General features: G+C 34.9%; 134 protein-coding genes, 1 pseudogene and 1 riboswitch (2 of these 136 cut by a window edge). Of the genes and pseudogenes, 100 read left to right on the forward strand and 35 right to left on the reverse strand.

Annotated elements, in window-relative coordinates:
* On the reverse strand, positions 1-563 hold the 5' portion of the coding sequence (locus ACIQ1H_RS04120) for a YczE/YyaS/YitT family protein (protein ID WP_173478898.1). Its footprint begins 64 nt before the window's first position; only the first 563 of its 627 coding nucleotides appear in the window; the start codon lies at positions 561-563; its stop codon lies off the left edge, out of view.
* Positions 564-725: 162 nt separating this feature from the next.
* On the opposite strand from ACIQ1H_RS04120, the gene ACIQ1H_RS04125 reads away from it, so the two are divergent.
* The 4 genes from ACIQ1H_RS04125 to ACIQ1H_RS04140 all read left to right on the forward strand — a co-directional run bounded on the left by ACIQ1H_RS04125 (position 726) and on the right by ACIQ1H_RS04140 (position 4971).
* Positions 726-1151, forward strand: a complete 426-nt coding sequence (locus ACIQ1H_RS04125) for a pyridoxamine 5'-phosphate oxidase family protein (protein WP_173479112.1) — start codon at positions 726-728, stop codon at positions 1149-1151.
* A gap of 123 nt (positions 1152-1274) precedes the next feature.
* Positions 1275-3020: an adenine deaminase gene (gene ade, locus ACIQ1H_RS04130; protein ID WP_402886715.1), complete on the forward strand. Its 1746-nt coding sequence runs from the start codon at positions 1275-1277 to the stop codon at positions 3018-3020.
* 241 nt (positions 3021-3261) lie between these two features.
* Positions 3262-3900 carry a GntR family transcriptional regulator gene (locus ACIQ1H_RS04135; protein ID WP_173478896.1) on the forward strand — a complete coding sequence of 213 codons (639 nt, stop codon included), beginning with the start codon at positions 3262-3264 and terminating at the stop codon, positions 3898-3900.
* A 21-nt stretch (positions 3901-3921) separates the two neighbouring features.
* Positions 3922-4971 (forward strand): 2,3-butanediol dehydrogenase, encoded by a 1050-nt coding sequence (locus tag ACIQ1H_RS04140; protein ID WP_402886718.1) that lies wholly within the window; start codon positions 3922-3924, stop codon positions 4969-4971.
* A 170-nt stretch (positions 4972-5141) separates the two neighbouring features.
* On the opposite strand, the gene ACIQ1H_RS04145 is transcribed toward ACIQ1H_RS04140, so the two are convergent.
* Complete coding sequence (locus ACIQ1H_RS04145) at positions 5142-6167, reverse strand: S-layer homology domain-containing protein (protein WP_402886720.1); 1026 nt, start codon at positions 6165-6167, stop codon at positions 5142-5144.
* Between the two features lie 353 nt (positions 6168-6520).
* Here ACIQ1H_RS04145 and ACIQ1H_RS04150 point away from each other — a divergent pair, with 353 nt between their 5' ends.
* The 8 genes from ACIQ1H_RS04150 to ACIQ1H_RS04185 all read left to right on the forward strand — a co-directional run bounded on the left by ACIQ1H_RS04150 (position 6521) and on the right by ACIQ1H_RS04185 (position 13756).
* The gene (locus ACIQ1H_RS04150) at positions 6521-6685 is read left to right on the forward strand and encodes a hypothetical protein (RefSeq protein WP_172771906.1); all 165 of its coding nucleotides are present in this window, start codon (positions 6521-6523) and stop codon (positions 6683-6685) included.
* A gap of 621 nt (positions 6686-7306) precedes the next feature.
* Entirely contained in the window at positions 7307-8221 is a 915-nt protein-coding gene (locus tag ACIQ1H_RS04155; protein ID WP_402886722.1) for a metal ABC transporter solute-binding protein, Zn/Mn family, read from the forward strand.
* Between the two features lie 8 nt (positions 8222-8229).
* Positions 8230-8979: a metal ABC transporter ATP-binding protein gene (locus ACIQ1H_RS04160; RefSeq protein WP_402886724.1), complete on the forward strand. Its 750-nt coding sequence runs from the start codon at positions 8230-8232 to the stop codon at positions 8977-8979.
* A complete protein-coding gene (locus ACIQ1H_RS04165) occupies positions 8973-9845 on the forward strand; it encodes a metal ABC transporter permease (protein ID WP_402886726.1) in 873 nt (290 codons plus the stop codon). Before ACIQ1H_RS04160 ends, ACIQ1H_RS04165 begins: the two co-directional genes overlap by 7 nt.
* Positions 9842-10708, forward strand: coding sequence for a metal ABC transporter permease (locus ACIQ1H_RS04170; RefSeq protein WP_402886728.1), 867 nt, complete (start codon positions 9842-9844; stop codon positions 10706-10708). Before ACIQ1H_RS04165 ends, ACIQ1H_RS04170 begins: the two co-directional genes overlap by 4 nt.
* A 227-nt stretch (positions 10709-10935) precedes the next feature.
* On the forward strand, positions 10936-11409 hold the full coding sequence (locus ACIQ1H_RS04175; protein WP_402886729.1) for a VOC family protein: 474 nt from the start codon (positions 10936-10938) through the stop codon (positions 11407-11409).
* Positions 11410-11533: 124 nt separating this feature from the next.
* Positions 11534-12721: an MFS transporter gene (locus tag ACIQ1H_RS04180; RefSeq protein WP_402886731.1), complete on the forward strand. Its 1188-nt coding sequence runs from the start codon at positions 11534-11536 to the stop codon at positions 12719-12721.
* A 159-nt stretch (positions 12722-12880) separates the two neighbouring features.
* A complete protein-coding gene (locus ACIQ1H_RS04185; RefSeq protein WP_402886733.1) occupies positions 12881-13756 on the forward strand; it encodes a DMT family transporter in 876 nt (291 codons plus the stop codon).
* Between the two features lie 135 nt (positions 13757-13891).
* Here ACIQ1H_RS04185 and ACIQ1H_RS04190 read toward each other — a convergent pair whose 3' ends face one another.
* On the reverse strand, positions 13892-14578 hold the full coding sequence (locus ACIQ1H_RS04190; RefSeq protein ID WP_402886735.1) for an ArsR/SmtB family transcription factor: 687 nt from the start codon (positions 14576-14578) through the stop codon (positions 13892-13894).
* A gap of 88 nt (positions 14579-14666) precedes the next feature.
* On the opposite strand from ACIQ1H_RS04190, the gene ACIQ1H_RS04195 reads away from it, so the two are divergent.
* On the forward strand, positions 14667-14978 hold the full coding sequence (locus ACIQ1H_RS04195) for an antibiotic biosynthesis monooxygenase family protein (RefSeq protein ID WP_402886737.1): 312 nt from the start codon (positions 14667-14669) through the stop codon (positions 14976-14978).
* Positions 14979-15083: 105 nt separating this feature from the next.
* Here the strand turns inward: ACIQ1H_RS04195 and thiD are convergent, their stop codons facing one another.
* From thiD to crcB, 5 genes are all read right to left on the reverse strand, one after another.
* Complete coding sequence (gene thiD, locus ACIQ1H_RS04200) at positions 15084-15902, reverse strand: bifunctional hydroxymethylpyrimidine kinase/phosphomethylpyrimidine kinase (protein WP_402886738.1); 819 nt, start codon at positions 15900-15902, stop codon at positions 15084-15086.
* A 264-nt stretch (positions 15903-16166) separates the two neighbouring features.
* Positions 16167-17366 (reverse strand): DUF418 domain-containing protein, encoded by a 1200-nt coding sequence (locus tag ACIQ1H_RS04205; protein WP_402886740.1) that lies wholly within the window; start codon positions 17364-17366, stop codon positions 16167-16169.
* Positions 17367-17540: 174 nt separating this feature from the next.
* On the reverse strand, positions 17541-17888 hold the full coding sequence (locus ACIQ1H_RS04210; RefSeq protein WP_402886741.1) for a hypothetical protein: 348 nt from the start codon (positions 17886-17888) through the stop codon (positions 17541-17543).
* Between the two features lie 27 nt (positions 17889-17915).
* Complete coding sequence (locus ACIQ1H_RS04215) at positions 17916-18248, reverse strand: fluoride efflux transporter FluC (RefSeq protein WP_402886743.1); 333 nt, start codon at positions 18246-18248, stop codon at positions 17916-17918.
* Positions 18245-18607: a fluoride efflux transporter CrcB gene (gene crcB, locus ACIQ1H_RS04220; protein ID WP_402886745.1), complete on the reverse strand. Its 363-nt coding sequence runs from the start codon at positions 18605-18607 to the stop codon at positions 18245-18247. The genes ACIQ1H_RS04215 and crcB overlap by 4 nt, the downstream gene beginning before the upstream one ends.
* 585 nt (positions 18608-19192) lie before the next feature.
* Here crcB and ACIQ1H_RS04225 point away from each other — a divergent pair.
* Positions 19193-20935: an ABC transporter ATP-binding protein gene (locus tag ACIQ1H_RS04225; protein ID WP_402886747.1), complete on the forward strand. Its 1743-nt coding sequence runs from the start codon at positions 19193-19195 to the stop codon at positions 20933-20935.
* Positions 20932-22665 (forward strand): ABC transporter ATP-binding protein, encoded by a 1734-nt coding sequence (locus ACIQ1H_RS04230; protein ID WP_402886749.1) that lies wholly within the window; start codon positions 20932-20934, stop codon positions 22663-22665. Before ACIQ1H_RS04225 ends, ACIQ1H_RS04230 begins: the two co-directional genes overlap by 4 nt.
* Positions 22666-22889: 224 nt before the next feature.
* Here the strand turns inward: ACIQ1H_RS04230 and ACIQ1H_RS04235 are convergent, their stop codons facing one another.
* The gene (locus ACIQ1H_RS04235; RefSeq protein WP_402886751.1) at positions 22890-23267 is read right to left on the reverse strand and encodes a hypothetical protein; all 378 of its coding nucleotides are present in this window, start codon (positions 23265-23267) and stop codon (positions 22890-22892) included.
* A 178-nt stretch (positions 23268-23445) separates the two neighbouring features.
* Between ACIQ1H_RS04235 and dacB the strand changes: the two genes are divergently transcribed.
* From dacB to lepB, 7 genes are all read left to right on the forward strand, one after another.
* Positions 23446-24882, forward strand: a complete 1437-nt coding sequence (gene dacB, locus ACIQ1H_RS04240; RefSeq protein ID WP_402886752.1) for a D-alanyl-D-alanine carboxypeptidase/D-alanyl-D-alanine endopeptidase — start codon at positions 23446-23448, stop codon at positions 24880-24882.
* Between the two features lie 90 nt (positions 24883-24972).
* A complete protein-coding gene (locus ACIQ1H_RS04245) occupies positions 24973-25728 on the forward strand; it encodes an SDR family NAD(P)-dependent oxidoreductase (RefSeq protein ID WP_402886754.1) in 756 nt (251 codons plus the stop codon).
* 29 nt (positions 25729-25757) lie between these two features.
* On the forward strand, positions 25758-26189 hold the full coding sequence (locus tag ACIQ1H_RS04250; RefSeq protein WP_228134079.1) for a MarR family winged helix-turn-helix transcriptional regulator: 432 nt from the start codon (positions 25758-25760) through the stop codon (positions 26187-26189).
* Between the two features lie 372 nt (positions 26190-26561).
* Positions 26562-28247 carry a methyl-accepting chemotaxis protein gene (locus ACIQ1H_RS04255; RefSeq protein WP_402886757.1) on the forward strand — a complete coding sequence of 562 codons (1686 nt, stop codon included), beginning with the start codon at positions 26562-26564 and terminating at the stop codon, positions 28245-28247.
* 146 nt (positions 28248-28393) lie between these two features.
* Positions 28394-29326: an LCP family glycopolymer transferase gene (locus ACIQ1H_RS04260; protein WP_402886759.1), complete on the forward strand. Its 933-nt coding sequence runs from the start codon at positions 28394-28396 to the stop codon at positions 29324-29326.
* Between the two features lie 344 nt (positions 29327-29670).
* Positions 29671-29766 (forward strand): transcriptional regulator, encoded by a 96-nt coding sequence (locus ACIQ1H_RS04265; RefSeq protein ID WP_172771884.1) that lies wholly within the window; start codon positions 29671-29673, stop codon positions 29764-29766.
* A gap of 154 nt (positions 29767-29920) precedes the next feature.
* Positions 29921-30478 carry a signal peptidase I gene (lepB, locus tag ACIQ1H_RS04270; protein WP_172771972.1) on the forward strand — a complete coding sequence of 186 codons (558 nt, stop codon included), beginning with the start codon at positions 29921-29923 and terminating at the stop codon, positions 30476-30478.
* Positions 30479-30536: 58 nt separating this feature from the next.
* Here lepB and ACIQ1H_RS04275 read toward each other — a convergent pair whose 3' ends face one another.
* On the reverse strand, positions 30537-30737 hold the full coding sequence (locus ACIQ1H_RS04275; RefSeq protein ID WP_402886761.1) for a hypothetical protein: 201 nt from the start codon (positions 30735-30737) through the stop codon (positions 30537-30539).
* Positions 30738-30919: 182 nt separating this feature from the next.
* A riboswitch (purine riboswitch) is annotated at positions 30920-31019 on the forward strand.
* Between the two features lie 62 nt (positions 31020-31081).
* On the opposite strand from ACIQ1H_RS04275, the gene ACIQ1H_RS04280 reads away from it, so the two are divergent.
* Entirely contained in the window at positions 31082-32269 is a 1188-nt protein-coding gene (locus ACIQ1H_RS04280; protein ID WP_402886763.1) for an MFS transporter, read from the forward strand.
* 83 nt (positions 32270-32352) lie between these two features.
* Positions 32353-32637: a hypothetical protein gene (locus tag ACIQ1H_RS04285; protein ID WP_172771881.1), complete on the forward strand. Its 285-nt coding sequence runs from the start codon at positions 32353-32355 to the stop codon at positions 32635-32637.
* 67 nt (positions 32638-32704) lie between these two features.
* Here the strand turns inward: ACIQ1H_RS04285 and ACIQ1H_RS04290 are convergent, their stop codons facing one another.
* The 6 genes from ACIQ1H_RS04290 to ACIQ1H_RS04315 all read right to left on the reverse strand — a co-directional run bounded on the left by ACIQ1H_RS04290 (position 32705) and on the right by ACIQ1H_RS04315 (position 36733).
* Complete coding sequence (locus ACIQ1H_RS04290; RefSeq protein ID WP_228134078.1) at positions 32705-33190, reverse strand: DUF3231 family protein; 486 nt, start codon at positions 33188-33190, stop codon at positions 32705-32707.
* 189 nt (positions 33191-33379) lie between these two features.
* A complete protein-coding gene (locus tag ACIQ1H_RS04295; protein WP_172771880.1) occupies positions 33380-33670 on the reverse strand; it encodes a hypothetical protein in 291 nt (96 codons plus the stop codon).
* A 154-nt stretch (positions 33671-33824) separates the two neighbouring features.
* The gene (locus ACIQ1H_RS04300; RefSeq protein WP_402886765.1) at positions 33825-34451 is read right to left on the reverse strand and encodes a cupin domain-containing protein; all 627 of its coding nucleotides are present in this window, start codon (positions 34449-34451) and stop codon (positions 33825-33827) included.
* A 227-nt stretch (positions 34452-34678) separates the two neighbouring features.
* Positions 34679-35473 carry a FecCD family ABC transporter permease gene (locus ACIQ1H_RS04305; protein WP_402886767.1) on the reverse strand — a complete coding sequence of 265 codons (795 nt, stop codon included), beginning with the start codon at positions 35471-35473 and terminating at the stop codon, positions 34679-34681.
* Positions 35406-35702, reverse strand: a complete 297-nt coding sequence (locus ACIQ1H_RS04310; protein WP_402886769.1) for an iron chelate uptake ABC transporter family permease subunit — start codon at positions 35700-35702, stop codon at positions 35406-35408. Before ACIQ1H_RS04310 ends, ACIQ1H_RS04305 begins: the two co-directional genes overlap by 68 nt.
* Positions 35702-36733: a FecCD family ABC transporter permease gene (locus ACIQ1H_RS04315; RefSeq protein ID WP_402886770.1), complete on the reverse strand. Its 1032-nt coding sequence runs from the start codon at positions 36731-36733 to the stop codon at positions 35702-35704. Before ACIQ1H_RS04315 ends, ACIQ1H_RS04310 begins: the two co-directional genes overlap by 1 nt.
* Positions 36734-36846: 113 nt before the next feature.
* Here ACIQ1H_RS04315 and ACIQ1H_RS04320 point away from each other — a divergent pair, with 113 nt between their 5' ends.
* From ACIQ1H_RS04320 to ACIQ1H_RS04355, 8 genes are all read left to right on the forward strand, one after another.
* The gene (locus ACIQ1H_RS04320) at positions 36847-37827 is read left to right on the forward strand and encodes an ABC transporter substrate-binding protein (RefSeq protein WP_402886772.1); all 981 of its coding nucleotides are present in this window, start codon (positions 36847-36849) and stop codon (positions 37825-37827) included.
* A gap of 720 nt (positions 37828-38547) precedes the next feature.
* Positions 38548-39096 (forward strand): hypothetical protein, encoded by a 549-nt coding sequence (locus ACIQ1H_RS04325; RefSeq protein WP_402886774.1) that lies wholly within the window; start codon positions 38548-38550, stop codon positions 39094-39096.
* Positions 39097-39168: 72 nt separating this feature from the next.
* Positions 39169-39603 (forward strand): GNAT family N-acetyltransferase, encoded by a 435-nt coding sequence (locus ACIQ1H_RS04330; RefSeq protein WP_402886776.1) that lies wholly within the window; start codon positions 39169-39171, stop codon positions 39601-39603.
* Positions 39604-39613: 10 nt separating this feature from the next.
* Positions 39614-40093 carry a nucleoside 2-deoxyribosyltransferase gene (locus tag ACIQ1H_RS04335; protein WP_402886778.1) on the forward strand — a complete coding sequence of 160 codons (480 nt, stop codon included), beginning with the start codon at positions 39614-39616 and terminating at the stop codon, positions 40091-40093.
* A gap of 12 nt (positions 40094-40105) precedes the next feature.
* Positions 40106-40423 carry a YbjQ family protein gene (locus ACIQ1H_RS04340; protein ID WP_402886780.1) on the forward strand — a complete coding sequence of 106 codons (318 nt, stop codon included), beginning with the start codon at positions 40106-40108 and terminating at the stop codon, positions 40421-40423.
* A 224-nt stretch (positions 40424-40647) separates the two neighbouring features.
* A complete protein-coding gene (locus ACIQ1H_RS04345; protein ID WP_402886782.1) occupies positions 40648-41625 on the forward strand; it encodes a helix-turn-helix transcriptional regulator in 978 nt (325 codons plus the stop codon).
* A gap of 61 nt (positions 41626-41686) precedes the next feature.
* A complete protein-coding gene (locus ACIQ1H_RS04350) occupies positions 41687-42202 on the forward strand; it encodes a hypothetical protein (RefSeq protein ID WP_402886784.1) in 516 nt (171 codons plus the stop codon).
* A 157-nt stretch (positions 42203-42359) separates the two neighbouring features.
* Positions 42360-42884 (forward strand): GNAT family N-acetyltransferase, encoded by a 525-nt coding sequence (locus tag ACIQ1H_RS04355; RefSeq protein WP_402886786.1) that lies wholly within the window; start codon positions 42360-42362, stop codon positions 42882-42884.
* Positions 42885-42940: 56 nt separating this feature from the next.
* Here ACIQ1H_RS04355 and ACIQ1H_RS04360 read toward each other — a convergent pair whose 3' ends face one another.
* Positions 42941-43339, reverse strand: a complete 399-nt coding sequence (locus tag ACIQ1H_RS04360; RefSeq protein WP_402886788.1) for a glucosamine 6-phosphate synthetase — start codon at positions 43337-43339, stop codon at positions 42941-42943.
* A gap of 260 nt (positions 43340-43599) precedes the next feature.
* Positions 43600-43866, reverse strand: coding sequence for a hypothetical protein (locus tag ACIQ1H_RS04365; RefSeq protein ID WP_402886789.1), 267 nt, complete (start codon positions 43864-43866; stop codon positions 43600-43602).
* A 225-nt stretch (positions 43867-44091) separates the two neighbouring features.
* On the opposite strand from ACIQ1H_RS04365, the gene ACIQ1H_RS04370 reads away from it, so the two are divergent.
* From ACIQ1H_RS04370 to ACIQ1H_RS04435, 14 genes are all read left to right on the forward strand, one after another.
* Positions 44092-46224: a type IA DNA topoisomerase gene (locus ACIQ1H_RS04370; RefSeq protein WP_402886790.1), complete on the forward strand. Its 2133-nt coding sequence runs from the start codon at positions 44092-44094 to the stop codon at positions 46222-46224.
* Between the two features lie 155 nt (positions 46225-46379).
* Positions 46380-47294, forward strand: coding sequence for a class I SAM-dependent methyltransferase (locus ACIQ1H_RS04375; RefSeq protein ID WP_402886791.1), 915 nt, complete (start codon positions 46380-46382; stop codon positions 47292-47294).
* 666 nt (positions 47295-47960) lie between these two features.
* On the forward strand, positions 47961-49319 hold the full coding sequence (locus tag ACIQ1H_RS04380; RefSeq protein ID WP_172771864.1) for an aspartate kinase: 1359 nt from the start codon (positions 47961-47963) through the stop codon (positions 49317-49319).
* Positions 49320-49553: 234 nt separating this feature from the next.
* Positions 49554-49736, forward strand: a complete 183-nt coding sequence (locus ACIQ1H_RS04385) for a hypothetical protein (protein WP_172771863.1) — start codon at positions 49554-49556, stop codon at positions 49734-49736.
* 270 nt (positions 49737-50006) lie between these two features.
* Positions 50007-50690 carry an adenosylcobinamide amidohydrolase gene (locus tag ACIQ1H_RS04390; protein WP_402886792.1) on the forward strand — a complete coding sequence of 228 codons (684 nt, stop codon included), beginning with the start codon at positions 50007-50009 and terminating at the stop codon, positions 50688-50690.
* Positions 50687-51643 carry an adenosylcobinamide-phosphate synthase CbiB gene (gene cbiB, locus ACIQ1H_RS04395; RefSeq protein WP_402886793.1) on the forward strand — a complete coding sequence of 319 codons (957 nt, stop codon included), beginning with the start codon at positions 50687-50689 and terminating at the stop codon, positions 51641-51643. The genes ACIQ1H_RS04390 and cbiB overlap by 4 nt, the downstream gene beginning before the upstream one ends.
* Positions 51630-52715, forward strand: coding sequence for a pyridoxal phosphate-dependent aminotransferase (locus ACIQ1H_RS04400; protein ID WP_402886794.1), 1086 nt, complete (start codon positions 51630-51632; stop codon positions 52713-52715). The genes cbiB and ACIQ1H_RS04400 overlap by 14 nt, the downstream gene beginning before the upstream one ends.
* A 5-nt stretch (positions 52716-52720) precedes the next feature.
* A complete protein-coding gene (locus ACIQ1H_RS04405; RefSeq protein WP_402886795.1) occupies positions 52721-53329 on the forward strand; it encodes a histidine phosphatase family protein in 609 nt (202 codons plus the stop codon).
* Positions 53330-53342: 13 nt separating this feature from the next.
* Positions 53343-53918, forward strand: a complete 576-nt coding sequence (locus ACIQ1H_RS04410; RefSeq protein ID WP_402886797.1) for a bifunctional adenosylcobinamide kinase/adenosylcobinamide-phosphate guanylyltransferase — start codon at positions 53343-53345, stop codon at positions 53916-53918.
* A gap of 86 nt (positions 53919-54004) precedes the next feature.
* Positions 54005-54781, forward strand: coding sequence for an adenosylcobinamide-GDP ribazoletransferase (gene cobS, locus ACIQ1H_RS04415; RefSeq protein ID WP_402886799.1), 777 nt, complete (start codon positions 54005-54007; stop codon positions 54779-54781).
* Positions 54754-55350: a histidine phosphatase family protein gene (locus ACIQ1H_RS04420; protein WP_402886801.1), complete on the forward strand. Its 597-nt coding sequence runs from the start codon at positions 54754-54756 to the stop codon at positions 55348-55350. Before cobS ends, ACIQ1H_RS04420 begins: the two co-directional genes overlap by 28 nt.
* Positions 55302-55694, forward strand: coding sequence for a bifunctional adenosylcobinamide kinase/adenosylcobinamide-phosphate guanylyltransferase (locus ACIQ1H_RS04425; protein WP_402886803.1), 393 nt, complete (start codon positions 55302-55304; stop codon positions 55692-55694). The genes ACIQ1H_RS04420 and ACIQ1H_RS04425 overlap by 49 nt, the downstream gene beginning before the upstream one ends.
* 62 nt (positions 55695-55756) lie before the next feature.
* Positions 55757-56251, forward strand: coding sequence for an ECF transporter S component (locus tag ACIQ1H_RS04430; protein ID WP_402886805.1), 495 nt, complete (start codon positions 55757-55759; stop codon positions 56249-56251).
* Entirely contained in the window at positions 56248-56934 is a 687-nt protein-coding gene (locus ACIQ1H_RS04435; RefSeq protein ID WP_402886807.1) for a hypothetical protein, read from the forward strand. The genes ACIQ1H_RS04430 and ACIQ1H_RS04435 overlap by 4 nt, the downstream gene beginning before the upstream one ends.
* A 126-nt stretch (positions 56935-57060) precedes the next feature.
* On the opposite strand, the gene ACIQ1H_RS04440 is transcribed toward ACIQ1H_RS04435, so the two are convergent.
* Together ACIQ1H_RS04440 and ACIQ1H_RS04445 are read right to left on the reverse strand one after the other, a co-directional pair.
* Positions 57061-57876, reverse strand: a complete 816-nt coding sequence (locus ACIQ1H_RS04440) for an ABC transporter permease (protein ID WP_402886809.1) — start codon at positions 57874-57876, stop codon at positions 57061-57063.
* A complete protein-coding gene (locus ACIQ1H_RS04445) occupies positions 57873-58886 on the reverse strand; it encodes an ATP-binding cassette domain-containing protein (RefSeq protein WP_402888545.1) in 1014 nt (337 codons plus the stop codon). The genes ACIQ1H_RS04440 and ACIQ1H_RS04445 overlap by 4 nt, the downstream gene beginning before the upstream one ends.
* Positions 58887-59214: 328 nt before the next feature.
* On the opposite strand from ACIQ1H_RS04445, the gene ACIQ1H_RS04450 reads away from it, so the two are divergent.
* The 16 genes from ACIQ1H_RS04450 to ACIQ1H_RS04525 all read left to right on the forward strand — a co-directional run bounded on the left by ACIQ1H_RS04450 (position 59215) and on the right by ACIQ1H_RS04525 (position 77019).
* Positions 59215-60948, forward strand: coding sequence for an ABC transporter ATP-binding protein (locus tag ACIQ1H_RS04450; protein ID WP_402886811.1), 1734 nt, complete (start codon positions 59215-59217; stop codon positions 60946-60948).
* The gene (locus ACIQ1H_RS04455) at positions 60945-62765 is read left to right on the forward strand and encodes an ABC transporter ATP-binding protein (protein ID WP_402886813.1); all 1821 of its coding nucleotides are present in this window, start codon (positions 60945-60947) and stop codon (positions 62763-62765) included. Before ACIQ1H_RS04450 ends, ACIQ1H_RS04455 begins: the two co-directional genes overlap by 4 nt.
* 174 nt (positions 62766-62939) lie before the next feature.
* Positions 62940-63473 (forward strand): sigma-70 family RNA polymerase sigma factor, encoded by a 534-nt coding sequence (locus ACIQ1H_RS04460; protein ID WP_402886815.1) that lies wholly within the window; start codon positions 62940-62942, stop codon positions 63471-63473.
* Positions 63457-64359, forward strand: a complete 903-nt coding sequence (locus tag ACIQ1H_RS04465; protein WP_402886817.1) for a hypothetical protein — start codon at positions 63457-63459, stop codon at positions 64357-64359. The genes ACIQ1H_RS04460 and ACIQ1H_RS04465 overlap by 17 nt, the downstream gene beginning before the upstream one ends.
* A gap of 216 nt (positions 64360-64575) precedes the next feature.
* Positions 64576-65292, forward strand: a complete 717-nt coding sequence (locus ACIQ1H_RS04470; RefSeq protein ID WP_402886819.1) for a toast rack family protein — start codon at positions 64576-64578, stop codon at positions 65290-65292.
* A gap of 112 nt (positions 65293-65404) precedes the next feature.
* Positions 65405-65929 carry a tubby C-terminal domain-like protein gene (locus ACIQ1H_RS04475; protein ID WP_402886821.1) on the forward strand — a complete coding sequence of 175 codons (525 nt, stop codon included), beginning with the start codon at positions 65405-65407 and terminating at the stop codon, positions 65927-65929.
* Between the two features lie 367 nt (positions 65930-66296).
* A complete protein-coding gene (locus ACIQ1H_RS04480) occupies positions 66297-67244 on the forward strand; it encodes a DoxX-like family protein (protein ID WP_402886822.1) in 948 nt (315 codons plus the stop codon).
* On the forward strand, positions 67241-67852 hold the full coding sequence (locus ACIQ1H_RS04485; RefSeq protein ID WP_402886824.1) for a DUF4166 domain-containing protein: 612 nt from the start codon (positions 67241-67243) through the stop codon (positions 67850-67852). Before ACIQ1H_RS04480 ends, ACIQ1H_RS04485 begins: the two co-directional genes overlap by 4 nt.
* Complete coding sequence (locus ACIQ1H_RS04490) at positions 67821-69374, forward strand: YndJ family protein (protein ID WP_402886826.1); 1554 nt, start codon at positions 67821-67823, stop codon at positions 69372-69374. Before ACIQ1H_RS04485 ends, ACIQ1H_RS04490 begins: the two co-directional genes overlap by 32 nt.
* A 371-nt stretch (positions 69375-69745) precedes the next feature.
* The gene (locus tag ACIQ1H_RS04495; protein ID WP_402886827.1) at positions 69746-71428 is read left to right on the forward strand and encodes a methyl-accepting chemotaxis protein; all 1683 of its coding nucleotides are present in this window, start codon (positions 69746-69748) and stop codon (positions 71426-71428) included.
* Between the two features lie 77 nt (positions 71429-71505).
* On the forward strand, positions 71506-72411 hold the full coding sequence (locus ACIQ1H_RS04500; RefSeq protein WP_402886829.1) for a hypothetical protein: 906 nt from the start codon (positions 71506-71508) through the stop codon (positions 72409-72411).
* Positions 72412-72641: 230 nt separating this feature from the next.
* Positions 72642-74216, forward strand: coding sequence for a right-handed parallel beta-helix repeat-containing protein (locus ACIQ1H_RS04505; protein WP_402886831.1), 1575 nt, complete (start codon positions 72642-72644; stop codon positions 74214-74216).
* Positions 74217-74753: 537 nt separating this feature from the next.
* Positions 74754-74945, forward strand: a complete 192-nt coding sequence (locus tag ACIQ1H_RS04510; RefSeq protein WP_172771839.1) for a hypothetical protein — start codon at positions 74754-74756, stop codon at positions 74943-74945.
* 357 nt (positions 74946-75302) lie between these two features.
* Positions 75303-75899 (forward strand): class I SAM-dependent methyltransferase, encoded by a 597-nt coding sequence (locus tag ACIQ1H_RS04515; RefSeq protein ID WP_402886832.1) that lies wholly within the window; start codon positions 75303-75305, stop codon positions 75897-75899.
* Between the two features lie 30 nt (positions 75900-75929).
* Positions 75930-76487 carry a DNA-3-methyladenine glycosylase I gene (locus tag ACIQ1H_RS04520; RefSeq protein ID WP_337982163.1) on the forward strand — a complete coding sequence of 186 codons (558 nt, stop codon included), beginning with the start codon at positions 75930-75932 and terminating at the stop codon, positions 76485-76487.
* A 331-nt stretch (positions 76488-76818) separates the two neighbouring features.
* Positions 76819-77019: a cold-shock protein gene (locus ACIQ1H_RS04525; protein WP_024360941.1), complete on the forward strand. Its 201-nt coding sequence runs from the start codon at positions 76819-76821 to the stop codon at positions 77017-77019.
* 91 nt (positions 77020-77110) lie between these two features.
* Here the strand turns inward: ACIQ1H_RS04525 and ACIQ1H_RS04530 are convergent, their stop codons facing one another.
* Positions 77111-77398 carry a transposase gene (locus ACIQ1H_RS04530; protein WP_402886835.1) on the reverse strand — a complete coding sequence of 96 codons (288 nt, stop codon included), beginning with the start codon at positions 77396-77398 and terminating at the stop codon, positions 77111-77113.
* A gap of 691 nt (positions 77399-78089) precedes the next feature.
* On the opposite strand from ACIQ1H_RS04530, the gene ACIQ1H_RS04535 reads away from it, so the two are divergent.
* Positions 78090-78392 (forward strand): hypothetical protein, encoded by a 303-nt coding sequence (locus ACIQ1H_RS04535; RefSeq protein ID WP_402886837.1) that lies wholly within the window; start codon positions 78090-78092, stop codon positions 78390-78392.
* 181 nt (positions 78393-78573) lie between these two features.
* Here ACIQ1H_RS04535 and ACIQ1H_RS04540 read toward each other — a convergent pair whose 3' ends face one another.
* Positions 78574-79029: a hypothetical protein gene (locus tag ACIQ1H_RS04540; RefSeq protein WP_402886838.1), complete on the reverse strand. Its 456-nt coding sequence runs from the start codon at positions 79027-79029 to the stop codon at positions 78574-78576.
* A 376-nt stretch (positions 79030-79405) separates the two neighbouring features.
* Here ACIQ1H_RS04540 and ACIQ1H_RS04545 point away from each other — a divergent pair, with 376 nt between their 5' ends.
* The 7 genes from ACIQ1H_RS04545 to ACIQ1H_RS04575 all read left to right on the forward strand — a co-directional run bounded on the left by ACIQ1H_RS04545 (position 79406) and on the right by ACIQ1H_RS04575 (position 84301).
* Positions 79406-79801 carry a hypothetical protein gene (locus ACIQ1H_RS04545; protein ID WP_402886840.1) on the forward strand — a complete coding sequence of 132 codons (396 nt, stop codon included), beginning with the start codon at positions 79406-79408 and terminating at the stop codon, positions 79799-79801.
* Positions 79802-79946: 145 nt separating this feature from the next.
* Positions 79947-80597, forward strand: coding sequence for a hypothetical protein (locus tag ACIQ1H_RS04550; protein WP_402886842.1), 651 nt, complete (start codon positions 79947-79949; stop codon positions 80595-80597).
* A gap of 94 nt (positions 80598-80691) precedes the next feature.
* Complete coding sequence (locus ACIQ1H_RS04555; protein ID WP_402888546.1) at positions 80692-81312, forward strand: NAD(P)-dependent oxidoreductase; 621 nt, start codon at positions 80692-80694, stop codon at positions 81310-81312.
* A 262-nt stretch (positions 81313-81574) separates the two neighbouring features.
* Positions 81575-81955, forward strand: coding sequence for a hypothetical protein (locus ACIQ1H_RS04560; RefSeq protein WP_402886843.1), 381 nt, complete (start codon positions 81575-81577; stop codon positions 81953-81955).
* Positions 81942-82577, forward strand: coding sequence for an O-methyltransferase (locus tag ACIQ1H_RS04565; RefSeq protein WP_402886845.1), 636 nt, complete (start codon positions 81942-81944; stop codon positions 82575-82577). Before ACIQ1H_RS04560 ends, ACIQ1H_RS04565 begins: the two co-directional genes overlap by 14 nt.
* A gap of 243 nt (positions 82578-82820) precedes the next feature.
* Positions 82821-83567, forward strand: coding sequence for a polysaccharide deacetylase family protein (locus ACIQ1H_RS04570; protein WP_402886847.1), 747 nt, complete (start codon positions 82821-82823; stop codon positions 83565-83567).
* 164 nt (positions 83568-83731) lie between these two features.
* Positions 83732-84301, forward strand: coding sequence for a cysteine hydrolase family protein (locus tag ACIQ1H_RS04575; RefSeq protein WP_402886849.1), 570 nt, complete (start codon positions 83732-83734; stop codon positions 84299-84301).
* 50 nt (positions 84302-84351) lie between these two features.
* On the opposite strand, the gene ACIQ1H_RS04580 is transcribed toward ACIQ1H_RS04575, so the two are convergent.
* The 3 genes from ACIQ1H_RS04580 to ACIQ1H_RS04590 form a co-directional block, all read right to left on the reverse strand.
* Entirely contained in the window at positions 84352-84528 is a 177-nt protein-coding gene (locus ACIQ1H_RS04580; RefSeq protein ID WP_172771828.1) for an asparagine synthase, read from the reverse strand.
* Between the two features lie 201 nt (positions 84529-84729).
* On the reverse strand, positions 84730-84942 hold the full coding sequence (locus ACIQ1H_RS04585; RefSeq protein ID WP_172771827.1) for a YjcZ family sporulation protein: 213 nt from the start codon (positions 84940-84942) through the stop codon (positions 84730-84732).
* Positions 84943-85312: 370 nt separating this feature from the next.
* A complete protein-coding gene (locus ACIQ1H_RS04590) occupies positions 85313-85777 on the reverse strand; it encodes a GNAT family N-acetyltransferase (protein ID WP_402886851.1) in 465 nt (154 codons plus the stop codon).
* A gap of 387 nt (positions 85778-86164) precedes the next feature.
* Here ACIQ1H_RS04590 and ACIQ1H_RS04595 point away from each other — a divergent pair, with 387 nt between their 5' ends.
* Together ACIQ1H_RS04595 and ACIQ1H_RS04600 are read left to right on the forward strand one after the other, a co-directional pair.
* Positions 86165-86542, forward strand: a complete 378-nt coding sequence (locus tag ACIQ1H_RS04595; RefSeq protein WP_172771826.1) for a phage holin family protein — start codon at positions 86165-86167, stop codon at positions 86540-86542.
* A gap of 431 nt (positions 86543-86973) precedes the next feature.
* On the forward strand, positions 86974-87282 hold the full coding sequence (locus ACIQ1H_RS04600) for a hypothetical protein (protein WP_172771825.1): 309 nt from the start codon (positions 86974-86976) through the stop codon (positions 87280-87282).
* Between the two features lie 128 nt (positions 87283-87410).
* Here ACIQ1H_RS04600 and ACIQ1H_RS04605 read toward each other — a convergent pair whose 3' ends face one another.
* Positions 87411-87950, reverse strand: a complete 540-nt coding sequence (locus ACIQ1H_RS04605) for an HXXEE domain-containing protein (RefSeq protein WP_402886854.1) — start codon at positions 87948-87950, stop codon at positions 87411-87413.
* A gap of 545 nt (positions 87951-88495) precedes the next feature.
* Here ACIQ1H_RS04605 and ACIQ1H_RS04610 point away from each other — a divergent pair.
* The 7 genes from ACIQ1H_RS04610 (at position 88496) to ACIQ1H_RS04640 (ending at position 93493) form a co-directional block, all read left to right on the forward strand.
* The gene (locus tag ACIQ1H_RS04610) at positions 88496-88657 is read left to right on the forward strand and encodes a hypothetical protein (RefSeq protein ID WP_172771823.1); all 162 of its coding nucleotides are present in this window, start codon (positions 88496-88498) and stop codon (positions 88655-88657) included.
* A gap of 168 nt (positions 88658-88825) precedes the next feature.
* Positions 88826-89350 (forward strand): GNAT family N-acetyltransferase, encoded by a 525-nt coding sequence (locus ACIQ1H_RS04615; protein ID WP_402886856.1) that lies wholly within the window; start codon positions 88826-88828, stop codon positions 89348-89350.
* A gap of 174 nt (positions 89351-89524) precedes the next feature.
* Positions 89525-89884 (forward strand): mediterrocin family bacteriocin, encoded by a 360-nt coding sequence (locus tag ACIQ1H_RS04620; RefSeq protein ID WP_402886858.1) that lies wholly within the window; start codon positions 89525-89527, stop codon positions 89882-89884.
* An 87-nt stretch (positions 89885-89971) separates the two neighbouring features.
* Positions 89972-91912, forward strand: coding sequence for a hypothetical protein (locus ACIQ1H_RS04625; protein WP_402886860.1), 1941 nt, complete (start codon positions 89972-89974; stop codon positions 91910-91912).
* Positions 91909-92517, forward strand: a complete 609-nt coding sequence (locus ACIQ1H_RS04630; RefSeq protein ID WP_402886861.1) for an ABC transporter ATP-binding protein — start codon at positions 91909-91911, stop codon at positions 92515-92517. Before ACIQ1H_RS04625 ends, ACIQ1H_RS04630 begins: the two co-directional genes overlap by 4 nt.
* On the forward strand, positions 92514-92957 hold the full coding sequence (locus ACIQ1H_RS04635) for a hypothetical protein (protein ID WP_402886862.1): 444 nt from the start codon (positions 92514-92516) through the stop codon (positions 92955-92957). The genes ACIQ1H_RS04630 and ACIQ1H_RS04635 overlap by 4 nt, the downstream gene beginning before the upstream one ends.
* 209 nt (positions 92958-93166) lie before the next feature.
* The gene (locus tag ACIQ1H_RS04640) at positions 93167-93493 is read left to right on the forward strand and encodes a hypothetical protein (RefSeq protein WP_402886863.1); all 327 of its coding nucleotides are present in this window, start codon (positions 93167-93169) and stop codon (positions 93491-93493) included.
* A gap of 119 nt (positions 93494-93612) precedes the next feature.
* Here the strand turns inward: ACIQ1H_RS04640 and ACIQ1H_RS04645 are convergent, their stop codons facing one another.
* The gene (locus tag ACIQ1H_RS04645; protein WP_402886864.1) at positions 93613-94257 is read right to left on the reverse strand and encodes a pentapeptide repeat-containing protein; all 645 of its coding nucleotides are present in this window, start codon (positions 94255-94257) and stop codon (positions 93613-93615) included.
* 189 nt (positions 94258-94446) lie between these two features.
* Here ACIQ1H_RS04645 and ACIQ1H_RS04650 point away from each other — a divergent pair, with 189 nt between their 5' ends.
* The 6 genes from ACIQ1H_RS04650 (at position 94447) to ACIQ1H_RS04675 (ending at position 98768) form a co-directional block, all read left to right on the forward strand.
* Positions 94447-94944, forward strand: coding sequence for an NUDIX hydrolase (locus ACIQ1H_RS04650; RefSeq protein WP_402886866.1), 498 nt, complete (start codon positions 94447-94449; stop codon positions 94942-94944).
* A gap of 268 nt (positions 94945-95212) precedes the next feature.
* A complete protein-coding gene (locus tag ACIQ1H_RS04655) occupies positions 95213-95773 on the forward strand; it encodes a GNAT family N-acetyltransferase (RefSeq protein ID WP_402886868.1) in 561 nt (186 codons plus the stop codon).
* 151 nt (positions 95774-95924) lie between these two features.
* Positions 95925-96797: a gluzincin family metallopeptidase gene (locus ACIQ1H_RS04660; protein ID WP_402886870.1), complete on the forward strand. Its 873-nt coding sequence runs from the start codon at positions 95925-95927 to the stop codon at positions 96795-96797.
* 175 nt (positions 96798-96972) lie between these two features.
* The gene (locus tag ACIQ1H_RS04665) at positions 96973-97551 is read left to right on the forward strand and encodes a hypothetical protein (protein WP_402886872.1); all 579 of its coding nucleotides are present in this window, start codon (positions 96973-96975) and stop codon (positions 97549-97551) included.
* A 152-nt stretch (positions 97552-97703) separates the two neighbouring features.
* Positions 97704-98054: a DUF6713 family protein gene (locus tag ACIQ1H_RS04670; protein ID WP_402888547.1), complete on the forward strand. Its 351-nt coding sequence runs from the start codon at positions 97704-97706 to the stop codon at positions 98052-98054.
* Positions 98055-98135: 81 nt separating this feature from the next.
* Positions 98136-98768 carry a hypothetical protein gene (locus ACIQ1H_RS04675; protein WP_402886874.1) on the forward strand — a complete coding sequence of 211 codons (633 nt, stop codon included), beginning with the start codon at positions 98136-98138 and terminating at the stop codon, positions 98766-98768.
* Positions 98769-98885: 117 nt separating this feature from the next.
* Here the strand turns inward: ACIQ1H_RS04675 and ACIQ1H_RS04680 are convergent.
* A pseudogene (locus ACIQ1H_RS04680) lies at positions 98886-99824 on the reverse strand (beta-propeller fold lactonase family protein); the annotation flags it as partial.
* Between the two features lie 675 nt (positions 99825-100499).
* Here ACIQ1H_RS04680 and ACIQ1H_RS04685 point away from each other — a divergent pair.
* The 6 genes from ACIQ1H_RS04685 to ACIQ1H_RS04710 all read left to right on the forward strand — a co-directional run bounded on the left by ACIQ1H_RS04685 (position 100500) and on the right by ACIQ1H_RS04710 (position 105690).
* On the forward strand, positions 100500-100718 hold the full coding sequence (locus tag ACIQ1H_RS04685) for a hypothetical protein (protein ID WP_172771810.1): 219 nt from the start codon (positions 100500-100502) through the stop codon (positions 100716-100718).
* Positions 100719-100875: 157 nt separating this feature from the next.
* The gene (locus ACIQ1H_RS04690) at positions 100876-102765 is read left to right on the forward strand and encodes a collagen-like domain-containing protein (protein ID WP_402886876.1); all 1890 of its coding nucleotides are present in this window, start codon (positions 100876-100878) and stop codon (positions 102763-102765) included.
* A 281-nt stretch (positions 102766-103046) separates the two neighbouring features.
* Entirely contained in the window at positions 103047-103964 is a 918-nt protein-coding gene (locus tag ACIQ1H_RS04695; protein WP_402886878.1) for a DUF4868 domain-containing protein, read from the forward strand.
* 25 nt (positions 103965-103989) lie between these two features.
* Positions 103990-104535 carry a hypothetical protein gene (locus ACIQ1H_RS04700; protein WP_402886880.1) on the forward strand — a complete coding sequence of 182 codons (546 nt, stop codon included), beginning with the start codon at positions 103990-103992 and terminating at the stop codon, positions 104533-104535.
* Between the two features lie 251 nt (positions 104536-104786).
* Entirely contained in the window at positions 104787-105344 is a 558-nt protein-coding gene (locus tag ACIQ1H_RS04705) for a hypothetical protein (protein WP_402886882.1), read from the forward strand.
* A gap of 187 nt (positions 105345-105531) precedes the next feature.
* Positions 105532-105690: a hypothetical protein gene (locus ACIQ1H_RS04710; RefSeq protein ID WP_402886884.1), complete on the forward strand. Its 159-nt coding sequence runs from the start codon at positions 105532-105534 to the stop codon at positions 105688-105690.
* Positions 105691-105865: 175 nt separating this feature from the next.
* Here the strand turns inward: ACIQ1H_RS04710 and ACIQ1H_RS04715 are convergent, their stop codons facing one another.
* Positions 105866-106306 (reverse strand): DUF3888 domain-containing protein, encoded by a 441-nt coding sequence (locus ACIQ1H_RS04715; protein WP_402886886.1) that lies wholly within the window; start codon positions 106304-106306, stop codon positions 105866-105868.
* Positions 106307-106597: 291 nt separating this feature from the next.
* A complete protein-coding gene (locus tag ACIQ1H_RS04720; RefSeq protein WP_402886888.1) occupies positions 106598-107128 on the reverse strand; it encodes a GNAT family N-acetyltransferase in 531 nt (176 codons plus the stop codon).
* A 198-nt stretch (positions 107129-107326) separates the two neighbouring features.
* Here ACIQ1H_RS04720 and ACIQ1H_RS04725 point away from each other — a divergent pair, with 198 nt between their 5' ends.
* The 3 genes from ACIQ1H_RS04725 to ACIQ1H_RS04735 all read left to right on the forward strand — a co-directional run bounded on the left by ACIQ1H_RS04725 (position 107327) and on the right by ACIQ1H_RS04735 (position 109022).
* Positions 107327-107656, forward strand: a complete 330-nt coding sequence (locus ACIQ1H_RS04725; RefSeq protein WP_402886890.1) for a YolC/YozM family protein — start codon at positions 107327-107329, stop codon at positions 107654-107656.
* A 12-nt stretch (positions 107657-107668) separates the two neighbouring features.
* A complete protein-coding gene (locus ACIQ1H_RS04730; protein ID WP_402886892.1) occupies positions 107669-107857 on the forward strand; it encodes a hypothetical protein in 189 nt (62 codons plus the stop codon).
* Between the two features lie 151 nt (positions 107858-108008).
* Positions 108009-109022 (forward strand): S66 family peptidase, encoded by a 1014-nt coding sequence (locus ACIQ1H_RS04735; protein WP_402886894.1) that lies wholly within the window; start codon positions 108009-108011, stop codon positions 109020-109022.
* Positions 109023-109472: 450 nt separating this feature from the next.
* Here the strand turns inward: ACIQ1H_RS04735 and ACIQ1H_RS04740 are convergent, their stop codons facing one another.
* Together ACIQ1H_RS04740 and ACIQ1H_RS04745 are read right to left on the reverse strand one after the other, a co-directional pair.
* The gene (locus ACIQ1H_RS04740) at positions 109473-109790 is read right to left on the reverse strand and encodes a GNAT family N-acetyltransferase (protein WP_402886896.1); all 318 of its coding nucleotides are present in this window, start codon (positions 109788-109790) and stop codon (positions 109473-109475) included.
* Between the two features lie 3 nt (positions 109791-109793).
* On the reverse strand, positions 109794-109973 hold the full coding sequence (locus ACIQ1H_RS04745; RefSeq protein ID WP_402886898.1) for a hypothetical protein: 180 nt from the start codon (positions 109971-109973) through the stop codon (positions 109794-109796).
* Positions 109974-110149: 176 nt separating this feature from the next.
* On the opposite strand from ACIQ1H_RS04745, the gene ACIQ1H_RS04750 reads away from it, so the two are divergent.
* Both ACIQ1H_RS04750 and ACIQ1H_RS04755 read left to right on the forward strand, forming a co-directional pair.
* Entirely contained in the window at positions 110150-110434 is a 285-nt protein-coding gene (locus ACIQ1H_RS04750) for a hypothetical protein (RefSeq protein ID WP_402886899.1), read from the forward strand.
* A gap of 205 nt (positions 110435-110639) precedes the next feature.
* Positions 110640-111005: a hypothetical protein gene (locus tag ACIQ1H_RS04755; RefSeq protein WP_172771800.1), complete on the forward strand. Its 366-nt coding sequence runs from the start codon at positions 110640-110642 to the stop codon at positions 111003-111005.
* 238 nt (positions 111006-111243) lie between these two features.
* On the opposite strand, the gene ACIQ1H_RS04760 is transcribed toward ACIQ1H_RS04755, so the two are convergent.
* The gene (locus ACIQ1H_RS04760) at positions 111244-111417 is read right to left on the reverse strand and encodes a hypothetical protein (protein WP_402886901.1); all 174 of its coding nucleotides are present in this window, start codon (positions 111415-111417) and stop codon (positions 111244-111246) included.
* 141 nt (positions 111418-111558) lie between these two features.
* Complete coding sequence (locus ACIQ1H_RS04765; RefSeq protein ID WP_172771798.1) at positions 111559-111747, reverse strand: hypothetical protein; 189 nt, start codon at positions 111745-111747, stop codon at positions 111559-111561.
* Positions 111748-112128: 381 nt separating this feature from the next.
* Between ACIQ1H_RS04765 and ACIQ1H_RS04770 the strand changes: the two genes are divergently transcribed.
* The 4 genes from ACIQ1H_RS04770 (at position 112129) to ACIQ1H_RS04785 (ending at position 114736) form a co-directional block, all read left to right on the forward strand.
* Positions 112129-112566, forward strand: a complete 438-nt coding sequence (locus ACIQ1H_RS04770; RefSeq protein WP_402886904.1) for a VOC family protein — start codon at positions 112129-112131, stop codon at positions 112564-112566.
* A gap of 261 nt (positions 112567-112827) precedes the next feature.
* Positions 112828-113364 carry a GNAT family N-acetyltransferase gene (locus ACIQ1H_RS04775; RefSeq protein WP_402886906.1) on the forward strand — a complete coding sequence of 179 codons (537 nt, stop codon included), beginning with the start codon at positions 112828-112830 and terminating at the stop codon, positions 113362-113364.
* A gap of 316 nt (positions 113365-113680) precedes the next feature.
* Positions 113681-113899, forward strand: coding sequence for a lactate dehydrogenase (locus ACIQ1H_RS04780; protein WP_402886908.1), 219 nt, complete (start codon positions 113681-113683; stop codon positions 113897-113899).
* A 270-nt stretch (positions 113900-114169) separates the two neighbouring features.
* Positions 114170-114736: a hemoblobin-interacting domain-containing protein gene (locus tag ACIQ1H_RS04785; RefSeq protein WP_402886910.1), complete on the forward strand. Its 567-nt coding sequence runs from the start codon at positions 114170-114172 to the stop codon at positions 114734-114736.
* A 221-nt stretch (positions 114737-114957) separates the two neighbouring features.
* Here the strand turns inward: ACIQ1H_RS04785 and ACIQ1H_RS04790 are convergent, their stop codons facing one another.
* On the reverse strand, positions 114958-115343 hold the 3' portion of the coding sequence (locus ACIQ1H_RS04790) for a DUF421 domain-containing protein (RefSeq protein ID WP_402886912.1). 319 nt of this gene lie beyond the right edge of the window; only the last 386 of its 705 coding nucleotides appear in the window; its start codon lies off the right edge, out of view — the gene reads right to left on this strand; it ends in the stop codon at positions 114958-114960.

A 115343-nucleotide genomic window follows, 5' to 3' on the forward strand; every position in this document is an offset into this window, starting at 1 on the left:
AATTGAACAATAGGGCCAAGTCCGAAAGCCATAAGGACAGTTCCTACTCCAATAGGTCCGCCTAGTAAAAAACCAATAATAGCAACGGTTACTTCCATGAAAGTACGAGCACGTGTAACACTCCAGCCGAGCTTATGAACCATTAAGAGCATTAATGTATCACGTGGGCCAATACCTAAATTTGCTACCATATACATGCCACAGCCCCAACCTAGTAATAGCAATCCAGTTAAGTAAGCTAATAGCTGCATCCAAAAGCCTTCAATATCTGGTAGCCAGAAGTTGAATATATCAATAAAAATGCCAGCTAAAAACATATCTGCAAATGTACCTGGTAAAGGAAATTTCTTTGTCACTAGCATATCAAATGCTAATATGGCTAAACCAATTAGTATAGACCATGTGCCAATTGTAAGACCAAATGTTTTGGCTAATCCTATATGTAAGACATCCCACGAACCAACGCCAAAAAATTGCCCTTTAATTGTTAAAGTGATGCCAAAGGATAAAACTAAGATGCCAGCAATGAAAAATAGACATCGTGTAAAAAAAGCTTGTTTCATATTTAAAACCTCATTCTAAAAAATTCATGTTGCCTAACAAGTTATTATAGCAATTGTTTTTAATAATCCCCGAAAATAGTCATTTCATATTTTTCAAAAAAAGGCGGTTTAGCTTATGAAACAAGGGGTAAAATAACAATGACTATGAAAGGATGGGATGAAGTGACTTCAGTACGTGATGAAATTTTAGAAGTATTAAACAGAGAAAAAATAGGCACGATGGCAACAGTAGAAAATGGCAAACCATATTCACGTTATATGACATTTCAAAATGAAGACTTTGTATTATACACCGTGACAAATAAGCACTCTGAGAAAATTGATGAGCTATTAAAAAATCCTTATACACATATTTTATACGGCTACGATAATGGTGGCTTTGGAGATACGTTCGTTGAGATAGAAGGAAAGCTTACGGAAATTGAAGAGGAAGGCTTGAAAAATAAATTAGCGGAATTTTTCACTGGAATCTTCATTGGCAATAAGGATGAAATGGTAACTTTAAAAATTGAACCGATTCGTATGCGACTGATGAATAAAAAAGGTGAGCCACCTAAAGAGTTAGAATTTACAAACGACCATTTATAAATGGTCGTTTTTTCATCTTGTTAGTAAAGTAACAAGAAAAATTAAGTCGAACCATTCTACATGACTTGAAACTCCTGCGTCATTCATGCATGATAGTTCATAAAAGAAAAGGGAGTGCTCAAAATGGTTGAAAAAGTACAGCAGCTAACAGAAAATATATTGGCATCACAGGGGAAATTAAAGGCAGATTTTATTTTGCGGAATGCACAAGTGGCAGATGTTTTTACTTTAGCGTGGAAAAAGGCTGATATTGTTGTGAAAAATGGGCAAATTGTAGCTCTCGATACACAAAATCGTTTTATTGCTCGCAATGAAGAAGATGCAAAAGGGCATTATGTTATCCCAGGGTTAATAGATGGGCATATACATATTGAATCATCAATGCTTACGCCTGCTGAATTTAGTCGTGTGCTTGTTCCTCACGGCGTGACGACGGTTATTACAGATCCACATGAAATAGCAAATGTTGCGGGTGCAGAAGGCATTCGGTTTATGCTAGATGATGCGAAAAAAGCAGAAATGGACATTTTCGTCATGTTGCCTTCGAGTGTGCCAGGCACTCGTTTTGAACATGCAGGAGCAACACTTACTGCTGCCGATTTAGCACCTTTTATGACAAATGAACATGTACTCGGATTAGCTGAGGTTATGGATTTTTCTGCTGTATTAAATGGTGACAAGAGCATGCTTGAAAAAATTAGATTAGCACAACAAGCCAATCTTGTTGTTGATGGACATTGTGCAGGTTTAAATAGTTCTCAAATTACAGGTTACCGAGCGGCAGGAATTCAAACAGATCATGAGTGTGTGACAGCAGAAGAAGCGCTAGACCGTATTGAGCAAGGAATGTATGTTTTAATACGTGAAGGCTCAGCGGCTAAAAATTTACGTGATTTATTACCTGCTGTCAATGCAATCAATGCGCGTCGTTTTGGTTTTTGTACAGATGACAAGTATGTCGATGAATTAATGGAAGAGGGCAGCATTAACTTTGATGTCAAAATGGCGATTGAAGAAGGCATGGAGCCATTACAAGCAATTCAAATAGCTACCATTAACGTAGCGGAGTGCTATCGTTTATATGATAGAGGGGCAATTGCACCAGGCTATAAAGCCGATTTTGTATTAGTTGAAGATGTGGCGAAAATGCAAGCGAAAGCGGTTTGGAAAAATGGAGTTAAAGTTGCTGAAAAAGGAACAATGCTAACTGGGCGTGTAAAACCAGATGTTCCTGCCCATATCCATCGCTCTGTTCATTTGCCAACTATTACAACGGACATGCTTGCCATTCCATTTACAAAAGGATCAAAAGCGAATGTTATGGAGATTGTGCCTAATCAGCTTATTACCAACCATTTAGTAGCAGATGTACCGTTAAGCGCTGGGGAATTTATTCCGTCAGTAGAACAGGATTTACTGAAGCTAGCAGTAATCGAGCGCCACCATCATTTACACACAACGGGTCTTGGAATTGTGAAAGGCTTTGGCTTGCAAAAAGGTGCAGTGGCAACAACGGTAGCACACGACTCTCATAACGCTCTCGTCGTAGGAACGAATGATGCAGATATGGTCCTGGCACTCAATCGTATTCAAGAAATTCAAGGGGGATTTGTAATCGTAGCAGATGGCAAAATATTAGCAGAAATGCCTTTAACAATAGGTGGATTAATGACCGATGCACCCGCACCTGATGCCAAAATGCAATTAGCAAATCTTCACGCTGCATTAAATGAACTAAACCCTAATTTAGATTTTCATTTTCTTTTAACATTTTCATTTGTAGCATTACCTGTTATTCCAGCATTAAAGTTAACGGATTCAGGATTATTTGATGTTACAACATTCCAACATATTTCGGTAGAAGCCTAAAAATAAAAACGACCTGACAGCATCGTGCTATCAGGTCGTTTTTATTAGTTGTAATCCGTGTTTTAACCTGAGTGAATGCAAATACAATGGCTTTTGATTCAAAATTATTGAAATCGAAGCGTTTTCATATTAAAATAACTTTTATAGATTATCGATAATCTATAATGGATAACATTTTTACTAGCCACTTTATACACAGAACTATTAGAATAAAAGGATATAAATTTATTGGAGTGGTTAGATGGGGTTTAATGGAAATTCAATTTCAAAGAAAACAATTGCAGAACAAATAGCAGAGCAATTATTATTTCGCATATTTTCAGGTCAATATGAACAAGGCCAGCGTTTGATAGAATCGGAAATTGCAAAAGAGTTACAAGTAAGTCATGCGCCTGTCCGAGAGGCGCTGTATCTTTTACAAAAAGATGGTGTAGTGGAAAAAATACAACATAAAGGCGTAAGTGTAAAAATTATTTCGGATCAGGAATTGAAGGATTATTTGGAAACCCTTTATTACCTATTGGACCTTGCGCTTAAAAAATGTGAACCAAAATGGACTGCCGAGTTTCAACATGAACTTTTACTTCGTTTTGAAACGATGGAACAAAGAAAGTCTGCTAATAATATTTACGAATATGTTGTAGCGTTTGCACACCTGTTAGAATTCTTTTTTGATATTACTGGAAATATTGCAATGTTACGTTTCTTTAAAGAAACGATATTTGTTACAAATGTAGCTGCACAAACAAAATGGAAAATGAATCTCGTTGAATCCTATCATATGTCCATTCATACGTTCATCAAGTGTATAGAAATATCGGATTTTGAAAATGCCCGAAATGCTATTAAAGATGTTATTTTATGGCATCATTTTAATTAAATTTTAAAGGGGAAATTTATTATGAAAGCAGCAGTTTGGCACGGTGTAAAAGATATTAGAGTAGAAGAGGTTGAATTAAGAGGTTTACGAGAAGATGAAGTGAAAGTAAAAGTAGCTTGGGCAGGTATTTGTGGAAGTGACTTACATGAATATCAAGAAGGTCCAGTATTCATACCAGTAGATGCAAAAGCAGATTTAACAAGTGAAATTGCTCCGTTGACAATGGGACATGAATTTGCTGGCGTAATCGAAGAAGTTGGCGCTAACGTTTCAAACTTTAAAGTAGGAGACCGTGTAGTAATAAATCCTACTTTAACATATAGAAATAAACATGAAGATGTCGATCGCTATGATGGATTTAATTTTATCGGATTACATGGAAACGGTGGTTTTGCAAAATATGCGAACGTGCCAGAAACAAATGTACATCATCTAGCTGATAATTTAACTTTACAAGATGGTGCATTAGTAGAACCAATGGCTGTTGCTGTACAAGCTGTAAAAGATGCTGGTGTCACTTTAGGAGATGCAGTTGCAGTGTTCGGTGCTGGACCAATCGGATTATTAACAGTCATTGCTGCTAAAGCATCTGGAGCAAGCAAAGTGATCGTATTAGATCTATCCGATAACCGTCTAGAAAAAGCGAAAGAACTAGGGGCTACGCATGTTATTAACTCTGGAAAAGCAGACCCTGTACAAGCAGTGAGAGCGATTGTAGCGGATGGGGTAGATGTGTCCTTTGAAGTTGCTGGGGTTGCTCCTACATTTAAACAAGCTATCGATGTAACAAAAGCGCGTGGTAATATGATGATTGTTTCTATTTTTGCAAGACCGATCGAGTGGAATCCAATTCATCTTACAAACACTGGTGTAAATCTTTTATCTTCCATTGTGTATACACCGACAATTTTCCAAAGAACAATTGATGCAATGGCAGCTGGTCAGCTAAATCCACAAGGTATTATCACAAGTCAAATAAAATTAGACGAAATTGTTGATAAAGGATTTGAAGCGTTAACAAACGACAAAACGCAATCTAAAATTTTAGTCGAATTAAGTGGAGAAAAATAATAGCGCTTAAAAAAGATATTTTAGACTAGTGTATACTCCTTTTCTTCTAATCCAAAAAGAGAGAACTAATAAAGTTCTCTCTTTTTTATTCCCTTAATAAAACAGTACTTTTAAATAAACTTCTTTTACAATCGAGTTTGCTGATGTTGCACATTTCGCAGGAATGGGCTTTATTGTTTTTTTAATGTACCCGAAAAATTCGTTCCTTCATCATGCTCTGCACTACAATCTACCTCAATTATTTTAATGGCGTTTTTAAGTTGCTCGAATTCCAAAACACAGCGGTTTCCATTTGCAGATTTGTTCATTACAGCCTTCGTACTAGAAGTAATTGTAGCTGTCCCATCTACACTACCAAACTGTTGACCATCATTTGCTGTCAAAGAAATATCGAAGGTTTTGCTTGTAGCATTAGAAATAACGGCATCGCGGCGATTAAACTCATTTGCTCCTTTACCCCATTTATAGTAGTACGTATAAGTTCCTTCCCATGCACTTTTTGACGGTGCCACTTGCTGTAGCGTTTTATCTAGCTGATACTGCCCATTCATCGCACGTGTATTTAATGAAGCATTGCTTGCGTTATCATGAATGTTTTGTGCATCATCAGAAATAGTATAAAAATTTCTCGAGTCCATGCGGTGAAGCAATGTCACAACTTGTGCACGTGTCATATTGTTTGTAACGCCAAAAAACTTTTGTAAGTCACGATTTTCATATTGCTCATTTTGACCAGTGGAGATGTAGGAATCGAGTAAAAATTGAATGGATTCATTAAGGCCGCGTTTACCTTCAGCTAGGTGAGTGATAGCCTGTGCTACAACGCCACGCTTTATAGCAGACGCACGGATATTGTTATGAAAATAGCCATTAAGAGGTACTCCATAACTTGCGAGTCGATTATAATACTCATCTGACCAGTTTGCTCCAGCTGTCTGCTTTTTTAATTCATCATAAGGGCTCTCCAGTTCATAATAATTTGCAAGTAATTTTGCAAATTGTTGTTCAGTAATGGTCGCATTTGGCTTAAAGGTACCGTCCGCATAGCCATCAATAATGTCATATTCCTGTGCCCAGATGACTGCCTCATAGGCAAAATGCTCTTCGGTCACATCTGTAAAACCAGCTGCCTCAACCTTGTGGTTTCCACTAACGATAAGTAATGAAAGCAATACTATACACACTAATTGTTTCATTATCATTCTCCCTTTCTAGCAATTCTCCTTTTTAGTTTGCAGGATATAGATGGAAACTGCAAATGTTTCAATTGATTTTTTTAAAGCAGTCCTTTTTATGACTAATAAAATAGTCAGGAGTCTATCAGTAATTCTAGTTAGTACATAAGGAGAACAATGTGCGTTCCTTCGCTTCTTAGGCACCGCTAATTTTTTACAAAAATTAGCGGTTTTTTTTGTAGGGGAAATATAAAAGAGGTGCAGAAAAAAACTTTTTTAAAAAATTTTTGTTAAAACAGTTGAAATTTCTTCTCTTTAAGCATATATTTTTCCTAAGGGAAACAAAATATCGTAAACGAAAGAAGAGTGAGTCTATGAAAGAGTTAGATGATTTAAAACTAACGATTCTTCCACTAGGGGTCCTAGTGTTTCTAACAATAGTGTGGAAAATGACCCAATCTGTCGGTGTAGCGATTTCAATAGTTGTATTTTGGATGGGCTGGAAACAGTTTATGAAAAAATTTATGATAAATAATTAATTTGATTGAAAAGAGCTATCAACATGAATGTGGAAATAAGAGAAATGTTAACGCAAGTTGCAGCGAAGCATTTCTCGTAAATTATAAAAAAGATTTAAGGAGGGAAGCCGTTCGTCAAAATAAGCAACACTATAAAACAGGAAAAAGTAATACGTTAACTTCGTTATCACTAAACGAATAACCCTAACATCATCTTCATCAAGCGACGACTAACAATTAAGAAAAGCTTTTGAGAGCCGATTTGGAGAAGTAATCCTACGTCAGAATAATAAACATTTTTTGCAAGTTCATTTGGCAATACAGCTATAAGAGTTTGCTTCGCTTTATTTAATAAAACAATTAAAATGTTGTCCTTCTTCTGAAATCTATCGTGCATAAAGTTTTAACGAAGCTTTCACTATCTAATTGTGATGGGTGTACATCTTATGATGAAACCTATGCCCATCTCTGTAGTTACTAGTAGTCGTCCAAGTGCAAGATGTTGCGGCTAAATTGTACAAATCGCTGTATTCAACTATCAGCTTATGATTGTGCGGGTACAAATGAAAGATGCACGAGGAAACATGAAGTAAACGTAATCTATAGAACGTTTTATATGGTTTTGACAACGGTAAAAAGTACATGAAACGTTTATTAGGTGTAATTGTGTTAATGATGCTACTTTTCGGTTGTAGCGCAGAAAAAAATGAAACTGGAAAAAGAGAAGGGAATGTTGTTGCAACGACAGGGCATATTGCTGATGTTATAAAAGAAATTGGTGGTGGCCATTTAACTGTGACCGCGTTGATGGGACCAGGTGTTGACCCACATTTATACAAAGCAACACAAAGTGATCTATCAAAGTTAGAAAACGCTGAAGTAATCTTTTATAACGGTTTACAGTTGGAAGGGCAAATGCTCGATATTTTTGATCAAATGTCAAAAGACAAAACGGTGCTAGCCGTTGGTGATAAGTTAGATAAAGATAAGCTCCTTGATAGTGAAGATGAAGGGTTATTACACGATCCACATATATGGTTTAACATTGACCTATGGAAACAAGTTGTAGATGCGGTAACAGAAACACTTGTAAAAGAATACCCAGAGTATAAGGATGACTTTCAAGCAAATGAAACAGCTTTCTTAAAAAAATTAGATGAGTTACAAACTTACGCGCAAGAGCGTATTAAGGAAATTCCAGAAAAACAACGGATATTAGTAACAGCGCACGATGCATTTAATTATTTTGGTGAGAGCCAAGGGTTTGAAGTTCGAGGCTTACAAGGCTTGAGTACAGAAGCTGAATATGGCGTGAAAGACGTACAAGAAATGGTAGATTTCTTAGTAGAGCATAAAATTAAAGCCATTTTTGTAGAGTCAAGCGTTTCGGATAAAGCAATGAAAGCCGTAATTGAAGGAGCAAAACAAAAAGGGCATGATATTGTTGTAGGCGGAGAGTTATTTTCGGATGCTATGGGTGCTGAAGGAACAAAAGAAGGCACATACGTTGGGATGTATGAACATAACATCGACACAATTGTCGATGCACTAAAGTAGGTGGAAAAATGAATGCATTAACAGTTGAAAATTTATCGGTTGCTTATGATAAGAAAACCGTATTAGAAAATGCCAACGTTACAGTGCCAACAGGCAGACTTTCGGCAATTATTGGACCGAATGGAGCTGGCAAATCAACGTTTTTAAAAGCGATTTTAAATCAGTTACCAAATAAGGTTGGAAAAGTAGAAATACTTGGAAAGAATTTTGATCCAAAAAGTTTAGTTGTTGGCTACGTACCTCAACGCAATGCAGTCGATTGGGATTTCCCAACAAATGCACTTGATATTGTGTTAATGGGGCGATACGGACATACAGGTTTATTTAAACGTCCTTCCAAACGGGATAAGATGCTTGCTAATCAAGCTTTGGAAAGTGTAGGAATGCTAGATTTCGCAGAGCGCTCCATTGGACAATTATCTGGTGGGCAGCAGCAACGTGTGTTTTTAGCAAGGGCTCTAGCGCAAAATGCGGATATTTATTTCTTAGACGAACCATTTGCTGGTGTAGATGCCGCAACAGAAAAAACAATTATCGATATTTTAAAAAGCTTAAAGGCACAAGGAAAAAGTATTTTTGTTGTGCATCATGATTTACAAACAGTAAAAGAATATTTTGATTACACAATTTTATTAAATAAAACAATTTTAGCATCAGGGGATACGGAAGATGTCTTTACACCAGAGCAATTACAAAAAACATACGGTGGCAAACTTTTCATGATGCAAGACACGTTAGGAGCGAACAGTGTATGTTAAGCGGTAACTTACTTTGGGTTTTGCTTGGAACGATGCTACTAGGAATCGCGGCGGGAATAACGGGGACCTTTTCCTTTCTTCAAAAACAAAGTTTAGTGGGAGATGCTGCAGCTCATGCAGCATTGCCTGGTATTGCAATAGCCTTTTTATTAACGGGTCAAAAAGACTTACCAATCTTAATTTTAGGAGCTGCCATTACGTCAGCATTATCTGTGTATTGTATCCAATGGATTGTATCCTTTTCTAAAATGAAAGCAGATGCGGCGATCGGTTTAGTATTAACAGTGTTTTTTGGGATAGGTGTTGTATTTTTGACTGTTGTAAATCATAGCCCACTTGGAAATCAAAGCGGTCTCAATGATTTCATTTTTGGCAAAGCTGCAACAATGACGAAAGTCGACTTAACATGGCTATTTGTATGTGCGACAATCATTATTTTAGTTAGTCTATTATTTTATAAGGAATGGAAGCTTCTAATCTTCGATCCTGTTTATGCAAAGGGCATTGGCTTGCCAGTTGAAGCATTAAAAGCTGTCTTGACGGTACTGATTGTCTTGACAATCGTAACAGGCATACAATCCGTTGGTGTTATTTTAATGTCGGCGCTATTAATCATACCTGCTGTAAGTGCTCGACTATGGACGACAAAACTAAGTTCTATGATTGTCCTAAGTGCTGCCATTGGAGGGTTATCAGGTATGATCGGAACTTTTATAAGTTCATTGCGTACAGGATTATCAACAGGGCCCATTATTGTCTTAGTAGCAGCTAGTATTTTCTTTATTTCTTATTTAATAAGTCCAGCGGGGCAAATTAATAAATTCCTCAGAAAAAAACAGTTTCGAAAGCAAGGTGAAGTAGGATGATTGAGTTTTGGGTCATTTTTACGGGACTATTAGTAGGAATTACATGTGGTATGGCTGGAGTTTTTCTAATATTACGTAAAATGTCCATGATAGCGGATGCCATTAGTCATACGGTACTGTTCGGAATTGTTATGGCTTTTATTGTTACGCAAACATTAAACGGCTTTTGGATGCTTGTAGGAGCGGCAGTCGCAGGAATTTTAACTGCCTATTTAGTACAATTACTTCATTCATCAGGCATACAGGAAGATGCCGCAATTGGCGTTGTCTTTACGTCTTTATTTGCTGCAGGCGTCTTGCTGATTACATTGTTTGCTAGCAATGTTCATTTAGATGTGGAGCATGTGTTAATGGGGGAAATTGCTTTTGTCCCATGGGATAAATGGACATTATTTTCGATTACAATGCCAAAAGCAGTCTGGATGCTGTTGCTCGTTTTATTGATAAATATCGGGTTTTTAGTATTATTCTTTAAAGAAATGAAGCTAGCAACCTTTGATGCAGTGTATGCGGCCTCGATAGGGGTACCAATTATTTTTCTGCATTATGGTTTTATGACTTCTATATCCTTTACAACTGTAGCTGCGTTTGATAGTGTAGGGGCAATTTTGGTAGTCGCCATGCTAATTGGTCCTGCTGCAACGGCCAACTTAATTAGTAAATCGATTAAACAGATGTTTTTATTCAGTATGTTATATGGTGGGGCGTCGTCCATTATCGGTTACTATTTGGCTAAATTTTGGGACACGTCCATTGCAGGCATGATGGCCACAGCAGTCGGCCTATTATTTATTGTCACGTTATTCGCTCAAAAAATTGTCGATAGGAGAAGAAAATCCCTTGTTGGTAAATTTGAAGGGTGATCAAAAGGAACAATGGTAGGACTAATAATGACATAGTACGTACCTCGCTATACTAAGTAATATAGATGAAGAGATGGGGCTTAAAATAGGCTGCATCTCTTCATTTTTTTTTGCAATATTAAAGAATACTGACAAGGCTGAATGAAGTAAACATTTCATCCTTTAGCATGATTTTTACTTTCTATAAAAATAGTATACTTTTGACAGCAATCAAAAGGAGTGAGTGTATGATAAAGGGACTGTATGAAGCACATTTGCCAGTAAGTGATCTACAAAAGTCTATTATCTTTTATGAAAAACTAGGGCTTGAATTAGCTTATGTGCAAAATAAATTAGCATTTTTTTGGATTGTTAAAGGGGAAAGCTGGCTTGGACTTTGGGAAAGCGAGGAGGCGAAATTACATTATCATCCATCTATTCGGCATATAGCTTTCAAAATTGATGAAGAAGATATAGCAAGTGTGAAAGAGTGGTTGCAATCCATTGATATTGAAATAAAAACAGCATTTGGCTATTCTCCTGCACAACAACCGCTTGTTTTACCAAATAATCCACATGCACATGCTGCAATTTATTTTGCTGATCCAGATGGCAATTCCATTGAGCTGATTACGCCATTGAGACTAGATGTCGAGGAAGACGTTCCTATGATGTCTATAAATGACTGGTACAAAAAAATGATGGATAATCGATTGGCATAAAGAAACCACCATTACGAGTAGGAGCGATAAAATGCAAGAATTGTAATTTTGTATGTACGAATATTCCTAATTTTGTTACGATTGATGGTATTAATTTTAATTTAGGACAACAAGGAGATGCAGCATGTGGAAAAATCACAACGTATGGATTATTTTATTAGGTGAGTTTGTAGTAGGGCTTGGCTTATGGGCAGGGATTATTGGAAATCTAGCTTTTATGCAAGAGGTCGTTCCTTCGGATTTCCATAAATCATTAATTATTTCAATTGGTATTCTTGCTGGTTTAGTCGTAGCGCCTCTGGCAGGACGTCTAATTGACCAATCAAAGAAAAAAACGGTCATTCAGTTTGCAAGTTTAGGTCGCATTATTAGCGTATTTTTTATGTTTATTGCTCTTTATACAAATTCTGTCATTTGGATGATACTGTTTTTAATTACATTGCAAATTGCAGCGGCATTTTATATGCCCGCATTACAATCAATTATTCCAATGGTTGTTAAGGATAAAGATTTAATTACATTAAATGCATGGCAAATGAATGCTCGAACGATTTCTCGAATCGTTGGTACTGCGGCAGCTGGTTTAATGTTAAGCTATTTTGAGTTGAAATGGTTGTATATTATATCGCTAATTGTATACATACTCATGTATTTCATTACTAACGGATTAAAGCTAGATGAAACGATGAATCTGTCTATCCAAGGTAAAGAAAAAGGTGGATTTAAGGAAGTTTTACCAATGCTGAAAGAGCAACCAGTCGTTTTAATGACACTTGTTCTAATGTTAATCCCTACACTATTTTTAGGTTCATTTAATTTAGTCATTATGAAAATATCTGAAATTCACCAATCTACAACTATTTCTGGTTTACTGTATACAGTTGAAGGCATCGGCTTTATGTTAGGCGCAGCAGGGCTCAAATATATTGCTGACCGAGTGAATTTAGGTACACTATTATTCGGGCTTGCATTTATCATTGGATTCATGGAGCTCTTATTACTGCTTGCAGATAGTACTTTCTTTGCTTTACTGACATTTGGACTTTTTGGCTTTTCTGTAGGTTGTTTTTTCCCAACAACAATGGTGATTTTTCAAAAGCAGGTGCCGAAAGCGTTCCATGGTCGATTCTTTTCATTCCGCAATATGATTGATTCTGTCGTCTTTCAAATCGTTCTATTGTCAACAGGAATGATGCTAGATTTAATTGGTTTAAATGGAATGGGTCTCGTTTTTGGAATCATTAGTTTAAGCTTAACGATCTCTTTTTTACTTTTCTCAAAGAAAAAGAATGTCATTATGCATGCACAATAACTTAGGTAATGGTAATTTTAAAAAATAATAACTACAAGCTATTTCCACTGTATGTGGAGATAGCTTTTTTCATTGTATGCCATAGTTCGATGGGCGTTGAACTATTCATCATTTATAATTTCCACAGAATGGTTATTACTAATAGTTAGGGGAAATTATATGAATAATTTTAAATTTATCACTTTATTACTAATTACAACTTTTTTAATGGGCTCATCGTTTGCCATTGTGAAATTAGGTTTACCTTACGCATCTCCATTATTATTAGCGGCATTGCGTTTTATTGTAGCTGGGGTTTTAATGGCTGTGATCGTTCGTTTTTTAAAAAGACCTCACCCAACGACAAAAGCAAATTGGTTGAAAATCCTTTTAATTGGGACATTCCAAACTGCTGGTGTAATGGGGTGTATATTTTTAAGCTTACGTACTATTACAGCTAGTGAATCATCTATCCTTACATTTACAAATCCACTATTGGTCGTTGTGTTGGCTACTATTTTTACAAAAGCACGATACCGATTGTATCAATGGGGTGGAGTTATTCTTGGTTTAATAGGTGTTATCATTACAATGGGTGCACAAATCGAGTGGAAAATCGGACTGATTTTCGGTTTTCTATCTGCTGTTTTTTGGGCAATTGCCACACTATTAGCAAAAAAATGGGGCGTCCTATTTGATACATGGGTACTATCAGCATATCAAATGCTCTTTGGGGGATTGCTCCTCTTACTAGGTAGCTTAGTACTGGAACAGCCATATTTTATTGTTAACGGACATTCATTGGTTATTTTACTATGGTTAAGCATCTTTTCATCAATTATTCAATTTGCAGGATGGTACTATCTTTTACAAAATAGTGATCCAGGAAAAACGAGTGCTTATTTATTTTTAGCCCCTTTCTTTGGTGTATTAACAGGCTGGATATTATTAGATGAACCATTACAATCGTCCTTACTGGTAGGGGGGCTATTTATTTTAGGGGGTATATTTCTTGTCAATCGAAATTTTACGTCTGCAAGAAAAGCCGATGACTAAATTAGGTGCTATCCCACATATTTTTCAACTTCAATAGCGTCAAAACCACGGCGTATTCCGCGGGAAAAATGTAAGCCGCAGGACTGTCGCCGTGGTTAGTAAATTGTTCGAGAATTGTTTGAGTGCCTGACACTATTACACATCAATATGAAAAACTTGTTTAAAGCCTTTTCGTCCTTTTTCAGTAACCTTAATTGCACGAATTGTAGGTACTCGTGTAATCCATTCTAATTCTAAAAAATGTATCAGCAGTCCGTGGCCAAGTGCTCCAGCTAAATGATGACGCCGTTCACTCCAATCCAAACATGCGTGACAAAAAGAGCGGCGCTTTCTTTTTAAATTTTTTAAATCCAAACCAAATTGTGTAAAAAAAGCTACACCCTCAGATGTAACTACATATTCATTTTGTTCCTTTTGCAAATATCCAGAATTGACCATTGATTCAGTTAAGTGAACACCTAATTTACCTGCTAAATGGTCATAGCAAGTTCGGGCTTCTTGTAGTAATTTCATTTGACTAGATTGTTTTAATGATCGTATTTCGGGTGGCGGTGAAATCGCCAGGAAAGTTTCTAAAAACTGGGCAATGTCTTCATTGGCAAGCTGAAAATAGCGATGACGTCCTTGCTTTTCAACTATTAGAAGGTTACCTTCAACAAGCTTTGCTAGGTGAAAGCTAGCTGTTTGAGGCTTAATGTTGGCCATATATGCTAATTCACTAGCAGTATGATAGCGTCCATCCATTAAGCTAGCAAGCATTGTCGCTCTTGATGTCTCTCCGAGCAGAGAAGCGACTTCAGCCATATTTGGATTAATACTCATTCTTTCAGCTCCTTTGCATTCCATATTTCGATTATATTAAAAGTATTTATCATGTACAATAGAGTGGAATGAAGAGGGGGACTAAAAAATGGATAGTTATTATGCAGTAATTTTCACATCACAGCGGACAAATGGGGATAATGAAGGCTATGCGAAAATGGCAGATACGATTGAGGAATTAGCAAAACAACAGCCTGGTTTTCTTCGTGTTGAGAGCGCTAGAAATAATGAAGGGCAAGGAATTACGGTATCGTACTGGGAATCGCTAGAATCAATTCAACATTGGAAAGAAAACGCCAAACATACTGTAGCGCAACAATTAGGAAAAGAAAAATGGTACAGTCATTACCATGTAGAAATATGCCAAGTTATGAGTGCCTATTCTTTTCAAGGGGAATGAGTAACTCGGAAGTTAATTAACAATAGAAACATTCTAAAAAAGTGAAAATCCGCCATAACGTATAAGTTAAGCGGATTTTTTCGTAGTCTACTTTTAAATATACTACTAATATCTAGTAATCATAATGTTCTTTTCCCCAACCTCTTTATAAGCCCGATGGTCGATTGCACCAGCAACAGCTTCAAAAGGAATCGCTCGTCGTATTCCTGCTGTAACAAATTTTTTCGCTTGAATGACCGCATCCTCAACGCTAAGTTCTTGTGCTAATCCTGCAGTAATCGCTGCAGAGTATGAACAACCTGCACCATTTGTATGGATTGTATCTATACGTGGGGCTTCTAATGTTAGCATGCGAATGCCATCATATAAAACATCTGTTGCGGGACCTTTGAGGCGACCGCCTTTCACAAGTACGTATTGGGTACCAAGTTTATGTAAATCACGGGCAGCATCCTGTAAATCGCTAATAGTAGAAAGGTTTCTACCCCCTAGTAAATATTCGGCCTCAGGCATATTTGGTGTCATAATCGTAGCAAGGGGTAATAGTTTGTCTTTTAAGGAGTTCATGGCACCTTCCTCCATAAGGGCTGTTCCTACTTTACCAAACATAACAGGATCAATGACGATATGTTTGACATGAGCAGTAGGGAGCCAGTCCGCAACAAGCTCAATTATCTCTTTGGTAAATAGCATGCCTGTTTTTAAAGCATCAATGCCGATTTGTGACGCTATTGTATGAAGCTGTGCCTCAATTACCTCTAACGATTGTGTATAAACTCCTTGGTTTGTAACAGGGTGTGTTGCCACAAAAGCGGTGATGGCAGAAGTGCCGTACACTCCTAGTTCTTGAAAAGTTTTTAAATCAGCTTGAATACCAGCCCCACCACGGGCAGCTGAACCTGCGATTGTACATGCTTTTTTCATAATAAGCGTACTCCTCTTCTCGTTGTGTAATAGCTTGTTGATTTACGTTACTGTAATAAATATTTGAATATTATTTTATTTTAATAATAAATGTCGTTGATTTGAAATAGCCAGAAAGTAGAGTTTTTATAATGTCAGTTTATATTTTTCGTATCTACGATAGGAGTGCTTACATAAAATTGAACTGAAAAAGTAGCTTTTAAAACATGTATGTACTTATTAATTCGCTAAGCACATACATGTTTTAAAGTAAAAATGCATTGGTTATGTTAGTTTTTGTTTATAGCGATTCACAGGAATATTGCCTAGTTTACGCCAAATTGTTTCAACGGGTCCTTGTTTATATTTTCGTAACCAGAATGTTGAAAATCCTATCATAAATAACGTAATACCAAGCCATAAAGCATATATTAAAAGGGGACTATAGTGTTTAGCAAGACCGAGACCCCAATTGTAGAATAAAAAGGAAGATACGATGTTTTGGGTAATATAGCATGTAAGCGCCATTTTCCCAACATTACTAATATATTGTTGTGTTTTGACAAACTTTTGATGGCGGGCAATCAAGAAAACAAGGCCTAAATAACCTAGTGATAAAATAGGGGCAAAAACGTAGCGATCAAATATGACAAAATGTACATTGAATAACGATAATATATTAAGTGGAATACCGATGCCTAAACCAATCCATAGCAATCGCTTTTGTAGTCGAATGCCAGATTCATCTGTTCTTAATAAACCTTTTCGTACGAGGAAGACGCCAAGTAAAAATAAAAAAACATTCATGGGTAAAATCATGATGGCTTCTGAGCGTAACACCCAAAAATGTTCCATTCGGTATACAACTTGTTCCCACCAGGAAAACCCGAATAATTCACTTAATTGATTTTCATGCCGACTTATTTCTTGTTGAATAAAATCACGGTCAGCACTACCAATATTGTTTAATGGATAATTCGGAAAAAACATCTTTACAAGCTTAGAAGACATAATCACATCGATGAATCCTTGCCCTACTTGGTAAAGGACATGAATAGCACCAGCACAATACATACATATTTTCATTATTCGCTCGGAGCATTGGATAATAAAAGCAACGAGGATACCTGTTAGTGAATAGCTCATTAGTACATCAAATTCAAAAACAAATATAAAATGGAGAAGCCCATCGATAAAAAGTAAGATCATTGACCATAAATAGAGACGAAACCAGGGGAGATCTCGATTTTGAAAACTAGTATATTTCAATTGCATCCCAATACCGAACATAATCGTTAACAGACCGAGAAACTTACCATTCGTCAAGAAATTTGTGACATTAGATATGTACGAGCCGATTTCCGATACTTCGGCTTCATCAACTTCTAACAAAGGGTAGGAAGATCCAAAAACCCAAATATTTGTTCCAAGTGTGCCAATAATAGCGAGTCCTCTAGCGACATCTAGTAATTTTATTCTTTCCATAAAAAACACCTCTCGTTTGTTTATAAGAATTAATAGAGTGTCATTAAGCTCTCATAATTAATGAACGACAAGAGGAAAGGAAGGTTTCGAAAAAATAAGCATTTTATTGTATTGAAATAGAATAAATGTGTTTTTGACTGAAAATAAAAAAGCACCTTTAGAAATTGCAGGTGCTTAAAACATTTGTGGTAAGAAGTCATTTAGAAAGTGCCGATTTTTTCGCAACCAAATTTTTAAAATAATACGATGCGTTAATAGCTGATGTCTTTTGTTCGGTCTATTTTTTGCTTCAAGTAAACTTTCTAATAATATACACGTTTCGGTCCCATAAGCTTGAGGATCCACTAACACATTAAGTTTATAATCAATTAATTGCGCTGCTTGTACTTTTGCTAGAAGTTTCGCAAAATGGGCAGTCATTTCTTGATAGGATTCGTTTAGTTCTAAGTCAATTAAAGTATATAAAGTATGTTTTATTTCAGCCTCCAAAGCCTGAAGCTGTTCTATAGTAGTTTGTGTCAAAAAATCACCTCTCGAATGGTAAGAAAATTATGCCAAAATGTAAATACCAAGGGCAGCAAACAGTAATCCTATTATTAATGTACTACAACCATAGGCTAAAGCTAGTCCCCATCTTTTCTTTTCCACAAGTTGTAGCATTTCAAAACCGAACGTCGAAAACGTTGTGTAAGCACCTAGAAAACCGATACCTAAGAAATGCCATAATGCTTCACTTGGGTGGCTGCCAAATAAAAGACCAAGAGCAAAAGAACCTGTAATATTGATGAAAAATGTTACCCATGGATACGTGCTGACAATCCATTTTCCTAAGTAAAATCTCGTTAACGCCCCTAAAAATCCACCTATGCCTACAAGAATCATTGCACTCGCCCCCTTGAAAGGAATGCACCAAGCCAAGCGCAAATTAAACCACCAAATACACTAATGAAACTATAGGAAAGGGCTTGTCCCCATTGATTATTTTCAATGAGTAAAAGTGTCTCTACTGAAAAAGTAGAAAAGGTTGTGAAGGCACCTAAAAATCCTGTACCAAGACAAAGTACGAAAGGCGTACGGTTAGTAAATGTCGTAAAAAGAAAGGCTAAACAAAAGCATCCAACTAAATTAATGACAAGTGTTGTAGTTGGAAAGTTAGCGTTATTTGGAAGTAACACGCTAAGGTAATAGCGGGATATAGCGCCAAAAAATCCCCCTATACCTATTGCAAAAAACGTTTTCAATTTTAAAGACTCCTTTATCTATTAAGGTCATCCATTGGTTGTTATCGATTTGGAAGTTATGAGTGAATGTCCGTTAATTCCATTCACTACTACTTTGTATTGTATCAAGGACGTAAAGAGTATGGTAGCTATTCGAAAGTAAGTTTGTTCCTTTTACAGCTTGTAGCAATTCACCACTTTAAAGCGTTAATTATTTCCTGTAAAATATAAAAAATAACAGTTAGAATGTTGACAATTATTTCAATAATATGATAATCTTCAATAACACTATAACAAAACAAACAAAGGAGGGCATGACAATGATGATTTTAACAGCACAACACAAATGCACAGCTTCATACATTGTCCATGTCTAACGTTGTTATTTTCTATGCAATGAAAGGTATGGATGCACCTTACCTTTTATAAGAGACACATGCTCTTTAGAGGGGATGTGTCTTTTTTTATTGCAAAAAAGTTGTAGTAAACAAAAAAAAGGAGTGTATGTCGTATGTATAACATCACAAGGAAATTAATTTTCAATAAAGAATTGCTAGATAGTGGGTAGCGAAGATTTAACGTATTGGAGAAAGAAGGTTATGAAAAATGTTTGATGTATTAAGCAAATTAAGCTGGTTTTTTAAGCAATATTGGAAGCAATACACTGTAGCAATTGTGCTATTAATCATTGCTAGTGTGTTAGAGGTTATTCCTCCATATTTACTAGGAAATATCATTGATATTTTAACAGCAGGAACTATGACAACAGCTATTTTAACGAAGTATATTTTGATATTTATCGGCATTATTGTTGGTGGTTATGTACTCAATTTTGTATGGCAGTTTCGTCTTTTTGAAGGTGCCATAAACCTTGAGAAAATTTTGCGTCGCAATTTAATGCAACATTTTTTACGGATGACACCAACTTTTTATGAAAAAAACCGCACGGGTGATTTAATGGCGCGTGCAACGAACGATTTAAATGCGGTGTCACTAACAGCGGGCTTTGGTATTATGACACTTATTGATTCAACCATTTATATGGGATGTATTATTTTTGCAATGGGCTTTATGATTTCATGGAAGTTAACTTTTTTTGCTATGTTACCCGTGCCCATTATGGCCATCCTTATCCAATATTTAGGTAAGATTGTCCATGAGCGTTATATGAAGGCACAGGATGCTTTTGGTGAATTAAATGATAGTGTTCTTGAGTCTGTAGCAGGTGTTCGTGTTGTACGGGCATATGTTCAAGAAAAAAAAGACGAAGCCGCATTTGCGGAAATGAGTGAAATCGTTTATGAAAAAAATATGCATACTACAAAAATAAATGCCTTATTCGGACCAATTACAAAAGTCGGTACTGGTATTAGTTATGTTGTGGCTCTCGGTTACGGTGCTCACTTAGTATCTACTGAGGCGATGTCGTTAGGTCAACTCGTAACGTTTACTGTCTATTTAGGATTAGCAGTTTGGCCAATTTTTGCAATCGGAGAACTTATTAATGTCATGCAGCAAGGGAATGCCTCACTAGACCGTGTACAGGAGACATTGCGCTATGAGGCAGATGTGCAAAATATTGCTACACCTCAAACAGTGGCAGCTCCACATGCCATTGGATTCGAAAATTTGACCTTCCAGTATCCAATGAGTCAGGTGAAAAATCTACAACAAATTTCGTTGTCACTAAAAAAGGGGCAAACACTTGGGATAGTTGGAAAGACAGGTGCTGGAAAGACGACCTTCTTGCGCCAATTACTTCGTGAATATCCGATTGGAGCGGGGCAGTTATCGATTGATGGGATAGATATTACATCACAAACAAAGGAGCAACTACTCGATTGGATTGGATATGTACCACAGGACCATGTGTTATTCTCTCGAACAATTAGAGAAAATATTTTATTTGGGAAAGAAGATGCAACGGAAGAAGAGCTGAAACAAGCGATTTATGCAGCATATTTTGAAAAAGATTTAGCCCATCTGCCAATGGGACTTGAAACACTTGTTGGCGAAAAAGGCGTATCACTTTCAGGTGGTCAAAAGCAGCGTGTGTCAATTGCACGTGCGCTTATTAAAGACCCGGAAATTTTAATACTTGATGACTCGCTTTCTGCGGTAGACGCTAAAACAGAGGCGAAAATTATAGAAAACATACAGCGAGAACGACAGGATCGAACAACTATTATAACAACCCATCGATTGTCGGGGATTCAACATGCCAATATGATTATTGTGCTAGATGAAGGGCAAATCGTAGAACAAGGAACACATGAACAGCTCCTTTCACAACAAGGCTGGTATAAAGAGCAATTTGACCGTCAACAGCTAGAAGGGGGTGCCTCATGAGTACAAGTCAACGACTAACTCGCTATGCGATGTATTTTAAAAAACCGATATTACTAGGATTGTTTTTCTTAACAATTGCCGTATTTACCGAGCTTGTAGGGCCCTTTATTGCGAAGCATATAATCGATAATTATATGACGATTGGTAAACTAGAAATAAAACCAATTACCTGGCTACTACTACTGTATTTAATATTGGCGATTGCAACAGCCGTATTACGTTATTTTATGTATATTTATTTACAAATGGGCGCAAATCGCGTTGTTCAAAAACTGCGTAAGGACGTTTTTGAGCATATTCAAACATTGCCGATACAATACTTTGATAACTTACCAGCAGGGAAAATTGTGGCACGGGTGACGAATGATACGGAGGCAGTCCGTAATTTATATGTACAGGTGCTTTCGAATTTCGTGACAAGTTTAATTTCAATTTTGGGCGTGTATGTTGCACTGTTTATTTTAAATTGGCAAATGGCACTTTTAGCATTAATTATGGTGCCAATCATTTATATTTGGATGATTTTATATCGAAAATTTGCTTCAAAATATAATGATGTAATTCGAACTAAAATTGCCGATATCAATGCGATGATTAACGAATCAATTCAAGGTATGACCATTATTCAAGCATTCCGTCGTGAGCAGCAAATGACGAAGGAGTTTGACGATATGAATAATGAGCATTATGCCTATGAGCGTAAATTATTAGTGCTAGATTCAGCAACTTCCTTCAATTTAGTAAATACATTAAGGCTATTAATGTTTACCATTTTTATTTTCTACTTTGGAACACAGTCGATGACGACAACACAAATGATTTCTGCAGGGACATTGTATGCATTTGTTGATTATTTAACGAAACTATTTAATCCAATAACAAACATTGTCAATCAATTTTCTCAGCTTGAACGCTCGCTCGTTGCAGGGAAGCGTGTGTTTGAGGTGTTAGATATAGACGGTGAACCTGTATCGGAAGTTAGTCTTCCTAGATATAAAGGGAATGTAGTATTTAACGATGTTTCCTTTGCTTATAAAAACGACGATTATGTATTGAAAAACTTATCTTTTGAAGCGCATCAAGGGGAAACAATTGCGCTTGTTGGTCATACGGGGTCTGGTAAAAGTTCCATTATGAATTTATTATTCCGCTTCTATGATCCTTCTAAAGGGGAAATTTCAATTGATGGTATTGATATTACAACAGTCGCACGTCAATCAATGCGTGAGCATATGGGTATTGTATTACAAGATCCTTATTTATTTACAGGAACGATTGCTTCAAACGTGAGCTTAAATAATCCGAAAATTTCACGTGAAAAAGTGGAGGAATCTTTAAAAGCCGTTGGTGGTGATCGTGTTTTAGCAAACTTGCCTAATGGCTACGATGAACCAGTTATTGAAAAAGGAAGTACATTATCTTCAGGTCAGCGACAACTCATTTCCTTTGCTCGCGCACTTGCCTTTGATCCAGCAATATTAATATTAGATGAAGCGACGTCTAATATTGATACAGAGACAGAAGAAATTATTCAACATGCGATGGACGTTTTGAAAAAAGGTCGGACAACGTTTATCATTGCCCATCGTTTATCAACAATTAAAAATGCGGATCGTATTCTTGTTTTAGACCGTGGGGAAATTGTTGAGCGCGGTACGCACGAGGAGCTATTAGAGCTTGGCGGAATTTATGAAAAAATGTATCAAATGCAGGCTAACTCATTGCAATAATAAGGACGACAGACAACTGGCAAGTTGATTTCCGCTGCGGGCATATGCTTTCCGCGGGCACACCGCAACCCTCGTTAACGCACTGCTTGTTGCGTTATTATGGGGGCGTACCTGCAGAAGTCGCCGCCCTCCGCTACAATCAACTAAAAAAGGACATCAAGAGGTAAATTCTTGATGCCTCGGTTAACACTTTAAGCCGCACTTAGCTAAGTGCGGCTTTTTATTTATGAAGTACTTTTCACATTTTGATAGATATTGATGAAAAATAGAAGGACAGAAAGGGCGACGGCGATACCGCCACCAGATACGAAAAGCTCAAATAACCAACGTGGAACATCTAAATAAACCATCATCATACCAACTAAAAGGAACGGTAAACCGATATTGTAAAGCCAAAACTGAGCCTTGGCGAGCCCTGTTTCTGCTGCATCTTTAAAAATAGAATAAACTAAACCTATGAATCCAGTAGTCAGCCAACCTACTACACCAATATGCGCATGTGTCGCCTTCCATTGAAGTTGAATTGTATAATGCATAAACAGACCAAAAGCAAAAACAAGTAATAAATAGAAGATAGAAATTTTTATCCATTTTGCGCCCATCGTCAAACAACTCCTTTCCTGAAAGTGTTTTTAGCTAGCTAATACAGTCTATTCTTGTCGAAAGAAAAAGATGACTGTCCATTTTCAAGAATTCGCAATGAATACGGAATTGAAAAAATAACTAATTTTACTTAAAATAAAGGGTAAAATAGAGAATATTTTTCCAATAGGAGGGTCTATGAAAAAGAAAATTATTATTTATGCAATATTATTTATGTTGTTCAATAGTTTTTCATTAATAAACTTGGAACAAGCTTGGGCATCTGAGCAAACAATGACGACTAAAATCAATACGATTATCGCGAAAAACTGGAAAAATAATGAGTATAGTATTACTGTCCGTGAAATGGAAAGAGGGAACGTCATTTACAGTAACGATGGTGATAAAATGATACGACCTGCATCAACACATAAATTACTTGTAAGTGCTGCCGCATTAGATTTACTTGGCCCTGATTACCGTTTTGCAACGAAGGCATATATCGATGGTCCAGTAAAAGATGGTGTTTTACAAGGAAATATTTATTTACAAGGTGGAGGGGATCCCACGCTGCTACCTGTCCATTTAGAATCATTCGCTAATGGGATAAAAAAATTAGGCATTACTAAAATTACAGGGAAATTGATTGCAGACGATACATGGTTTGATGATGACCGTTTAGCAAAAGGAATTGTACCAGAGGATGAAGCCTTCTCTTATGCATCTCGTATTTCAGCTCTGACGCTTTCACCTAATGATCAGTATGATGTCGGCAATATCCAAGTGAAAGTGACTGGCACAAAAATTGGGCAAGCTGCAAGTGTTCAACTTTTTCCCCATGCAAGTACAATACCGATTGTGAACAAAACGAAGATTGTAAAAAAGGGTGGGAAATCGACAATCAATATTACGAGAGAATATGGAACAGATCGTATTATTGTAACAGGCAATTTACCAGCAGGTTCGGAGAAAAATACATATGTGACCGTTTATAATCCTACATTGTATACACTAGATGTATTACGAGAAAAATTAGTAGCAAAAGGTATTCAAAAAATGCCTATGGACATAGGAGAAGTGCCAGATAATGCGCAACGAATAGGAATATCCAATTCAATGCAATTAAAAGATATTAATTTTCGATTTTTAAAGTTAAGCATTAACGGTATGGGAGAAATGCTGACGAAGCAGATAGGGAAAGAACTGCTTGGAGAAGGAAGCTGGTCTGCAGGTATACAGGCAATACGTACATATGGAATAGAGACAGGACTGAATATGGATCAATGGTATTTTGAAGATGGCTCGGGCTTAAATCATCAAAATCGAGTAAGTAGTATGCAAGAAAGCTTATTATTATATAAAGTCCGCAATAAGTCCTGGTACTTTTCGTATTTAGATGCCTTACCACATGCAGGACGAAAAGGAAAATTGGTTGGGGCGACATTAGAAAACCGTTTAAAAGGTTATAGTGTTTCTGCTAAAACAGGTTATATAACGGGAACTTATGCGTTAAGTGGTTATGTTCAAGGAAAAAGTGGTAAGTGGTATATTTTTAGTATTTTAACACAAGCCAATAAAGGCTCAGCAATTTCCACTATTGATGAAATCGTAAAACAAGTTGCAAATGAAATGTAAAGGGTTTCAAAAAGTTGAGCAAACTAGTTTATTTAAAAATTATTTAGTGATAAACTACTTTATGGATTTAAGAAAAGGAGATGTTTATCCATGGGTAAATTACAAGACAAAGTCGTAATTATTACTGGCGGTGCAGGTGGTATCGGTAGTGGTATGGCAAAAGCAATGGTAAAAGAAGGCGCAATCGTAGCGATTGTTGATTTAAATGAAGAAACAGGAAAAGCAATGGAAAAAGAATTGCAACAAATTTCTCCAAAATCAATGTTTTTACAAGCAAATTTAATGGATCGTGCTAATTTGCATAAAATTATCGATACAGTTGTTGAAAAATACGGTAAACTAGATGTATTAGTTAATAATGCACATGCTTCTAAACAAGCATCTATTGAAGACACAACACAAGCTGATTTAGATTTATCATTTGATACTGGTTTTTATCCAACATTTTATTTAATGCAAGCAGCATTACCTCACTTGAAAGAAACAAAAGGTAATGTAATTAACTTCGCTTCTGGCGCGGGACTTGCTGGACATGAAACACAAGGTGCTTATGCGGCTGCAAAAGAAGCAATTCGCGGTATTTCACGTGTAGCAGCAAATGAATGGGGACGTTTTGGTATTAATGTAAACTTAATTAGCCCAATTGCAAATTCACCAGGTGTACAAGCATGGGCAAAAGCACAACCAGAATATTATGAAGCTGTTAAAAGTAAAATCCCAATGGGACGCTTCGGTGATGTTGAAGATGACATTGGCCGCGTAGCAGTATTTTTAGCATCTGAGGATTCACAATATATCACAGGTCAAACGCTTATGGTTGACGGTGGTTCTATCATGCTTCACTAATATTCTCGGATGTTCGAGGAGGATTAGTTTTGGGACAGACAAGTATTTTTAAACTCATTCATATGATTGATCAGATGAATAACGCCAATATTATACGTTTTACGAAGGATTATCCATATCCATTAGGTATTTCTCCAATTTTAGTATTAAGCGAGCTAAAAATAAAAGGACCGCAAAGACAAGCCGAATTAGCGGAAACGATTGGGTATACGAAAGGTGCTATGACAAGTATTGCTGAGAAATTAGTAAAACTGGGCTTAGCAGAAAGACTATACGATGAAAACGACCGCCGTACAATTCGATTGCAGATAACTGAAGAGGGTATAAATGCTTTTGTTAAAGCGCAAGAGGTTGGGAAGGATGTTTTTATTCAGCTTTTTGAAGTATTGAATGATGAAGAAATTGCACAGTACTTGTTGATTCTAGAAAAGCTAGTGCAAGGAATAAAAGATAGAGGTTAATAGCGCTTCTTTTAAGAAGTGGCTTAAACTGTAGACAAAATATCTTGAGTATTTACTGCTCGAGATATTTTGTCTTTTTTTGTACAATGGCATTGTAAAGACTGTTTGTGATACAAACCTTGATTACTAAAAATCTATATCATAGTATATTTATAGGATAATAACCATGTGCGAATAGAAATTTTTTAATTAAATATACCTAAATTATTATGAATCTTTTGGTGTGATATTTTGGTCCTTTTTTGGAAAAAATCATAAAATCGACAAAAATAGCTTTATAGTTTACAGAAAATTTGCTATTCTAAACGATACACAAGGGATTTTTCACAAATACATAAGGAATTTTCACACTAAAGGGGATTATTGAAAGAGATGTCAATTAAATTAAAACTTTATTTTGCTTTTGCATTATTATTTATCAGTATTATTGGAATATCTATCAACGGATATTTTGATTTAACGAATATGAAAAATGAATATAATCACATTCTTGATTCCCAAGTCGAGCAAATTTATATTGCATCAGATTTACAAAGTAATACAAAGCAACAAAGCATCTATATTCAACAGTATATTGAAAATGGCAATGGGGATACATTACAAAATTTCCGTAGTACGCAACTAAAAATCCAAACAAGCATCGGTCAATTAAATGACATCATTGAGGATGAACAATTGCTAGAAGTTAATAATAAAATGCTAGAAGGCAAAAAATCGTTCGATAAAGTAGCGGAAACAATTATTACGGCTGTAGAAGCAGGTGATCCATCGACTGCTAGAGAAATATATGATCAGCAATTATGGCGACTCAATAGTTTAATGGGGAGTGTTGCCAATGAAATGCTAGCATTTAATAAAATGAAATTTTCACAGGTTGCTAACGATGCAGAGCAAAAGGTACATAAAAGTGCATTAACAGCCGTTGTCATTGGATTAATTACAATCGGTATTTGTATATTTTTCAGTATGCTAACGGCGGTAAAAATAGCAAATCCACTAAAAAGGATGGCTACTGCAGTCAAGCAAATTGCCAAAGGAGATTTGACAATACAAAATTTACAAGTCACTTCTAATGATGAAATTGGAACATTAGCAAGTGCTTTTAATGAAATGAAGCAATCTATTCAATCGTTAATTCGCGCCTCTGGTGAAACTGCTAACGATTTGTCTGCTGTTGCAGAGGAATTGACGGCTAGTACAACGCAAGTTGCATCGACGTCAAATATCGTTGCTGCTTCTGTCGAAAATATTGCTTCAAGTTCAAAGATTTCTTCAACCGTTTCCAATGAAGCTTCACATGCAATAAACGAAACAACAGAAGGTATACAGCAAATTGCTAATGCTACATATTCTGTGCTTGGCAAGGCAAAACAGACGAAGGAAACAGCGGATGCAGGACAATTAACGATTGAACATGCAAAGCAACAGATGAATACGATTTATCATTCTACTAAAGAGACGACAGCGCTTATTTCAAGACTGTCAAAACAGTCGGAAGAAATTCAAAATATAACGAATGTAATTACTTCAATTACTGAACAAACAAATTTACTTGCACTTAATGCTGCTATTGAGGCTGCGCGAGCAGGAGAGCATGGAAAAGGTTTTGCTGTTGTAGCAGATGAAGTACGTAAGTTAGCTAGCCAATCAAAAGAGTCGGCACATATTATCGTCCAGCTCACATCAGATATTTTGCAGGAAACAAAAAATGTAGAAGCTGCAGTTTTAAGTGATCAAAAAACTGTTGAGAAAGGGGTAGAAGTCATTGCACAGGCGGGATCTGCATTTAGTAATATTGTCGATGCTATCGAGGAAATGACAGAGGATATTACAACCGTAACAGCAATTACACAGGAGATGACCGCTTCTTCAGAAGAAATAGCCGCATCGATACAAGAATTAGATGGACATGTACGTAATAACGCTGAAGGCACTGAGGAAATGGCACAACAAATTGTTAAACAAGTAGCGACTCTTCAAGAAATTAACAATATTTCAGAAAGCTTAAACTCTAAAGCTTTGGAATTAACAAACAGTATTTCTAATTTTAAGTATTAATGAATATAAAGATGTATATTTAGTAAATACTAGTGTACGTCTTTTTTTCGTCCAATATGCATATAAGTAGACTATATAAACTTTTTTCCAACCTAAAACGTCAAATAGATGGGCAAATTTTTTATAAAGCTAGAGAGGACATAAGTATGGAAAAAAACATGAAACGCTCTAAAGAAAAAAAGAGCAAGAAGAAAATTTGGCTATGGATAATAGGGAGCCTATTAACAATATTTTTAATTTTTATAGGTACAGCTTATTATACTATCCAAAAGACGATGAATAAAATAAATACACCACTCGTAGAAACTGATGATACTCCAGACAAAACACAAAAAACAATTACGAAAAAAGAGCCTTTTTCTGTACTGATGCTTGGTGTTGATGAACGTAAGGACGATAGTGGGCGTTCAGACACAATGATAGTTATTACAGTAAATCCTGAAAAGCAAACAATGAAAATGTTAAGTATTCCGAGAGATACACGTACAGAAATTATTGGGCATGACACAGTGGATAAGATTAACCATGCTTATGCATTTGGAGGAGTACCAATGGCAATGGATACGGTTGAAAATCTATTAGATATCCCACTCGATTATTATGTCTTTATTAATATGGAGGGGTTCCTACAAATTATTGACACACTTGGTGGTGTAACCATTCAAAATGATATGGATTTAACCTATGATTCGTACCATTATCCTGAGGGTGAAATTTCATTAAGTGGAGATGAAGCACTTATTTTCTCTCGTATACGATACGAAGATCCACGTGGTGATTTTGGCCGACAAATTCGACAACGACAAATAATTGAAGCAGTTATGAAAAAAGCTTCTACACCATCAATGTTGTTGAAGGCAACTGATATGCTTGATGTTGTCGGGGATAATGTTCGCATGAATTTTACGGTGAAAGATCTAATCCAACTACAAAGTATATATAAAAAAATGGATAATAATATTGATCAGTTATCATTTGAGGCAGGAGAGGGTCAAATGATTAATCATATTTGGTACTATATTCCTGATGAAACAGAGCTACAACAAATAAAAACAGAGTTAAAAACGCATTTAGAATAAAGGGTTGTTTGGCTACAATAGTTGTGAATTTTGTAGATGAAGGGAGAGAGATGAATGAATGGGAGGACCCAGGTGCTTAGGTATACAGCATTAAATAATTGCATGCAAAGCTATGTACCTAAACGGAAAGTGCATAAAAGTCCAGTCAAATTCATGATGAAACAGTTACAACTATTATGTTTTAAAATCTTTATGTAACGCTAAAAAAGTCATTCAGGTAGGATGCATGCCTAGTTGAATGACTTTTTTAGTTATCTAAGGGCAATTCAATTTTTTATTTCGTTTGAAATATCAGAAAATTAAGTGTATAATAGATTTAAGAAATGGTTAAGGGAGTGATTGTGATGATGATTGGTACAATTTTATTAGCTATCGCGTTGCCGGTAGGTATTGTATTAGCAGTAGATTTATTTAACGAGCAGCATCACTCTGCTTCATAAGAAGCCATTCTTACAATGAAAAATAAAATCAACTTCCTAGACAGAGGCTATTGAGCTTGTGTCTTTTTTTTTGCCGTCGAAACATTTTGTAATATTATTCGTCAATATACAATAGAAAATGCTATACTATAAAAAAAAGTATCGGGGTATGAGTATGCAAGCAGAAAAAACAAATATGAAAAAAGAAATTCTATCCTACATTAAAATTATTGTCATTACAGCAATCGTCGTCTTAGGCTGTAAACAATTTTTATTTGCACCGATAAAAGTACAAGGTGCTTCAATGTATCCGACATATGAGGATAAAGACATTATTATTGTAAGTAAAACGAGTAAAATTGAACGCTTTGACCAAATTGTCTTTCAATCACCTACTGAGGATGAATTATATATTAAACGTGTTATAGGTCTTCCAGGCGATACTGTAGAAATGATAGATGATGTTTTATATGTAAACGGCAAAGCCTATAAAGAGGATTATGTAAATCGTCAAACGGATGATCCAAGCCAATTACGTATTACAGAGAATTTCACACTTGAAGGTTTAACAAATGAGAAAAAGGTACCAGAAGGTAAGTATTTCGTAATGGGAGATAACCGCCTAAAAAGCTATGATAGTCGTCATTACGGATTAATTGCTAAAGATGCTATTTATGGTGAAGCTAAAATCACCGTTTATCCGTTTAAGCATTTTCACATTGGCCGCGAATAAATAACGATGAAAACTGAAAGAGGCAGCTCCTATTTTTATGAGCATGCCTCTTTATTTTTTAATTATTTTCAGTCAATGCTTTACAAATTTTATAAGTTGGATAATAGACGCAAACTGTTGAATTTTCCACAGTTTCTTTTAAAGGGTTTTGCTGTATGTCCAATCTAGATGATGGTTGTTTGAATGTAAGCTCTTCTACTACTAGTTCGGCGCCATAAAATAGCATTAAAAAATAGCATACTAAACCAAATATACGCAAACAATCACCCCATAACGTTATGTGTCCTATTATTATTTATGGTCGAAATGCAAAAAATATAAGCAAAATTTCAAAAAAAATATACAATTACTAAAATCAAAGCTTATATACGGGCAATTAATTAAAGTTGGGAAATTTGCAAGGAAGAAAAATGTTGTAACGTAAAAATCAATATGCTAATATAGCTAAAGTAAATAATGATCTGTATAACCTCAATAATATGGATTGAGGGTCTCTACCAGGAACCATAAAATCCTGACTACAAAAATTTTCTTTCATTTTGTAGTCAGGATTTTTTTATTGTTGCCCACTATAAGATGGAAGTACAACAGAAGGGTGATTAAATGAATTGGAGAGTTTTTATACTGGCTGCTACTACTTTTGCAGTTGGATTGGTAGAGCTAATTGTTGGAGGTATATTGCCATACATTGCTAAGGATTTGAACGTATCTGTAGCTACGGCTGGACAATTAATTACGATATTTGCTCTAGTATATGCAATTTCTGCCCCTGTCCTTTTATCGTTAACAGCTAAAGTGGAGCGGAAAAAACTATACCTTATTTCATTACTTTTATTTACATTAGGGAATGTCATGACCTATTTTAGTCCTACCTTTGTCATTGTCATGATTGCAAGAATCATAACAGCGATGAGTACAGCTCTAGTTATAGTTTTGTCTTTGACAATTACAACAAAAATAGTGGAACCAAGACATCGTGCTAAAGCATTAGGGCTTATATTTGTAGGAGTAAGTTCAGCACTAGTAATTGGTGTACCGATGGGTATTTTTATTACCGAGGCTTTTGGGTGGCGTGCTGTTTTTTTAGGGATTGCATTACTTTCTAGCATATCTATGATTCTTATTTATATGCTGTTGGAAAAAATGCCAGTTGTTGAGGTTGTTCCGTTAAAAACACAAATTAAGTCATTAGCTAATTTAAAAATTGCAAGTGCGCATTTAACAACATTATTTATGCTTGCTGGTCATTACATGCTTTATGCTTACTTCACACCGTTTTTAGTAGAGGCATTTCATTTAAACTCTTCTTGGGTTAGTATTTGCTACTTAGTATTCGGTCTTGCATCTGTAAGTGGTAATACGTTTGGTGGTTGGTTAAGTGACAAGATTGGTACTGGCAAATCAATCGTACTAATCATTGCAACGTTTGCTATCGTATTATTTGCGATTCCATATACAGTCGTAGCATTCCCGTTATTTTTAATAGTAACTGTGTTATGGGGAGCACTTAGCTGGTCACTTACGCCACCATTACAAAACTATTTGATTCAAACCGATCCTAAAACTTCTGATATTCAACAAAGTTTAAATACTGCCGCGCTACAAATTGGTATTTCAATAGGGTCTGCAGTAGGGGGAGCAGTGTTTACCGTTACAGGCTCTGTAATGCATTTATCAACTTTTGGGGCAGTTTTAGTATTATGTGCATTAGGCTGTGCTATTTTTTCTATTAAAAGAGCACCCCTTTCAAATAGTAATCAAGTAGATGGACATATCCAAAAAGTCCATTAATGATAAACGCAAATTACTAAAAAAAGAAGGACTCTGATTGTTGAAGCTAGAATGTAAGAGTAGAGAGGGAGGCTGGTAAATAAATGCAGGTAGATTTAACGGAATTTGAAGGATCAAATGTGAAAGTTGTCGCGACGATTGATCATACGCTTTATCGAAACGTTGGTGCAATCATTTTATACGAAGAGGATTCACACATTTTATCTGTACGAAAACTGAAACGAAAAATCGCTGATCAATATATACCAACAGACGAACTCGAAAACTTTATGTTTGACTCACAAGCAGATGCAATTAAATTTACACACAAGCTTACTAGAATGAGTGCACTTGATTATTTATTAGTGACAAATAGAGAAAACAACTAAATGAATAATAAAATAGCCTTTCATGGTCGTCTCGTATTGAAGCGAGACGACTAAAAGCTATAGGGCTCTATGGTGAGGAGGGAGAAAGTAGCCATCCTTTTTTATTACTAAGCTCAATTAACTTGGCACCAAGAATGGCATATTTCATATGAAAAACACTGTATTTTGTCGTAAGACTGCTCTCGATAGACATGTCCATTGCTTGACTAACAGAAATTAAGGAAGACGCAATATTCATGGAAAGGATGGCACTAATTTCAGAGTCATTTATAGTTGCTTTTCCACGGATCTTAGCAATTTGTAAATTCCCTTGGTCAATTGATAATGGCGGTGCTAGAACACCATTTTCTTTCAAAAGCTTCTCAAGCTGTTTGTTTTCCTCTTTTAAACATTGAATAAATTCCAAAATAATGACTTTTAAGTCTCGATGAACTGCATATTTGAAAAAGAAATGATTCGTTGCAATATAACCATTGTTTACGCCAAGTTGTTTCCAGATTGTAAAGACTTCCTTAAAGCGTAAAGAATCTATATTTCGTTTTGACATTTTCATTGTTGCACGTCCTAACTCATTTTATAGTTGATGTTTGTGAGATTAGGATGGGACAAAAAAAGTATTTTTATACATATTTATACAAATAATACAATAATAGATTTGACTAAACTAAAATATGTATGTTTGATATTCGATAATCTCACCATCCTCCTTTTCTATGACAGAACAGGGCGTAGGAAGCTTACCTTATAAAGCATCATGTTTTTTCTTATTTTTAAAACTTTTAATAGTTGTCTTTAAAGAAGCGTAATTTCCGATGGCAGCGTAACCGTAAAAAAAGCCCATAAATACACCTGCTAAAAAATTATGTTTATGGCTAATAAAAATAGAAATGATTAAACCTAATGTTAGCGCAATTGCTGGAACATATTTAGGCTGAATGGGAAAAAATATTTTCAATAATTGTGTAATAATCATGACAACTGGAACGGCAATTACAGCATCCCAAAAATTTGTATGAACAATTGGAAAGCCCATTTATACACCTCTTTTTGATAGTAGAATGAATTAAAGTTAGATTTCCCAAATCTAATAATTTTATGCACGCACAGTTTGGTCGTTACAATGTCAGCAATTTAAAAAAATCAAAAAAGGAAACACTAAAAGGTGCTTCCTTTTGTAGCTCTGTATTTTAATAATAGAAACTGTTTTGATACATATATGGATATTGGTATGGATTAAAGTTGTAATGTGGATGTGTTTGCATTGAATTTGGTGAAGTAACGGAAGGTTGATTGCAATTATTTGCGGGTCCGATATAGGTTGAAGGGACAACAGGAGCGATAGTTTGCTTCCATAAATTTTCATCTAAACAATAGGTATGGGCCATTATATTCGATGGCGTAAACTTTAAAATATCGGAACCTAAAATGACTTCTGGTGTAGGTGCATCAAAAATCGCTAATATATGTGTATTATCTGCACTCGCAACGATGTAATGCCACCATCCCTGTGGAATGTTTGCTACCTGTCCTGGTTTTAGTGGGTAGTTCTGAATTTGTTTAGTGACTGGATTTAAAATGGAAACGGTAGCAGCTCCAGAAATACAATAAACAAGCTCTGCTGCATTTTGATGATAATGAGGCTCTACCACGTTATTGGTGCTTAAAAAAATATCAAGTAGAGAGACATTTTCTAGACTATTCAATTGAGCAATACCAAGAATGTTTATGTAGTTCTGACTATCCTTTTTAAAAAGTGGACTTGTATTTACATCAAACGTAAATTGTGTGGGTGGAGATGTGTACTCATTAGGCAAATCAGTACATCCTTTCTTGTTGTAGTTGTATGTTCTTCAATATCACAGTTTATGACTAAGGTCGTTTGTGCATTAAACCAATGCCTATTAGTGTTAGTTAAATAAACTAAAACCTCTCACTTTTATTTGTGAGAGGTTTTTATATTAGTTGTTAGCGGAGGTTAATCCATCCTCCGTTTTGTAACGAAACGAATAGTTCTACGATAGTGGTAGGGAGTACGATGAAACTAGCCTCTTGTTTGTAATAGCAAATAGATAAAGTAAGGTGTACCTAATATGGCTAAAACGATACCAACGGGTAATTCAGCAGGAGCGATAATGATTCGACTAATAGTATCAGACAATAACAAAAGTAAAGCACCAATTAATGCACTAAATGGAATTACCCGATAATGTAAGCTGCCTACTAATTTTTTTGCAATATGAGGTGCAATTAACCCTAAAAATGTAAGTCCTCCCCCAACTGCAACACAGGCGCCTGCTAAAAGCACAGCCAATACTAGAAGTCTTTTACGTTCTTTTGTTACGTTAATACCTAATCCAATAGCGGTCATTTCATTCAAAGCTAAAATATCTAGTACGCGAGCTTTATAATAAGAGAAGGGTATTAACACCACAATCCAGGGAAGTAACGCGAGCACAAATGTCCAAGTAGTGCCCCAAATAGATCCCGAAAGCCAGACGAGTGTTCGAGAAAAATCGATAGGTTCCATGCGAAGTTGGAAAATGGTGATTCCTGCACTAAACGCAGCATTAATGCCAACTCCAACTAAGAGCATGCGTGACGGAGACACTTGTCCTCTTTTATAAGCAAATAAATAAATGATGGATGCTGCAAAGAGTGCACCAAACAAGGCAATTATGGGCATAAAAAAGACAGACATCCATGAGCTAGAAAATAACAATCCTTGAATAAAGAATGTATACAATACAATAGCAAACCCTGCACCTGCGTTAATGCCTAGTATACCTGGATCTGCTAGCGAGTTTTTTGAAATACTTTGTAGGATGACACCTGACACAGCCAAACCCAACAAGGATGGCCATGCAAATACGGGGAAAGCGGAAGTTGAAAATTGTTAAAGTATTATCAGGGGAGCCATTCCCTAGCAAAGTTTGAAGAAAACTTAAAATCGAAATATTCATATACCCTGTATTCACACTAATGAATGCCACTACAAATATCAGTAGCAAACATATCACGATATAAATAGAAAAACGATGTGTATGTTTAGGTAATAAATTATGCATTATAAACCTCTTCCATCTTTACGAGCTAAGTATAAAAAAAAGGGCACACCGATAATGGCAGTAACAGCACCTACTGGAGATTCAAAAGGACTCATGATGATGCGAGCTACAATATCCGCAAATAACAATAAACAGCCACCTATAATAGCTGTAATAGGTAATATCCAACGATAATCAACTCCAACGATTGCACGTACGATATGTGGCACAACTAAACCAACAAAACCGATAATACCTGCAATGGAAACGGCTGCACCTGTTAATAAAAGCACAGTAACTGTACAAAGCACACGTATAACTGTTGTCCGTTGACCAAGCCCTGTTGCTATTTCTTCACCTAAACTCATAATAGAAATTGATTTTGCTAATATGATTGCCAGCAGTAAGCCGAAAATGACAAAAGGAAAGGCGACCTTTATATGTATTGGCTGAATAGAAGAAAGACTACCAGCATACCAATAGCTTAAATCTTTAGCAATATCGTACTTTAGACCAATTGCTGTAGATAGTGCGCTTAGAAAAGCAGAGATTCCAGCGCCAGCTAATGCTAGTTTTACAGGTGTAATGCCACCTTTTGCAAAAGCAATTAATGTAAATACTAGTGCTGCTCCAGCACCTGCACCAATAAATGAAAAAAGTATCAGCATCGGGAAACTAGGTGTATGAAACAGCGTGTATGCAATGGATAACATAAAACCTGCACCTGAAGTAACCCCTAATATGGAAGGGGAGGCAAGAGCATTACGCGTAACACCTTGCATAATCGCTCCTGAAACAGCGAGGGCACTACCAACGAGAAGTCCTGCAATTGCACGTGGAATACGCAACTCATGTAAAATAACATGTTCATTATTAGTTTCATCGTAATGTATAAGGCTATTCCATATTGTTTTATAAGTTAGTTCATTTGCGCCAAATCGAATCGAAATGAAAATTGCCAAACAACTTAAACAAATGAACAGAAATAGAGTGAGAATATTATAAGTTATACGGTAATGATGTCTAACAAAAGATAATGATTTTCTCTTCATCCATGTAAAAGCTCCTAGCGTTGACATAATAAATTTTTTATTTTATTTTTTAAATGAGAATGATTTTCAATATCATTTAAATTATAACATAATCATAGTTAGGAGGCATTAACGTGATTTTAAAAACGAAGAAATGGGGATTAACATGTGCTAGCGTCATAGCTTTTATGCTAATGGGATGCGGAAATATCGAGACAAATACTGCTTCACAAGATAATACAAAATCGGAGCACAAGATAGACAAGGTAATTGAAATTCGAACATTAATAGATGCGATAGGCAATAAAGTAGAAGTTCCCGCTCACCCTAAGCGGGTAATTGCTTCTTACTTGGAAGATCACCTTGTCGCACTTGGAATAACGCCAGTTGCGCAATGGAGTGTTCGAGATGGTACAAGCGTTCAAGATTACTTACAAGATACATTGAAAGATGTTCCAACAATACCATTTGATTTACCATTTGAAGCAGTGCAAAGCTTTACACCAGATTTGATTATTATGGACTCTGCCGCTATGGTGGAAGGAGATAAATATGCTCAATATAACAAAATTGCACCAACTTATGTGATTGGCGCAGAAGTAAACAATGACTGGCGTGATGAACTTCTACGTGTTGGTGAAGTGTTTGAAAAAAAAGAGAAAGCACAACAAGTGTTAGATGACTATAATGCCAAGGTGAGAGAAGCAAAACAACAAATTCAGAAAAAGCTTGGTAACATTTCAGTCGCAGCCATCTGGGTTGTTGGCGGGGAGTTTTTCATCGTTTCACAAAATCTTTCGAGTGGAGATGTGATGTACAATGATCTTGGGTTAGCTGTGCCATCTGTTGTACAAGAAATCTCAGCAAACGCAACAGCCAATTGGAACGAAATATCACTTGAAAAGCTTGTTACATTAGATGCGGATTATCTGTTTATTATAGACAGTGGAGACGATGCAAGTACCAAAGCATTAAGTGAAAAATTATGGAGAACGATTCCAGCCGTCCAAGCAGGTAATGTACATACTCTGCCAAAAGACTCAAGTTGGTTATACACTGGTGCAATTGCCAATACGAAAATCGTTGATGATATCGTCAATGCTTTAACAAAATAAAATCTAGTAGAATTCCGCGGCATGGGAGTTGATTTCCGCGAAGTGAGAGAGGAATCCCGCGAAATGAGGGAGGAATCCCGCGAAGAGAAAGAATCCCGCGAAGTGAGGGGAGTATTCCGCGAAGTGAGGGAGGAATCCCGCGAAATGAGATGAGAATCCCGCGAAGTGAGAGAGGAATTCCGCGAAGTGAGATGAGAATCCCGCGAAGTGAGAGAGGAATTCCGCGACAGGGGAGAATTCCGCGAAGTGAGATGAGAATCCCGCGAAGTGAGAGAGGAATTCCGCGAAATGAGATGAGAATCCCGCGAAGTGAGAGAGGAATTCCGCGAAATGAGGGGAGTATTCCGCGAAGTGAGGAGAAAATCCCGCGAAAGGAGAAACGAATCCCGCGAAATAAGAACACAAGCGCGTGAATAACATTTTACGTTCAGTCCTCAAATAAAAATTTTTTGAACGACGGTTGTATCCCACATAAGAATACAAGTATAGACATATAAATAAAGGTAGCGGAAAACTACGAGCTTACAAACATTGATAGAATCGTATTTAGTAGTTTCTATTAACCGATAAATAATTATAAAAATTAAGAAATTCTTAAGTTTCAGCTAAGGTAAAAATTAAGATTTATTTTCTATAATATAAAAAAAAGGAAATTACGAAACCATTTGAACAATTAAAACGTATTGGTATTAATAGAACATTATTGAAGTAGGTGAGGATATGGCATATACCATTTACATAGTATTAACTAAAACAGGTACTTTATTATCGAAGGCAATAGGAATGTACACTGGCAAAGAGATGAATCATGCATCAATTGCCTTTGATGAGGAACTCTTTGATATGTATAGTTTTGGTCGAAGACAGCTAAATAACCCTTTGAGTGGTGGATTTTTACGTGAAAATGCAGAATCTGGACTGTTTGAATATGCGGATTGTGTTATTTATCGCTGTCGTGTTTCGTCATATCAGTATTTAGAAATGATGAGAATTGTCCGTTATATGTATTGCAATCGTGATCGTTATAAATATAATTTTATCGGGTTATTTGGGGTGATGATGCAAAAAGAAGTGCGCAGAGAACGTGCTTATTTTTGTTCACAGTTTGTGGCGACACTGTTAAAAATAGGTGGTCTAAAAATTTATCAAAATCCAGCATTGATGACACCCGACTGTATTGCACAGTTGCCTTATTTAGAACAAATCTTTGCAGGGAAGCTGTCTGATTATTTACAAGATGTACGTCAACCTGCCATGTTGTATGGTTAAGCTTTCTAATCGTACGTGCTTGACGTTTTTCTGATATAATAATTGATTAGTATACGAGATGAGGTGATAAGAGTGCAACTAGTTGTGGTTGAGGGTGTACCATATGTTTGGCTACATCAGTTACAAGCAATTCATGCACATGTATTTGATGGTGCGCGCCTTAAGCTTGAAAAACTTGAAGACAAGAAAGAACTTCTATGTATATTAGCAGTGGAAAAAGATGAATTGGTAGGGTTTAAACTAGGTTATCCACACCCTGATGGCGTTTTTTATAGCTGGTTAGGGGGTGTCGATGAAAAGATGCGAGGTCAAGGGATTGCAAGTCAGTTGATGAGACACCAACATGAAAAAGTGCAAGCGCTTGGCTTTAAGAAAGTACGTACATACGGTAGAAACGAGCGGAAAGCAATGCTCATCACAAATATAAAACATGGTTTTGACATTATTTCCACCTTTATAGATGATAAAGGACGTCATAAAATAGTGTTTGAAAAATTATTGAATTAAGGGGTTTATTATGAAGGCATATTTAGCAAATGGATTATTTTCTTTAGGGGATCGTTTAGTCAATGAACGATTAGCGTCGGCAATTCGACAAGCGATACCAGAGATTGAATTATATGTACCGCAGGAGAATGATGCGATTAACGATAAGACAGCGTATGCGGATAGTTTAGCAATTGCAGAAGCTGATTTAGCTATGTTACAAAAGAGCGATGTATTAGTTGCTGTATTAGATGGTGTTGAAATTGACTCTGGTGTTGCTGCTGAAATAGGAGCGTTTGCTATGCTCAACCGTCCAATCGTAGGAGTGTTTACAGACGTGCGTCAACAAGGGCGAGAAAATATGATGAAAATAGAAGCACTTATTCGTGATGGGATTGAAAATCAATTTGTCTACCGTAATTTATTTGTCATCGGTTTAATTAAACGTAACGGTGTGATTACTACCTCTATTAACGATGCCGTATTAGCGGTTCAGGAATTCCAACAATAAGGAGGATTGCGTATGCTTTTATCAACAACAGATGTTGTTGCTGGAAAAGTGATTGAAGCAACATTAGGTTTAGTCAAGGGTAACTCTGTTCAATCAAGAAATATTGGTCGCGATATGATGGCGGGGCTCCGTAATATTGTTGGTGGCGAAATGAAAGAATATGCGGAAATGCTCGTTCGCTCAAGAGAAATTGCTACGCATGCTATGGAAGAAGAAGCTAAACGACTAGGTGCAGATGCGATAGTAGCCATTAGATTTTCGACATCATCCGTAATGGATGGCACTTCCGAGGTGTTAGCCTATGGTACTGCAGTAAAATTGAAAATATAATTTTAACAGAGGACTTCAGTCTAAGTGGATTGAAGTCCTTTTAGTTTTAAATATTGATAATAATAACAGATAACTGGTATGTCCGTCTGTAAAGTATATGTTAGAGTGAAATTATTTTGGAACTAATTATCCCAGATATATAGAAAATTTGTAGTTAAAAGGACTAATAATGTCCATCTCGTTTTGTATAATAAGAGGGTAACTATGTAGAAAGAGTGGGATATATGGTGGATTCACAACAAAATAAAGGCTATCGTGTCATTTCGATGTTTGACAGATTGATGGATGGCCAAGGGATAAGCAAAAAGCAAGAAGCATTTACACATCAAGTTGGTGAAAAAACCATTCAACGGGATTTAGATCAAATTAGAGCGTATATTGAAAAAGCTAAATTAGATTGTCATTTAGAATATGTGCGAACAGAAAAACTTTATAAGCTGACCAAAACAGGCGAAAATGTTTTATCGAAAGAACAAGTACTGGCAATTGTTAAAATACTTATCGAATCACGAGCTCTTTTGAAATCGGAAATGAGCGACATTATCGATAAGCTAATATCAATTGTTGCGGCGGATAAACAAGAATTTATTCATAACATCATTTTAAATGAAAAGCATTTATACGTTGACTTAAATCATAAAAAATCCCTTTTACATTTAATTTGGGTAATTTCTGAAGCAATTCAGAAGAAAAAAATAATTAAAATTGATTATTTACATGAAGGTGAATCAATTGCTTCACAAAAAATATTAAAACCTCTCGGTGTTATTTTCTCAGAATACTATTTTTATTTAATTGCTTATGATAGCAAACATGAGAAGGATTTGCCGATTGTCTATCGCATCGACCGTATCCAACATTTTCTGGAGTTAGATAAGAAATTTCAAATTCCTTATTCGGAACGCTTTCAGGAAGGTGAATTTCGCAAACGAATTCAATTTATGGATGCTGGAGAGCTGATACATATTAAATTTCTGTTTATAGGGCGCTCACCACAGGCGGTTTTAGATCGTTTGCCAACAGCTAAAATAGTGTCAAACAAAGCTGGAGAATGCTTATTTGAAGCGGAAGTTTTTGGGCGTGGAATTAAAATGTGGCTGCTTAGTCAAGGCGCGAATATTGAAGTACTAGAGCCACTTGAGCTAAGAGAGGAAATGATTGAAACAATCCATTCTATGCAACAAAATTATCTTTACATGTAAGTAGGAAAACATGATTAAAAAATTATTCCCTTGCCGACTATAGTAAAAAGGGGGACTTAACATGTTTTCACTTTCCAATTTTAAATTACTAGTAGAAAAACAGGAAGAAATCAATGCAATGTATCAAAATTGTGAAGAATTAAAAAAATCAACGATTGCACCTAAAATCTCCTCTGAAGTTGATCATTTTTTTGACAGTATTAAAAATCATTTAGAAAGCCAGGGCTTTATGGTGACAGTGACAACCTCAAAGCTAAAAGCTCAATATAAGCAAGCGTTTATTACTATCGACAAGCATTCAAAAGACTTAGAAGAATGCATTTTTATTAATTTAAATAATTATGTAGAAGATCAATTATCTATTATGCTAGACAATGATAATGATACGCAACAATCCCAACAAATCAGTACAAATAACCAAGATGACTTTTCATCGGTTATAGATCAAGTAAATGACAAGTTACAGCGTGCGAAAAATCTTCAAAATGCTTGTCGAGCCGCGAAGCTTATTTATAAAAATAAACAAAATAAAATTTTTCTATCTGCTCAAGAGGCAATCAACTTTTATTTTCACTAATAAAGACATAAAAAATAATAAGAGAATTTATAGCATACGAGAAATACTTAGTATGCTATTTTTATTCCTTTAATTTTTTTGTATGCATTTTAAAATTACAGAAGAAGGATTTTTTGCGAAATTTGAAGAATTAAAGGGAGGATAAAGGAGGAGTTACATGTTTCCGAATATAGAGACAGATAGATTACGATTAAGAGAAATAACATTTGAAGATGCTGCGGATCTTTTTCGCTGTTTTTCTAATCATCATGTTACACAACATTATGGATTAGATACATTTACAACAATAGAACAAGCTGAAAAACTAATCGATTCGTTTTCTAAAAGCTTCAAGGAAAAGAGGGGCATTCGATGGGGAATAGAAAGAAAAGAAGCGAAAGGTTTGATTGGAACAATTGGCTTTAATGCTTGGTCACCGAATCATAAGCGTGCAGAAGTTGGCTATGAATTGCATCCTGATTACTGGAGAAAGGGCTATACAAAAGAGGCGATTAACGAAATTTTGTCTTATGGATTTGACGAGATGAAGCTCAATAGGATTGGAGCAATCGTTTTTATCGAAAATGTGGCATCAAACCAATTGTTAACGACAATGGGCTTTCACAATGAAGGGATTTTAAAAGGATATATGTATCAACATGGAAAACCACATGATACCTATGTTTACGCAATTTTTAAATAACGAAAAAAGAGCCCAAATTACCACCTTCAAGGATAGCTTGGGCTCTAGTCATCTAATTAGTTTTTTGTTAACGCTAATAGATAGTTGTCTCGAACTGATTCCTCTTGCATTTTGCTGTCGACTAACATGGCACCGTACTTCACAGTCGTCATATTGGGATCGACTAAAAATTGAACATTTACTTTAGCATCCTTGTTATTAATAAGACAATCTCCTTTAAATTCCACAACATCTTGTCCCTTTTGTGTTTCAAAATAGAGCCAATAAGGATTTTGGCAAGCGGATGCGAAAGAAGCTTCTAAAGTTTGATTACTATTCTCGATTGAATAGTTTTTGACATATGTAATATATTCATTATCTGTTACATCTTTTTGAGGACCGTAAAAATACCAAAACACCCCTAATATGCCGATTGGTATAATCCACAAAATATTACGCTTACTTAATTTCCCCATTTCCCATCCCCCTTTATATCCATATTTTATCATCTCAACACGCTTATTTGCTAGCTCAATATAATTTTTTCTAGGTTAACCTTTTTTCTTGTTGACTTTCATTTGAATAAGCAGTTTCCTCAAAAGAGAAATCAATTAGGGCTTTTCTGTTCTCCTCTTAGAGCTTCTTGAAATCAATACGTTTTGACATTCGGTAAATAAAAAAACCATCTCAAATGAGATGGAGAGCTTTTTAATATAGCAACCTATAAGAGGATAACTCATGTATTCAAAGCACGATGAACAAAATATTTCGCATGCTCTGCGTCTTTTTTCTTTACAGAAACAACATATTGTTTTTCATATTTACTGTTCATTCCGAAACTACCGAAGTTCCCTCTCCTTGTACCAGATCCTATCCACTGTGTTGAAGAATCAATGACTTTATAGGTAAATTTGATGCCTTCGCTGTTTAAAATGGCTCTTATCTTCGATAATTCTTCCAGGGAGTATCCAATATATACTTCTTCTTTAGTAAAGAAAAACATATTCATCCCTCCTTTTATAATACTACCATATGTTGCCGCTACCTGATAAGTTGACATTTAGTATTTAACTGAATGGTATTTCTAGCATGAAGACATTAGATATTTTAATTTGTTTAAAGTAAAATAGTGGTATGGTATTTCATTGACTCAACTAATTCAATTAGTTGAGTTTTCCGTTTTTTTTAAAACGCTATTCAAATATTTAAAAGAAGATGTGATCACATAATGGGGAAAATTGCTATATTAGCTGAAAAGCCATCGCAGGCAAGAGCTTATGCAGAAGCATTTAAAGTTAAACATAAAGAGAAAACGTATATTGAGTTGGAGCCATGTGCTACATTTCCCGAGGGAGCAGTAATTAGTTGGGGAATTGGTCATCTCGTCGAATTAAAGGAACCTAAGGAATATAAAAAGGTATGGGAGAAGTGGTCATTAGATTCGCTGCCGATTATTCTTGAAAAATATGAAGATAAAGTTGTTAGTCATATGTATGCACAGTTTAATGCGATTAAAAAAATCTTCCACGATCCTCAAGTGACAATGATTTATAATGGTTGCGATGCGGAACGTGAAGGTTCCAATATTTTTTATTCCATTTATAAAATGACGAAAGTAAAAAAGCCTGTCAAGCGTTTATGGATTAACTCTTTAGAGGTCGATGAAATTCGAAAAGGTTTTCAAAATATGCAAACGAATGAACGAGATTTGCTCATGTACCAAGAAGCGAAAACACGTCAAATTAGCGATTGGCTTGTTGGTATGAACTGTAGTCGTTTATATACACTATTGCTGCAAAAGAAAGGGTTTAATGGCAGCATTTCAATTGGGCGCGTGCAATCGCCTACAGTATATTTAATTTATAAAAGATTACAAGAAATCGAGAATTTTAAACCTGAGAACTTTTATGAAGTTGAGGGTCTATTTAAAGCCCAAAATGGAATGTATAAAGGGAAAGCAAAAATTAAATCAAAAGCGAGAGAAGAAGTAGAGCAATTATTAATGCATCACGGAATTCAGCCAATGGATAGTGGTCAAATTACGAATGTCTCTAATAAGACGAAGCGAATCCAGCCACCTAAATTGCATGCGTTATCTACTTTGCAAGCAACAGCTAATAAACGTTGGAAATATAGTCCTGCGCACGTGCTGAAGCTCACACAGTCGCTGTATGAGAAGAAGCTAGTTTCTTATCCTCGTACAGATTCGCAACTTATTACGCATAATGAATACGATTATTTAAAAGATTCCTTACAAAAATACCAACAACTTATTCAACAGTCATTTGCACCTGTTGTCAGAGCCCAAAATAAACGCTATGTTGACAGTTCTAATGTAGGTGAACACTATGCCATAATTCCAACAAAAAAGATCCCAACAGAAAAAGCGTTGCAATCGATGGGGGTCGATGAGAGAAATATTTATTTTGAAATTTTAAATACGACGCTTGCGATGTTTCATCAAGATTATGAATATGATGAAAAAACGATTTTAACAAATGTGAAAAATTTAGAATTTAAATCGGTAGGGAAAACGGAGCTTGTGAAAGGCTGGAAAACGCTTTTTTCTGCGGATAAGGAGCCTCAAAATCGTGAGGAGGCACTACCTGTTGTGAGCCAAGGCGAAATTGTACAAAGCAAAGTCGATATTATTGAAGGCACGACAACTCCACCGAAGCCCTATACAGAAGGACAGTTAATTACCATGATGAAAACATGCGGAAAATCGGTTGAAGATGAGACGGAAATTGAAATTTTAAATTCTGTTGAAGGTATTGGAACAGAGGCAACTCGAAGTGGTATTATCGAGACGATTAAAAAGCATGGATTTATCGAGGTAAAGAAAAATATCGTAAGCATCACACCTAAAGGAGAATTGCTATGCAGAGCGATTGAAGGAACTTTGCTTTCTAGTCCTTCGATGACAGCTAAATGGGAGATTTATTTGAAAAAAATAGGGCGTGGTGAAGGGTCTGCGAAACATTTTATCGATAACATTGGCAAATTTATACATCAACTAATCGGTGAAGTGCCGAATAAAATTAATACGTTAACGATTGAAGCGGAGCAATTTGTAACGCCAGTTGCGAAAGATATCGTTACATGTCCAACATGCAAAGTCGGCAAAATCGGCTTACGGAAAAAATTTTATGGCTGCTCAGCGTATAAAAATGGTTGTAAACAAACATTCCCAGAAAGATTATTAGGAAAAAAACTTACGGAAAAAACGATAAGAGATTTATGTACTAGTGGGAAAACTGCCGAAATTAAAGGTTTTAAAGCGAAGAGTGGAAAACAGTTTAGTGCTGCATTGCGTTTTGTTGATGGCAAAATTGAATTTGAGTTTAATGCAAATAAATAATGAAAACTAGTTGCACAAAGTCATCGATTCGGCGCAAAATAAGTTTGAATATTTGACAAAAAAATCTTTTTGTGCTATAATTTACATTTATAAATTAAGGTGATAGAATAAGATTCTCCTGGCCGGGGGAATCTTTTTTTATTGGAGTGTTTACTGTGAAAAATAATGAATCAAGTCTAACTTCTCTAGTTTCTGCATTTAGTCGAGCGTATCATGCAAAAGAAGATCGTCCAATTATTTTTAATGATTACATCGCGCCAGATTTCCTATTAGCTGAAGAATATAAAGCTATATCAACCAATATGGCGAATGGTATTGCTTTTTTTAGTTCACATATGGCCGAAAAGCTAAAAAATCAACATGAAGCAATATTAAAATGGGTCACACAAATTCAACTATCACCAACACCACTTGCGAGAGCCGCATACGCAGAAAATGTTGTGTTGCATGAATGCCAACTTGGGGCGGAGCAATATATCATTTTAGGTGCAGGTTTAGATACGTTTGCTTGGCGGCACGATTCACTGACAAACATAACTATATTTGAAGTAGATCACCCATCTACTCAACGTTTTAAAATAGAACGTTTACAACATGCAGGGCATACAATCCCTCCACATTTAAACTTTGTAGCAATGGATTTCATGAAGGAACTATCACTCGATAAGTTAGTTGCAGCAGGGTTTGATTTATCGAAGAAAACGGTAATTACGCTGCTTGGCGTTTCGTACTATTTAACAAAAGAAGTGTTTCAGCAATTGCTTAGATTGTTTTTTAAAGACTTGCCTAAAGGTAGTTCCATTATTTTTGATTTTGCCGATGAGCGATTGTTTACAGAGGCTGGTATTTTTAATCGTGTACAAAACATGATACAAATGGCTAAAGCCTCAGGAGAACAAATGCGGTACGCGTCATCCTTAGTAGATTTAGAGCGATTACTTTCGAATGAACAATTGTTAGTTTATGAACACTTATCACCTCAAGAAATTCAAAATCAATATTTTGCTAATCGAAATGATAACTTACAAGCGTTTGAAACGATTCACTATTTACATGCAGTAAAAAACTAATTTCCACTTTATCGTTCCAATGGTAATAGAGGAACAATTACAAGTAAGGACTCATAAAAGAAAGCGTTTCCTTCTTTATATAGAAGAAAGACTGGGACGAATTTTCTAATGCTGTGAAAGATAAATAGAAAACTACTCATAAGAAGAATAAAAGCTAACGCGCACCGTTAAAAATGCCATCCTTTGTAAGGGTGGCATTTTGCGATTTTTACAGCCCATTCTTTATCAAAAAAACACAGACATAATGATTTTTGCCGCATATCATAATGGGGATAAGTATTTCTCCATTGTATACAAGGAATTAGGTGCAGTTAGCTAATTAAAGGGAGCAAGCTGTGGCATGCTATTCGAAGAAGATGACGAGTAGAAGTTTGCAGAGGCTTATACAACATTTATCGTTTTGAACATATAGCTGAATTAAGCTAGTTCAAACGAAATTTTTTATGATTATGTAATATATACGAAAAAAATTAATAAAAACCTTAACTATTTCATATGAAATCCGTATAATAAATCAAACAGTGCGAAAATTGTCCATTTTTCTATTGATAAATTGCGTGAATTTTTTAAATTGTATTGACGTAGAGAACGATAATTTGTACACTGTGTACATTCAATTGTTTTTTGGAGGAATACATTATTTTAAAAGGTTAGGATTTGATAGATATGATCGTATGTAAATTTGGTGGAACATCTGTAGCAAGCGCAGAACAAATTCAAAAAGTAGCAAACATTGTAAAATCTAATCCGGCGCGCAAAATCGTAGCCGTTTCAGCACCAGGAAAACGTTCTGGTGATGATATAAAAGTAACTGATTTATTAATTGATTTAGCAAATGCGGCATTAAAAAATGAAAATACAGAAGAAAAAGTTCAAACAGTAGTGAACCGTTTCAAGTCTATAACTGATGGATTACAGCTGGATAATACAATTTGTGACGTAATTGCTGAAGACCTACGTGAACGTGTGCTTGGTGATACTTCAAATGAAGAATTATTTATTGATAGCTTAAAAGCAGCTGGAGAAGATAACAACGCCAAGCTTATCGCTGCATATTTTAACTCTATCGGTATGCCTGCACGTTACGTAAGTCCAAAAGAGGGTTTGGTTGTCAATGATCTACCTGAGCGTACGTTCGCATTACCTGAAGCATATTCAAATTTAGCGCCTTTAAAAGATACAAAAGAAATTATTGTTTTCCCAGGTTTCTTCGGTTACACTAAAGCGGGCATATTGCGTACGTTTGATCGCGGTGGCTCGGATATTACAGGCTCTATTTTAGCAGCAGCTGTTGAAGCGGAGCTCTATGAAAACTTTACGGATGTAGATTGTGTATTTTCTGCGAATCCGAAAGTCGTGAATGATCCAGTTGAAATTAAAGAAATTACGTATCGCGAAATGCGCGAATTATCCTATGCAGGCTTTTCTGTTTTCCATGATGAAGCACTAATGCCTGTTTATAAGATTGGGGTGCCAGTTAACATAAAAAATACAAATAATCCATCAGCCCCAGGTACTCGAATTGTACCGAGTCGTCCTGCTACAGGTCGCCCGGTAACAGGTATCTCGGCAGACAGTGGCTTTTCAACGTTATATGTGTCTAAATATTTAATGAACCGTGAAGTAGGGTTCGGTCGTAAGCTTCTACAAATTTTAGAAGATGAGAATATTTCTTATGAGCATACGCCATCTGGTTTAGATGATATTTCAGTAATTATGCGATCTAATCAACTAACACCAGAAAATGAAGCGCGTATACTGACGCGTGTGAAAAATGAATTGCAAGCGGATGATGTTCAAATGCGTCATGGTTTCTCTATGATTGTTATTGTTGGAGAAGGTATGCGTAATAACACAGGTCTTGCGGCACGGGCTGCAACAGCCATTTCAAAAACTGGAGCAAATATTGAAATGATTAACCAAGGTTCGTCTGAAGTTAGTCTTGTATTCGGTGTGCTTCAAGAATTTGAAAACCGTATTTTACAAGCGCTATATGGAGAATTTTTTGCACAAGTGCAAGCATGAGTGGATAATATACGATAGTTTTATTAAAAACCATTTTTAAAATTATCTAACATAAAAAAGGAGCTGTCCCCCTTAGCTATGAGTTGATAGCTTAGGAGGCAGCTTTTTCATTTTTTATTGTAATTTCACGATGGATGATTTTAATATTTTCTAACAATACTATAAGGAATAGAGTTTTCTTTTATGCAGTAATGCTGTAAAATCGAGTGCGTACATAGATAGGAGGGCATAGATTTGAAAAGTTTTTCAATGGGAATGATATTATCTGTAATTGGGATTTTATTTGTCTGTTTAACAATTATGGACATATTACCAGCATCGACGAAATCGATGAAAGTTGTTTTTGTTGGTATTGGTTGGGTCTTTATTATTGCAGGATCAATTATTCGATTTAAAAATTTAAAACAAAAGCAATAAGAAAAATATCATGAAAATGAATGTTGTAAACGACAAAGTTATGATACAATTTTTAAAAAAATAAATATATTCAGTACGATGAAGTTGCGCTTCTGTACTATACGAAAAATTCAGAAGGTTCAAATTTGCAGTGTATTCATAATTTAAGAATGAACAGTACAAATTCTTCTTAGTAAGAATTTGTTTTTTTATTTGTAGTAAGGTTTTTACATGCGAGCTCCATAAAAAGATAAATGAGTGATTCTAGTAAAGATTATAGGAGGTGAGTAGATGACAATCGTTCGTAAAGAAGATATAAAAATAATGGATCAGTATGTTGCTTTTCAAACAGCTACGCCGATGAAAGTTGTATCATCCGCAATGCATAATCCCGGTTTTGGTTATTATACACATCTGCTAAATCGTTCTGTGCCTAAAACATATGATGAACGTAAACCACACCAGGAGTTACGTTCTTTTTTGCAATTAGAGGGCTACCCTATTAGCAATACGGTTGCCATGATGACAGCAGTTAATGCATGTTTTGCAATTATTCGTGAATTTACATATGAAGGTATTCATCTTGTCGTGATGATTACAGCGGGATTAGGAAATGCAGTCGATATTACACGTGCATTCCATCGTCAAGAGCAGTATCACGCAGGAACTATTAACACATGGGTACTGATCAATGGAAAGCTATCGGATGAGGCATTATTTCAAGCGATGATTTCAACAACAGAGGCAAAAGTGAAGGCACTTATAGATGAAAATATAGTAGACCCTACAACGGGTACACAAGCAACTGGCACGTCGACGGATAGTTTACTCATTGCATCAACAGAAGAGGGCGATTTCCATCAATACGCAGGTCCTATTACAATGTTAGGGAAAATAATTGGCCATGGTGTTTATGAAACGATGCGAGAGGCCATTCAAAAATATCAACAAGAAAAGGAGGCGAATCCTCAATGATTTTATTAATGATTGCCTGTATTATTGGCTTACTATTTGATCTAGTTGTCGGGGACCCTCCTAAAATGCCACATCCTGTACGCTGGATTGGTAAACTAATTCAAGCACAAACCACGTTATGGAACAAGGGTAAAATGCGCAAAGTGCGTGGCATGGTTATGGCGCTTGCTGTTGTTGGTACGACGATGTTTGTAGTAACGATTATTTTAATAGTCAGTTATCAAGTGAGCATCGTGTTTGGTATTCTAGTAGAAGGAATACTAATAGGTATTGGATTGGCTCAACGTAGCTTAAAGGAAGCAGCTTTAGCTGTTTATGAACCTCTCGTAAAAGGGGATTTTGCAGAAGCGCGTGTAAAGTTATCGTGGATTGTCGGACGAGATACCGAACGACTTGATGAGGATGAAATTGTTCGTGGCGTTGTTGAAACGGTGTCTGAAAATACAAGTGATGGTGTAACTGCACCACTTTTTTATGCGTTTTTATTTGGTGCCATTGGCTTATGGGGTTATAAGGCAGTCAATACATTGGACTCGATGATTGGCTATAAAAATGAAAAATATAAAGACTTTGGAATGTTCGCAGCGAAACTTGATGATGTCCTGAATTTTATTCCAAGTCGTTTAACGGGATTATTAATGGTACTTGGAACAAAAAATGAAACTTCTGTAACGCTTGGCAAACGTTTAAAACGTTGGGCACAGGATGCGAAAAAACATCCAAGTCCAAACAGTGGTTATTTGGAAGCAGCAACAGCCGTTCAGCTAGGTGTTCAACTAGGTGGGAAAAATACATATCAAGGAGTTGCTTCATACAGAGCGACTATGGGCGAAAAGTACGTACCGTTAACGAAGGAGCATATTGCAACTTCTATTATTCATATGCGTGTAGCTACAGTGCTCTTTACGTTCGTTATGTTAGCAATGGAGGTGTTCATTTTTGCAATTACCTAATCATGGAGCAAATCCGCAAAATGTCTATCATCAGCTTGGGCTAACGATGCCTACAGAGGTTTATGATTATAGTGAAAATGTAAATGCTGCAGGGCCTCCTGCATTTGTTGAGGCACGTTGGCGAACTTTTTATCCATTAATTCAGCGTTACCCTGATCCAGATGGAGAGCCCTTTTTAACAAAGGTGGCACAATTCCATCACATTGAAAAAGATTTTATCGCCTTAGGAAATGGGGCGTCCGAATTATTTAGCGTTTTAGCAAGACGTTATGCCAACAAACGTGTGATAGTTGTGCATCCAACATTTTCTGAATACGAACGAACATTAAAGGCAGCAGGTGCCGACGTTGTGCCGGTTGTAGTCGATGATTTTGTTCACTATACATTACCGATGGAGCTTCTTTATCAAGAAATGGTTAATGCAGATGCATTATATATTTGTACACCTAATAATCCAACAGGTGTATTACCGAAGAAAGAAGACTTACTGCGCATAATAGCACATGGAGCGGAAGTAGATTGTGAGCTCGTTTTTGATGAGGCATTTATCGACTGGGTCAATGAAGCCTATTCGTTGATTGGCTTTGTTGCTAATAATGGACATGTAATTGTCGTTCGGTCGATGACAAAAATGTATGCGATTCCTGGATTAAGACTAGGTTATTTAATAGCGAGCAAGACCATTGTTTGTGAGTTAAAAGCTATGCTGTCTCACTGGAATCTCAATGCATTTGCACTCGTTATTGGTGCAGGTTGTCTGGACGAGCATGAATACTGTCAGCAAGCAATTAGCTATGCAACGAAACAAAGGGAAAGGTTACAGCAGTTTTTAATAGAAAATGGGTGTTTGGTAACGAATAGTGTTACGAATTATGTTTGCTTTTCATTGCCCGAAAGTATGCAAGCTGATACGTTTTTCAGCTATTGTTTAGCTGAAGGGGTAGTCCTGCGTCATACAAAAAATTTTAAGGGCTTAAACGGGGAATGGTTCCGAATTGGAATAAAGGATGTAACAGCGATGACCTATTTACAAAACTGTTTACAAGCGTGGTTTAAAGCAAATAAGGGGTGAGAAAAGTGACGACTTTTTATTTAGTTCGACATGGGGAAACAGTATGGAATAAGGAGCAACGATTACAAGGGTGGTTAGATTCACCTTTGTCAGAAATGGGCATTTTACATGCCCAAAAACTTGCAAAACATTTAATCGATATTCCATTTACAGTTGCTTATAGTAGCACTAGTGAACGTGCAAGAGAAACAGCTCGCTATTTAACAGCTGGTCGAGAACTTGCAATGCACTATGAGGACGATTTACGTGAAATTTTTTTAGGGAATTGGCAAGGGAAAACTGTTGAGGACATTATGGCAACAAATCGATTTGACTACGAGCTGTATACAAATTATCCAGCACAATTCGTCGCAACGCATACGGAAAGCTTTGGTGCAGTGACAGAACGCGCCATGTATACGTTAAAAAATATTGCAAAAATTTATCCACATGAACATATTTTAATTGTGTCCCATGCAGTTACAATTAAATGCATTATTAATGCAATATTAGGGCGTGGTATTGATCAGCTATGGTCAGCGCCATACATCGAAGGAACTAGCGTAACAATCATAGATCGATTAGAAGAAAGTTGGCACATCGAGGAAATAGGCAGTACACAACATTTACAATAGAGAGGTGAGAACAGTGCCGCTAATTTTTATTTCAGGTGGTGTCCGCAGTGGCAAGTCTCACTTTGCCGAGAAAGCAGCTGTTTTGCACTATCAACATAATAACGCATTCCATAAACGACTTATTTATATAGCTTCAGGTGTGGCAATGGACGTTGAAATGGAAAAACGCATAGCTCGACACCAGTCTGATCGGCTAAAACAAGCGATTGCGTGGCATACGATTGAAGCACCTTATCAAATACACAATGTTTTCGATAACTTAGTTGAGGGCGATGTCGTACTATGGGACTGTGTAACGACATGGCTGACAAATGCCTTTTATGAGGGATTTGATCGAGGCACACCTTGTGTGGAGAAGCCTGGTTGTTTAGAGGAAAAGCTGAGGAATATGAAAAGTTCAGTGCAAACGTTACTTGACAAAAAGGTGACGCTTTTTGTCGTTTCTAATGAGCTTTTTGATGAACCGCCATATGAAAACGAAGAGGTCGAATTGTACAGGCAAATGCTCGGTACATTACATCAATGGTTCGTTTCTGTCGCCTACGAGGCATATGAAATTAATTATGGTATCGTTAAGAAGTGGAAATAAGTGAGCAATGAATTAGATGTTTAGCAACTAACTTAGTGTTGTGTGCAAGAAAATTGATGATAACTTACAAGAAAGAAGGCAAGGCAATGAAAACTATTTGGCATAGCATATTGCTCGCATTTCAATTTTTTACGGTTTTGCCTGTACATAAAGAGATTCCTCTATCTAAAAAAACAATTACGGGGATGTTCGCCTTTTTACCGTGGATTGGTGCACTTATGGGTGCTGTCGTTGCAGCGATAATCTTTAGTTTATCAGAATGGACATCGAGCAGTGAACTTTTATTAACATTTATGATTGTTGGGCTGTTCGCGTTTTTTACAGGCGGCTTGCATTTAGATGGCTTTATCGATATGGGAGATGCTTATTTTTCGTATCGAGATCGCGAAAAGCGTCTTGAAATTTTAGATGATCCCCGTGTTGGAGCATTCGGTGTTTTGTCTGTCTTATTTTTAGTACTAGGGAAATTTGTTGTGCTTCATGAACTTTTTGTACAGAACAAACTAGCCTTATGGATGCTTGTTTTTATTCCTTTATTGACACGGGTAGGGATGAGCTTTTATTTTCTATCTTTACAATGTTCGAAGGAAAAAGGACTTGCCTATTTTTTTAAAACACAACTCAACCATCGTGTTTTGGCTTGTTTTATGATAATGACCCTATTACTTGCTAGTTGTTGCGTATTTTATGTAATAGGCTTTTCAAGCTTGCCATTCGTGCTTATTACAGTACTTGTCGCTGCCTTTTTATTATTTCGTCAGTTTACAGTACGCAATTTCGGTGGGGTATCAGGAGATTTACTGGGAGCATCCATTGAAGGAATGGAGGTAGTATTATGGGTGACATTGTTACTGTTCGCTTAATGCGACATGCGCCAACTAAAGAAAATCTAGAGAAGCGTTATATTGGCTGGACAGATTCCCCATTAGCAAATGCTACAACGCTTCCTATCCTCAATGATGGTGTAAAAAAGGTATATGGCAGTGACTTACGTCGATGTCAAGAAACGGCATCTTGTTATTTTCCAAACGCTAGCTATATTGCAGATGCGAGATTTCGGGAGTCTAATTTCGGTGATTTTGAATGTAAAACATATGATGAATTAAAGTCGGACATACGTTACTGTACATGGCTAGATAACCCGACTGTTATATCACCACCAAACGGAGAACCGTTTGATTTATTTTGTCATCGGGTGATTGCAGGGTTTTTGGCATTGCCAAAAGACAATGACGATTATTATCTCGTCGTGCACGGTGGAGTTGTACGAGCGTTACTTGTAGCATTTGCACCACAACAAAAGCCTTTCTGGTCATATCAAGTACCACATAATCGAATGTATACATTAACGTTTTCTAGAGCGGCTTGGAAGGAGGGGGCGAGATGCATATCTTTATCGGAGGAGCCTATAATGGAAAAACCGCCTATGTAACACAGTTGCTTAAGGAGCAAAAAATAGCAGTGATAGATGGGTTTATACCAGAGGTTGCACCTACTTGTGATGCATTGATTATTAAAAATCTTGAACAATGGCTCATTAAGCAAAATCTTGAGGAGGATGAGGTGATTGTCGAAAATATTTTGGCAAACCTTAAAACTCTTGAAGAAAGCTGTCCTTTGTATATTATTGTTACCGATATGGGGCGTGGCGTTGTGCCAATGGAAAAACAGGTACGACTATTGCGAGACACTTGTGGTCGTTTGTATCAGGCGTTATTTGCAGAAGCAAGTCAAGTTGACCGTATTTGGTATGGCATTGCAGAACGTATAAAATAATTAAAAGATTAGATACAATTCCCGAGAGGGGCATTCACTATTTTTAGAAAAGAGGAAATGGAATGGATCGACAAAAATTAATGAGTATAACACTCACAGCGATGGTAGCGGCGATTTGTGCTGTTGGTGCAGTCATTAAAATCCCATCAATCGTATCATCGGCTGCATTAGACTCAGCGCCAGCATTTTTGAGTGTAGTGTTTTTGTCACCTGCTCTAGCAGGGACAGCGGGGTTCATCGGACATATTATTACAGCGATGACTTCTGGGTTTCCATATGGACCTTTGCACATTATTATTGCCGCTGAAATGTTTATTGTCGTTTGGATATTTGGTGTTATGCACAAACGAGGCATGCATTTTTGGAAATGGCCAGTAGCACTTTTTCTAAATGGTGTCATTGCGCCAATTCCTTTTTATTTCATTATTAGCCCAGCATTTTTCTGGGGTTCGTTAGCTAGTATTTTCATGGCAACAGTCATTAATCTTGTTATTGTCGCTGTTGTCATGCCTATTCTCTCGAAAGTGTTTGTCCGTAAGGAGGGGCGAGTGAATTGAGAAATGCAGTAAAAGTAGGGGAACTTATTGCCACAACGGACAATGCAGCAGCAATTGGTGAAAAATCACAAGATGTCGTCTTTGCATCTGACAAGTTCACAGCTTATTTAACAGCGCGTGTTACTTTTTTAGAGCAGCTTGCAGCAGGAGCGATACCTATGCATATAATTCTTGCTAACTTTTCGGGTGATGCATCATGGACACGCTATGTCGCGGGAATTGAACAAGTTTTTGAAGAAGTAGGGCTACTTTGTCCTCCGATAGCTGGAAGTTCAGAATCGAACATGCCAACATTGCAATCGGGATTATCGATAACAATGCTAGGTCAGGTACATCAAAAAATACCTGTTCAACGTGAAAAACTGATGTGGTACACGTATGGACTACCACTTGTCGGCAAAGAAGTGCTTGAACAACCTGAAGATGTTGCGCAGCTCCAGCCAATATTTCGTGCATGGCGGGAAGAAATTGTACAGCAAGTTTGGCCAGTGGGCTCGCAAGGACTACAAGCAGAATTTTCACGACTTTTCGGTCATTACGAAGTAAAAACTTTGTTGGATATTGAGAAATCAGCTGGACCTTGTGCTGTAATATTATTAGGCATACATCCAGAAAAAGAGCATTTGGCACAAACATTGTTTACTCGAAATTTCGCAAAGTGCCAGTCACTAAAACAATTCTGAAAATTCATAAATTGTAAAGCCGCAACCCGCAGAAGTAGAGAGGGTTGCGGCTTAGTTTTATGCGCACAGTAAGTAGGTTTTCACGCTACAAGAAGCCAATTTGAGTTACTATGATACAAAAAAATTTTAAGTTCTACGCATATAAGCACGGACCGTAATGGGTGCGAAAATTGCTACAATAACTGCAGCACCGATGAGTGACGCACTTAAATCCCAACCGACAGTGCCACCATTTGTTAGTTCTCTGACAGCAGTGACTAGGTGAGAAATAGGATTGATCTTCACAAACCATTGCAAGAAATTCGGTAATGTTTCAGCTGGTACAAAAGCGTTGGACAAAAACGTCAGCGGAAACAATACGAGCATTGAAATTCCCTGTACACTTGAAGCAGTTCGTGCAATGACACCAAAGAAGGCAAAAATCCAACTCATAGCCCAAGCACAAACGATGACAAGAAGACCTGCTAGCACAACAAAACCTAAACCACCTTCTGGGCGATATCCCATGATATAACCCATCGAAAACGTTAAGACAGTTGCAATTGTATATCGAATCGTATCAGCTAGTAACGCACCAGCCAATGGGGCAATACGTGCAATCGGTAAAGATTTAAACCTGTCAAAAACCCCTTTATCCATATCTTCACGTAATTGAACACCCGTAACGATTGAGGTCGTAATCACTGTTTGCACTAAAATGCCAGGAATAATAACTGGTAAATAACTTTGAACGTCACCAGAGATGGCACCACCAAAAATATACGTAAACATTAAAGTGAAAATAATCGGCTGTAATGTTACATCAAATAATTGTTCAGGTGTGCGTCTAATTTTCAAAATACCGCGATAAGCCATTGTTAATGAATTATTTAGTGATTGACGGAAGCTCGTTCTGTTGGGCAGCTGGCGTACGCCATGTTGTTTTATCATTGAATTTTTCATCGTTTTGCACCACCTACCTCATTAGCCTCTGAAAAAGTATTGTCCTGTACACCATGACCAGTAATCGTTAGAAATACCTCATCTAATGTGGGCTTTTGCACACTCATCTTGTCTAATAAGATTCCTTTTTGTCTGAGCGCAATAAGTAAATCTGTAACAAGGTCCGCGTTCGTCATTGGGGCGGTTATCTTTCCGATACTAGAAGTCATCGTTGAAGGAACTTTAAGTACATGTTCAATTATTTGACGAGCATTACTAATATCGTTTGGATTTTGAATGCTTAAATGCAGTGATGAAGTACCGACTGATGTTTTTAGTTCATCGACCGTTCCTTCAGCAACCACTCGACCATGATCAATAACAGCTATTCTGTCTGCCAATTCATCGGCTTCTTGAAGGTACTGAGTTGTTAAAAGTACGGTAGAGCCCATATCTACCAATCGACGAATGGTATCCCACATTTGATTACGTGTTCGTGGATCTAATCCAGTTGTTGGTTCATCTAAGAAAATTAATGGAGGCTGAGCGATGAGACTTGCTGCTAAATCTAATCTTCGGCGCATACCTCCAGAGAAATTTTTCAATGGACGTTTTGCAGCATCTGTTAAACCAAATTCTTCTAACAGTTCAGCAGCTTTCCACCGTGCATCAGCACGCCCTAGTCCGAGTAGTCGAGAGAAAATAATTAAATTTTCTGTAGCACTAAGCGACTCATCTACTGAAGCATATTGACCTGTCACCCCGATCAATTGACGAACAATATGGGGTTCCTTCACCACATCATAGCCGAAGATGCGTGTTGTACCAGCATCCGCGCGTAAAAGGGTTGCCAGCATTCTAATTGTTGTTGTTTTGCCTGCGCCATTTGGACCAAGCACACCATATATACTGCCAGCACGAACGTTTAAATCTACACTGTCAACAGCACGATGATCGCCAAAATTTTTAATTAAACCTTTTGCTTCGATGGCCCATTCTGGGTTGCGCAATATTCCTGCTCTGTTGTTCATTTCTTCCAAAATTATTCCTCCTTCATAAAGTTACAGTAAGTTTTGCATAGTAATGAACTTTCATAGAAAAAGACCTTCTTTTATTTCAAAAAATTGTTCATAAACGGATAATACATTAAGTTTATGAACTGAATATTAACTGAGAAATAATATTGAAGATGATTATTTTTTGTAATTTTTTTTGATGCAGGAAACGATGTAAAAAAGGGGGTATCGTTTATTAAGCAGAGGTATATATTACGTGACTCGAAAAATTATGTGCCAATTGGGAATGATTTTCAGTTATAATGAATAGCGAATGTGATTTACAAGGAACGGAGACGAAAGAATGCAGGCAGTTAGACAGTTAGGGCGCTTTTTAGGGCCTTATAAATTTTTTACGCTTATTGCACCTCTTTTAATGGTGCTTGAGGTAACGATGGATTTAATCCAGCCAACTATTATGCAACATATGATTGATACAGGGATTGCGAATAATGACAATCCATATGTATTTAAAATGTTTATTTTCATGCTTATAAGTGCTGTACTTGGATTAGTAGGGGGGCTGGGGTGCTCTATTTATAGCTCGAAGGCAGCCATTCATTTTGCCTCTGATATACGTCAATCTTTATATGAGAAAATGATGACCTATTCGGCAAAAGAACGGGATGCGTTTACTACTGGGAAGCTGATTACGATTTTAACAAGTGATGTGGAAAGTATTCAGCGTGCGTTTATGATGACGCTTCGTATTTTTGTACGTGGACCATTGTTATTTATTGGTGCGGTGGTCATCGTGTTTGTAACGGCACGCGAGTTATTTTCAATATTGCTTGTAATTGTACCAATCTTAATTATCGCAATGTATTTTTTCACTAAGTATTCTGGTGTTTTATATCGTAAAGTACAGGAGGCAATTGACGGCGTAAATACGAAGCTGCAGGAGAATTTAGCAGGAATTCGTGTTGTAAAGGCTTTTCGTCGTGAAAAACATCAAGTAGAGCAATTCGGAGGTCTAAATGATGCACTTACAAAACGTTTTATTACGGCTGAACAAATTGTAGGTGTGCTCGTACCGTTTACAATGTTTGTAGTGAACCTCGGAATTGTTGCAGCACTTTGGCTTGGTGCTATTAAAGTTGAAGCAGGCACATTGCAAGTTGGTGTAATTCTCGCTTTTATTAACTATTTAACAATTATTTTAAATGGACTAATGTCTTCTAGTATGGTGTTAATGCAAATTGCTCGTGCACTTCCATCTGGCGAGCGTATTGTGGATGTTCTGAACAAGGAAGTAGCAGTGCAAGAAGCAGCACAGCCAATTACTTCGTCTATTCAAGGAACAATCGAATTTCAAAATGTAAGCTATCGTTATTATGAAACGTCAGAAGATGTATTAAAAAATATAACGTTTTCGGTGAAGGCAGGGCAAACAGTTGGACTCATTGGTAAAACGGGTAGTGGTAAATCGACGCTTGTAAAGCTATTACCACGTCTATTTGATCCGACTAGTGGTAGCATTCTGCTTGATGGTAAACCGCTGAATCAATATGCATTGAACACATTACGTGAACATATCGGATTTACCTCTCAAAAAGCGCTACTCTTTTCTGGCTCAATTGAAAAAAATATTCGTCTCGGTAAGGAAGCAGCGACACAAGAACAATTAAATCAGGCTCTCGAAGGGGCATGTGCATCTGAATTTGTTGAGAAGCTTGAACGAGGGCTAGCGCATGAGCTATCACAGGGTGCAACGAATCTATCGGGTGGCCAAAAGCAACGGTTAGCCCTTACACGAGCATTTGTCAGACAGCCAGCTATATTAGTTTTGGACGATACCACATCTGCTCTTGATAGCGCTTCTGAAAAGCATGTGCAGCAGGCGATAAGCGAACATTTTCAAGAAACAACAACATTTATCGTCGCGTCGAAAATTACTTCCATCCAACAGGCAGATCTTATTTTAGTGTTAGAGGATGGCCAAATTGTTGGTCAAGGTACGCATCAGCAATTATTACAAAGTAACCAACCTTACCAAGCAATCTACGCTTCACAGCAAAAGGCTGGTGAACAACAATGAGTCAAAATCAACCAAAGCAAATGAATTTTGGACGTGGGCCACGTATGGGTGGACCTGCTGAAAAGGCAAAAAACCAAAAAAACACAATATTACGTGTATGGCAATATGTCAGACAACAAAAAGTAGGGCTGTTCTTTTCGATATTTTTTGTTATCGCCTCTACATTTTTAAGTTTGGCAGGACCTTATTTGATCGGACATATTGTTGATGATTATATTATGAAAAAGCAAGTTGCAGGTACGATACGACTCGGTATTGTGCTAGCTTGTATTTTTACAGTAGCATCAATTTTCACTTGGCTACAAACCTATGTCATGATTCAAGTGGCGATGAAGACAATTCGTACATTACGCCTGGAACTATTTAAAAAACTGCAAACATTAACACTGAAATTTTTCGATCAACGTGCACTTGGTGATTTAATGAGTCGTGTAACGAATGATATTGATAATTTAAATACAGCATTGGCACAAAGTGTGACTCAGATCGTGTCGTCTATTTTAACAGTAATCGGTGTTAGTATTGCGATGTTCTCACTTAGCTGGCAATTAGCCATTGTGACACTAATCATTATTCCTTTAATTGTTTTCACTACAAAGCAAATTGTTAAACGTAGTAGTAAAAACTATGCAGCACGTCAACGTGATTTAGGCAAACTGAATGGAACAATTGAGGAAATGATTACGGGAGCGGAGGTACTTACACTTTTCGGTAAAGAGCAACAAACGATTGAATCGTTCCGTAACCAAAATAACAACCTACGCGACTCAGCACAACGCGCAGAAATTACATCAGGCTTATTAGGTCCAATCAATAACTTTATGAATAATTTAGGGCTAGCTATTGTAATCGGTACTGGTGCATTTTTAGCGGTCAAAGGGGTAGTGACAGTCGGGATAATCGCGGCATTTGTCACATACACGCGTCAATTTTTCCGTCCATTGAATCAGCTGTCGAATTTATTGAATACGTTCCAATCAGCAATCGCGGGGGCAGAACGAGTATTTGAAATTTTAGACGAACCATCGGAAGTAGCCGATAAAAAGCATGCAATTGATAGTCGAAGCTTGAAAGGGGAAGTTGCATTTCATCAGGTTTCCTTTAGCTATTTGCCTAATCAACCTATTCTAAAAAATATTAATTTCCATGCTAAGGCAGGGGACACCATTGCACTTGTTGGTCCGACTGGCTCAGGGAAAACAACGATAATTAACCTACTAACTCGTTTTTATGATGTGGATGCTGGTGAAATTCTTATTGATGGTCATAATATTGAGGACTACAAGATGGCAACGATTCGAGAGCGCGTTGGGGTCGTGTTACAAGATACTTATTTATTCACTGGTACTATTCGCGAAAATATTCGCTTTGGTAAGTTAGATGCTTCGGATGCAGAGGTGGAGGAAGCGGCAAAAATTGCGAATGCGCATAATTTTATAAAGTATCTCCCAGCGCGATATGATACAGCTGTGCAGGCAGGCGGTGCTAATTTAAGTCAAGGGCAACGACAGCTGATAGCCATTGCTCGTGCCATTTTAGAAAATGCTGATATTTTAATATTGGATGAAGCGACATCTAGCGTAGATACGCAAACAGAGGTCGATATTCAAAAAGGGTTACAGCATTTAATGCGTGGTCGCACTAGCTTTGTCATTGCACACCGTCTGAAAACTATTGAAAACGCCGATCAAATTTTAGTTATTCAACAAGGTGAAATTGTTGAACAAGGTAATCATCAGCAACTAATGCAAAAACAAGGGATATACAGAAACCTTCAGCAAAAGTTACTTTTAGAAAAAGATGAGCTAAATTTATAAGACAATACAAGTTTCATGAGAAAATATTTATTTTTTCATGAAACTTTTTCCATTGTCGGATTGTCTAACTACAAATTGTGTTGCACGTTACATTTTAAAAAAATAAAAATATTTCTCTGTTATAAGGTGTGCACAATTGCAATCACGAGGCTTCATGGATGGGGGGCGAGCAAAGTGATAAAAGCGCAGAAGGATGCTTGTTTATCAAAAGCGATGACACAGTATGGCGATTACTTAGTGCGCGTGTGCTATACATATGTACAAAACTGGGCAGTAGCCGAAGATTTAGTGCAAGATACATTTGTAAAATATTATGAAAAAATGGACCAGTTTCGAGAAGAAGCATCTGTAAAAACGTATTTATATCGTATTGCTATTAATCATTGTCATAATTATTTATCTAGTTGGCGTTATAAAAAAATACAAGTAATTGATTATTGGAATAAATTTACTGGAAATGAAATGAATCCAGTTATTCAAGTGCTTGCAAATGAGTCCGATACTATGTTAATTGCTGCCATTGAAAAGCTACCTACAAAATACAAGGATGTCTTATTATTATTCCACTTTGCAGAATTATCGTTAAATGAAGTTGCTGAAGCGTTAAAGATGAAAGAAAATACAGTTAAGACAAGGTTAAGAAGGGCACGTCAATTAATTGGCCTGACACTACAAGAGGAGGGATTTGAATATGGATCAGATTCGTAATGTTATTAATACTGTGTATAAAGAAGGTACGTTTTCAATAGACAATCAAACAAAAACCTTTCGAAAAATCCATCAGCAAAGAAAAAGCTCCCTAACCCCTGTTTTATTAACGGTATTCTTAACAGTAAGTCTGGTTATAGGACTAGATGTGCTTTTATTTAAAATCGAACAAATATCACCCGATACGCCTGTAATATCTGGCTCTGCATTGTACTCCGAAAAATCTGGTAAGGAAAAAGACTATACAGTTCTCCAGCAACCTTGGATGATGGCTGGGGTAGTAGCAATTGCTATTTCAGGTTGCTTTGCACTCTATGCGCTACGTAAAAAGTGGCTATGGTGGTTGTTGCTTTGTGCAATCATTATAATAACAATTGTTGGAAATATGTCTGAACGCATTGGCTATCGCTATTATGTAGCAAATGAAGCCGATATCGTAAATACTTTGCAATCAGGGGTATGGCCCATAGGAAATACCGATGATTTACGTCTATTTGACACGATTACCATCAATCAATATCGTATGAGTTATTTTTCTACACCTAGTATGCAAGGCATTGCTTTTTTCAAGCATGATAGTAAAGGTTATAAATTGGATCACTTTTTTTTAAACTCGGACGACACAATGCAAGTTATGGCGGTACCGAACATTCAATATATTGTAATTCCGCTTGTGAAGCAAAATACCATTAAGAAGTTAATCATAAACATCAATGACGAACAGATTGAATTGGCTGTAAATGCTAATCGTGCACAACTAGTTGCAGTACCTTACCACTCGAATGTCGATTTATCAGCCGTCACAATACGAGCTGTTCACCAAAACGGTACTGTTGACGATTTATATGAACAAACAGACATTTATATTGCGCCAGACAGTGAATAGCTAATCATTTACTGAACCCTTCTTCTTGAACACTGCAAAAGTGACAAGATGAAGGGTTCAATTTTTGCAAGTAGCAGCATATAGATGGATGGGAATGAAAAAGCAGATGGCTACGTCTTAGGTCTTAGTCGAAGTTAAAGCTAAAGGTCGTTTTTATATATCCTAATTCAGATAAAATGGATTTAATGGAAGAATATATAGTGGGAGGAAATAAAAGTGAAAAAAATTTTATGCTTTGCTTTAATGGTTAGCGCTTCGTTAATAGTTTTAACTGGTTGTTCTTCTTTTGTTCCCGAGAAAGAAAAAGAAGATACTTTTTCGGTTAAAAAGGATGATGCGAAGAAATTAGATGTAGAAATTAATCTTGGTGTCGGTGAAATGACGGTTGCAAAAGGTGCAACGGAATGGATGGAAGGAAGCGCTCAATATAACATAAAAAAATTAGCGCCAAAAGTACACTACAAACAACGCGGGAAAACCGGTGATTTAGTCATTGAGCATAAAGGATCTACTAAAGTTAGAATTGGCAATATAAAAAACGTTTGGGATATCGAACTGAATGAAGATATACCGATGGATCTTTCGGTAGAGACAGGTGCATCAAAAGCAAGGCTGGATTTAAGAGGTCTAAAGCTTGAAAATTTAGATATTGAAACGGGTGTAGGAGATCTATACGTTGATTTAGGTGGTGAATGGAAAGAAAGCTTTGAAACGAATATTGAAACGGGTGTTGGTCAAACTACGGTTATTTTACCTTCAAAAGTCGGCGTAAAAATTACAACTGAAAAAGGAATTGGCTCCATCAATCTTGAGGGCTTTATTGCTAAAGGGAAAGGGGTTTATGTAAATGAAGCGTATGAACAAGCCGACGTTATACTAGACATAAACTCTGAAATAGGCGTAGGCGATATTACATTTAAATTGGATAAATAAGTACTTTCTATATAGTTTTAAAATTGTGCGTCAAATACATCAGGTAAATTGTATTTGACGCTTATTTTGTGTTAGCTTAAAAGAAGCAACAGAGATTGAAGGAGCGAACGTATTGAGAACTTTTACATATAAGCTACCCGCATCGATTGAATCGACAGAGTTAGTTCAAATAGTGAATGAGAAAGGGAACATATCTTCAAATGTACAACGGATTTACTCTAATGGGCTGAAAAAGGCTTTTGACCGTATGATGGATTATCGGTATTTTGTACAATTCGATGTAAGCGCAGTGGATGGGCAACGTCTTTTTACATGTAAAAAAATATCCCGACGGGGGCGTGTTCATTTTAAAGGGAAGGATATTGTAACAGGCAAAGATTATATGATTGCTTATGATGGCTGGCAAATTATGATTCCTGATTTAATCATAACAGATGGTCAACATAAAATAATGCTGAATAAGGAAATGGAGGACTGGTCACTGTTTACATTGAATGAACAGCCGATTGCACGATGGCAAGCAGTTTATCAAGAAACACATTTTGATATTACGCTTCAAATTGAAGAAACAAGCCCGATTCAGCACGAAGCTTTTTTTATTGCAATAGGACAGGCTGTCTTATTTGTCGGTGCATAGTATGTTAAATGATAAAACTGCCGTTGACTTTCGCTACTGGCGCATGCTTTCCACTTAGCTACAATCTGTAATGTATGTCGAAACCCGCTCCAGTCAGTATAATTGTTTGAGTGCCTGGCACTTACCCGTGGCGCCTACTGCATCAAGTGTGAACTTGATGCCTTTTATCTATATTGTGAACAGCTCTCATTATGGGAGCTGCTTTTTTATTGAATGTCGGGGTTAATCATAGGAAATTCACTGTTATAATGTTAAATATAGTATAAACTGTATTCGCTAGTTTCGAGATTCTAAATTGAAAATTTGAACACAAACAAAGGTGTGAAGAAAAAGAGTTTTAGGTACATTTTCTTGAGGAGAGAGTGGAATGAAGAAAAAGCCGATTTACGTTGAGATTGATATGCAAGCATCAATTGAAGATGCATGGAAATATACCCAAAATCCGAAGCTCCATGAGCAGTGGGATTTGCGTTTTACTAAAATTACATATGAAGATAAAAAGTTTCCAAATGAACCACAACGCTTTACCTATGAAACGAAGGTTATGCCTGGTTTAACAGTAAGTGGTTGGGGAGAAAGCAAAGGGGAGCATATGAAAAAAGATGGTACGAAAATTTCTTCTTTGCATTTTGGAACTCCCCAGAAAATATCGCCAATTGCAGAGGGAAAAGGATACTGGAGGTATATCCCTAAAGAGCAAGGGGTAACATTTTTAACGCAATATGATTATGAGGTGCGTTATGGGAAACTTGGAAAACTATTAGATTTTACGTTTCGTCCACTAATGGGGTGGGCAACAGCACTCAGCTTTGACGTATTAAAAAGATGGTTAGAGAAGGGAGAAAAACCAAGTACCCAATATGTTCGCTTCTTTTTAACCATGCTTATTAGTTTATTCTTTTGCATTGTTTGGTTGTACCATGGCCTTGTACCAAAGGTGATGATTCAGCATCCTGAAGAAGTAATGATGGTAAAGGAATCACTTTCCATTCTGAATGGTGCCACAACAACGACAAGTGACGCCAATCTAAATAATGAGACTTTTCTAGTTTTTTGTATTGGTATTGCAGAAATGATTTTTGCGCTTTGCTGGTTATTACCGAGAGGGAAGCGGATGCTCTTTCGGTTACAAATTATTTTGTTTCCATTATTAACGTTCGGCGCAGTACTTGTAAATACAAATATTGCGATGGCGCCATTTAATCCAGTGACCTTTAATGGCGCATTATGGGTACTATCCATTGTCGGGTTTATTCTTAGTAAAGATTTACCTAGTGCGAAAAGTTGTAAACGAAAGCGAGGGGAAAATGGATGACTATTTACCAAACATTATTAGGTGAGGATTTTAAAAAACTTCATCCGAAACTGCAACAACGCTATGCATTACCATTAAATCAAACGTTTTATGCAAAAGGTGTTATGCAAAGCATAGAATCAGGTGCAAAATGGATGCGTCCTTTTTATATGATTGCTGCAAGGTTTAAGTTTTTATTTCCCGAATCAGGAAAGCATATCCCATTTACAATAAGCAATACTTGTCGCCAATTGCCCAATGGAGAACTAGAAGTAAAATGGAAACGAACTTTTTTTATGACTAAAAAAACAAGGCATTTTGATGCAAGAATGACGGTAGATCCGGTCAAAAAAGTTGTAAAGGATTATTTGGGCTCACCAGCTCTTTTCTATTCTGACTTATTTTTTTCTGTAACACGAGAGGGAAAATTAGTAATACGGTCTGGCGCACAGCGTTTTGTTATGTCTAAACTAGAATGTAAAATTCCTAAAATGTTAGAAGGGCGTGTAATCGTCGAGGAAGGCTATGATGATAACAGAAATGTTTTTACAATTCATGTATATATTCATAATCCACTTTTAGGGAGGTTAATGATGTATGCTGGCGAATTTACGCAAAAATCTCTTTAGTCCTGTGTTATTAATTGGTTGGGTACTCATAATCATCTGCTACCTGTATAGTAAGCAACCCGATTATTTGATTTTGCTTACATTTGCTCAACTTGTATTAGTCCCTGCTATGTTAAAAATGGTTGTTGCTTTCGATAAAAAAGGTCATGTAATTATAATTGCGATGATGCTTGCTGTAACATTATTACGTTGGTTAGCTGATAGTGAGTTAGCAATTTACTTAGCTGTTGTGTATGTTCTTTATACAGCGTTTATTGCATTACAGGGTTTGACACGATTTTTACAGCGAGGTTTTACGAATACCGCTGAAATCGCTATAGATATTGGGCTCATATATATATTTATTGGAGGACTATGGTTTTTTGCTTATATTGCACAGATTGATACAGGATTTTCGCCGTTAATTACGTGGTTAACTGCAATCCACTTTCATTATTCTGCATGTTTATTAGCTATTTCTATTGGTTTGTTTGGAAGGATACATAAAAGTAAAGGATACAATATCGTCGTTTTGATTTTATTGACAGGTCCAATGCTTGTTGCACTCGGAATTACGTTTTCAACAATCATTGAAATTGTGTCAGTTGCGCTTTACATAGGTGCTATCTATTGGCTGTTTCCACTTTCGTTGAAGACAAGTTTGCCTAGAAGACAGGGTCTCTTGTTGCGGATTTCATATGGTTCATTATGTTTGACAATATTATGGTCCTTACTTTACGCATTTGGTAATTTAACTGGCATAATTCTTATCAGTATACCTGATATGCTAACATTTCATGGCTTAATGAATTGCTTGCTGTTTGGATTAGTCGGCGTAATCGCATGGGGCTTAGAAGTCCCGAAATCTACCAATCAACCATTTACTTTTCCAGTAAGTCGTATACGGGAAAAATTACATACAACAGGAGATGCCCATGCAGGTTTAGTTGATGCACTTCAAGATTTTGTAGATACGCGTAAGCTTCCTCAAGTCATTCCTCATTTTTACGAACAAACAAACTGTTATCGACTAAATGCTTCCGTACAATGGCGGACATGGTTTAAACCACTAGCGTTTATTTATCAAGGTATAAGTCGTTGGATGCAGCAGCTTAATTTACCTTTGACAAGCAAGCAAGTAGAGATGAATGGCATTATTGTCAAAGTAGATGAACGACAAGATGGTCGACATGCCCCACGTGCATGGATTCGAAAAATCGATGAGCAAACAACTTTTGTGGCCATATATTCACAACATACGACAGCTCAAACAACGTATATGAATATTGCATTACCGCTTCCTTTTTCAACAATGATAGGTATTTTATATGTATATGAAAAAGATGGGAAATTACATATAACAAGTTCCCGAGGAGGGGATGCAGGCATCTATTTAGCAATGAAACACTATGTATTTAAACTGCCTTTAAATGAGCATTTTACTATTAGTGCTAAAAATGAGACAACATTATCTGCTGTTCATACGATGAGCATTTTTGGACTGCCTTTTTTACGTATAGATTATCAGATCGAACAAAAATAAGAGGACCCATAAATCTCCCATTTCATTTTGAAAATGAAATGGGAGATTTTATTTTGTAGCTATAATACCATCAAAAACGGGTGAAAAGTCTTAGTATTATCCCTCATTTATAATCCAATAGGGAAAACAAATTGTAAAAAGGATGCTGAAAAACACAAAGAAACTACTAATTTATTCAATTTTATATAAGAAAAATTCTAAAATCATCCTAAAACAAATGAAAAATGGTAGATTACTAATATTGTGCAATAGAGTTAAAATTTCTTGATTGTAAGCAAAGATTTTTTTCGGTTTAAAAAAGTTTTATATTATATTTCATTAGCAAAGTGAAGGGGATTAAAATATGACTTTAAAAAAGGGGAGATTGAATAATGCACTTTAAATCTATTGGCAAAAGAATTGTTTTTGCATTTAGTATTGTAGTAGCAGTTATTGTTTTCTATATTAGTTTTAATTTTTATGAAATCTCGCAAAGTAATAAGGCAACTGAACAAATTGTAGATGAGGAATTACAATTATTAATAACAGATTATGAGTTAGCATCAACAATTGGTTTACGGATTGCGGCAGCACGTGGATATGTGTTATCTGGTAATGAAAAATATATAAATATTTATAATGAAAACGTAGAAAGAGCACTAGAAAATGAACAAAAACGTTTATCTATTTCGGAATCATCGGAATTTACCAAATATGCGGAAATGGCAAAAGAATGGAGTAGCTATGTCCAAAAAGAAGTATTTGATGTATATGACAAAGGAAATGTGGAATTAGCTGTACATAATTTAGCGGCAATGGATACAAAAGCTACAGAAATTCGTGAAGGTTACGAAGGTTTAGCAGAACAACGAAAACAATCCATTAATGCGGTAGGGGATTCCCTGCTTACGTCAGGTGAGCGTAAGCAAACAGCAAGTATTATCGTTGGACTACTTATAGTCGTCATTGCAATTATTACAGCGCTAATTAGTGCGCGTCTTATTTCGAAGCCGATTATTTTAATTACTAAACGCATGCAACGCATTACAGAAGGTGTTTTAAGTGAGCCTGCATTAATTGTAAAAACAAAGGATGAAATAGGGCAATTAACAGAAGCGACAAACACTATGTCTCAAATCTTAAATGATTTGTTAAAGCATATTCAATCTGTTTCAAATGAAGTGGCTACACACAGTGAGGAATTAATGCAATCAGCTACAGAGGTAAAAGAAGGTACAGAGCAAATCGTTGATACGGTTGCAGAAATAGCGAGTGGAACAGAAGTGCAAGCGAGTAATGCTTCTGATGTTGCGACAAGCATGACTGACTTTTCAACGAAAGTAACGGACGTCAACCAAAGTAGTAAGGATGTCTATCAGTTTTCTGAATCTGTGATGAAGTTAACCGAAGAAGGTAAAGAGCATATGGAAGCTTCTACACAGCAAATGATGACCATTGACTTTATTGTGAAGGATTCGGTTGAAAAGGTTGACGAGCTAAATAAACAAACACAAGAAATCTCTAAAATTATTGCGGTCATTCATGAAATTGCAGCACAAACAAATTTATTAGCGCTAAACGCTGCAATCGAAGCGGCACGTGCTGGCGAGCATGGTAAGGGCTTTGCCGTCGTAGCAGATGAAGTACGAAAACTTGCTGAACAAGTATCTGCATCCATTAATGAAATCACGACTATTATTAAAATAATTCAAGATGATTCCATGACTGTCACAGCATCTTTAGAAAAAGGCTATGGAGAGGTTGCAAAAGGAACAACCCAAATCGTTTCCACTAATGAGACATTTAGTGACATTGCCAATGCTGTTTATTCCATGTCATCTAGCATTGTCCAAATGTCTACTAAGTTAGAGGAAGTTGTTCAAAGTACGATGGATATTAATAAATCAGTTGATGAAATTGCTGCTGTTTCAGAGCAATCAGCAGCTGGAATTCAAGAAACCTCTGCAACGATTGAACAAGCTGCTAGCTCTATGGATGAAATTAAAAATAGTTCAAGTAATTTAGCGGAAATGGCAGAAAATTTAAATGACCTAGTTGGTAAATTTAAATTATAAAAATGATTAAACCAATCGGATTTCATACTTTCATCACAATTAGGAGCTATACTGTTGTAATGGAAGGTGGAGTAAAATTGAGAAAATATATACTATTAATATTAATGAGTGCACTTCTTATGGCGCCTGCAGTAGCCTCTGCGCATACGATGGACAAAAGTATGCTTTATACAGATGTTTCTGCAACTTCAGCGAATCTAGAAGAAATCATGGTCCTTCAAAGTATGGGGCTTATTGGTTATAATGGTGTCGACATGGCACTAAACCCATCTGAAAACTTATCCCGTAAAGATTTTGCAGCTTGGATAGGAGCTTTTTTCGGTCTTGAAGGTTCAACAGTGGAAGAGCTTGCCCAAGCAGCAAAAAATGAAGAATATGTCTCTTCACTAGAGGGAGACATTACGTATAAAGAAATTAATACAGCATTACTGCATAATAAATATGAATTTGAAAAACCAGATGCAACGTTGACAAAAGAAGAGTATATTACCTTTTTATCTGAAAACTTAGATATGGATATGGGTGGACATACTTTACTTCAAATGGGTGGTTTTTCTTATGGCCCAACTGGAACAATTGAAGATGTCGTAACAGGAGATAACATGGGCGTTATCGTTGATGGCAAAACGTATATGTTATCAGGTCATCCTCGTATTTTTGCTGATTCAACTGACCCTGAAAGCTGGATTGGTCAAAACTTAGAAAAATCTATTTTGACGACGAGCGGTGGTCACCATCATGGACATGAACAACAGACATCAGATGCACCAACAATACAATACATTCAAATTGTTTCGACAACACAACAAACAACGGAAGATACAACAAACAAGTATGAAGGAACGTCAACACTCCGAGAAGATCAGCAAAAGAATGAAGGAAGCGATAAAACTTCAACTAGCTCAAGTATGATATGGATTATTGCAGTCATTGCACTAGTCGCAGTGATGATAGCAATATTCTTTATGAAACGAAAAAAATAATGTAGCAAAAAACCAGTAATAGGCGAATGTATCGCTTTATTGCTGGTTTTATTTTTTATTTTTACTATTGTTACATAAAAATATCAGTTGATACTATTGCCATTTCTTTTGAGTTGAAGCCAACATCATATATATTGTAAATTATTTGTACAAAATTGAATAACAGGTAGTTCAATGGGTATATAAATAGGATGTAGAGGGATTGAAACAAAAAGATCGGAGGCATGTGGATGGCAACACTTGTTGTAAAAAGGAGTATAATGCATCGTTATCAAAATATTAACCAGGCGCTGCAGGATGCTGAAGTAGGAGACTTTATAGAAATAAGGGATGGCGTTTACGAAGAAAGTATAGAGATATCAAAAAGGTTAACGATTTACGGTAAAGGTGATGTCACAATTAAAGGTAGTGTATTTGTTCGCTATCAAACACATGTAGAAATGCGTAATCTCCGTTTTAGTCAAGGTCAGGGAATTTATATTAAAGGTGATTTACAGCTTGAAAACTGTGTAATTGAGCAACAAAGGGTGAGCACGCAAGTTACAGTTAACTTTGGAAGTCTGTTGATGAAAAATGTCGATATAATAGCAAGTCCATCCAATCAAATTGGACTTAGAATTGATAATGGATCTAGCGTGATGCTTTCAGAGTCTTCGATACAACAACATACCAAGGCTCAAATTATTATACAAAATAGTGAAATAGCAATGTCAAAATGTTTGTTGCTAGAGGGTGCGATGAATGGAATTTTTGCCATTAGAAATGTAAAAATGACGATAGAAGATTGTGAAATCCATGGGCACAAAAAAACACAAATTGTTGGAGCTTCGAGTACAATCAATATGCTAAATACAGTAATTCACGGAGGAAAGGATTTAGGTATTCAAGTAATTAGTGGTTCTGACTTAACAATGGATCATTGTGAGATTAAACATCATATAGGAACAAATGTGGTAGTTCATGAAAGCAAAATGGTTGCGACAGATAGTATCATTGCATACGGACAAAGTAACGGATTATATATAGGGGAAAAATCAAAGGCAATTATCTATGATTGCCAGATTTATAAACATGTAAAGCCACAATTGTTTATTGAAAATAGTAAAGCTGAGGTTCGGAAATGTCATGTGAAAAAGGGAAGTACAACAGGAGTTACGATTTTCAATGAATCCGATGTAATAATGACTGAATGTGATATCCAACACCATACACAATTCCATGTTATTGTAGACGCAAGTGGGCTTGTAGTCGATCAGTGTAAAATACATTTTGGGCAGACGGGCGGAATTTATGGCAACGACCATGCGAAGATTACCATAAAAAATTCACGTATACAGAAATTTGAAAGCCATCATATTTATATAAATAATGCACGTCTTTTTGCGAATAATTGTACTTTTAAACATATTGTAGGGAACGGTATTACGTGTATTGATGCAATTGTGGAAGTAGTGGATAGTAAGTTTTTACAATGTCAGCAAAGTCCTTATTCGATTTTTTGGTCTGATAAGTCAATGGGACGTATCCAAAATTGTGCAATCGATGAAACAGATAGAACTTTTTTAGCGATGACCAATCAATCACTTCTCGAAATCGTCAACATGAGTTTAGCGCATATGAAAACAGTAGCTATTGTACAAGAACAAAGTCAGCTCTATATACGTGGGCAATATAAAGATAGTCAATGCCAAAGAGATAGCTCCTCAAGAATCAGCCGTCCAACCACGCAGCCTGTAACATCAGAAAAAATACAGCGATCTGTTGACAGTTTCAGTACATGTAATAGTAGCAATGGAAAAAAATGAAAAAGGGTAGCACAAGTAGTTTCAAAAGAATTTTGAAATTACTTTTTTGTATGTCAATAAACGTATATTTAGCCCTAACACGCTTCATTTTTAATAAGCAAAATTGCTATAAGAATGTAAAGCAGCGAATACATTAAATATTTGGTCAATACGAGTGAAAATACTTGAACATTACTTTTTTTTGATGCAAAATATTGACAAAGATTACTGGATTTCGACAATTAAAGTATTCTTTTTTACAAGTATATTGTCATTCTTAATTATTGCCTAAGATAGTATTATTTTAGAAAACCTTGTTAATTTATTGGAATTATGGAATAAAATATTTGTAATATTATATACAATATAATAATAAGAGTTGCTAAAGAAGAATATATTATTAGAAAATTTAGTTTTTAGATTGATTATTTCGTATGTTATATCCTATAATTAGTAAAAATGGTTCATTAATAATAATGCTTGTCTTGAGTACTAGAACTTGGATAATGTTTTTGGAATAGTGAATTATTTTTGAAATATGAAATGGGGTGATTAAAGATGTTTGGGCTTTCGAAAGAAGAAATTATGTTGATGCTGAAGAAGGTTGAACTAGCAGATAACCAAAAAAGTGCAATAGCTGATATTTTTCATCAAAATAATCTGCGAATTGAACAACAGTTAGCATTTATTATCCATCTAGTAATAGATGAGCGCGAACGAAATACTTCAAACAATACATATTTAAATTAATTTAGAGTGTTTTTGTCGAAGGCTTGCAAAATATGTCCAGACAAAACAATAAAAATTTGTCCATATAAAGTGAACTTATATATATATTTATCGAAAAAATCACAGTGAAATGTAACTGTGATTTTTTTATGTATCAAAATGGTAATTATTGAAACTTTTAGGTTTTGTAAACGTAAAAATTATATAGGAAACTTACAGGGACGGACACGCAATAATACGAAAAGCTTTGCTGCTGAAAATGTAAAGCAATTATCTAGTAGAACAATCGAATATCAGTTTCAAAGCATTAAATTCAACCATAGCCCAAACGTAAGTAGACATCGGAAAAAATTATCGTGGTATAGGAGGTTAATTATATTGACAATTTTACAAAGGCTTATTGAACAGGCAAAGCACCCAAATGGGTTAATAGGGTCAATAATGCTACGTATTATGAATGTTGCTCACCGTGGAATGACTTCTTGGTTAATCGAAAGTGGTGCAATCAAGAATGGAGATATTGTTTTAGATATAGGATGCGGTGGTGGAAAAACAATTCAAGCATTATCTAGAGTTAATCACCATGGAAAAATCTATGGAATTGATTTTTCCGCACAAGCGATACGAAATGCAACGAAAGTAAATCACAAAGATGTCGCTAGTGGCAAAGTAATTGTAAAACAGGCAAGTGTTTCTAATATTCCTTATCCAGATGCTTATTTTGATAAAATAATAGCATGCCAAACACATTATTTTTGGCAAGACTTTGCGGAGGATGTTAAAGAAGTATTTAGGGTTTTAAAAAAAGATGGTCAGTTTATTATCATTTCAGAACTTTATAAAATCAATTATCATAGAGAGGACTATAAGACCAATAAAGAAATAAGACAGCTATTTGACCACGTAGGTTTTCAATTTGTGAATATACAAGAACATAAGAGAAATGGCTGGCTTTATATAATGGGCACGAAATAGTCCGATAAAAAATACAATGGAGGTTGAATGATGAAAAGATGTGAATGGGTGAAGTTGGACGAGCCGTTATACGTAGATTATCATGACAAGGAATGGGGTGTGCCAGTTTATGACGATCAACATTTATTTGAGATGCTATGTTTAGAAGGAGCACAGGCTGGACTTAGCTGGTGGACCATTTTACAAAAAAGAGAGGGCTACCGTGAAGCTTTTGATAAGTTTGATGCTTCCAAAATCGTCACGTATTCAGAAGATAAGTTAGCTGAACTAAAAGAGGATCAGCGGATAGTGCGCAATAAACTTAAAATAGCTAGTGTCGTAACGAATGCGCAAGCTTTTTTAAAAATACAACAACAACATAAATCATTTTCTGATTACATATGGTCCTTTGTAGATCATCAGCCTATTGTCAACAATTGGGCAACTATCGCCGAAGTACCTGTGACAACAGAGTTAAGTGAACAGATGAGCAAACAGTTAAAAAAAGATGGATTTAAATTTGTCGGAAGTACGATATGTTATTCATTTATGCAAGCGGTAGGTATGGTGAATGATCACATTGTAGATTGCAGTTGTCGACAAGTTTAAAAGCAAGGCGTTTTATTGTAGTAAATAGTAAAACGAGATGTATCGTTTATAAGAAAGCGCCTTCAATTAACAACTCTAAAATTGAATTTGAGCAATTGAAAAGTGGCATAAATAAAGGCGTATCGCATGATTGCTTTAAAATTTAACGAAATTCAGCTAGACAATTGGTATGTTTTCGTATATAATGAAATTAATAAAAAGATTTCTTGATTTAAAATATTGAATTCACCTATTACAAAAAGTAATCGTGTTTTTCGGTACTTTTTATAATAGGTGAATTTTTTTTAAAAAGAAATTGTTTATTAATTTATTTTTTTTGGAGGTTTCGTATATGAAACAAGGTACAGTTAAATGGTTTAACGCAGAAAAAGGTTTTGGATTCATCGAAGTTGAAGGTGAAGCAGACGTATTCGCTCACTTCTCAGCGATTCAAGGTGAAGGTTTCAAATCACTTGACGAAGGTCAAAAAGTTGAATTTGAAGTGGAAGACGGTAACCGCGGACCACAAGCTAAAAACATCGTTAAACTTTAATTAATAAATGCATTTGCAAAAGAGGCATCCATCTGGATAGCCTCTTTTTTTGTTGAAGAAATAGTCACTACCTGTTTGTAATGGGTAATTGTCACTTTTCATGCCATGTTAAAAGCATGAGCCTGTAAATAATGAAGACGCCAATATAAGCGCCTGCCATTAAAAATAATGGATTTAAAAATACGGCATGGATCGTGGTCATAAAAACTGCATTATCCACAATAATTTGATAGATGGAAGTGGATGCAATGCCCCCGAAAAAAATCATAGCTAAAACTGCTAAAATGTTAAACAAAGAACGTACGATTTTGCTTTTCAATTGAAGCAATACCATCACAAAAGGCACAAATATGCTTGTAACTACTAATAAAATTTTCAATCCATCACTTCCTTTCCTTAATTATGACCACAGTCTTTTAGACATAAACATTCGCTTTATTAGACATTCTTTTTAATGAATAACAGCATTTTAGGAATAAGAAGTGTTAAATAATTGATAATCGGGTAATAAAGATTACGAGAGAGCGTATATAAGGTATCACCAGTTAAGTAATTTAGAAATTTATATGCTGATATAGGATGGTCGTGCCTTACAAAACATATAATGATTTATGAACCAACATAAGAAACAACTGTTATCGCCATAATATGTGGAGAAAGGGGGAAATGAAAATAAAAGTTAGTCGTGTTTTACACACCAAAAGTCCGAAAAGGAAGGTGTATAACATGGAGAATAAATCGGTTGTAAAAAATGGAATAGGATTTGGTTCTGTTCTAGCGATAACAATATCGTGGAGTGTCAATCATTCAATAATTTGGGCTATTATACACGGTTGTTTTAGTTGGCTATATGTAATTTATTATGCTTTAACAAGATAAGGTGCTTCTAAACATAAATCCAGACTATGCATATTGTTACTAATCATATACTTTGCCGTTTTGGCATACATAACTAAGTGTTGCTTTGAATCAAGTAAAAATTCAAGCATCAGTATTAGAAAAAAGGATGATACTATTCGTTTACGTAACAAGATAATGATTAAATGGTTTATTGTAGAAAGGTTGATTGGATGACACATCAAGTGACTGCTACGAGCAATATTAATTTTTGTGCAACAGGTGTTGAGGAAGTATTGCAAAATGTAGCTTATATTTTATCTACATTTGTTATGTCTTACCCAGAAAAAAGGGTAAGAGATAAGAAAAAGGAGCATGAAGTACCTTTTCAGTTTGCAAAGAGACGGAATACCGAACGTATTATTGATAGTATTCAACGTTTTGAACCGCGCGCAGTTGTAATAGATGTGGACTATTTAGGAGATGCATTTATTGGAAAGCTAGAACCAATTGTAAAAGTAATAGTTAATAGCTAACGGAGCATTACTACTGAAGTACGATAAAATAGTCAGATATCATATAGAAAGCATCTACTTGACAATGACGGAATAAAATAATGACTGGAAAACGCAGCAGACTTTGTCTGAGCAGCACGGTAATAATTATTCTGGATTGCAAGCAGATGCTTATTAAGTTTAGATGACCTCTAGTTTATAATTACACAGTAGCAATACGTCTAATCGCGTCAATTTTTTCGCAATCGATAATAATTGGTTCAGATGCTGCTGCCTGCTCAACAAAGTATGCACAGCAATTTCGATTATCTAGTTTTAAAAATACAACGCCACGGAAGCTACCTCCACCAGATAAGTAAACATCAACTGTAGTTCCTAGCTCAAACCGTTTTAATAGATGACAAATACAGCCTTTACATTGATGATCATCTTTCTCTTCTTTCCAGCAATGTTTCTCTTTTTTACATTCATCTCTGTCTTCTTTCCAACAAGATTTCTCTTCTTTGCAATTACAATGATGCTCTTCAGGTTTCCATTCATTATATTTATGACAGCATGGTTTTTCTTTATGTCCTTGGTCATGTTTATCACAGCAACATTTCTTTTCAAATTTGCTATAATCCCAATTCATATGTTTGAAATATCTATTATCTTGCATTATCTATTATCTCCCTTTTGTTAGTATTTTGTGTAGTGCCAGCGCCAGCCTTACATTTATATACTATGAAATGAAATATGATTGACTTGGTAAAATGTCCAACAAATAGATTTAAATTGAAATATAGCTTCACAAAATTAAATTGGTATGTATACCTAAAAGAAACAGATGGTATAAAAAATATAAGGTCAAATAACATAATTTAGTAGGTAATAGCTTCGGACCATTACTCAAATTCGAATGCAACATGAAGTTATATCACTGTAATGAACTACATATATCTAATACAATCGCTATTACTTAATAATAAAATTACTTCTATAAGAGGGATTTCTTTAAGGTTTCGTCATTTATTCATAAAGGAGAGCTAGAGAGGGTGCATTTAAAACTAAAAAGAGGCTTTTTTTATATCATGATTATGTTGATTATCTTTTTAGCAATTTATTTAAAAAATCAAATGCCCTCAACTGTACAAATTACTCAAAATAATTTTTCGCAAACAAACGCTGAGGACATAGCACAGAAATTACAAAGTACACAATTAACAAAAAAAATTATTTTGGCTTTACGGGCTGAAGGTTATCAACCAGATAGTACAGTTGAATATTTAATAGACTCCTCTGACAATCAGATTATTACAATCCATTTACATGATTTAGAGAAATTAGATAATAGAACGGAGAGCAAAATTCAAAAAATAGTAACTAATATTGCCCAAAAAAATAGCTTTGATTTATTTATTGTGGATGTCCAACTGACCAATAATGATTGAATTGGATGTAAATGTCCCTGGCAATCAATGAAAATAGATAGTAATAACTATCTTAAATTGAATAATATTGTAAAATTATTATAGTTTATACCTCCTTTTATTGGTATATTTAGTATGTTAAAAGAATTTTTGGGAGGACTTAGTAATGAAGAAGTTTGTATTAATGGCTGTACTTTCTCTACTAGCAATTATGGCAGCAGCATGTGGAAATGAAGTGAGTAAGGGTGGGAACACCTCATTACCATCGAGCGAAGCAAAGAAGGAAGAAACATCATCTGAAAAAGAAACCGAAATCAAAGACGAAGCAGAACAAGAAGCAGCTGCTTCAGTAGTAACGGTGAATTACGCTAGAAATTATTTAGAAGATATTCCAAGTATTACGGAAGATCAATTAACATTGGATAAGCAATCATATAATTTCATTTCAACAAATCCAGATTTGTTCCCAGCATTATCAAAAGAGGCAATTCAAAAGACGAAAAAGCTTGCAGATGATAAAATCACATCTAAGCATTTAAATAAAAATGTAAAGCCATATTTAGAGCAAATGGTAAACTTTGCAGGCGATATTATTCAGATTCAAGAGGAAACATTAGATGATGGGACACCAGTGTCGGTGATTTTAATTGAGGATATGGATTTTAACGCTATATTTGCGATCGGTTATCATTCAACAGAATTCCTTGAGGGAGATTTTGTTGAAGTATGGGGTCTACCGTTAGGTCCATATAATTATGAAAATGTTGATGGTGGTACTACGTTAGCACAAGTTATTGCCACATCCTATATCGAATAGTAAACAAGGGCACACTCTTTGAGATGTGCCTATTGTTATGCAAAAGTAAATGCATAGGACCTATGATATAATCGCTAGGAAAGAGGTGATTATACTGAATATATTAGTTTTAGGCGCTACTGGCCGTGTAGGTAGTCATGTCGTTTCATTGGCATTAAAAGATGGTCATCAAGTCATAGCATTAGTACGTACGCCAAGTAAATTAAACATAACCGATGAAAACTTACTTGTTAAGCAAGGGAATGTCTTAAATCGTGAGGATATTGCGTCTGCTATGGCTAAAGCAGATATTGTCATTAGTACTTTAAATACTGATGGCGCATCAACTCTTACAGATAGTTTTCCTCTAATTTTACAAGAGATGAAAAAAAGAAAGATAAACAGAATTATTACAGTAGGAACAGCAGGAATATTACAAAGTCGTCTAACACCTAATTTGCTAAGATATCAATCCAGTGAATCGAAAAGAAAGACAACAAGAGCAGCTAAGGAACATCATAATGTTTTGAAAATATTAGAACAATCGGATATGAAATGGACGATTGTTTGTCCTACATATTTACCCGATGGACATTATACTGGTCACTATCGCGTAGAACGAGATTTTCTACCCGATGGTGGAAATGAAATATCAGTAGCAGATACTGCCGAATTTACCTATCAACAAATTCAAAGTACAAAATATGTAAAATCTCGAGTGGGCATTGCTTACTAAAAGATATTGTCGTATTTGCCTAAAATTAAACACACTAGTTTTAACAATTTTTGTTAAAGCTAGTGTGTTTTTTGATAACTAATGATGATTAATGTAAAAAAAGTGAAAAAAGCTACTTCAATAAAAAGTAGCCCAAAACAGGAGAGTTTTTGTGAAAGCTAAGTTTTTTAGAAGTAAGTATATTATTGACAATGCGTATACAAATGTATACAATCAATTTATATCAAAGTGTATACGTTTGTATACAAAAGGAGGATATAAAATGAGAAGAGAAGAATTTAAAGAATATAAAAGAGAAGGACACCATCGTGGCGAGCGTTATAGAGGAAAGGAGAGTTCATCGCATCATCGAGGACCGAAGACATTTCGTCGAGGTAGAGCTATAGCCTTTTTAGAGACACTGAATATAAAGCGTGCAACGATTAAACAACAACTAGAACAGCCTGAGTATCAATCAATTCAACCAATATTAATTGGAGAATTAAAAGCAATGGATACGGTCATTAATGAATTCATTCAATTATTTGAAATTCAAGAAAATGAAACAATGGAAATGGTAAGTGAAGAGGAAAATACGAGTACAGATAATAAAGAACCTATGCTGCAAGAGGAGGCAGGTGAAGATAGTAATGCAACAAATTAATCACTATATCGATACAACTTTTTATCATCAAGATCCATTATTGGAGGATGTGATGGCATCTATAGAAGAAAATGGCATGCCTTCAATCTCTGTTTCACCCTCCTCGGGTAAATTTCTAACAATGCTCGTCTCGATCTCTGGCGCCAAAAAAATATTAGAAATAGGTGCTCTTGGAGGATATAGCGGAATCTGTCTAGCTAGAGGATTTGGGAGTACAGGGAATTTAACTTCCCTTGAATTAGAGGAAACATATGCAAGGCTAGCTGCAAGTAACTTATCGAAAGCGGGATTTAGTCAGCAAGTATCATATATGACTGGACCAGCTTTACAAAGTCTTGCAACTTTAGCAGAACATAAAAAACGATTTGATTTTTTCTTTATTGATGCTGATAAAGATAATTATGAAAATTACTTAAACTATTGTATTTCACTTGCTGAAGAAGGAGCCTTAATCGTTACTGATAATGTCCTTGCTGGTGGCAGTGTAGCAGATCAGAATGCAAAAAGTAAACGTTACACAGATATTATGAAGAAATTTAATGCAACAGTGGCTAATCACCCTCAATTAGAATCTATTCTTATCCCAATTGGTGATGGCATCACAATTTCAAAAGTAAAATAAATGAAAGCCTCGAGAGTTTGCTCTCGAGGTCTTTTACATTTATTAAAACAAAAAAAGGCTGTAGCAATAAAAGCTACAGCTTAAAAGATGTTTAGGGAGATTTATGGCTTTAAATTTATTATGGCAAAGATGTAGTATTTTTATACTTCTGATGATAGTTATTATTTTAATTTAAAAAGCATTTTTTAAAGAAATCAACAAATAATAAAGTACTAAATATTTTTCTCTGGGAAGTGAATATTTTTGAAGAAGTTTCTGCTGGTAATCGTGCCTATTTGTATCTTGGCTGTATCTGTCTTTTTCGTGAGCGAAAGTTTCTCTGCCGATAAAGGGAGGAAATATTACGAAGAAGCAGGCCAAATATTGTGGGAAATTAAAACGAATGAAAAGATAATAGCGTTGACCTTTGATGATGGTCCTCATAAAAAGTACACATCAGAGATATTAGATGTATTAGCTAAATACAAAGCGAAATCAACATTTTTTGTCGTTGGAGAAAATGCAGAAAAAAACTCGGAAGTTGTGCAACGAATGTATGAAGAAGGACATGAATTAGCCATTCACACATATACACACCCATTACGAACGACAGTCCCAAATTTACTGAAGGAAATTAAACAAACACACGATACGATTTACGGTATTACTGGGTATACACCGACTTTATTCCGACCAGTTGAAGGACAATATACAGATGGAATGATTGAAGCTGTTGCAAAAGAGGGATATAAAGTAGTGATGTGGTCTTGGCATCAAGATACGATGGATTGGAAAAGCCCTGGCGTCAACAAAATTGTTCACACTGTATTAAAAGGAGCTAAAGAAGGAAATATCGTACTTTTTCATGATGGCGGAGGAAATCGAGCACAAACCGTTAAAGCTTTAGAAAAAATACTACCTGAACTTGAGAAGCAAGGATACAAATTTGTAACAGTTTCAGAACTACTTGAGGTACAAAAGGCAAATAAAAAATTAGATGAAAATAAATAATGATTTTAGTTTAGAAATGGTCACAACTAAAAATGATACCCTCGATTAGATGCGCAAAAGAAGTGTGCACTTTTCGAGGTTTTTCTGTTCAAGTATGTTGGTTATATATTATAGTAATTAATGGAATAATTAAAAATTTTAAAATATAGAGACGAGGGAAATGAATGAAGCAAGCTTTATTAGTGATTGATGCCCAACAAGAATTAATGGATGGTAATAATGAAGAACAAGAAGTATTTCAGAAAGATAGATTAATTGAAAATATTAATTACGTAATTCAACAAGCAATAACAGAGAATGCTTTAATTGTTTTTGTTCGAGATAAAGATGTTGCTAACGGACAAGGGCAAGGTTTCCAAGTTCATAATAAAATCAATATCCCAACAGATAACGCAATATTTATTGATAAACTGGCGACAAATGCTTTTTATCAAACAGACTTGCTGCAATATTTTAAAGATCAGAACGTGCATCATATAGTCATAATGGGCTGTAAAACAGAGCATTGTATCGATACTGCAGTGAGATCAGCAACAGTGCAATCGTTCGATGTTACACTAGTTGCAGACGGGCATTCAACAACAGATTCAAAGGCACTTTCTGCGGAACAAATTATTGCCCATCACAATGCAACACTACACGGTCATTATAATGTTGATAATTTTGCTGTTGTCAGAAACGCTCAAGATTGTGTATTTGAGCCTAACCACAATCAATATCGAACAGAAATATAGGTATTCGAAAATCAAAAAAAAGAAGAGCACAATTACGTGCTCTCCCATTACTAACGACGATGTTCTACAAGGTCTATTGCTCCTAACACAATATGAGCTAAACCAAATCCAAAGACTGTGTTTGCAATCATTTTGTTAGAACCACTTTTTTGCTTAAGTGCATAGCCAGCGGCCGTAACAGCAGAACCTAAAATAGTTGGGATTAAACCTTCTCGAATGTTATTCATCAACAATCCCTCCATCGTAGTTAATTGGCGTAATGACACCATTATTACTATTTACGAATATGCATGATGCTATACTTGTCTAATGTTGATATGTAATATCTCATCTTTAGACAGACATTATAAAAAGGGTCACTTGGGGGAAGTGACCCTTGGATTTAATAGGAGTTTAAAAATGGTAACACACATTCATTTCTTTGAATGTTAGTAATTAATAAAAGCAGTACCGACAATAATTAAAAGAATAAAGAGTACAACAATTAACGCGAATGCTGAGCCGTTGTTACCGCCGCCGTAGTAATTGTCACCGGAGTTACAACCACCGCCATAGTTACAGCCACCACCGTAACCACCGCCATAGCTATATCCACCATAAAAACTATTGTTCCAATTACCTACATTTCCGTAGTATCCCATGAAACATTCCTCCTTCCTTCAATTTATAATATGTTTATTGTAGAAATGCGGAGGGGTATTTATCCCAGTTTGGTTTTTGAAATGTTTTCGTTTTACAAAAAAATTAGAATTTGGCTACTTATAATACGTAGAAAACAGTAATGCCACGTTAAAAAAAGCTGTAGCGCACAAAGACGCTACAGCTCAATATTGGTTACCTTTTTGGTTTGTCAGTACGGTTATTATAACATACTTTTTTATTAAGGCATAGGATAGCTATTGATTATGGGTAATTGTAGCGCAGTATGAGTCATTGCGATTCGTTTTTATTTAAATTTCTTTACAGCTAATTGAAATTACAACGTTATAATGTAAGACCTCGATATAAATGCTAAGCCAATTCCAAACGCATTATATGGCTCATATCTTGGAATCCTTGTTTTTCGTATAATGCAATCGCCCCTATATTTCCCGATAAGACATTCAACTCCACGTAATCTAATTGACGATTTTTTGCCCATTTTTTTGCCTCAGAAAGCAATGCTGAACCGATACCCTGATTTTGATAGTGACTTCCCACAATAATATCGACAATAAAAGCGTATTGATGTTCAACGATACATGAATAGGAAGGAGTCGTAGTTTCTTGTATTAGCAAAAAGCCAACTGTTTGGTTATCGATGGCTGCTATTATAATATCTGAGTCTTTATGATTTATCGTATTCCGAATAAATGTCACATCTTGTTTAGCAGGTTTTATATACTTTGGTTGTAAGGTGGACATTTCTATAAATAGCTCTTGATATAAGCATTCAATTTCAGGAATTTCATTGACTGTAGCAATCTTTATTTTCATATTAAAACCTCCATTAGCTTTATTTTTTAACGTAATTTTTATTATACTAATTTTTTGTAATATTGTTTATATATTGTATTTTGCGTTAGGGTAAAAGTTTTAACTATAAAGAAAGAAAAAAATAGCTGGAGCCTAGAAGCGAAAGAGATAAATCTAGTGATTGTATATAAGAAAGATTACTAATAATAAAATATTGTTGTTTCTGTATTATTGTTAACGTTCATCGAATACGCAATTGAATATGCTAGAAACGAAGGCTGTTATAACGGAATCAAACGATGTAAGTACGGTTTGTGCCTTCAGCTATCACCTGTGTGGGTTTTATAAGAAGAGGAAGTAGGTGATATTCTGGAAACAAATACGCTTTGGTCATCATTGGTAGGTGGTATGACTGCATTAATTGCATATCTAATTGGCGGTGTAGATGAATTGGTAACATCTTTAACAATTTTAATGGCTATCGATTTGATATTAGGAGTAATGGTAGGTTGGATAATAAAAGATATCGATTCCCGTAAAACGTTTAAAGGGCTCTTGAAAAAAACAGCCATGATTTTAATGGTTATCGCAGCTGTACAATTGGACAATGCTACAGAAAGCGGAGATTTCATGCGAAATGCTATGATTTTGTTTTTAATAGGGATGGAAGGAATTAGCATAATCGAAAACTTAGGGAAGTTAGGTATTCGTGTTCCAAATTTTTTAGCTAATGCTTTTGCACAGTTAAAAAAGGATAACGATGATAAAAAGGATGATAAAAAGTAACTGTAAGGTAACGTTGCGAATCTACAATAATGTTAATCAAAAAATTATCCCACACAGGAAATAGCAATACACTTAATTAAACAAGACCAGAGCAAAAACAAATAGTCGCCACCTCTTGTCTGTTAAATAGTAATCATTAACAAGAGCTAAGGCATCAATATAGTGATTGGCAGGAATAAATATTGAAAAATGCATGATGGACAAGTAAATGACAAGCTAAATGGGCTTATTATTCAACAATATAGGGACTGCTAATCCCATTGAAAAAATAAAAAAAGAGTCACATCTAACTAGGTGTGACTTTTTATTATGCATTTAATGATTATGGGGGAAGAAATGTTGAATATGTAGAAAATGCTAAACTCCTTGATGAAGGCCTAATGATGGAAATCAACAACCGAACCCTAGTTTATAAGGAAGAGGTGTTATAAATGCAATTGACCGACGGCTCTTGGATTTTTGAAACAGAAGAAATAGATATAGCTGCAATGAGTTTAGAACGAACTGATTATGAAAAAGAGATGCTAAACGCATTTGCTCGTTATGCATATTTACGGTATAAGCAAATAAGAGATTATGTGAATCCACGAAAATGTAAATATATGTTGATTGATAAAGTGAGAGAACAATTAAAGTCACCTGCTAAATTACGCAGAGTTTGCAGTTTGGTAAATATGACAGAAGAGGAAGTACAATACATTGTTACATTTGTGAAAAAGCATTTGAAATATGTAAAGTAAATAAATTTAAGCCCTTAATAAAAGCTAAAGTGTTTAACTTATTCATGCATAAAAATTTCCAATGCCCAAAATAGGATATAGTCTAACATCTGAGTACAAGCGCTCTTAAGATAATCCGAAAAATATATTTATTCAATAAACTTTCTTCCAAACCAGTGGGCTATTAAAACAATAGGGAAAAATAAAAGTCCAAATGGTAAACAAATTATTATCATTTTCCATGTAACGATTTCCGCCATAAACAACGATCTATATAAAAGAATGCTGTAGGGGATGATAATAATTAGCGATGTAACAGTTCCAGGGGTAATAGAGCGAAATAAAATCGTTTGCCCAATGTGCGTATATGCATGGATAAAAAATACGGATGTAATAATGATGAAAAAATAAAGATTTATTGCTATGCCATTATAGAAATATATATTAGCGGATATTGTAGCGGCACTTATAATTAAAAAAATTAGGAGAACGGCCACTGCAAATTGAGCTGTAGTCATTGAAAATTGCTTCACTATTCGATTGGCTATTTTTGTTGGCAATCGTTTATATAGTTTGGTTTGATTGTTATGCAGCCATTTTTCAACCATAATAATCTCTTCAAAATCGTGGATAATAAACATAATAGGGAACAACCATATTAATGTTTGTATAGTTAGCAAAAATTCCATATTGCAACGCCACTTTCTATTAGTAAATTAAATAGGGTCACTGGACCAGAGTGACCCTAACCAACAAATCAGGAGGTGCAAAGCTAAATTCGCTTTACACTACTATTACTATGATGAAATAGTTATGATAGCTAGCTATTAGCCTGTAAACTAGAAAAAATAAAAGTTATTTACTTAAAAATAACCCCTTAGTATCTACTTTATAAATTTATGTATGTACGTAAGACTTATTATACCAACTAAGAGGTTATTGTTTAATATTTTTTGTTTAAAAGGAAGATCATGTAATGATAGAAATACAATTTATTTGTATTTATAATAACCTTCAATAATTCCCGATTGTTGCTCCTCTAAACCATCTAGTGTTTATGGCACCTAAATGAATATACGTATTTAATAGGAGAATAGTATAGTGAAGCATTCATATAATAAGTCAATGCTCATGTGATATTGTCGAACTTATTAATCAAATTTACCATTTATGATTGTCAGAAAATATCAATATAGCATATAATGAAAAAAAATATAAAATAAGAGGTGAACTTATGGGGAAACCAGTAGATTACAATCTATTTCCGGCCTATCAAAACACACTTGATGACAGACTGAATGAGCGAAAAGAAGAATATATAGAAGAATTAGAAAAAGCAAAAATCGGTGGTTACCTTCTAGACTTTGAAAAAATAACTGAAGAAATACCGCAATAAATAGAATGCATCTCACGTTAAAGTGAGATGCTTTTTTTAATTAAACTAACGTGGGAGAGCGCTGCTTAGTGAGTGGGATTCGATTTTGCTCTACAAAAAAAGTAATGTAAATATGCAGGTATTGTTATAGAATGGTAAAAATACTCTTTTCGAAAGTAGCGTGTAAAAATGTTTCCTATATTAAAGACCGATCGTCTAGTACTAAGAGAATTAACAGAAAAAGATGCGCAAGCAATATTAGATTGCTTTTCAAACCCAGATGTTTTACGCCATTATGGACAACAGCCATTAACGAGCTTACAACAAGTAAAACAGATCATCCAAAATTTCTCTAATAATTTTGAGAGCAAACGTGGCATTAAATGGGGTATTGAAATGCAAGGACAAGAAGGAATAATCGGTACTATTGGTTTTCAAGAGTGGTCCACTGAGCATAAAAAAGCTGACATTAGCTACGCGTTATTTCCCGAAAGTTGGGGGAAGGGCTTCGCAAAGGAAGCTGTAGAAAAAGTGATTTCCTATGGTTTCCAAGAGATGGATTTAATGCGTATTGGGGCCATTGTGTTTACTGAAAATAATGCATCCAACAAGCTATTAGAAAAATTAGGATTTGAAAAAGAAGGGGTTTTAAGAAACTTTATGCATCAAAATGATATGCCATATGATACGAATATTTATTCTTTAATCAAGTAAATACTATTATAAAACTCAATGTAACGACCAGCGAAGTGAATATAGCGAGCTGGTCTTTTGTTATTTTTTTATTAAGGTACTATCGAAAATCTGAAAATTTAGTTAACTACGTTGATTTTTTTATTATGATAGTATATAATGATCGCAAAAAAAATAAAAAAGGAGACGTAGTTTATGTGTAAGAAAAAGGTAAAAAATTTGTCCGCAGGGTTTGTTCTGGTCAGTGCCTTAACGTTTTCAGCAGTAGTTCCTGTTTCCGCTGCCACATTAGAAGCTACGTATAGCGGAAACTTTGTAACAGCTTGGGAACGGTATGCTACAGGATCGGATGGGTTATCTACCATAACGTATGGTTATAACACACGGTTTATTAATGAAGATTATGTTTGGGCAAACCATGCGTCGAATGAGCATTATGCGTCTTTATTTAATGGTGAATGGCATACAGGTTCAAGTCAACCTGCTTCAAGACTATCAAAAGTAGAAGTACGTCATAGAGATAGTGCTACTTATATATATCGTTGTAATTGGTAATCTAGTTAGACTACTAAAGCGAGTTAACACTAGGTTAACTCGCTTTTGCTTTCTAAAAGTATTCTAATCCTTAACAAGGTGATTGTGGTGAAAAAAGCAAAGTATATTCTTAGTTTACTACTTTTTAGTATAGGGTTCACTTTTATCGGAGAGACATATGTATGGCATTTAGTTAGCTTTGAAACGAAATATGATTACGTTACGATGTATAAAAATGGAGTAATGTCTATCCATATTGCTCAAGAAGAGATGTTAAAGGATATTACAACAGCAGCTAAGGAAGAAAATTTAGAGGTTTTTGTGGTGGATAGAAAAATTTCCACTATTTATTCTGAAAATATAAATTTATATGCGACAGAAGGAACCGCAAATTATTTAAAGGAAAGTTCTTCAGTACAGCCTGGTCATTATCAAAGCATCTTTTTAGGGGATATCCAATTTGAGGTTTTACCAATCACCACTATTCCAGATGTCAATAAGTTTGAAAAATATTATCTGATTGGGGATAAAGAAAACCAGATTCGTTTTAAGCAAAAACTGATTGATAAGTATGCAGGAAAGTTTCCACAGGAGGGATATAGTGCCTTTCATAGTGCCTTCAATATTAGCGTTACTTGGGTTATTATATTAGGTCTTTTACTTTTAATCACTTTCTACGAAGTGGCTCAAATGAGGAAAGAAGTAGCGTTAAGAGTTATTTCTGGAGAAAGATTGCAACATATTATTTTTCGAAATGTTACCGCAGATACACTGTTTTTTATTTGTACTTATTTAGTGCTATTACTATTATTTTTACAGTTTACTAATGCAAACTTTCATATTAGGATTTCCCTTTTAATGTTTGCAATTTTTGTTGTAGTGAATGGATGTATCTTTTTCACCCTTTTTTTAAGTGATTTTATAAAAGAGATGAAATCCAAAGATAGTGTCAAAAAAGTTTTGCAGTTAAGTTATGTATACAAAATTATTACTATTTGTATAACGGTGATGCTGGCTGCGGGATGTCTAACGGCAATTGATGAAGGGTTAACATTTTATAAACAAAAACCTTTTTTTGAAAATGCTAAAGATTATTCTTATGTAAATATAAATGTTGAAGACGGTGAAGTGACACAACAATTAAGATTTGATTTTTATAAAGAGCATCTTGCAATGAATAACACCCTTTCTTTAGTAGATTTACAAACTAAAGACCTAGGTTCTCCATTTGTTTTTGCTGATAGCGGTTCACTTGACTATTTACATGATAAAATAAGCGAATTTAATACTGCTTCACTTGAACAAAAAGTGTATTTTTTAGTTCCAGAAAAATATAATTCTAAAAGTGTTCAAACGGAAATGGTAAAAATATGGGAAACGTACTATCCCCATCCTTATGAATTTAATATGATTGCCTATAAAAAACAACTAGATATTATAGCAATAGATAAAGGTTTTAATATTAGTAGTAAGATAGTGAAGAATCCAATCATTCTATTCAACAATATGGACACTAATGCGCTTAACCCTTACTGGAATGTTTTTATATTTGGAACATCCATGTATAAAATTCAAGACTATGAGTGGGAACAATTTATCGAAAACAACCATTTAAGTATTTCTAAGGCAAATAATTTCAAGACAAATGTTTATGAGCATTATCTTCATCAATGGAATATTTATAAAAAAGGGATAGTTATAAGTTGCGTTTTACTCATTGTTTTATTAATTTTAGAAGCCATCATTATTAAGACCATTTTAAACTACGAATATAGTATCAATGCAGTTGAAATTGCATTGAAAAAAATAATGGGTTATGGCTTATTTGAAAGATATAAAAAATTATTTTTAACAACCATTATTTTTGGCGGTATTGCAGGAAAGGCAGCTTTTATAATTGGGCATTTCCTTGATTGGAGTTCGGGACTATACTTAATCACTGGTGGATTTTCAGTTGTGATATTAGAACTTTGCTTTGTTTTCTATTACATAAGAATAACAGAAAATAGAAGCATACAATCAATTCTTAAAGGTGGATCCGTTAAATGATCGAAATCAAGAACTTAAGTAAATCCTTTGGAAATCGAGAATTATTTAAAGATTTTAGTTTAACTATTCAAGAGGGAGAGTTTATAGTATTTTCAGGGCCGAGCGGATGTGGTAAAACAACACTTTTAAATATGATTGGTGCAATTGAACAAATAGATAGTGGCACAATTTTAGTAGACAGTATGGATATTAGTCAGAAAAAAAACCAGTTGAATTACTTTGGGAATAAGGTAGGATTTCTTTTTCAAAACTTCGCATTAATAGAAGATAAAACCGTAAGCTATAATTTGAAAATGATTAAACAAAAAAATCGTTCAAATATAAGTCTTGAGGAAGCGTTAAAGTCAGTAGGGCTATTAGATAAAATGTTTAATAAGGTTTATACGCTATCTGGTGGCGAGCAGCAAAGAATTGCACTAGCACGATTAATGATAAAAAAATGCGATATTATTTTGGCAGATGAACCGACAGGCTCATTAGATAAAGCGAATGCAGAGGTAGTAATGAGTATATTAAAAAATATGCATGCATTGGGAAAGACGATTATTTTAGTTACACACGATGAAGACATTAAAAAAAGAGGAGAGCGGATTGTTGAAATATGAGAAAAAAGAAAAAAATGATCATCATTTTAGCAACTATTTTTTCTATGTTTATTGTCTACAATCTATTTTGGTATGCCTGGATGAATGTAAAGTATTCTAACTATACGGGTGAATTAAATGAATTTATACCAAATCGTAGTTATGTATTATCGCAAAATGCTTACCTTTATAATGTGAAATTTCCAGATTATTTATCGTTAGTGGGCAATTTAGCTGTTTCTACTGAAGATAATAAATATGCATTAATCATTTGGCCATCATTTATAGGAGACAATAAATATGGTGTTCAAATTACAGATGAAAATAAGCAAACGTACTCTATGATAATTAATAGAGATTTAAGCGTTATTGATGAGGCTCATAAAGATCTAATTGAACAAAATAAAGAACAAATAGAAACATTGTTTATAAAGGCGAAAGACATGTGGGGGGAAATATAATTTATGCAAGTTTAGCGGATGGCTTTGTACTAGCAGAACCATATTACGTTAGCTCCCATACACGAAGTGCTTCCTAAAGGAGAAAACTCGCATTCATGTTTTCAAGCTGCGAGTTTTTTCAATTTGCTATTTTTGAGCATACTTCGCAAGGGAAAAAATATATTGTAACATTTCTTAAACCCATTTTAAAAAGATAAAGGGGAATCACTATGCAAATAGAAAAGCTCAAAATGATAATAAATGGTGACCTATCTTCATTTATAGTTTATTTGGAGAAATTAATTCAAACTAATAGATTTGATGATGGTGAGGTGTTGGGAATTGCAGTACTAGCTTTAAAGGATGGACCTGAGAGCTTATCAAATAGACAATGGATTTTATTACTAGAAAATGTTATTTTAAGTGATAAATACATTGATAAATGTGAGCGATGTGGCGAAGATATGCCGTGGTTAAATATGTATAATGCGATTTTTATTTATCAAGATTTTCTCTGTGATAATTGTCGTTACATGGTAAATAAAATAAATGTCTAATATAAGGACTTTACTGGCTTGGAGTCAATGAATAATCCAAGTAGCAATTAAGAGCACGATATGTGTTTCAATCGACCTAATACGAATACTACTTGGATAAATCAGATGAATGCCATTTTTTATACTACTTTTATACCTAATAATGAAGCAAACCCAACTGCTTGTTGTGAGGATACTTCACACCCTTTCAAACTTTCCAATGTAACATTCAACCTTTCAAAACTACATGTACTAATATCAATACCTTTTAAGGATGTTTGAGAAAAATCAACATCGTTAAGATCACATTGATTAAATACGACCTTATTAAATTTGCATTCAAAATAATTGGCTCCTTGTAGTGTAGAATGATTAAACATGACCTGTTTTAAACGAGTGTCTGTAAAGTCACATAAATTTGCAATACAGTCTTCAAATGATACATTTCCTAAGTTAGCTTCCGCTAAATTCAAACCTAATAATTTACAGTTTTTGAATTTGACTCTGTGAATTAGTCCTTCACTAAAGCTGGCATTCGATAAATCGCAATTTTCAAAAATTACATCGGTTAAATCAATTTTTGTAAAAGTTACATCTATAAATCTTACATTTTTAAAGAGTACTTTTGATAGGACTAGCCTTTCAATACACTCATTATTAATAACCGTGTTAGAGATTACACAATCTGATAAAAACGGATCTTCTTCATAAAAAATATCTTGAAAATTTGCATTTTCTAAAGATAAAGGTAATTTAGGTGATTCGATTTTAAATACTTTTGCCACGAGGAGCACACCTTTCAAATGGAAGTCTTCATAAGAATAATAAAAAATACATGAATATATAAGACTTTATTTTTTAGTAATAGTGTGGACAAGAAAAACTTTCATACTGTATTAGTCCACGAATTACAAATAGGGAGGCTTTCAATTGGTTATTACGCTCGGAAATTATAAATGGTAAGGAGGTGATTGATGTTGGCTGACTATATAAAAGAAATAAGAAAATTGGTTGGGACTAGACCTGTAATATTAGTTGGTTCTACGATCATTGTTATTAATAACAATAATGAGATATTACTTCAACATCGTTCAGATACAGAGGAGTGGGGACTGCCTGGCGGTGCAATGGAAATAGGAGAAAGTTTAGAGGAAACGGCTGCGCGAGAATTATTTGAAGAGACTGGATTAAGAGCTGAAAATTTTTTATTTCTTGATTTGCTATCTGGTCGAGAACTTTATTATAAATATCCTAATGGGGATGAAGTATTTAACGTTATAAGTGTTTATCTCGCTAAAGAGACATACGGTGAATTAGCTTTAACGGATGGGGAAAGTTTAGATTTAAAATATTTCGCACCAAAAGCTTTACCTTCTAATCTTGATGAACGGGCTCGATTGATTATTAAAAAACATTTTTATAATGTAGAGTCGGATCATTGGAAAAGTGAACACGAGATATTCGAAAAATAAAGGTAATTTAAAACGAAAAGTCGAGTAAAGAAGTTTTTTGATGAATACTAAAAATTAATGTCATACCGCAAAAAAGACCGCTAATACGGTCTTTTTTATTTACCTTTCCATAAGTTGAGAAATTAATTGATACTACGAAAGGTGACGTTTGATTCCTAGGTAGTATTCGACTGTTCGATGTAATACTGATTTTTAAAAAATAATTCGAAAATTTATGTTACGATAATGGGAAGAACGTATGTTAAATTTAGGGAAAAGGATGATGAATATGCATTCAAATTTTAATTTTACTAGTTTACCGATATTTACAACTGAACGTTTTATCTTGCGTAAAGCACAAGAAAATGATTGTCATGATCTTTTTGATTTGTATTCAAATGAGCAAGTGACGAGATATACGCCTTTAACCCCATTTACATCTATTGATGATGCGATGGATGAGTTGAATTGGTATGACACGATTTCCAAAGAACAGACTGGTTTTAGATGGGTAATTGAAGAAGCGGAGTCTAAAAAAGTAATAGGTACTTGTGGATTTTTGAATTATGAAAAAGAACATAATCGTATTGAGATTGGCTATGATTTAAATCATAGCTATTGGGGGAAGGGCGTTATGAAAGAAGCGATTAGTTGTATTATTCCATTTGCATTTTTGACGATGAAAATTAACAAAATAGAAGCAAAAGTGGAACCAGAAAATCTATCATCCATTAGATTGTTAGAAAAATTAAACTTTTATAAAGAGGGTGTATTAAGACAGCATGAATTTGAGAAGGGGAAATATATTGATTTAGCTATTTTCTCCATTTTAAAAAGTGAATATCAGTGATGTTTTGTTCAAAAAGTATCTCTATTCCATAATTGTGTATTTTCCGTTGGGGTCTTTATATTTTTTATTTTTAGAAATTTCCAAAAAAGTGAAACTTTCATAGTTTCTTTTCGTAGAAACTGGAAAATACTATTTTTTCTGGGAGGTAAATATGATTAAGTTTAGAGGCTACTTTCTTATATTAGTGTTCTTATTAACAGCCTGTACGCAGGATACAGTTATTCCTAAAGAACAAGAAAAAAGTGATGAAAATATTGTGACTACACCTGATGGTAAAATAACGTTTGAGGTTATTAATAACATTAAAATTCCCCAAGAAAAAGTAGAAACAATTAAAAAAGAGATACTTGCTGCATATGAAGTAATAAACAGTTCAATCCAAACTACATATGTTCCATCGGAAAGAATTCAAATATTTCTTAATGAAGGAAGTCAAATTTCATGGGGCTTCGCAAAGGAAATCCAGCTATATGACATTAAGGATAATCGATATCCACTTGTCCATGAAATGACACACTCTTTACTCGGTTATGGAAATAATTTTGATACAAGCAGTGGTTATTTTACGCAAGAAGGTTTTGCTTCTTATATGGAACAAAAATACGGAAATAATAAAATTAATTCTCATCGGTTAATGAAGTATTTTATGGATTCAAATAAATTAATCCCTATTATCAAGTTAATGGATATGAATGATGCTGCATCTTATTTTCGCCCAAATCTTACAAATCCAATTGAGGAGAGTATCCTAATGGCTCTAAGCTATAATCAATCCAATTCTTTTGTAACATATTTAATTGATACTTATGGAATAGAGAAATTTGAACAGATTTACAACGAAAAGGAATTGGATAAAAAGATAGAACAGGTTTACGGTAAAAATATTGATGAGTTAGAAAAGGAGTGGATAGCTATTATTAATAGCCAAACTGATCTAACAACAAATGAGAAATTAGTCAATGATCTCTATAATATTGTCTCAGTTATAGATAAAATAGATCCTAAATATTTTACAAAGGAATAATTTTTTAAAATCATTTATGGCGCCAAGGAAAGCTAATTGTAGTTTTCTAATCCCCACGCTTAAACTAAAAATCAAAGAGCGATTATTTCCATTCTATACTTTGAAGCTAATTGCATTTTACGTTCCAATATTATATTCTAACGTAATACATAAATTTGGAAATGAGATGATTGACGTGAATAGTTTAGAAAGAGCCAATAAAAGAAAAACAAGAGCTATGAAAATTTTGGATGAATTACAATTAATTCAAAAATGGAGTACTGTAGGGGACTGTTATTTAGTAGGAGCAACAGCTTATAATTTAATAGTGTCACCTGATATTGATATGGAGACATTTAGTGAAGAGCTAAATCCAGACAAAATTATGAAAGAATTAGCATCACTAATTAACAATAAAAACGTATTGGAACTAAAATTTAAAAATTATATGGAATCAGACTTTCAAGGCTTTTACTTTAAAATCATATATCTAGATAATCAGGAAGAGTGGAATATCGATATGTGGCTTTTTTCAAATGAACGTCAAGGCGCTCTCTCAAAAGATTTAGTACCTTTAATGAAAAAAGCATTATCTAATACTACTAGACAAGCTATTCTTGAAATTAAGGAAGCATTATTACAAGAGAATTTAATTTATTCATCAATATATATTTATCAGGCTGTATTAGATTATGGAGTGAGCAATGTCACTGATTTTTTAGCTTGGACGAAAAATCATAATACGAATGGGCTTATTCCATGGAAGCCTCAATAAGGTTTGATGATGTACTTAATGATAGGTACACCAAATTCACTTTGTTAGCGACTTTTTATGGACATAGTTGGCGATTTTACTTTGTTTTTTGAACATAGCTTTACAGTAATATTAGGTATATAAAGATGTAGGAGGTTTTTATGCCTGATTTAATGTTTATTCTTTTTTTAATTAACCTTTCATTATTTCTTTTACATGAAATGGATGCAATAAGACGCTCGGAGTGGCGGTTGTTTGTCATACTAAAAGATATGGAAGATTCAAAGGCTTATAGCGTATTTACATTGATTCACCTTTTTCTTTACGTGCTTATCCTTTCCTTACTTTTTAGTGAGTATCAACTAATAATTTTTTGGGTTCTTGATGTATTCTTTATCATTCATACAATACTGCACTTATTTTTTGAAAGGCACCCTCGAAATGAATTTAAAAATTCGTTTTCAAGATCCATTATTTATTCAATGGGGTTCCTTGCTATAATTCATTTATTATTTTTAATGTAGATTTAAGTCAATAAGATGTGGCTTTTTTATCTGGTCGTATATCTCCAAATTATGTATATTTATGTAAAGGAGGTATTGCAAATGAAGAAAATATTAATTGTACCATTTTTATTATTGCTAAGTATTCTTTTAGCAGCATGTAGTCAAGATAAGGAAAAAGAGAGTGGTGTTGAAAAAGAAGTTGCTGCTGAAAGCTCTACTGACAGTTTATCTGATGGAGAGCCACTAAAAGTTGATAAAGGGGTATTAAACGTTGAAGTAACGATACCCGGTACTTTTTTTGAGGGGCAAGATATTGATAAGGTTATAGCTGAAGCGAAAAATGATGGCATTAAAGAAGTTATAAAAAATGAAGATGGTTCTATCACTTATAAAATGTCTAAAGCAGAGCACAAAAAAATGATGAAGGAATTAGAAGAGGGGATTATTAAATCAGTAGAAGAGATTAAAACGAGTGAAGATTTTTCCTCTATTAAAGATGTAAGTTATAATAAAACATTTTCAGAATTTACATTGTCAGTCAACAAAGAAGAATTTGAAAACAGCCTAGATACAATTGCTTCTTTCGGACTTGCAATTACAGGTATGTATTATCAGTTATTTAATGGCGTAGATCCTGAAAAGTATAAGGTGACAGTCATCTTTAAAAATGAATCGAATGGTGAAGTAATTAATACCATTGTTTATCCAGATGATTTAAATGAGAAAAAGTAAAACAATGTTCCAGAAATAAATTACAAATAAAAACCAGAATAATTCTACGTTTGAAGAATTATTCTGGTTTATTTTGTTAAATTTACTGCGTTGCCAACCATTGATTAGAAGAAATGTTTAGTTTGAATTACAAATAGTACCTGTTTTTATTCCTGTAGGGCCATTAAATCCTGGTATTGTATCAATTACTGTATTTGTTGCGATATCTATCACTGACACAGTATTGTCAACCTGATTTGTAACATATGCATATTTTCCATCTGGTAAGATTGTTACTTGGTCAGGGGATAAACCAACAGGAATTGTTGCAATTACTAAATTTGTAGCGGTACTGATGACGGATACAGTATTACTACCTTTATTGACAATGTAAATAAGTATGCCATTAGGCGTTATTGCAGTTCCAACAGGACCTGTTCCAACTGGAATTGTATCAATTACAGTATTTGTCGCTGCATTAATGACTGAAACAGTGCTACTATTTTCATTTGTAACATAAGCAAACTGGCCATTAAGTGTGAAAACAATTGATCTAGGGCGAATTCCCACAGGGATTGTATCAATCACAGTATTCGTTGCCGTATTAATAACTGATACTGAATTTGAGTTTTCATTAGCCACGTAAGCAAATGCACTATTAGGCGTAAAGGCAATACCTTGAGGTTGGAGCCCTACTGGAATCGTAGCAGTTACAGTATTCGTCGCTGTATTAATGACAGATACAGTATTATCGCCGTGATTTGATACATAAGCAAGTGTGCCGTTCGGTGAAATTGCTACGCCAAGTGGATTAACTCCAACAGGTATAGTTGCAACTACCGTATTAGTAGCTGTATTAAAAACTGTTACATTATTGGAAAAGAGTGCAGGTACATATCCAAATTCACCATTTGGTGTAATCGCGACTTCAAGAGGAGCAGTACCTACTGGAATGGAAGCGACGATCGTATTAGTAGCTGTATCAATTACGGATACTCTGTTATCGGGAGTTTCTAATTGTCCAGCGTCTGTAACATATACGAGATAGTTACAGCTTGGTTGCACAGGTAAATATGGTGGTTTGCACTTACAATTACAACAAAATCCGCAACAATGACAATGACAATTAGGATTTGAAATAAATTTGAACTTGAACATTTTAAAATTGTTTGGGTCTTTATCCATACTGAACCTCCTTTCAAACGTATATTGATAGAATATGTAAACTAAACTAAGTTCCTTGTATGTTGTCCTAAACTATTATAAATAAGTTGCAAGTGCTATAGGCTTCTACAATTGGTTGGAGTAATCAAGAGTGGTACTTAAAAGATAATTTCAAAGAGGACTTTCATTAGAAAGAGGATGTAATTTTATAGGAAAGTGTTGTAGTAAAACATCATAGGAAAAATTAAAACTTGCTAATTATAAGCCCCGTTAAATAATACTTTTCGTTATTAAATTTTTTCACCTTTTTAAATCCACATTTTTCGTATCATCTAATGGCTCTTTCATACGAGATTTTTATAAGTAATTAATTCAAACCATGATAAACAATTCAATATTGCTACGAAAATATTAATCTAACAATAAACTTGTCACGAAATAAATTAGGGAATATTAGGTAAAATGTAGGTTGAATTTTCTGAAAAGAATAGTCAGAATTAAATTTAATAGATAGTTTGATATCACTGGAACGTATTAATTATATAAAAAGCATAATTCAAACATAAAAGCGTATTGAGGGGGATGAAGATGGGAAATGTGAACATTTTTGAATTTATTGGTGTTTCGACTGATCCTATTTATGAGGTGCTGAATCAGCTTAGTACTAATGAAGAAATCTTTATCGATAAATATATTATTCGCAGAACGGCTAAATTTTATGAGATTGAGAATAGAGATCTGCATGAATGCTTTAGAGAAAAAGAAGGTTGTTATCAATTTTTAAGCAAATTGCTAATAAAAAAATAAACTAATTTGCCATTCAAACATCAGGACAAATTGAACTGGCACGATAATGAAGGCTAAATTGTATTGTCAATCTTAAATCATTTAAATCACCTAGGTATATTGTCTATTTTACTTATTCTAATAAGAATACATTAAAAATGAGGCAGGAGGTGATTTTTTGTCGTTTAGTTTTAATAAGGGGAGAATAATAAACGATAGCAATAATGAATTTTTTCAATATGATATAAATAATATTAATCAATTTAGATTTAAATGTAATGAAAGTGGATGCTATAGTTACCCTTATAATGCTCAATATTTTTCTACATTTACTGGTCCAACTGGTCCAACTGGTCCAACTGGTCCGACCGGCCCACAAGGAATACAAGGGGTAACAGGAGCTACAGGTTCTCAGGGAGGTGTAACAGGGGCAACAGGGCCGCAAGGAATCCAAGGAGTAACGGGAGCCACAGGTGTGCAAGGAAATCAAGGAGTAACGGGAGCCACAGGTGTGCAAGGAATCCAAGGAGTAACAGGGGCCACAGGTGTGCAAGGAAACCAAGGAGAAACTGGGGCAACAGGACCTCAAGGAAACCAAGGAGAAACAGGGGTAACGGGTCCACAAGGAATTCAAGGAGTAACGGGAGCAACTGGCATACAAGGAATTCAAGGAGAAACAGGGGTAACGGGTCCACAAGGAATTCAAGGTATAATGGGAGTCACAGGTGTGCAAGGAATCCAGGGAGAAACTGGAGCAAAAGGTCTCCAAGGAATCGAAGGCATACCAGGAGCAACTGGCCCGCAAGGAAACCAAGGAGAAACAGGGGTAACGGGTCCACAAGGAATTCAAGGTATAACTGGAGCCACAGGTGTGCAAGGAATTCAAGGAGTAACGGGAGTCACAGGTGTGCAAGGAATCCAAGGAGTAACGGGAGCCACAGGTGTGCAAGGAAATCAAGGAGTAACGGGAGCCACAGGTGTGCAAGGAATCCAAGGATTACCAGGGGCCACAGGTGTGCAAGGAATCCAAGGAGTAACGGGAGCTACAGGTGTGCAAGGAATCCAAGGAGTAACGGGAGCCACAGGTGTGCAAGGAATCCAAGGAGTAACGGGAGCCACAGGTGTGCAAGGAATCCAGGGAGCAACTGGCATGCAAGGAATTCAAGGAGAAACAGGGGTAACGGGTCCACAAGGAATTCAAGGAGAAACAGGGATAACGGGTCCACAAGGAATTCAAGGTATAACTGGAGCCACAGGTGTGCAAGGAATCCAAGGAGTAACGGGAGCTACAGGTGTGCAAGGAATCCAAGGAGTAACGGGAGCTACAGGTGTGCAAGGAATCCAAGGGTTAACAGGGGCCACAGGTGTGCAAGGAATCCAAGGAGTAACGGGAGCCACAGGTGTGCAAGGAATCCAAGGAGTAACGGGAACCACAGGTGTGCAAGGAATCCAAGGAGTAACGGGAGCTACAGGTGTGCAAGGAATCCAAGGAGTAACGGGAGCCACAGGTGTGCAAGGAATCCAAGGAGTAACGGGAGCTACAGGTGTGCAAGGAATCCAAGGAGTTACGGGAGCCACAGGTGTACAAGGAACCCAAGGAGTAACGGGAGCCACAGGTGTGCAAGGAATTCAAGGAGTAACTGGGGCAACAGGAGCCAGTGGGCCTAGGTTAATGGAAGTCTTTTTCTCTACTGATCAGTCAGTTGGTAATAATGACTTTCTTGGAACAGGTACTTCATCAGCATCATTTATTAGGAGTTCAATTGTCATTCCGCTAAATGCTACAATTACAAGCATTACTCTAAATATAAGAGATCACACTTTAAGCGCTGGACAAACAGCTTCAGCTCAAGTATTTACAAGTACAAACTGTGGATTTACTGCACCAGTAGCTACAGGAGTTAGAGCTACAGTTACAGGCCCAAGTTCTTCTACAACACCGAATTGTTGTGCAACACAATCTGCAAATTTAGCTATAAGTGGATGTACACTTTTATCAGTACAAGTAACTACCACTGGTGGTGCTTTCTCAAATGGTGTTTCCGTAACTATCTTATTGTCTACTTAAGAAATTAATTATTTTTGACTAAAAATCAATTGATTTTTTATAAGATTATTAATAATGTTATAAATATTTTAATTATCTAAATATTAAAAGGCTCTGGAAATTTTACACTATGTAAAACTATCCGAGCCTATTTTTAATTGAGAGAGGTAAAAGTATCTATTATAAGCTATTACCGTTCCAAATAAATAAACAAATTTCTTTGGGTATACTGTTTTACTATAAAAACCAAATATTGTATGATTTTATTAATAAATTGATTCAGATAGTTAGGGGGATTATTATTGGATATCGAGTTTATTAACAGCAAGATTTCAGAACACTTATTAAGTGGTACACTTGAAGTAAGTTTATTTCTAATTGAAAAGATTAAAACACATGAACATTTAGATTATTTTTCATTTAAGCCATCTTTAAGTCGGTCTTTGCAAATCGATATTGTAAATATTATTCATCCAACTATTCATAAATTAGTGGGGAAAGAGCAAGTTGAATTTAATGAAAATGGTCGACCAAATGGAGTTGTAGAATACTGTATGTCATCATATATAGGGGTTACATATGATAATTTATTCGAAAGATTACAAGAACCTGGAGAAACGTTGAGTGAGGATACGCAAAAAGATTTATACTGTATTAAAATTGAAATAGAATCGGGGAAATTCGCTTATTTTTTAAATCGTATACCTCAACTAAAAAAGTTTACTAAAGGACTTTGGGGAACAATAGCAGATGCTACTTTTAGAAAAGTATCAGACTCATTTATAGGAATTGAACCAGGGTTTGATTTACTTATTTTTGAAGACGAAGTACTTGTAATTAATAATGTCGCTATGCAAAGAATATTTGATTTAAAAACAAAGTATGTTCAGAATACGAATTCTGTATTAACGGTCTTTGAAGAAACGAATAAGTTAGAAGGATTTGAACAGTTTAAAAATGATAGTATTGAGGATGGAAATATTGTAAAGAGGGTTTCAAGATTACTGACAAGGCCTGAGAGAATGACTAGGTTTGTTGACAATTTTGATAAAGTTGAAGAAATTATTATGGAGTTTGATTTAAATATTGAGTTAAATGAAGAAAAAACGAAAATAAAATATACTGATAAAAAACAATTAAATGATATAGTCAAATTACTAAACGATGCTTATTATAAAACGGTATTAACAGGTGAAAGAGGAAGAGATGACTTGAGGTAATTTATAAAGAAAGGGTGGGAGAAAATTGACAAATCTTTTTAAATTATTTTTATTCATATCGTCCTACTCGCCATTATATTTAATTGTAGCAATATCACTATACCCCTATGAAAAATTTAACATACATTCAATTTTTGAAGATAAAGTAACTGTTATAGTTTATATAATTTTAATCGTATTATTTATTATTTCATTTTTACCTATTTGGTATATAAATAAATGCGAATTGAATAGCACAATCGTAAGTGAACGTGTAACACGAAAAAATGAAGAAATATTAAGTTATTTAGTCACATATATTGTGCCTTTATTGGCAATCGATATAAACGAAAAAAGTACATTGGTTACAAATGGAATATTGTTTCTTTTGATTGGGTATTTATATATTAAGTCGAATTTAATACATGTTAATATAACGTTTTTAATATTTGGATGGAATACTTATGAGGATGAGCTTGGACGAATTATAATTTCGAAGGAAAGTCCAGACTATTTTAATAGAATGAAAATGGGTGGAAATAATATACGAGTTAGAAAAATGGCTAATAATATTTATTTGCATAGAGCCTAATACAAGTGAGAAGATCATAAAAAATAAAACGCCCTTTAGACATCTGGCTATAACTTCGAGCAGCCTGATGTCATTGCAAAAGGCGTTTTATTATAGATATAGATTTTACGTATTCTAAAAATGCAACATAAATTGCCAATATGTATGTGGTCTTTTGTATTGATGAAAATAACTAATGGTACATAGTATATATGTCTATTTCCATTGTCCTTACTTGAATATCGTAGTAAAAACAAGGAGGGATTTTATTAATGGGATGTAGAGGTTGTAATCAGGGGATGACTCATCATCATGCAAACAATAATATGTGTGGTTGTGAAAAAAATCAATGTTTCTTTAGATTTAAGGCACCATGTATTCCAGAAATGAATGGGGTAATTCCACCGCCACCAGTAAATAACGGTAGGGTGTGTGAAATTTATTTAGCTACAGATGAAGCTATAGCGAATGGACAATATTTAGGATTAGGTACCGCATCTGCTCTATTTCCACGAAATACGGTTGTTATACCAGAAAATGCAATCATAACAGGAATAGTTCTAAACGTACGTGATAATACTTTAACAGCCGAAGATACTGTTACAGCTGAAGTAGTAATTAGTAGAAGCTGTGGTTTTACGGACCCGATTTCAACAGGTGTTATTGCTACTGTAACAGGTCCAAATACTGAAGAAACTCCTAACTGTTGTGGTTCCGCAACAGCTAGTTATCCTGTAAATAAGTGTGACTTATTATCTGTGAGAATTGTAACAGGTGATGGGGCGCTTCCTTTTGGCGCAGCAGTAACTGTTATGTATGTTTTACCATAAAAAATTTCAAGCCACATCTCAAGGTGTGGCTTTTTTATTTACGAGAAATGGGTTTGTGCAAAATTGAAGTAATTACATAGTTATTTTAAAAATAAAATGAACTGGATAAGAAAATGTTTGTATTGATATTTAAGTTGAAAGTATAGATATTTTAAAAAAGGAAAGTGTATTACTGGAGGTGATTATTATGACGAAGAATAAACAAACCAAAAAGGCTGTAGAACGAGAAGAATTTGGAAATGATTTAAGCCCTGATGATTTAGATGTACGTGAAGATAATGATCTTACAAAAGAACAAGTTAAAAATGCGAATGAAAAGAATGAACAACAAGGTGAAAAACAGTAAATAAAAATGAACAAAACCCCAGATAACACTGGGGTTTTGTGCTGTTAATGGCTTCTTAACCGCACAACTAAATTTTTTTACTTTTTCTCATCAATTTTAATGCATCTAATTAGACGCTGTCATATCATAATTCTTTGCAAGGCTTTATCAGTTCATTAACCGCTAGTGCTCAAAGTTAATTAGTGAATTTAGATAACTTCGCAAATTGTTCTGGCGTAATATTTTTTACTTTATACGATATTACTGCTTTATTTGAAATCACTTTATATATAGTTGAAGCTTCACTAGAAGGTATTCGAAAAGTTATGGTAATTAGTTTGTAGGGAGGATTATGTGCACCTTCAAAAGTAATAACTCTTAAAGTAACATCATAAAAATCATTTTGTCTATTTCTTTCAATTTTTTCGATTCTTTCAGAAGTAAATAATTGATTATCTCCGTATGAAGACATTGTTTCAAGAATGGATTGACCTAATTCACGCAGAAATGCTAATTCAATTACACTTGGTGGTTGATCTTGTGGAAAATATTCTGTATCGGATTGAGCAAATGCATAATTAATGACGAAGCAAAATATTAAAAGTAATGAGATGATTATTTTTTTCTCATTATACAAATTCCTTTCAGCATTTGCCCTTGTTATATGTAGATGCAAGGAATTTTATGTATCAGATAGTTCTTTAGAAAAACAAAAATTGAGCTTGGTGGTCTTCAAAAGTCCAGAAATTTGCATGGTAGTAGTATGAACAGAAAAAATATTGATTTAAATGATGAGGAAGCCGTTTGGTTGCATCTTTTAATTTTATTTTTTGATATAATTACCATTAAATACAATAACAGTAGGGGGAATAATCTCAAACAAAAAGAATGCCTATATCAATGTTACAGATATAGGCGAAGTTTAAAATTAATCCATTTTTAACAATGAATACATATTAATATTGATGAAACGCTCATTAGGTTCTTCGTATTGTCGATGTTGACCTTCGAACATGAAATTAAGTTTTTGTAACACTTTAATAGAATTTACATTTGCAGGCTCCACTTTTGCTTCAATTTTATTTAATTGTAAAGTGTTGAAAGCGTAATCTAGGAGTGCCTTTATAGCCTTTGGAGCGAACCCGATGCCCCAATACGCTTTTGCCAGATCATAACCAATTTCTGCCTTGCCATTTTCAAAATCTATAAAATTGAATCCACATGTTCCAATTATTTCGTTGGATTTTCTTTCAATCATGCTAAAGCGAATTGCCTCATTTGCCTGGGCCAATTCTTCAAGTAGTTCAATCATTTCTTTTGCTTGCGCTTCATGTGTAAAGCTAGTAATGTTCATATATTTTGTTACATCAGGGTCAGACCAAATTTTAAACAAGCTATGTGAGTCTGAAATGTCCATTCTTCTTAAATGAAGTCTTTGAGTATTTAGTTCTTTTATCAACACGTATACCTCCAATATTTTTAATCAATGAGATAAAAAATATTGCCATCTGCGCATAGTTCAGTCCCTTCAAAGTTGTATAGTTTAATGATACCAAGCGTAACAAAATAAAGGAATAATAAATTGATTAACAACTTGAAGAAAAAAAGCCGAGAAAAACAAAAAAATTATGTTAAATCATTTTCAGGAGGATACAAATTGAAGAAAACTTTTTCAATAATGATTCTTTTACTAATAGTTCTATCTGTAAATTATTTTAAAGATACAATAATTGAATCAGTTGATGATTCTCCTCAAAAAGTAGAGCGATTTTTTGATAAAGAAGAAATTTATGAAACAGCACATGAAAAATATGGGGTTTATAGCATGGGGGTAGATCAAAAAGATAAATTATTACTTGTAAGTCTGAATGTCTCCAATTATGTATACAAGGAAGATGTAGAAAAATATTTTGAACAACAACTATTTATCCATGGTTTAAAAGAATATAGTATTGAAGTATATTTATACGAAAATGGAAATAGATAACGAGGTGATCTAATGAAATCAATATTAGCAAAAATTAAAGAAAGTTTTATAAATACTACACCAAAAGTTTCTAACAAAGTATGCTATTTTTGTAAGCGTGAAGCATCCGATTTACGAAATTATAAAAATGAGAGAAGCCAAAAAATCAAAGTGTGCTTTTTATGTGTTGAATATGCAGAGAGAAGAGCTTATCGTAAGTAAAACATATTTTATCTTCTTTTCGGTGATATTACATAGCTAGGTGATGCAATTGTTCAATAGAATGCATGCATTTAGAAAGCTTTGAATTATCCATAAGATTAATTAGAGCAATAACATTAACTAAAGTGATTATCAAACGAGGGGGATTCGAATGATTAAATATCCATTTTTAGAAGATGGGGCAACAATTGGTGTTACAGCACCGTCATCGGGGATACCAAGTGAACTGCATGACTTATTAAAAAGTGCATGCACTCGGTTGGAAAAGGAAGGATATAAAGTTTTTTGTGGAGAAACAGCTTGGACTCAAGATAAAGCAAAGTCTGCTTCAGCTAAAAAGCGTGCTGAAGAGTTTAATTACATGATTTCTAATGATGAAATCCAAATTATTATTCCACCATGGGGTGGTGAATTACTTATTGAAACACTTGAATTTATTAACTTTGAAACTATCCCGACTAAATGGGTATTAGGCTACTCAGATATTAGTCTTTTATTATTGGCTATAACGTTAAAAACAGGTATAGCTACGGCACATGGAACGAATTTAATAGATTTAAGAGGAGAATATGTTGATAACACGACAGCGATGTGGCAGTCGGTTTTATCTTTAAAAAATGGTGAATCAATCCTCCAACATTCTTCAAATCAATATCAAAAGGAGTGGGATTTTGACAAACCTAGTCCATATGTTTTTCATTTTACAGAGAAAACATACTGGAAAACAACGCAAGAGAAGGGTGCTAAAATACAGGGGCCTTTACTTGGAGGATGTATTGATACGATAAGGCATCTAATTGGAACAGAATTTGGTAATATACACAACTTTAATAAGACGTTTATTAAAGGTGAATCTATTATTTGGTTTTTTGAGAACTGTGAGTTATCTACTACCGATTTACGTAGGACACTTGTTCAAATGAGATTAGCTGGATGGTTTACAAATTGTTCAGGCATTATGTTCGGTAGAAGTAATGCAGAAATCTCTGTTGCAAATTATACCGTCGAGGATGTCTATGGGGAGCTTTCGAAGGAGCTTGAAATGCCGATTATATACGACATTGATTGTGGTCACTTACCGCCCCAAATTACACTAATAAACGGAGCATTTGCAGAAGTGCAAACGTATAATGGTAAAGGGACTATTTTACAACACTTTATTTAACCATGTTATAAGGAGCCACTTGGAAAGAAACTATTTAAGGGTCACCCTGGGATAGTGGCGACCCTAAGAAACAAATCAGGAGGAAGTTAAACTATTTAGCTTAACACTATTATTTATATGCAGCATACCATTAGGTTTTATAGTTAATTGCCTTTGAAAAATAAAAAAGTATAAAGAGGCTCTTAAATTTAGAGAAACTATTCTCGTAGGTATTGTCAAAAAAAAATCCTAGCACTGCAATCTGTATGAAATAATGCAACATAAATTTTTATGTAAAAGACTTATAGTAGCCTTTATAAGGACTAGTGGGGATATGAAGTATTATTGAGTTGTGGTCGTGGAAACTACTTATAGTGACCTGTACGCCAATAGATAATGTCCATTGGAGTGCAGGTCTAGTTAATAAGTATGTTAAGTGAAATAAATAACTTTTAATATTTTAATGGTGATTCACCTTTTGTAATTCCCACTCACTACGTAAAATGCCCATTTTAATTGCATCCCCAATTTTTCAGCTACTCGCATCATTCTTTCATTACCAGACCAAGTAGACATACCTAGGCGATGAAGAGTAGTTTTTTCAAAAAGATAATCGATCCATATGCTATAAGCCTCTGAACCGTAACCACCATTCCAGTATTCCGAATTATATGTAACAATCCCTGTTTCAAGCCAATTCGTATTTTTGTCAACCCAATAAGCACCGACAACTCCGATAAATTGGTCATTTACTGCCATGACTAATGTACTTGGAACACCTTCAAACAATTGTTAATCATTGGCCCATTCCTTTAAAAACTCAGTTTTGGTCATTTGTTTTTCGGGAATATACGGTCCATTCCATTTTTTCGCGGCTTGTCCTTTATCTACATATTTCCAATAATAAATTGCTTCTAAATCTTCCATTGTAGCTGTTCGTAAAATAACTCTTCTACCTTTTTTATGAATCATTATCATTCTCCTTTAGTTACCTAAAAAATAACTAATTTTATAATATCATACACAGTTTTGTAAGTTGATAAAATTACATTGGTTATATGTAAATGTTGACTAATATTATATACTTGTCTGAATTTAGAGGAGTTCCGCTCTTCTTGTCGAATTAGTACATAAATGGAGGGATACTATTGTTAACCAAAATTAGAAAAGTTAAGTTTGAAAAGGAAAGAAAAAATCCTATTTATAATGTTGTTATGGAATGTCCAGATGGGAAGGAACTTTTTGTTAAGTTTGATTATACTTACGCTACAAAAAACTTTTGGCCATTAGAAGTAAATTATAATAAGAAAAATTACGGTGCTAAACTAGCATGGTATACAAGAGAAGTGGAAAATATGACGGTTGAATTATTCCTAGAAACCATTGCAGGCAAGATAAACAAAAAATATAACTTTGTACTACAGCATTCGTAATTTTAAAAATTTCTTTTAGGTCCTTCACAGCTCGTTGTAAGGGCTTTTTTGTATAAAATGAATAAAACCTGTTATGTAGAAGTACTTGTTACTGTGTGGAGACTCTTTCAGGCATATAATAAGCAAAATTTAAGAGAAAAAGTTTGAAAAAAATATTCCATTTTTATAGTTTTCTTTTTATTATTAAAGTTGGAGGGGATATTAGATGTATAGTAATACAGCGAATATGTTTAAACAAACTACTAATCTTATAAATGCTTTGAATAAATTAAAGCAAAACTTATCTTTTGTAAAATCAAATGTAAATAATGATAAAACGCTGGCCATCTATTTTTTAAGTAATGCCTATAGTGACTTTAATTTATTTAAAACAATCTACTTATCTGTAACACCTGGTGATCATAAAATTGAAGCATTTTTAAAAGAGTTTGAGAAATTTTTTGTAGATGTAAACAAATATTTAGTATTTATTACTGAAGATAGTATAGAAGATACACTTCATAAAGAAGTGGTTCTTTCAATAAATGAAGTAGAAAGATATTTGTTAAATCAGTTAGATATGTATAGATAAAAATTGGGGGACATTCCTTATAGGAGTGTCTTTTTCTTTTTTGCGACAACAACACGCTTTTAGTAATGATATGGAATGTCAATCTACATCATTCATAGCCAATTTAGAGATAAAAAGGCCTTTTTATGGCATGTATGTAGTTTCAGATAATCGAAGAGCAGGTGGGCTGTAAAATCAATAGTAGATATTGGGCTTACACATTAAAAAGAGCTGCCTTAGAAAAGACAGCTAGTTAACATTATTTGACGGCTTTTAAAAAAGCTTTCCCTTTGCTGTATACAAAACGTTCCCACCTAGCTAATAACCCGTCTCCATTTACGCCATTTTCTAATTCTAAAGCGTGTTTTTTATGGAAATCTTTGATTCGCTTATTATGTTCTTGTTGCCACTGATGTAAAGGATTATGTTTCATTCTTTCCCTCCTTTTAGTTTGTTAATTATATGGTTAGAAAGGGTAAATTGAAAGCAATATATCTACTTACTTAAAAATAAATCGGGTAGTTACAAATGAAGCATATTTAATAACTTGATTAGTAACATTAAAAAAGCAACATTAAGTTTGTTTCTTCTTAGATAACATGACAACACTCGATAAAATTGTGATAAAACCGCCAATTAAGAAAATATAAGCTACTAATATGGACATTTCTTCTAAGTTGTTTGTAAAGATTCTATATGCTCCTAAAGTAAATAATGCTAAACTACTTACTAAACTAAGAATCGTTCTATTCTTATTAGTCAATACAACGCACCTCCAAATAATGGGATTGATAATAAGCGATAATAACACTCCAGCTAATTAGAAAATCTCAACCAATAGGTTTTCTTTCTAACAAATCCATTTTCCATTTTTAACATAATGCCAAATGGAGGTAAAAAAGGAAAATACCCCGTAGAAAGCGAAATAGTTGTACTTACCGAATTAAGTCCTCTCAAGCACTTTAATATGTAATTTATGTAAATAATAACATAATAAAAACTTCAAAAACATCTAAAAAAATTTTTATGGTGATACTTTTTTTATTTGTTATGGTTAGTCTATTATAGATTTACTATTTATCGCTTTGACAATACTAGAAATTGTATATATTACATTGAAAAAACAACTGAGGAGGAATGAAAGTTGAAAATCAAAAGGATAGATCATGTGGCTATTGTCGTAAACGATCTTTCTGCCGCTAAAGCATTTTTCCACGATATAGGACTTGAAGTAAAAGGGGAATGGGAAGCGGAAGGAGATTTGATGGGATATGCAGTTGGACTTAAAGACACTAAAGTTGGGTGTGTAGGATTGGGAACTCCAGACGGTCCAACATGGATAGAACTCATCAAATTTTATTCGCCATTAGATGAAAAAGATATTCAGCAAACTTTTGCAAATACACTAGGTATCCGACACCTTGCATTTACAGTTGAAAATATTGAAGCTATTGTTGCTAAACTAAAAGGGAAAGGTACGGAAATTTTTAGTGAAATACAGCAATATGAAGATAGCTATAAATTATGCTACGTTCGAGGTCCAGAGGGAATTATTTTAGAGTTGGCTGAGGAAATCCAATAAGTAAGGAAAGGAAAAATTCGAAAATAACATCGCTGCCAACGTTGATAAAAAATATATTATTGGTTATTATTTAAATTACTTTTTAATTGAGATTTAGATATTGATAATATATTTCTATAGTCATGCACTTAAATTGTTATGTCAATTGAAAGGAATAATGTTCGATGATAAAACAGAAAAAAATGAAATTTGAGGTAACACTTTTTAAGTAGACGTATCATACCTCTATAAACTACGTTTGCTTAAAGATAGGGGCAGCGTATGCAAAGCAAAGTAAAAATTGTAGAAATGACTATTGAAAATATAGGTAATTATGATGATAAAAACCAAACATTTCAAGTCATAGGCAAGTTAATTCCAACATATCAAAATGAATGTTGGTCCTTTCAAGAAGAAATTTATGAAAAATCCTTTGAAACAAAATATCAAGAAGAATATGGTTTTGAAGCGTACATTGGAAATCCAGACTGTATTGCTTTTTTATACTATTTGGAAGATATTTGTTTAGGGCAAATTACTTTATCAACAAGTGTTACCCAGTATGCTTCGATTGATAGACTTATTATCTCAAAAAGTCATATAGGAAATGGCATAGGTACTGCACTCTTAAAAAGAGCAAAAGTGTGGGCTTTAGAAAAGGAAATGAAAGGTTTTACGCTTGAAACACAAGATGTTAATTTGCTCGCTTGTCGTTTTTATTCTAAAAATGGATTCACCATAGGTTCAGTCGACAATTTGCTTTATGCCAACTCAAAATATGCGAACGAAAAGGCTGTGTTTTGGTATTTAAAGTTTTAAGCCTTACTTATAACGCCATGAACAGATGTTTTATGGCTGACATCACTTCATGAATATTGAAATTTTTAAGGGCATGCCAGTACAGCATGTCCTTTTTTCGCTTTTATGATTTCTTTACTGCACAGGCTGATTATAAAATTCTAGATTGTGGAGCTGACTAGTAAAGAAGCTTCGTCATTATATAGTGGTTAGTACTAGCCTGACAGGTAGTTATAGATGGACGTATTACTGTTTTTTTGATTGTATTGCAATATTTTTTGATAGATAGTGGCATGATATGAATTAGAGGTTAACAACTGTGTAAGGAGGAAAATGATTGGACACTTTATTAACGGAAATTCGAGAAGGAATGGACTATCTTAATTTGCAGGGCAAGCATATTAATAAAATTAAAATGAACGCTGATATTTTTGATAATATGACTAAGCTTACCAATATCGAACATGCGAATGATGCCGCTACTTTATTTGGAATTACCATCGAGTCAGATGAAAATATTGAAAAATATGCATTTATTTTAGAAGACGTACATTAATGAGTAGTGGCTTAGTTAAAATAGTCTGGAACAGCCCTTACTGTTGCAGAACGACCAGTTGGATGCTTGGATGAAAGAAATTGTAACAAGCTAAATAAGTATGTACAAAAATTTAATTATAGTGACAATAACCTATGACTAAAGTTATAATTTTTTTGGGGAAATAAGAAAAATTATTACTGACGGATCGCCGTATGTGATGAAAGTCGCCTGTACGGTGAAGGCTCGTTATAAAACCTATATATATAGAAGGGATAAGACGAGAATAGCTTGTTAGAAGCACCAATTTTAATACCTGATACTACAAATAACTACTTGGACAATATACTCGAAATTAGCTTCTCTTCTAATACTTCTTGGGAATCTAAAATAAATTCTATTTTAATCAGTACAGACGGTGGGGTTACATTTAATCCTTTAAATTATGACTTATCATGGGTGAGTCCGGGAAAGGTCACACTTCCTAAAGGATTGCCTTCAGGCTCGTTAATTTTCAAGTTTCAAGCTATTGGTTATAAAGATGCTGTTGTAAATCAAAATGTACTTGAACCATTAGCGGAAGTAAGAATAAAAACAAAAGACACAAATATTGTACAACTGGACAACACAATTGGATTTATAACAGTTAAATCGACAGCAAAAGTAGGTGAAATTAAAGCAGCAATTGAATCCTACAATGGTTCAGCTCAAAGCTATGTATTTAGAAAAAATATCGGTGATGATAATTTCGACTATACAGAATCAGATACGATATCAAATATCTATGTATCATGGCTGGATATTACGTCTGAAGATGGTTCGACAAAAGGGCAATATATAATAAATTTTATTGAATAAAAAATGAGAACGTCCATTATGGCGTTCTTTTCTTTTTGTTCAACTACATATTGAGTTAGTAAAGACTGAAATCCTCATTTCATAGAGGAATCATGGCAATTTTATCAAAAAGCAGAAGGGAATGAGCTTAATGCACCCTCATTCAGTTGAAGACAGCATTTAAGCTAATAGGTCATCGATTTTTTGCTTTTAGGATTCACTTCATTAACAAAGTAAATCCTTTATTTATACAGAAAAACTTGCAAGTTATCATTTTTGTCGATTGTCGCTAATATGACATCTTTAATATTTACGTTATATGTTGATGTTAGATTATTTATTAGCCAATCCTCAGTGAACTTAGATTTATTTAACTCATGGTAATCAATTTTTCCTTCTTGAATGAGAACCGAAGGAAGGGAAAAAGGTTCAGTTACGATCTTTAAATCTGCACGCGTTGGAGTTTGGTGGGGGGGATAAATAAAACTTGAAATAGAGCCATCTGGTTCCCATAATGCGAGAGCTATTTTTTGAATATCTTCTATTTTTTCCTTTCTTAACTCTGATAAAAGAAAATCAATAGTAATCCTGGCCTTTCTTAAGTTTGCGGAAACAATTTTCCCGTTTT

This window comes from Lysinibacillus sp. NPDC097279 (assembly GCF_044761745.1).
Taxonomy (GTDB): domain Bacteria; phylum Bacillota; class Bacilli; order Bacillales_A; family Planococcaceae; genus Lysinibacillus.

Bases quoted from the DNA above. Each gene is read 5' to 3' on its own strand.
- ade (WP_402886715.1), top strand. From the start codon at position 1,275: ATGGTTGAAAAAGTACAGCAGCTAACAGAAAATATATTGGCATCACAG.
- ACIQ1H_RS04135 (WP_173478896.1), top strand. From the start codon at position 3,262: ATGGGGTTTAATGGAAATTCAATTTCAAAGAAAACAATTGCAGAACAA.
- ACIQ1H_RS04140 (WP_402886718.1), top strand. From the start codon at position 3,922: ATGAAAGCAGCAGTTTGGCACGGTGTAAAAGATATTAGAGTAGAAGAG.
- ACIQ1H_RS04145 (WP_402886720.1), bottom strand. From the start codon at position 6,167: ATGAAACAATTAGTGTGTATAGTATTGCTTTCATTACTTATCGTTAGT.
- ACIQ1H_RS04150 (WP_172771906.1), top strand. From the start codon at position 6,521: ATGAAAGAGTTAGATGATTTAAAACTAACGATTCTTCCACTAGGGGTC.
- ACIQ1H_RS04155 (WP_402886722.1), top strand. From the start codon at position 7,307: ATGAAACGTTTATTAGGTGTAATTGTGTTAATGATGCTACTTTTCGGT.
- ACIQ1H_RS04160 (WP_402886724.1), top strand. From the start codon at position 8,230: ATGAATGCATTAACAGTTGAAAATTTATCGGTTGCTTATGATAAGAAA.
- ACIQ1H_RS04165 (WP_402886726.1), top strand. From the start codon at position 8,973: ATGTTAAGCGGTAACTTACTTTGGGTTTTGCTTGGAACGATGCTACTA.
- ACIQ1H_RS04170 (WP_402886728.1), top strand. From the start codon at position 9,842: ATGATTGAGTTTTGGGTCATTTTTACGGGACTATTAGTAGGAATTACA.
- ACIQ1H_RS04175 (WP_402886729.1), top strand. From the start codon at position 10,936: ATGATAAAGGGACTGTATGAAGCACATTTGCCAGTAAGTGATCTACAA.
- ACIQ1H_RS04180 (WP_402886731.1), top strand. From the start codon at position 11,534: ATGTGGAAAAATCACAACGTATGGATTATTTTATTAGGTGAGTTTGTA.
- ACIQ1H_RS04185 (WP_402886733.1), top strand. From the start codon at position 12,881: ATGAATAATTTTAAATTTATCACTTTATTACTAATTACAACTTTTTTA.
- ACIQ1H_RS04190 (WP_402886735.1), bottom strand. From the start codon at position 14,578: ATGAGTATTAATCCAAATATGGCTGAAGTCGCTTCTCTGCTCGGAGAG.
- ACIQ1H_RS04195 (WP_402886737.1), top strand. From the start codon at position 14,667: ATGGATAGTTATTATGCAGTAATTTTCACATCACAGCGGACAAATGGG.
- thiD (WP_402886738.1), bottom strand. From the start codon at position 15,902: ATGAAAAAAGCATGTACAATCGCAGGTTCAGCTGCCCGTGGTGGGGCT.
- ACIQ1H_RS04205 (WP_402886740.1), bottom strand. From the start codon at position 17,366: ATGGAAAGAATAAAATTACTAGATGTCGCTAGAGGACTCGCTATTATT.
- ACIQ1H_RS04215 (WP_402886743.1), bottom strand. From the start codon at position 18,248: ATGATTCTTGTAGGCATAGGTGGATTTTTAGGGGCGTTAACGAGATTT.
- ACIQ1H_RS04225 (WP_402886747.1), top strand. From the start codon at position 19,193: ATGTTTGATGTATTAAGCAAATTAAGCTGGTTTTTTAAGCAATATTGG.
- ACIQ1H_RS04230 (WP_402886749.1), top strand. From the start codon at position 20,932: ATGAGTACAAGTCAACGACTAACTCGCTATGCGATGTATTTTAAAAAA.
- ACIQ1H_RS04235 (WP_402886751.1), bottom strand. From the start codon at position 23,267: ATGGGCGCAAAATGGATAAAAATTTCTATCTTCTATTTATTACTTGTT.
- dacB (WP_402886752.1), top strand. From the start codon at position 23,446: ATGAAAAAGAAAATTATTATTTATGCAATATTATTTATGTTGTTCAAT.
- ACIQ1H_RS04245 (WP_402886754.1), top strand. From the start codon at position 24,973: ATGGGTAAATTACAAGACAAAGTCGTAATTATTACTGGCGGTGCAGGT.
- ACIQ1H_RS04255 (WP_402886757.1), top strand. From the start codon at position 26,562: ATGTCAATTAAATTAAAACTTTATTTTGCTTTTGCATTATTATTTATC.
- ACIQ1H_RS04260 (WP_402886759.1), top strand. From the start codon at position 28,394: ATGGAAAAAAACATGAAACGCTCTAAAGAAAAAAAGAGCAAGAAGAAA.
- ACIQ1H_RS04265 (WP_172771884.1), top strand. From the start codon at position 29,671: ATGATGATTGGTACAATTTTATTAGCTATCGCGTTGCCGGTAGGTATT.
- lepB (WP_172771972.1), top strand. From the start codon at position 29,921: ATGCAAGCAGAAAAAACAAATATGAAAAAAGAAATTCTATCCTACATT.
- ACIQ1H_RS04280 (WP_402886763.1), top strand. From the start codon at position 31,082: ATGAATTGGAGAGTTTTTATACTGGCTGCTACTACTTTTGCAGTTGGA.
- ACIQ1H_RS04285 (WP_172771881.1), top strand. From the start codon at position 32,353: ATGCAGGTAGATTTAACGGAATTTGAAGGATCAAATGTGAAAGTTGTC.
- ACIQ1H_RS04290 (WP_228134078.1), bottom strand. From the start codon at position 33,190: ATGAAAATGTCAAAACGAAATATAGATTCTTTACGCTTTAAGGAAGTC.
- ACIQ1H_RS04295 (WP_172771880.1), bottom strand. From the start codon at position 33,670: ATGGGCTTTCCAATTGTTCATACAAATTTTTGGGATGCTGTAATTGCC.
- ACIQ1H_RS04310 (WP_402886769.1), bottom strand. From the start codon at position 35,702: ATGCATAATTTATTACCTAAACATACACATCGTTTTTCTATTTATATC.
- ACIQ1H_RS04315 (WP_402886770.1), bottom strand. From the start codon at position 36,733: ATGAAGAGAAAATCATTATCTTTTGTTAGACATCATTACCGTATAACT.
- ACIQ1H_RS04325 (WP_402886774.1), top strand. From the start codon at position 38,548: ATGGCATATACCATTTACATAGTATTAACTAAAACAGGTACTTTATTA.
- ACIQ1H_RS04335 (WP_402886778.1), top strand. From the start codon at position 39,614: ATGAAGGCATATTTAGCAAATGGATTATTTTCTTTAGGGGATCGTTTA.
- ACIQ1H_RS04340 (WP_402886780.1), top strand. From the start codon at position 40,106: ATGCTTTTATCAACAACAGATGTTGTTGCTGGAAAAGTGATTGAAGCA.
- ACIQ1H_RS04345 (WP_402886782.1), top strand. From the start codon at position 40,648: ATGGTGGATTCACAACAAAATAAAGGCTATCGTGTCATTTCGATGTTT.
- ACIQ1H_RS04350 (WP_402886784.1), top strand. From the start codon at position 41,687: ATGTTTTCACTTTCCAATTTTAAATTACTAGTAGAAAAACAGGAAGAA.
- ACIQ1H_RS04355 (WP_402886786.1), top strand. From the start codon at position 42,360: ATGTTTCCGAATATAGAGACAGATAGATTACGATTAAGAGAAATAACA.
- ACIQ1H_RS04360 (WP_402886788.1), bottom strand. From the start codon at position 43,339: ATGGGGAAATTAAGTAAGCGTAATATTTTGTGGATTATACCAATCGGC.
- ACIQ1H_RS04365 (WP_402886789.1), bottom strand. From the start codon at position 43,866: ATGTTTTTCTTTACTAAAGAAGAAGTATATATTGGATACTCCCTGGAA.
- ACIQ1H_RS04370 (WP_402886790.1), top strand. From the start codon at position 44,092: ATGGGGAAAATTGCTATATTAGCTGAAAAGCCATCGCAGGCAAGAGCT.
- ACIQ1H_RS04380 (WP_172771864.1), top strand. From the start codon at position 47,961: ATGATCGTATGTAAATTTGGTGGAACATCTGTAGCAAGCGCAGAACAA.
- ACIQ1H_RS04390 (WP_402886792.1), top strand. From the start codon at position 50,007: ATGACAATCGTTCGTAAAGAAGATATAAAAATAATGGATCAGTATGTT.
- cbiB (WP_402886793.1), top strand. From the start codon at position 50,687: ATGATTTTATTAATGATTGCCTGTATTATTGGCTTACTATTTGATCTA.
- cobS (WP_402886799.1), top strand. From the start codon at position 54,005: ATGAAAACTATTTGGCATAGCATATTGCTCGCATTTCAATTTTTTACG.
- ACIQ1H_RS04420 (WP_402886801.1), top strand. From the start codon at position 54,754: ATGGGTGACATTGTTACTGTTCGCTTAATGCGACATGCGCCAACTAAA.
- ACIQ1H_RS04425 (WP_402886803.1), top strand. From the start codon at position 55,302: ATGCATATCTTTATCGGAGGAGCCTATAATGGAAAAACCGCCTATGTA.
- ACIQ1H_RS04430 (WP_402886805.1), top strand. From the start codon at position 55,757: ATGGATCGACAAAAATTAATGAGTATAACACTCACAGCGATGGTAGCG.
- ACIQ1H_RS04440 (WP_402886809.1), bottom strand. From the start codon at position 57,876: ATGAAAAATTCAATGATAAAACAACATGGCGTACGCCAGCTGCCCAAC.
- ACIQ1H_RS04445 (WP_402888545.1), bottom strand. From the start codon at position 58,886: ATGAACAACAGAGCAGGAATATTGCGCAACCCAGAATGGGCCATCGAA.
- ACIQ1H_RS04450 (WP_402886811.1), top strand. From the start codon at position 59,215: ATGCAGGCAGTTAGACAGTTAGGGCGCTTTTTAGGGCCTTATAAATTT.
- ACIQ1H_RS04455 (WP_402886813.1), top strand. From the start codon at position 60,945: ATGAGTCAAAATCAACCAAAGCAAATGAATTTTGGACGTGGGCCACGT.
- ACIQ1H_RS04465 (WP_402886817.1), top strand. From the start codon at position 63,457: ATGGATCAGATTCGTAATGTTATTAATACTGTGTATAAAGAAGGTACG.
- ACIQ1H_RS04480 (WP_402886822.1), top strand. From the start codon at position 66,297: ATGAAGAAAAAGCCGATTTACGTTGAGATTGATATGCAAGCATCAATT.
- ACIQ1H_RS04485 (WP_402886824.1), top strand. From the start codon at position 67,241: ATGACTATTTACCAAACATTATTAGGTGAGGATTTTAAAAAACTTCAT.
- ACIQ1H_RS04490 (WP_402886826.1), top strand. From the start codon at position 67,821: ATGCTGGCGAATTTACGCAAAAATCTCTTTAGTCCTGTGTTATTAATT.
- ACIQ1H_RS04495 (WP_402886827.1), top strand. From the start codon at position 69,746: ATGCACTTTAAATCTATTGGCAAAAGAATTGTTTTTGCATTTAGTATT.
- ACIQ1H_RS04505 (WP_402886831.1), top strand. From the start codon at position 72,642: ATGGCAACACTTGTTGTAAAAAGGAGTATAATGCATCGTTATCAAAAT.
- ACIQ1H_RS04510 (WP_172771839.1), top strand. From the start codon at position 74,754: ATGTTTGGGCTTTCGAAAGAAGAAATTATGTTGATGCTGAAGAAGGTT.
- ACIQ1H_RS04520 (WP_337982163.1), top strand. From the start codon at position 75,930: ATGAAAAGATGTGAATGGGTGAAGTTGGACGAGCCGTTATACGTAGAT.
- ACIQ1H_RS04525 (WP_024360941.1), top strand. From the start codon at position 76,819: ATGAAACAAGGTACAGTTAAATGGTTTAACGCAGAAAAAGGTTTTGGA.
- ACIQ1H_RS04535 (WP_402886837.1), top strand. From the start codon at position 78,090: ATGACACATCAAGTGACTGCTACGAGCAATATTAATTTTTGTGCAACA.
- ACIQ1H_RS04540 (WP_402886838.1), bottom strand. From the start codon at position 79,029: ATGCAAGATAATAGATATTTCAAACATATGAATTGGGATTATAGCAAA.
- ACIQ1H_RS04550 (WP_402886842.1), top strand. From the start codon at position 79,947: ATGAAGAAGTTTGTATTAATGGCTGTACTTTCTCTACTAGCAATTATG.
- ACIQ1H_RS04560 (WP_402886843.1), top strand. From the start codon at position 81,575: ATGAGAAGAGAAGAATTTAAAGAATATAAAAGAGAAGGACACCATCGT.
- ACIQ1H_RS04565 (WP_402886845.1), top strand. From the start codon at position 81,942: ATGCAACAAATTAATCACTATATCGATACAACTTTTTATCATCAAGAT.
- ACIQ1H_RS04575 (WP_402886849.1), top strand. From the start codon at position 83,732: ATGAAGCAAGCTTTATTAGTGATTGATGCCCAACAAGAATTAATGGAT.
- ACIQ1H_RS04580 (WP_172771828.1), bottom strand. From the start codon at position 84,528: ATGAATAACATTCGAGAAGGTTTAATCCCAACTATTTTAGGTTCTGCT.
- ACIQ1H_RS04585 (WP_172771827.1), bottom strand. From the start codon at position 84,942: ATGGGATACTACGGAAATGTAGGTAATTGGAACAATAGTTTTTATGGT.
- ACIQ1H_RS04590 (WP_402886851.1), bottom strand. From the start codon at position 85,777: ATGAAAATAAAGATTGCTACAGTCAATGAAATTCCTGAAATTGAATGC.
- ACIQ1H_RS04595 (WP_172771826.1), top strand. From the start codon at position 86,165: ATGACTGCATTAATTGCATATCTAATTGGCGGTGTAGATGAATTGGTA.
- ACIQ1H_RS04600 (WP_172771825.1), top strand. From the start codon at position 86,974: ATGCAATTGACCGACGGCTCTTGGATTTTTGAAACAGAAGAAATAGAT.
- ACIQ1H_RS04605 (WP_402886854.1), bottom strand. From the start codon at position 87,950: ATGGAATTTTTGCTAACTATACAAACATTAATATGGTTGTTCCCTATT.
- ACIQ1H_RS04610 (WP_172771823.1), top strand. From the start codon at position 88,496: ATGGGGAAACCAGTAGATTACAATCTATTTCCGGCCTATCAAAACACA.
- ACIQ1H_RS04615 (WP_402886856.1), top strand. From the start codon at position 88,826: ATGTTTCCTATATTAAAGACCGATCGTCTAGTACTAAGAGAATTAACA.
- ACIQ1H_RS04620 (WP_402886858.1), top strand. From the start codon at position 89,525: ATGTGTAAGAAAAAGGTAAAAAATTTGTCCGCAGGGTTTGTTCTGGTC.
- ACIQ1H_RS04630 (WP_402886861.1), top strand. From the start codon at position 91,909: ATGATCGAAATCAAGAACTTAAGTAAATCCTTTGGAAATCGAGAATTA.
- ACIQ1H_RS04635 (WP_402886862.1), top strand. From the start codon at position 92,514: ATGAGAAAAAAGAAAAAAATGATCATCATTTTAGCAACTATTTTTTCT.
- ACIQ1H_RS04640 (WP_402886863.1), top strand. From the start codon at position 93,167: ATGCAAATAGAAAAGCTCAAAATGATAATAAATGGTGACCTATCTTCA.
- ACIQ1H_RS04650 (WP_402886866.1), top strand. From the start codon at position 94,447: ATGTTGGCTGACTATATAAAAGAAATAAGAAAATTGGTTGGGACTAGA.
- ACIQ1H_RS04655 (WP_402886868.1), top strand. From the start codon at position 95,213: ATGCATTCAAATTTTAATTTTACTAGTTTACCGATATTTACAACTGAA.
- ACIQ1H_RS04660 (WP_402886870.1), top strand. From the start codon at position 95,925: ATGATTAAGTTTAGAGGCTACTTTCTTATATTAGTGTTCTTATTAACA.
- ACIQ1H_RS04670 (WP_402888547.1), top strand. From the start codon at position 97,704: ATGTTTATTCTTTTTTTAATTAACCTTTCATTATTTCTTTTACATGAA.
- ACIQ1H_RS04675 (WP_402886874.1), top strand. From the start codon at position 98,136: ATGAAGAAAATATTAATTGTACCATTTTTATTATTGCTAAGTATTCTT.
- ACIQ1H_RS04685 (WP_172771810.1), top strand. From the start codon at position 100,500: ATGGGAAATGTGAACATTTTTGAATTTATTGGTGTTTCGACTGATCCT.
- ACIQ1H_RS04705 (WP_402886882.1), top strand. From the start codon at position 104,787: ATGGGATGTAGAGGTTGTAATCAGGGGATGACTCATCATCATGCAAAC.
- ACIQ1H_RS04710 (WP_402886884.1), top strand. From the start codon at position 105,532: ATGACGAAGAATAAACAAACCAAAAAGGCTGTAGAACGAGAAGAATTT.
- ACIQ1H_RS04730 (WP_402886892.1), top strand. From the start codon at position 107,669: ATGAAATCAATATTAGCAAAAATTAAAGAAAGTTTTATAAATACTACA.
- ACIQ1H_RS04735 (WP_402886894.1), top strand. From the start codon at position 108,009: ATGATTAAATATCCATTTTTAGAAGATGGGGCAACAATTGGTGTTACA.
- ACIQ1H_RS04745 (WP_402886898.1), bottom strand. From the start codon at position 109,973: ATGATTCATAAAAAAGGTAGAAGAGTTATTTTACGAACAGCTACAATG.
- ACIQ1H_RS04755 (WP_172771800.1), top strand. From the start codon at position 110,640: ATGTATAGTAATACAGCGAATATGTTTAAACAAACTACTAATCTTATA.
- ACIQ1H_RS04760 (WP_402886901.1), bottom strand. From the start codon at position 111,417: ATGAAACATAATCCTTTACATCAGTGGCAACAAGAACATAATAAGCGA.
- ACIQ1H_RS04775 (WP_402886906.1), top strand. From the start codon at position 112,828: ATGCAAAGCAAAGTAAAAATTGTAGAAATGACTATTGAAAATATAGGT.